Origin of the sequence: Methanobrevibacter gottschalkii DSM 11977 (assembly GCF_003814835.1) — an archaeon.
Classification (GTDB): Archaea; Methanobacteriota; Methanobacteria; order Methanobacteriales; family Methanobacteriaceae; genus Methanocatella; species Methanocatella gottschalkii.
Genome location: NZ_RKRG01000002.1, coordinates 57,672 through 173,014 on the forward strand (window position 1 = coordinate 57,672; position 115,343 = coordinate 173,014).

125 protein-coding genes and 2 tRNA genes (2 of these 127 cut by a window edge) are annotated in these 115,343 nt (G+C 30.5%); 83 read left to right on the plus strand and 44 right to left on the minus strand.

All coding sequences use genetic code 11. The features are described 5' to 3' along the window. Both EDC42_RS03950 and EDC42_RS03955 read left to right on the plus strand, forming a co-directional pair. On the plus strand, window positions 1-975 hold the 3' portion of the coding sequence (locus EDC42_RS03950) for an FRG domain-containing protein (RefSeq protein WP_069574419.1). Its footprint begins 513 nt before the window's first position; the window shows 975 of its 1,488 coding nt (coding positions 514-1,488); its start codon lies off the left edge, out of view; it ends in the stop codon at window positions 973-975. Between the two features lie 276 nt (window positions 976-1,251). Next, the gene (locus EDC42_RS03955; protein ID WP_233144867.1) at window positions 1,252-1,878 is read left to right on the plus strand and encodes a pseudomurein-binding repeat-containing protein; all 627 of its coding nucleotides are present in this window, start codon (window positions 1,252-1,254) and stop codon (window positions 1,876-1,878) included. 53 nt (window positions 1,879-1,931) lie between these two features. Here EDC42_RS03955 and EDC42_RS03960 read toward each other — a convergent pair whose 3' ends face one another. Beyond that, window positions 1,932-2,720 carry a tetratricopeptide repeat protein gene (locus tag EDC42_RS03960; protein WP_069574421.1) on the minus strand — a complete coding sequence of 263 codons (789 nt, stop codon included), beginning with the start codon at window positions 2,718-2,720 and terminating at the stop codon, window positions 1,932-1,934. A 173-nt stretch (window positions 2,721-2,893) separates the two neighbouring features. On the opposite strand from EDC42_RS03960, the gene EDC42_RS03965 reads away from it, so the two are divergent. The 9 genes from EDC42_RS03965 (at window position 2,894) to EDC42_RS04005 (ending at window position 10,236) form a co-directional block, all read left to right on the plus strand. Further along, the gene (locus tag EDC42_RS03965) at window positions 2,894-3,091 is read left to right on the plus strand and encodes a hypothetical protein (RefSeq protein WP_069574422.1); all 198 of its coding nucleotides are present in this window, start codon (window positions 2,894-2,896) and stop codon (window positions 3,089-3,091) included. A 168-nt stretch (window positions 3,092-3,259) separates the two neighbouring features. Continuing rightward, window positions 3,260-3,475 (plus strand): hypothetical protein, encoded by a 216-nt coding sequence (locus tag EDC42_RS03970; RefSeq protein WP_123833393.1) that lies wholly within the window; start codon window positions 3,260-3,262, stop codon window positions 3,473-3,475. Window positions 3,476-3,485: 10 nt separating this feature from the next. Next, window positions 3,486-4,298: a COG3415 family protein gene (locus EDC42_RS03975; protein WP_069574428.1), complete on the plus strand. Its 813-nt coding sequence runs from the start codon at window positions 3,486-3,488 to the stop codon at window positions 4,296-4,298. Continuing rightward, on the plus strand, window positions 4,288-5,697 hold the full coding sequence (locus EDC42_RS03980) for a phage terminase large subunit (protein ID WP_069574431.1): 1,410 nt from the start codon (window positions 4,288-4,290) through the stop codon (window positions 5,695-5,697). Before EDC42_RS03975 ends, EDC42_RS03980 begins: the two co-directional genes overlap by 11 nt. A gap of 224 nt (window positions 5,698-5,921) precedes the next feature. Next, complete coding sequence (locus tag EDC42_RS03985; protein WP_069574432.1) at window positions 5,922-6,188, plus strand: hypothetical protein; 267 nt, start codon at window positions 5,922-5,924, stop codon at window positions 6,186-6,188. Window positions 6,189-6,320: 132 nt separating this feature from the next. After that, the gene (locus EDC42_RS03990; protein WP_069574434.1) at window positions 6,321-8,099 is read left to right on the plus strand and encodes a DUF4365 domain-containing protein; all 1,779 of its coding nucleotides are present in this window, start codon (window positions 6,321-6,323) and stop codon (window positions 8,097-8,099) included. Window positions 8,100-8,126: 27 nt separating this feature from the next. Continuing rightward, window positions 8,127-8,474: a hypothetical protein gene (locus EDC42_RS03995; protein ID WP_069574436.1), complete on the plus strand. Its 348-nt coding sequence runs from the start codon at window positions 8,127-8,129 to the stop codon at window positions 8,472-8,474. A gap of 102 nt (window positions 8,475-8,576) precedes the next feature. Next, window positions 8,577-9,233: a DUF4145 domain-containing protein gene (locus EDC42_RS04000; RefSeq protein ID WP_069574437.1), complete on the plus strand. Its 657-nt coding sequence runs from the start codon at window positions 8,577-8,579 to the stop codon at window positions 9,231-9,233. 16 nt (window positions 9,234-9,249) lie between these two features. Beyond that, window positions 9,250-10,236: a hypothetical protein gene (locus tag EDC42_RS04005; protein WP_233144869.1), complete on the plus strand. Its 987-nt coding sequence runs from the start codon at window positions 9,250-9,252 to the stop codon at window positions 10,234-10,236. 20 nt (window positions 10,237-10,256) lie between these two features. Here EDC42_RS04005 and EDC42_RS04010 read toward each other — a convergent pair whose 3' ends face one another. The 13 genes from EDC42_RS04010 to EDC42_RS04060 all read right to left on the minus strand — a co-directional run bounded on the left by EDC42_RS04010 (window position 10,257) and on the right by EDC42_RS04060 (window position 19,062). After that, window positions 10,257-10,673: a hypothetical protein gene (locus tag EDC42_RS04010; protein ID WP_069574439.1), complete on the minus strand. Its 417-nt coding sequence runs from the start codon at window positions 10,671-10,673 to the stop codon at window positions 10,257-10,259. 274 nt (window positions 10,674-10,947) lie between these two features. Further along, window positions 10,948-11,502, minus strand: coding sequence for a hypothetical protein (locus tag EDC42_RS04015; RefSeq protein ID WP_123833394.1), 555 nt, complete (start codon window positions 11,500-11,502; stop codon window positions 10,948-10,950). Between the two features lie 344 nt (window positions 11,503-11,846). After that, entirely contained in the window at window positions 11,847-12,269 is a 423-nt protein-coding gene (locus EDC42_RS04020) for a hypothetical protein (RefSeq protein WP_069574441.1), read from the minus strand. A gap of 14 nt (window positions 12,270-12,283) precedes the next feature. Next, a complete protein-coding gene (locus EDC42_RS04025) occupies window positions 12,284-12,964 on the minus strand; it encodes a hypothetical protein (RefSeq protein WP_069574442.1) in 681 nt (226 codons plus the stop codon). A gap of 9 nt (window positions 12,965-12,973) precedes the next feature. Continuing rightward, window positions 12,974-13,474, minus strand: coding sequence for a hypothetical protein (locus EDC42_RS04030; RefSeq protein ID WP_069574443.1), 501 nt, complete (start codon window positions 13,472-13,474; stop codon window positions 12,974-12,976). Window positions 13,475-13,507: 33 nt separating this feature from the next. Further along, complete coding sequence (locus EDC42_RS04035) at window positions 13,508-14,056, minus strand: hypothetical protein (RefSeq protein ID WP_069574444.1); 549 nt, start codon at window positions 14,054-14,056, stop codon at window positions 13,508-13,510. 12 nt (window positions 14,057-14,068) lie between these two features. Beyond that, the gene (locus EDC42_RS09710) at window positions 14,069-14,203 is read right to left on the minus strand and encodes a hypothetical protein (protein WP_255360563.1); all 135 of its coding nucleotides are present in this window, start codon (window positions 14,201-14,203) and stop codon (window positions 14,069-14,071) included. After that, a complete protein-coding gene (locus tag EDC42_RS04040; protein ID WP_069574445.1) occupies window positions 14,200-14,421 on the minus strand; it encodes a hypothetical protein in 222 nt (73 codons plus the stop codon). Before EDC42_RS04040 ends, EDC42_RS09710 begins: the two co-directional genes overlap by 4 nt. Window position 14,422: 1 nt before the next feature. Then, entirely contained in the window at window positions 14,423-14,722 is a 300-nt protein-coding gene (locus tag EDC42_RS04045) for a hypothetical protein (RefSeq protein WP_069574446.1), read from the minus strand. A 150-nt stretch (window positions 14,723-14,872) separates the two neighbouring features. Further along, a complete protein-coding gene (locus EDC42_RS09455) occupies window positions 14,873-15,031 on the minus strand; it encodes a hypothetical protein (RefSeq protein WP_158005580.1) in 159 nt (52 codons plus the stop codon). Between the two features lie 894 nt (window positions 15,032-15,925). Beyond that, entirely contained in the window at window positions 15,926-17,041 is a 1,116-nt protein-coding gene (locus EDC42_RS04050) for a tyrosine-type recombinase/integrase (protein ID WP_069574447.1), read from the minus strand. 93 nt (window positions 17,042-17,134) lie between these two features. Then, on the minus strand, window positions 17,135-17,692 hold the full coding sequence (locus EDC42_RS04055) for a TIGR00296 family protein (protein ID WP_069574448.1): 558 nt from the start codon (window positions 17,690-17,692) through the stop codon (window positions 17,135-17,137). Then, entirely contained in the window at window positions 17,692-19,062 is a 1,371-nt protein-coding gene (locus tag EDC42_RS04060; protein ID WP_069574449.1) for a TldD/PmbA family protein, read from the minus strand. The genes EDC42_RS04055 and EDC42_RS04060 overlap by 1 nt, the downstream gene beginning before the upstream one ends. Window positions 19,063-19,235: 173 nt before the next feature. On the opposite strand from EDC42_RS04060, the gene EDC42_RS04065 reads away from it, so the two are divergent. Further along, window positions 19,236-20,441 carry a GMC family oxidoreductase N-terminal domain-containing protein gene (locus tag EDC42_RS04065; protein WP_069574450.1) on the plus strand — a complete coding sequence of 402 codons (1,206 nt, stop codon included), beginning with the start codon at window positions 19,236-19,238 and terminating at the stop codon, window positions 20,439-20,441. A gap of 4 nt (window positions 20,442-20,445) precedes the next feature. On the opposite strand, the gene pyrI is transcribed toward EDC42_RS04065, so the two are convergent. The 5 genes from pyrI to hisA are packed head-to-tail and all read right to left on the minus strand — an operon-like array spanning window position 20,446 to window position 23,678. Next, window positions 20,446-20,922, minus strand: coding sequence for an aspartate carbamoyltransferase regulatory subunit (gene pyrI, locus EDC42_RS04070; RefSeq protein ID WP_069574451.1), 477 nt, complete (start codon window positions 20,920-20,922; stop codon window positions 20,446-20,448). A gap of 5 nt (window positions 20,923-20,927) precedes the next feature. After that, entirely contained in the window at window positions 20,928-21,422 is a 495-nt protein-coding gene (locus EDC42_RS04075) for a flavodoxin family protein (RefSeq protein WP_069574452.1), read from the minus strand. Window positions 21,423-21,444: 22 nt separating this feature from the next. Next, window positions 21,445-22,467, minus strand: a complete 1,023-nt coding sequence (gene argC / locus EDC42_RS04080; protein WP_069574453.1) for an N-acetyl-gamma-glutamyl-phosphate reductase — start codon at window positions 22,465-22,467, stop codon at window positions 21,445-21,447. A gap of 16 nt (window positions 22,468-22,483) precedes the next feature. Then, entirely contained in the window at window positions 22,484-22,939 is a 456-nt protein-coding gene (locus EDC42_RS04085; RefSeq protein WP_083234840.1) for an adenylyltransferase/cytidyltransferase family protein, read from the minus strand. Between the two features lies 1 nt (window position 22,940). After that, window positions 22,941-23,678 (minus strand): 1-(5-phosphoribosyl)-5-[(5-phosphoribosylamino)methylideneamino]imidazole-4-carboxamide isomerase, encoded by a 738-nt coding sequence (gene hisA, locus EDC42_RS04090; RefSeq protein ID WP_069574454.1) that lies wholly within the window; start codon window positions 23,676-23,678, stop codon window positions 22,941-22,943. A gap of 84 nt (window positions 23,679-23,762) precedes the next feature. Between hisA and EDC42_RS04095 the strand changes: the two genes are divergently transcribed. From EDC42_RS04095 to EDC42_RS04140, 10 genes are all read left to right on the plus strand, one after another. Next, window positions 23,763-24,713 (plus strand): helix-turn-helix domain-containing protein, encoded by a 951-nt coding sequence (locus tag EDC42_RS04095; protein ID WP_233144870.1) that lies wholly within the window; start codon window positions 23,763-23,765, stop codon window positions 24,711-24,713. Window positions 24,714-24,933: 220 nt separating this feature from the next. Then, the gene (locus EDC42_RS04100) at window positions 24,934-26,724 is read left to right on the plus strand and encodes an ABC transporter ATP-binding protein (RefSeq protein ID WP_069574456.1); all 1,791 of its coding nucleotides are present in this window, start codon (window positions 24,934-24,936) and stop codon (window positions 26,722-26,724) included. Continuing rightward, the gene (locus EDC42_RS04105; protein ID WP_069574457.1) at window positions 26,724-28,469 is read left to right on the plus strand and encodes an ABC transporter ATP-binding protein; all 1,746 of its coding nucleotides are present in this window, start codon (window positions 26,724-26,726) and stop codon (window positions 28,467-28,469) included. Before EDC42_RS04100 ends, EDC42_RS04105 begins: the two co-directional genes overlap by 1 nt. Before the next feature lie 46 nt (window positions 28,470-28,515). Further along, the gene (locus EDC42_RS04110; protein ID WP_069574458.1) at window positions 28,516-29,097 is read left to right on the plus strand and encodes an MptD family putative ECF transporter S component; all 582 of its coding nucleotides are present in this window, start codon (window positions 28,516-28,518) and stop codon (window positions 29,095-29,097) included. An 8-nt stretch (window positions 29,098-29,105) separates the two neighbouring features. Then, window positions 29,106-29,828: an energy-coupling factor transporter transmembrane component T gene (locus EDC42_RS04115; RefSeq protein ID WP_069574459.1), complete on the plus strand. Its 723-nt coding sequence runs from the start codon at window positions 29,106-29,108 to the stop codon at window positions 29,826-29,828. Then, the gene (locus EDC42_RS04120) at window positions 29,829-31,262 is read left to right on the plus strand and encodes an ABC transporter ATP-binding protein (RefSeq protein WP_069574460.1); all 1,434 of its coding nucleotides are present in this window, start codon (window positions 29,829-29,831) and stop codon (window positions 31,260-31,262) included. Between the two features lie 118 nt (window positions 31,263-31,380). After that, window positions 31,381-32,085, plus strand: a complete 705-nt coding sequence (locus EDC42_RS04125; protein ID WP_069574461.1) for an ABC transporter ATP-binding protein — start codon at window positions 31,381-31,383, stop codon at window positions 32,083-32,085. Window positions 32,086-32,089: 4 nt separating this feature from the next. Beyond that, complete coding sequence (locus EDC42_RS04130; protein WP_069574462.1) at window positions 32,090-34,360, plus strand: ABC transporter permease; 2,271 nt, start codon at window positions 32,090-32,092, stop codon at window positions 34,358-34,360. Between the two features lie 79 nt (window positions 34,361-34,439). After that, window positions 34,440-34,661: a hypothetical protein gene (locus EDC42_RS04135; protein ID WP_069574463.1), complete on the plus strand. Its 222-nt coding sequence runs from the start codon at window positions 34,440-34,442 to the stop codon at window positions 34,659-34,661. Between the two features lie 50 nt (window positions 34,662-34,711). Then, entirely contained in the window at window positions 34,712-36,970 is a 2,259-nt protein-coding gene (locus tag EDC42_RS04140) for an ABC transporter permease (RefSeq protein ID WP_069574464.1), read from the plus strand. A gap of 39 nt (window positions 36,971-37,009) precedes the next feature. On the opposite strand, the gene EDC42_RS04145 is transcribed toward EDC42_RS04140, so the two are convergent. Beyond that, entirely contained in the window at window positions 37,010-37,726 is a 717-nt protein-coding gene (locus tag EDC42_RS04145; RefSeq protein WP_069574465.1) for a DUF4012 domain-containing protein, read from the minus strand. 219 nt (window positions 37,727-37,945) lie between these two features. Between EDC42_RS04145 and EDC42_RS09460 the strand changes: the two genes are divergently transcribed. The 5 genes from EDC42_RS09460 (at window position 37,946) to EDC42_RS04165 (ending at window position 42,781) form a co-directional block, all read left to right on the plus strand. After that, entirely contained in the window at window positions 37,946-38,086 is a 141-nt protein-coding gene (locus EDC42_RS09460; RefSeq protein ID WP_158005581.1) for a hypothetical protein, read from the plus strand. Next, window positions 38,071-38,409: a DUF2124 family protein gene (locus EDC42_RS04150; RefSeq protein WP_233144872.1), complete on the plus strand. Its 339-nt coding sequence runs from the start codon at window positions 38,071-38,073 to the stop codon at window positions 38,407-38,409. Before EDC42_RS09460 ends, EDC42_RS04150 begins: the two co-directional genes overlap by 16 nt. A 105-nt stretch (window positions 38,410-38,514) precedes the next feature. Further along, window positions 38,515-38,886 carry an ArsR/SmtB family transcription factor gene (locus tag EDC42_RS04155; RefSeq protein ID WP_069574466.1) on the plus strand — a complete coding sequence of 124 codons (372 nt, stop codon included), beginning with the start codon at window positions 38,515-38,517 and terminating at the stop codon, window positions 38,884-38,886. 18 nt (window positions 38,887-38,904) lie between these two features. Then, window positions 38,905-41,259, plus strand: coding sequence for a heavy metal translocating P-type ATPase (locus EDC42_RS04160; protein WP_083234842.1), 2,355 nt, complete (start codon window positions 38,905-38,907; stop codon window positions 41,257-41,259). Window positions 41,260-41,410: 151 nt separating this feature from the next. Beyond that, a complete protein-coding gene (locus EDC42_RS04165; RefSeq protein ID WP_069574467.1) occupies window positions 41,411-42,781 on the plus strand; it encodes an MATE family efflux transporter in 1,371 nt (456 codons plus the stop codon). Here EDC42_RS04165 and EDC42_RS04170 read toward each other — a convergent pair. The 8 genes from EDC42_RS04170 to EDC42_RS04205 form a co-directional block, all read right to left on the minus strand. Continuing rightward, entirely contained in the window at window positions 42,778-43,392 is a 615-nt protein-coding gene (locus EDC42_RS04170; RefSeq protein ID WP_123833396.1) for an ABC transporter ATP-binding protein, read from the minus strand. The genes EDC42_RS04165 and EDC42_RS04170 overlap by 4 nt on opposite strands. Next, on the minus strand, window positions 43,382-44,341 hold the full coding sequence (locus EDC42_RS04175) for an ABC transporter ATP-binding protein (protein ID WP_091699183.1): 960 nt from the start codon (window positions 44,339-44,341) through the stop codon (window positions 43,382-43,384). Before EDC42_RS04175 ends, EDC42_RS04170 begins: the two co-directional genes overlap by 11 nt. A gap of 9 nt (window positions 44,342-44,350) precedes the next feature. Further along, complete coding sequence (locus EDC42_RS04180) at window positions 44,351-45,205, minus strand: ABC transporter permease (protein ID WP_091699185.1); 855 nt, start codon at window positions 45,203-45,205, stop codon at window positions 44,351-44,353. After that, window positions 45,198-46,193, minus strand: coding sequence for an ABC transporter permease (locus tag EDC42_RS04185; RefSeq protein WP_091699187.1), 996 nt, complete (start codon window positions 46,191-46,193; stop codon window positions 45,198-45,200). Before EDC42_RS04185 ends, EDC42_RS04180 begins: the two co-directional genes overlap by 8 nt. 65 nt (window positions 46,194-46,258) lie before the next feature. Continuing rightward, complete coding sequence (locus EDC42_RS04190) at window positions 46,259-47,887, minus strand: ABC transporter substrate-binding protein (protein WP_123833397.1); 1,629 nt, start codon at window positions 47,885-47,887, stop codon at window positions 46,259-46,261. Window positions 47,888-48,052: 165 nt separating this feature from the next. Next, window positions 48,053-49,672: an ABC transporter substrate-binding protein gene (locus EDC42_RS04195; RefSeq protein ID WP_123833398.1), complete on the minus strand. Its 1,620-nt coding sequence runs from the start codon at window positions 49,670-49,672 to the stop codon at window positions 48,053-48,055. Between the two features lie 741 nt (window positions 49,673-50,413). Then, complete coding sequence (locus EDC42_RS04200; RefSeq protein ID WP_123833399.1) at window positions 50,414-51,028, minus strand: ABC transporter ATP-binding protein; 615 nt, start codon at window positions 51,026-51,028, stop codon at window positions 50,414-50,416. Beyond that, window positions 51,018-51,977, minus strand: a complete 960-nt coding sequence (locus EDC42_RS04205; protein ID WP_123833400.1) for an ABC transporter ATP-binding protein — start codon at window positions 51,975-51,977, stop codon at window positions 51,018-51,020. The genes EDC42_RS04200 and EDC42_RS04205 overlap by 11 nt, the downstream gene beginning before the upstream one ends. Before the next feature lie 147 nt (window positions 51,978-52,124). On the opposite strand from EDC42_RS04205, the gene EDC42_RS04210 reads away from it, so the two are divergent. Then, window positions 52,125-52,685, plus strand: a complete 561-nt coding sequence (locus EDC42_RS04210) for a GNAT family N-acetyltransferase (protein ID WP_069574756.1) — start codon at window positions 52,125-52,127, stop codon at window positions 52,683-52,685. On the opposite strand, the gene EDC42_RS04215 is transcribed toward EDC42_RS04210, so the two are convergent. Further along, window positions 52,680-53,372: a 4Fe-4S double cluster binding domain-containing protein gene (locus EDC42_RS04215; RefSeq protein WP_069574757.1), complete on the minus strand. Its 693-nt coding sequence runs from the start codon at window positions 53,370-53,372 to the stop codon at window positions 52,680-52,682. The genes EDC42_RS04210 and EDC42_RS04215 overlap by 6 nt on opposite strands. A gap of 336 nt (window positions 53,373-53,708) precedes the next feature. On the opposite strand from EDC42_RS04215, the gene EDC42_RS04220 reads away from it, so the two are divergent. Genes EDC42_RS04220 through EDC42_RS04230 form a run of 3 tightly spaced genes read left to right on the plus strand, consistent with a single transcriptional unit; the run spans window position 53,709 to window position 57,211 of the window. Continuing rightward, complete coding sequence (locus tag EDC42_RS04220; RefSeq protein WP_069574758.1) at window positions 53,709-55,325, plus strand: ABC transporter substrate-binding protein; 1,617 nt, start codon at window positions 53,709-53,711, stop codon at window positions 55,323-55,325. A 49-nt stretch (window positions 55,326-55,374) separates the two neighbouring features. Continuing rightward, complete coding sequence (locus tag EDC42_RS04225; protein WP_069574759.1) at window positions 55,375-56,367, plus strand: ABC transporter permease; 993 nt, start codon at window positions 55,375-55,377, stop codon at window positions 56,365-56,367. Beyond that, the gene (locus tag EDC42_RS04230; protein WP_069574760.1) at window positions 56,360-57,211 is read left to right on the plus strand and encodes an ABC transporter permease; all 852 of its coding nucleotides are present in this window, start codon (window positions 56,360-56,362) and stop codon (window positions 57,209-57,211) included. The genes EDC42_RS04225 and EDC42_RS04230 overlap by 8 nt, the downstream gene beginning before the upstream one ends. Before the next feature lie 155 nt (window positions 57,212-57,366). Here the strand turns inward: EDC42_RS04230 and EDC42_RS04235 are convergent, their stop codons facing one another. Next, window positions 57,367-58,059 (minus strand): 4Fe-4S double cluster binding domain-containing protein, encoded by a 693-nt coding sequence (locus tag EDC42_RS04235; RefSeq protein WP_069574761.1) that lies wholly within the window; start codon window positions 58,057-58,059, stop codon window positions 57,367-57,369. 113 nt (window positions 58,060-58,172) lie between these two features. On the opposite strand from EDC42_RS04235, the gene truA reads away from it, so the two are divergent. From truA to EDC42_RS04255, 4 genes are all read left to right on the plus strand, one after another. Further along, on the plus strand, window positions 58,173-59,039 hold the full coding sequence (gene truA, locus EDC42_RS04240; protein ID WP_069574806.1) for a tRNA pseudouridine(38-40) synthase TruA: 867 nt from the start codon (window positions 58,173-58,175) through the stop codon (window positions 59,037-59,039). A 290-nt stretch (window positions 59,040-59,329) separates the two neighbouring features. Then, complete coding sequence (wecB, locus tag EDC42_RS04245) at window positions 59,330-60,652, plus strand: non-hydrolyzing UDP-N-acetylglucosamine 2-epimerase (RefSeq protein WP_069574762.1); 1,323 nt, start codon at window positions 59,330-59,332, stop codon at window positions 60,650-60,652. Continuing rightward, complete coding sequence (locus tag EDC42_RS04250; RefSeq protein ID WP_233144881.1) at window positions 60,636-61,724, plus strand: ATP-grasp domain-containing protein; 1,089 nt, start codon at window positions 60,636-60,638, stop codon at window positions 61,722-61,724. Before wecB ends, EDC42_RS04250 begins: the two co-directional genes overlap by 17 nt. A 1-nt stretch (window position 61,725) precedes the next feature. After that, window positions 61,726-62,748, plus strand: coding sequence for a hydantoinase/oxoprolinase family protein (locus EDC42_RS04255; RefSeq protein WP_069574764.1), 1,023 nt, complete (start codon window positions 61,726-61,728; stop codon window positions 62,746-62,748). Between the two features lie 28 nt (window positions 62,749-62,776). On the opposite strand, the gene EDC42_RS04260 is transcribed toward EDC42_RS04255, so the two are convergent. Next, window positions 62,777-63,343: a CDP-2,3-bis-(O-geranylgeranyl)-sn-glycerol synthase gene (locus EDC42_RS04260; protein ID WP_069574765.1), complete on the minus strand. Its 567-nt coding sequence runs from the start codon at window positions 63,341-63,343 to the stop codon at window positions 62,777-62,779. A gap of 138 nt (window positions 63,344-63,481) precedes the next feature. Here EDC42_RS04260 and tes point away from each other — a divergent pair, with 138 nt between their 5' ends. The 7 genes from tes (at window position 63,482) to EDC42_RS04295 (ending at window position 68,203) form a co-directional block, all read left to right on the plus strand. Further along, complete coding sequence (gene tes / locus EDC42_RS04265) at window positions 63,482-64,990, plus strand: tetraether lipid synthase Tes (protein ID WP_069574766.1); 1,509 nt, start codon at window positions 63,482-63,484, stop codon at window positions 64,988-64,990. An 86-nt stretch (window positions 64,991-65,076) separates the two neighbouring features. Continuing rightward, entirely contained in the window at window positions 65,077-65,562 is a 486-nt protein-coding gene (gene hacB, locus EDC42_RS04270; RefSeq protein WP_069574767.1) for a homoaconitase small subunit, read from the plus strand. 13 nt (window positions 65,563-65,575) lie between these two features. Beyond that, on the plus strand, window positions 65,576-66,205 hold the full coding sequence (locus tag EDC42_RS04275; protein WP_069574768.1) for an HVO_0476 family zinc finger protein: 630 nt from the start codon (window positions 65,576-65,578) through the stop codon (window positions 66,203-66,205). A gap of 12 nt (window positions 66,206-66,217) precedes the next feature. Continuing rightward, a complete protein-coding gene (locus tag EDC42_RS04280; RefSeq protein WP_069574769.1) occupies window positions 66,218-67,495 on the plus strand; it encodes a tRNA (N(6)-L-threonylcarbamoyladenosine(37)-C(2))-methylthiotransferase in 1,278 nt (425 codons plus the stop codon). A 200-nt stretch (window positions 67,496-67,695) separates the two neighbouring features. After that, entirely contained in the window at window positions 67,696-67,896 is a 201-nt protein-coding gene (locus EDC42_RS04285) for a histone family protein (RefSeq protein WP_042691314.1), read from the plus strand. Window positions 67,897-68,055: 159 nt separating this feature from the next. Further along, window positions 68,056-68,127: transfer RNA gene (locus EDC42_RS04290), tRNA-Val, on the plus strand. A 3-nt stretch (window positions 68,128-68,130) separates the two neighbouring features. After that, window positions 68,131-68,203 (plus strand) — tRNA-Phe (locus EDC42_RS04295). A gap of 110 nt (window positions 68,204-68,313) precedes the next feature. On the opposite strand, the gene deoC is transcribed toward EDC42_RS04295, so the two are convergent. Both deoC and EDC42_RS04305 read right to left on the minus strand, forming a co-directional pair. Then, the gene (gene deoC, locus EDC42_RS04300) at window positions 68,314-69,036 is read right to left on the minus strand and encodes a deoxyribose-phosphate aldolase (RefSeq protein WP_069574770.1); all 723 of its coding nucleotides are present in this window, start codon (window positions 69,034-69,036) and stop codon (window positions 68,314-68,316) included. Window positions 69,037-69,080: 44 nt separating this feature from the next. Then, a complete protein-coding gene (locus tag EDC42_RS04305; RefSeq protein WP_069574771.1) occupies window positions 69,081-70,754 on the minus strand; it encodes a tRNA uridine(34) 5-carboxymethylaminomethyl modification radical SAM/GNAT enzyme Elp3 in 1,674 nt (557 codons plus the stop codon). Window positions 70,755-70,854: 100 nt separating this feature from the next. Here EDC42_RS04305 and EDC42_RS04310 point away from each other — a divergent pair, with 100 nt between their 5' ends. Both EDC42_RS04310 and EDC42_RS04315 read left to right on the plus strand, forming a co-directional pair. Continuing rightward, window positions 70,855-71,130 carry a PRC-barrel domain-containing protein gene (locus EDC42_RS04310; RefSeq protein WP_069574772.1) on the plus strand — a complete coding sequence of 92 codons (276 nt, stop codon included), beginning with the start codon at window positions 70,855-70,857 and terminating at the stop codon, window positions 71,128-71,130. Between the two features lie 17 nt (window positions 71,131-71,147). Beyond that, window positions 71,148-71,444, plus strand: a complete 297-nt coding sequence (locus tag EDC42_RS04315; RefSeq protein WP_069574773.1) for a DUF2098 domain-containing protein — start codon at window positions 71,148-71,150, stop codon at window positions 71,442-71,444. A 13-nt stretch (window positions 71,445-71,457) separates the two neighbouring features. On the opposite strand, the gene EDC42_RS04320 is transcribed toward EDC42_RS04315, so the two are convergent. Beyond that, window positions 71,458-73,536, minus strand: a complete 2,079-nt coding sequence (locus EDC42_RS04320; protein ID WP_069574774.1) for a DEAD/DEAH box helicase — start codon at window positions 73,534-73,536, stop codon at window positions 71,458-71,460. Between the two features lie 129 nt (window positions 73,537-73,665). Between EDC42_RS04320 and EDC42_RS04325 the strand changes: the two genes are divergently transcribed. The 13 genes from EDC42_RS04325 to thsA all read left to right on the plus strand — a co-directional run bounded on the left by EDC42_RS04325 (window position 73,666) and on the right by thsA (window position 86,547). Then, entirely contained in the window at window positions 73,666-73,929 is a 264-nt protein-coding gene (locus tag EDC42_RS04325) for a thioredoxin family protein (RefSeq protein WP_069574775.1), read from the plus strand. Window positions 73,930-73,964: 35 nt separating this feature from the next. After that, on the plus strand, window positions 73,965-75,041 hold the full coding sequence (gene cbiD / locus EDC42_RS04330; RefSeq protein ID WP_069574776.1) for a cobalt-precorrin-5B (C(1))-methyltransferase CbiD: 1,077 nt from the start codon (window positions 73,965-73,967) through the stop codon (window positions 75,039-75,041). 28 nt (window positions 75,042-75,069) lie between these two features. After that, on the plus strand, window positions 75,070-76,152 hold the full coding sequence (locus EDC42_RS04335; protein ID WP_069574777.1) for a glycosyltransferase family 4 protein: 1,083 nt from the start codon (window positions 75,070-75,072) through the stop codon (window positions 76,150-76,152). Further along, the gene (locus EDC42_RS04340; protein WP_069574778.1) at window positions 76,152-77,018 is read left to right on the plus strand and encodes a shikimate kinase; all 867 of its coding nucleotides are present in this window, start codon (window positions 76,152-76,154) and stop codon (window positions 77,016-77,018) included. Before EDC42_RS04335 ends, EDC42_RS04340 begins: the two co-directional genes overlap by 1 nt. Then, window positions 77,015-78,286 carry a succinylglutamate desuccinylase/aspartoacylase family protein gene (locus tag EDC42_RS04345; RefSeq protein ID WP_069574779.1) on the plus strand — a complete coding sequence of 424 codons (1,272 nt, stop codon included), beginning with the start codon at window positions 77,015-77,017 and terminating at the stop codon, window positions 78,284-78,286. The genes EDC42_RS04340 and EDC42_RS04345 overlap by 4 nt, the downstream gene beginning before the upstream one ends. A gap of 263 nt (window positions 78,287-78,549) precedes the next feature. After that, complete coding sequence (locus tag EDC42_RS04350; RefSeq protein WP_069574780.1) at window positions 78,550-78,891, plus strand: chorismate mutase; 342 nt, start codon at window positions 78,550-78,552, stop codon at window positions 78,889-78,891. Then, a complete protein-coding gene (locus EDC42_RS04355) occupies window positions 78,878-79,075 on the plus strand; it encodes a 30S ribosomal protein S17e (RefSeq protein WP_069574781.1) in 198 nt (65 codons plus the stop codon). Before EDC42_RS04350 ends, EDC42_RS04355 begins: the two co-directional genes overlap by 14 nt. A 177-nt stretch (window positions 79,076-79,252) precedes the next feature. Then, window positions 79,253-80,473 (plus strand): aspartate kinase, encoded by a 1,221-nt coding sequence (locus EDC42_RS04360; protein WP_069574782.1) that lies wholly within the window; start codon window positions 79,253-79,255, stop codon window positions 80,471-80,473. Then, window positions 80,470-81,363: a 4-hydroxy-tetrahydrodipicolinate synthase gene (gene dapA, locus EDC42_RS04365; protein WP_069574783.1), complete on the plus strand. Its 894-nt coding sequence runs from the start codon at window positions 80,470-80,472 to the stop codon at window positions 81,361-81,363. The genes EDC42_RS04360 and dapA overlap by 4 nt, the downstream gene beginning before the upstream one ends. A 12-nt stretch (window positions 81,364-81,375) precedes the next feature. Continuing rightward, a complete protein-coding gene (dapB, locus tag EDC42_RS04370) occupies window positions 81,376-82,197 on the plus strand; it encodes a 4-hydroxy-tetrahydrodipicolinate reductase (RefSeq protein ID WP_069574784.1) in 822 nt (273 codons plus the stop codon). 9 nt (window positions 82,198-82,206) lie between these two features. After that, window positions 82,207-83,256: an aspartate-semialdehyde dehydrogenase gene (gene asd, locus EDC42_RS04375; RefSeq protein ID WP_069574785.1), complete on the plus strand. Its 1,050-nt coding sequence runs from the start codon at window positions 82,207-82,209 to the stop codon at window positions 83,254-83,256. 230 nt (window positions 83,257-83,486) lie between these two features. After that, entirely contained in the window at window positions 83,487-84,644 is a 1,158-nt protein-coding gene (locus EDC42_RS04380; protein ID WP_069574786.1) for a coiled-coil domain-containing protein, read from the plus strand. A gap of 292 nt (window positions 84,645-84,936) precedes the next feature. Continuing rightward, the gene (gene thsA, locus EDC42_RS04385; RefSeq protein WP_069574787.1) at window positions 84,937-86,547 is read left to right on the plus strand and encodes a thermosome subunit alpha; all 1,611 of its coding nucleotides are present in this window, start codon (window positions 84,937-84,939) and stop codon (window positions 86,545-86,547) included. A gap of 527 nt (window positions 86,548-87,074) precedes the next feature. Here thsA and EDC42_RS04390 read toward each other — a convergent pair. Together EDC42_RS04390 and xseA are read right to left on the minus strand one after the other, a co-directional pair. After that, on the minus strand, window positions 87,075-87,293 hold the full coding sequence (locus tag EDC42_RS04390; RefSeq protein WP_069574788.1) for an exodeoxyribonuclease VII small subunit: 219 nt from the start codon (window positions 87,291-87,293) through the stop codon (window positions 87,075-87,077). Continuing rightward, window positions 87,293-88,549 carry an exodeoxyribonuclease VII large subunit gene (gene xseA / locus EDC42_RS04395; protein ID WP_069574789.1) on the minus strand — a complete coding sequence of 419 codons (1,257 nt, stop codon included), beginning with the start codon at window positions 88,547-88,549 and terminating at the stop codon, window positions 87,293-87,295. Before xseA ends, EDC42_RS04390 begins: the two co-directional genes overlap by 1 nt. Before the next feature lie 128 nt (window positions 88,550-88,677). On the opposite strand from xseA, the gene EDC42_RS04400 reads away from it, so the two are divergent. After that, window positions 88,678-88,908 (plus strand): PRC-barrel domain-containing protein, encoded by a 231-nt coding sequence (locus EDC42_RS04400; protein ID WP_069574790.1) that lies wholly within the window; start codon window positions 88,678-88,680, stop codon window positions 88,906-88,908. A 9-nt stretch (window positions 88,909-88,917) separates the two neighbouring features. Then, entirely contained in the window at window positions 88,918-89,445 is a 528-nt protein-coding gene (gene pyrE / locus EDC42_RS04405) for an orotate phosphoribosyltransferase (protein WP_069574791.1), read from the plus strand. A gap of 30 nt (window positions 89,446-89,475) precedes the next feature. Here pyrE and EDC42_RS04410 read toward each other — a convergent pair whose 3' ends face one another. Genes EDC42_RS04410 through EDC42_RS04425 form a run of 4 tightly spaced genes read right to left on the minus strand, consistent with a single transcriptional unit; the run spans window position 89,476 to window position 91,922 of the window. Further along, the gene (locus EDC42_RS04410) at window positions 89,476-89,982 is read right to left on the minus strand and encodes a MogA/MoaB family molybdenum cofactor biosynthesis protein (protein WP_069574792.1); all 507 of its coding nucleotides are present in this window, start codon (window positions 89,980-89,982) and stop codon (window positions 89,476-89,478) included. Further along, window positions 89,979-90,317 carry a winged helix-turn-helix domain-containing protein gene (locus tag EDC42_RS04415; protein WP_083234859.1) on the minus strand — a complete coding sequence of 113 codons (339 nt, stop codon included), beginning with the start codon at window positions 90,315-90,317 and terminating at the stop codon, window positions 89,979-89,981. The genes EDC42_RS04410 and EDC42_RS04415 overlap by 4 nt, the downstream gene beginning before the upstream one ends. Before the next feature lie 16 nt (window positions 90,318-90,333). Next, the gene (locus EDC42_RS04420; protein ID WP_069574793.1) at window positions 90,334-91,134 is read right to left on the minus strand and encodes a helix-turn-helix transcriptional regulator; all 801 of its coding nucleotides are present in this window, start codon (window positions 91,132-91,134) and stop codon (window positions 90,334-90,336) included. After that, window positions 91,131-91,922: a helix-turn-helix transcriptional regulator gene (locus tag EDC42_RS04425; RefSeq protein ID WP_233144883.1), complete on the minus strand. Its 792-nt coding sequence runs from the start codon at window positions 91,920-91,922 to the stop codon at window positions 91,131-91,133. The genes EDC42_RS04420 and EDC42_RS04425 overlap by 4 nt, the downstream gene beginning before the upstream one ends. A 223-nt stretch (window positions 91,923-92,145) precedes the next feature. On the opposite strand from EDC42_RS04425, the gene EDC42_RS04430 reads away from it, so the two are divergent. From EDC42_RS04430 to EDC42_RS09720, 5 genes are read left to right on the plus strand one after another with little or no spacing between them, the layout of a single operon-like run. Then, window positions 92,146-92,652 (plus strand): PIN domain-containing protein, encoded by a 507-nt coding sequence (locus EDC42_RS04430; RefSeq protein WP_069574795.1) that lies wholly within the window; start codon window positions 92,146-92,148, stop codon window positions 92,650-92,652. Next, window positions 92,649-93,764, plus strand: a complete 1,116-nt coding sequence (locus tag EDC42_RS04435; RefSeq protein ID WP_069574796.1) for a DUF2117 domain-containing protein — start codon at window positions 92,649-92,651, stop codon at window positions 93,762-93,764. The genes EDC42_RS04430 and EDC42_RS04435 overlap by 4 nt, the downstream gene beginning before the upstream one ends. Window positions 93,765-93,771: 7 nt before the next feature. Next, window positions 93,772-94,755, plus strand: coding sequence for a methanogenesis marker 2 protein (locus EDC42_RS04440; RefSeq protein ID WP_069574797.1), 984 nt, complete (start codon window positions 93,772-93,774; stop codon window positions 94,753-94,755). A gap of 34 nt (window positions 94,756-94,789) precedes the next feature. Continuing rightward, complete coding sequence (locus tag EDC42_RS09715) at window positions 94,790-95,230, plus strand: nitrilase-related carbon-nitrogen hydrolase (RefSeq protein ID WP_123833401.1); 441 nt, start codon at window positions 94,790-94,792, stop codon at window positions 95,228-95,230. Next, entirely contained in the window at window positions 95,122-95,586 is a 465-nt protein-coding gene (locus EDC42_RS09720; protein WP_123833402.1) for a carbon-nitrogen hydrolase family protein, read from the plus strand. Before EDC42_RS09715 ends, EDC42_RS09720 begins: the two co-directional genes overlap by 109 nt. A 146-nt stretch (window positions 95,587-95,732) precedes the next feature. On the opposite strand, the gene EDC42_RS04455 is transcribed toward EDC42_RS09720, so the two are convergent. Then, window positions 95,733-96,473 (minus strand): thermonuclease family protein, encoded by a 741-nt coding sequence (locus tag EDC42_RS04455; protein WP_069574798.1) that lies wholly within the window; start codon window positions 96,471-96,473, stop codon window positions 95,733-95,735. 127 nt (window positions 96,474-96,600) lie between these two features. Here EDC42_RS04455 and mmp3 point away from each other — a divergent pair, with 127 nt between their 5' ends. The 9 genes from mmp3 to EDC42_RS04500 all read left to right on the plus strand — a co-directional run bounded on the left by mmp3 (window position 96,601) and on the right by EDC42_RS04500 (window position 104,845). Further along, entirely contained in the window at window positions 96,601-98,148 is a 1,548-nt protein-coding gene (mmp3, locus tag EDC42_RS04460; protein WP_069574799.1) for a methyl-coenzyme M reductase-associated protein Mmp3, read from the plus strand. Then, window positions 98,120-98,593 (plus strand): methanogenesis marker 6 protein, encoded by a 474-nt coding sequence (locus EDC42_RS04465; protein ID WP_069574800.1) that lies wholly within the window; start codon window positions 98,120-98,122, stop codon window positions 98,591-98,593. Before mmp3 ends, EDC42_RS04465 begins: the two co-directional genes overlap by 29 nt. A gap of 4 nt (window positions 98,594-98,597) precedes the next feature. Then, entirely contained in the window at window positions 98,598-99,053 is a 456-nt protein-coding gene (locus EDC42_RS04470; protein ID WP_069574801.1) for a methanogenesis marker 5 protein, read from the plus strand. Between the two features lie 2 nt (window positions 99,054-99,055). Then, entirely contained in the window at window positions 99,056-100,297 is a 1,242-nt protein-coding gene (locus tag EDC42_RS04475; protein ID WP_069574802.1) for a methanogenesis marker 15 protein, read from the plus strand. A gap of 24 nt (window positions 100,298-100,321) precedes the next feature. Further along, window positions 100,322-100,882, plus strand: coding sequence for a methanogenesis marker 17 protein (locus EDC42_RS04480; protein ID WP_069574803.1), 561 nt, complete (start codon window positions 100,322-100,324; stop codon window positions 100,880-100,882). A gap of 68 nt (window positions 100,883-100,950) precedes the next feature. Beyond that, a complete protein-coding gene (locus EDC42_RS04485) occupies window positions 100,951-101,817 on the plus strand; it encodes a radical SAM protein (RefSeq protein ID WP_069574804.1) in 867 nt (288 codons plus the stop codon). A gap of 336 nt (window positions 101,818-102,153) precedes the next feature. Next, on the plus strand, window positions 102,154-103,074 hold the full coding sequence (locus tag EDC42_RS04490) for a manganese-dependent inorganic pyrophosphatase (RefSeq protein ID WP_069574805.1): 921 nt from the start codon (window positions 102,154-102,156) through the stop codon (window positions 103,072-103,074). Between the two features lie 245 nt (window positions 103,075-103,319). Continuing rightward, a complete protein-coding gene (gene mtnA / locus EDC42_RS04495; protein ID WP_091699230.1) occupies window positions 103,320-104,249 on the plus strand; it encodes an S-methyl-5-thioribose-1-phosphate isomerase in 930 nt (309 codons plus the stop codon). 149 nt (window positions 104,250-104,398) lie between these two features. After that, window positions 104,399-104,845 carry a hypothetical protein gene (locus EDC42_RS04500; RefSeq protein WP_123833403.1) on the plus strand — a complete coding sequence of 149 codons (447 nt, stop codon included), beginning with the start codon at window positions 104,399-104,401 and terminating at the stop codon, window positions 104,843-104,845. 27 nt (window positions 104,846-104,872) lie between these two features. On the opposite strand, the gene EDC42_RS04505 is transcribed toward EDC42_RS04500, so the two are convergent. Beyond that, window positions 104,873-105,871 carry a class I SAM-dependent methyltransferase gene (locus EDC42_RS04505; protein ID WP_123833404.1) on the minus strand — a complete coding sequence of 333 codons (999 nt, stop codon included), beginning with the start codon at window positions 105,869-105,871 and terminating at the stop codon, window positions 104,873-104,875. Between the two features lie 35 nt (window positions 105,872-105,906). Here EDC42_RS04505 and dph5 point away from each other — a divergent pair, with 35 nt between their 5' ends. Beyond that, the gene (gene dph5 / locus EDC42_RS04510; RefSeq protein ID WP_123833405.1) at window positions 105,907-106,698 is read left to right on the plus strand and encodes a diphthine synthase; all 792 of its coding nucleotides are present in this window, start codon (window positions 105,907-105,909) and stop codon (window positions 106,696-106,698) included. Between the two features lie 442 nt (window positions 106,699-107,140). Then, a complete protein-coding gene (locus EDC42_RS04515) occupies window positions 107,141-107,608 on the plus strand; it encodes a MarR family winged helix-turn-helix transcriptional regulator (protein WP_170151648.1) in 468 nt (155 codons plus the stop codon). Here EDC42_RS04515 and EDC42_RS04520 read toward each other — a convergent pair. After that, window positions 107,605-108,540: a 3-hydroxyacyl-CoA dehydrogenase gene (locus EDC42_RS04520; RefSeq protein WP_091699239.1), complete on the minus strand. Its 936-nt coding sequence runs from the start codon at window positions 108,538-108,540 to the stop codon at window positions 107,605-107,607. The genes EDC42_RS04515 and EDC42_RS04520 overlap by 4 nt on opposite strands. A 310-nt stretch (window positions 108,541-108,850) precedes the next feature. Between EDC42_RS04520 and EDC42_RS04525 the strand changes: the two genes are divergently transcribed. The 7 genes from EDC42_RS04525 (at window position 108,851) to EDC42_RS04545 (ending at window position 113,639) form a co-directional block, all read left to right on the plus strand. Next, a complete protein-coding gene (locus EDC42_RS04525; protein WP_091699241.1) occupies window positions 108,851-109,375 on the plus strand; it encodes a DUF134 domain-containing protein in 525 nt (174 codons plus the stop codon). 23 nt (window positions 109,376-109,398) lie between these two features. Continuing rightward, window positions 109,399-109,683: a DNA-binding protein gene (locus EDC42_RS04530; protein WP_091699243.1), complete on the plus strand. Its 285-nt coding sequence runs from the start codon at window positions 109,399-109,401 to the stop codon at window positions 109,681-109,683. Between the two features lie 851 nt (window positions 109,684-110,534). Beyond that, window positions 110,535-110,735 carry a hypothetical protein gene (locus tag EDC42_RS09625; protein WP_069574732.1) on the plus strand — a complete coding sequence of 67 codons (201 nt, stop codon included), beginning with the start codon at window positions 110,535-110,537 and terminating at the stop codon, window positions 110,733-110,735. 624 nt (window positions 110,736-111,359) lie between these two features. Next, entirely contained in the window at window positions 111,360-111,590 is a 231-nt protein-coding gene (locus EDC42_RS09630; protein WP_069574731.1) for a hypothetical protein, read from the plus strand. 472 nt (window positions 111,591-112,062) lie between these two features. Beyond that, window positions 112,063-112,221 carry a hypothetical protein gene (locus tag EDC42_RS09470; protein ID WP_170151649.1) on the plus strand — a complete coding sequence of 53 codons (159 nt, stop codon included), beginning with the start codon at window positions 112,063-112,065 and terminating at the stop codon, window positions 112,219-112,221. A gap of 80 nt (window positions 112,222-112,301) precedes the next feature. Continuing rightward, complete coding sequence (locus EDC42_RS04540; protein ID WP_069574730.1) at window positions 112,302-113,219, plus strand: coiled-coil domain-containing protein; 918 nt, start codon at window positions 112,302-112,304, stop codon at window positions 113,217-113,219. A gap of 3 nt (window positions 113,220-113,222) precedes the next feature. Then, window positions 113,223-113,639 carry a hypothetical protein gene (locus EDC42_RS04545; RefSeq protein WP_069574729.1) on the plus strand — a complete coding sequence of 139 codons (417 nt, stop codon included), beginning with the start codon at window positions 113,223-113,225 and terminating at the stop codon, window positions 113,637-113,639. Here EDC42_RS04545 and EDC42_RS04550 read toward each other — a convergent pair. Continuing rightward, window positions 113,636-114,379 (minus strand): tRNA guanosine transglycosylase family protein, encoded by a 744-nt coding sequence (locus EDC42_RS04550; RefSeq protein ID WP_069574728.1) that lies wholly within the window; start codon window positions 114,377-114,379, stop codon window positions 113,636-113,638. The two genes, EDC42_RS04545 and EDC42_RS04550, sit on opposite strands and share 4 nt — an antisense overlap. A 184-nt stretch (window positions 114,380-114,563) precedes the next feature. Here EDC42_RS04550 and hdrC point away from each other — a divergent pair, with 184 nt between their 5' ends. Next, on the plus strand, window positions 114,564-115,343 hold the 5' portion of the coding sequence (gene hdrC / locus EDC42_RS04555) for a CoB--CoM heterodisulfide reductase subunit C (RefSeq protein WP_069574727.1). 147 nt of this gene lie beyond the right edge of the window; the window shows 780 of its 927 coding nt (coding positions 1-780); it begins with the start codon at window positions 114,564-114,566; its stop codon lies off the right edge, out of view.

Below are 115,343 nucleotides of genomic sequence, written 5' to 3' on the forward strand. Positions count from 1 at the left end.
GATATTTTAGAAACTATATCCTTGGCTCAACATTATGGTTTGCCGACTAAAGCTCTAGATTGGTCTTATGATTATAAAGTTTCATTATATTTTGCTGTAAAAGATGTAATTGAATCTAATTTGTCTTCTGATGGAGTATTGTGGGCCTTAAATTATAAATTAATTGAAAACCATAATTTTAATGAGGAATATTATGTTAATTTACATATTCATAGGCCGGAATATAATACAAATCCTAATTTAAATGCTCAAAAAGGATTATTTACTTTTTTAGAAAGATATGTTGGAGATTATGACAAACCATTAAACAAAATAATTTCTGATGAATTAAATAAAACTCTTGACCAAATGCCGTGGGATAATCTTTATGAATCTAAAATTAGGACAATTCCGGATGATATATCTAAAAATGATACGATTTTCTATAAATTTATTATTCCTAAAGAAATTAAACAAAATATTTTAAATGAATTATATTTGGAGGGTTATTCTGAAGAATATTTATTTCCCGGATATAAAGGAGTTTGTGAATCAGTAATTAATAGAGTAAAGTTAAATGAGATATTAAAAAATAATGATGAACATATTAAAAAGAGCATATTATTGTCCGTGGACTGGAATTTAAATGAAATTATAAATAAAAATCAACTTTATGTATTTGTAAACTTGGATTTTAAAGAAGAAATTGATAAAATCTTTATTTACCATAATAATGATGTTGTAGGTTATTTTAGAGGAAATGAAATAATTAAAGATTCACTAAATGTGTTATGGGAACAGTTTGGGGAACATTCAGGTTTATCTGAAGATAAATTTGATGAGTGTTTTAAAGGTAATGATGAATCATTTGCAATTAGAATTAATGATTTAAATATTTTTAAGCATTCAATTAAATTGTGTGACTTTGAATTGGAGAATGATTTTTGTTTTGTTGAGGATAATGAAGATTTAAAATTTTTATTGAATTTTAATTAAAAAACAATTTAAATTTTTCTCAGAACTTTTGGGTTGCAATTTTATTACAAAAATATAATAGTTATTATATATAAATAATATAATATGTCAGATAATAAAAATAATAATATTAGTTGGACAAGTTTTTGCCAAGCTATGAATTCCATAGCATACTGGCTACTCCAAAATAAAAAGAAGTATAAGAAACGTGACCATTACCAAATATTAACGTTAAAAGGTAGTTGTAGCGATATAGAAAAGAAAGCGAAGAAATTAGGAAACGATAAACTAGTATCAATGTATACAATGGCTTTAATCAAAGATAATACATCTTTAGATTTCCTTCCAAACTATGTAACATTAAAGAACGGAGAACAAATTGATAAAGCCGAATATGTAGATATGGCCATAAGGACAGAAGCATATATCAGAGCAAATAAAAGACTTCCGGCTATTGTATATAGAATGTCAACACTTCCAGATTACAAAGATTCCACAATGAAGCTATTTATCAATGTATTCAACTTCAAAGGAAATACAATCGATGAAGCATTAGCTATTATATCAAAGATGAAATTATATAGTAAATACTTCGATTCACAAAAAACAGACAAGAAAACAATCAATGATGCTAGTCTGGGTAAAGGTTCAAATTGTGTAGACTGGGGACAAGTATATTATCGTATAGCGAAATCATTAGGATATGATGTACAATTTGTCCATGTCAAATGCCGTGTAAGTGGAACTGGCCATATAAAATTAAGATTAAAACATAAAAAACATACTGGAGGAAACTGGATTAACCGTGATCCTGCTGCAGTTGCGGATACCACTTCAGGAAATGTTAAATCAATCTGGTGTGAAGATGGTTACCTCATAGCATATGATCCTTCCTGGATATTCACAGATTTATATAGCAGTTAACGTTAATGTTAACTCTTTTTCTTTTTTAATAGTCATGTATGATTTTATAACAATTACAAATCTTCTTTTTTATTGTAAACTTTTGATAGGTATTGTCGATATTGACTTACTTTTGCCGCATTTATTGGTTTATAAATTTCAATAGCTTGTTCACAAACTCGTTGGGCATCATCATATTTCTCTGAATCAAAGTATATTTTAAACAGTTTAGAATAGGAATTATTACTAATTGTCCTTTCATTTAGATTTATTTCATATAATTTAATAGCTTCATCTTGTTTTCCTTGTTTTAATAAGTCATCCGCTTCTTTATCACGTTGTTTATGTTCTTCATTTGCAGAAGGCAATCTTTGAGATTTTGTTTCCTTTTTAATTTTTTTTGCTTTTTCTAAATCTCGTTTAAGACTATTAACATGAGATTTATTAGGTATCTTCCTACAGTTTTTAATTCCATGCTTCAATACTCTGATACTATTGTCAATTTCATTTCTATCTTGATATATTGAGGATAGATGGTAATATGTGAATGGTGTGTCCGTATGAATAAGAATATTTGATTCTAAAACTTCAATTGCTTCATCAATTTTTCCTTCTTTTTCTAATTCTTCAGCTTTTTCGTTATTTTTATAATAAATATTACTATATTTCATCATTTTTGCGTCTTCCAATCTTCTTTCTAATTCCAATGGGACGATGCCATATTTTTGATTGTATTTGTCCATATCTCTTTTAACAACTTTAATAGCATTGTCATAATCATTATTAAAAAAATAATTGAAATATTCTGTAGAGTCAGGAATCTCTTTTCTTATTCGTTTTCTATAATCTTCAAATGCTCCCATACTATCACTTAAAATATCATTTATAGCAACTAATTAATAGTTATTTTTATTTTAACTATTCAAATAAATTCAGTTTATCATCAATATCATGTTGGAAACATAGCACAGGATAATTTTATATAATTAAAATAATAAAATATTATATTAATTATTATATACAGGTTGTAATAGCTATGGCCAATATAAATAATACATCATCCTACATGGATGAAGACAAAAAGCAAATTATCAAAGAGTCCAACTATACCTTTAGAGATGCTCTTGAAGTTTCATCTTATCTCATTGAAGTAGGCAAGTTCGAAAGATTCTATAAAGAAATGCAAATCCACGATCTTCAAAAGGAACTTGACGAAATGGATGACGGAGAATAACTTCAAAAAATATATCTCTCGTATATAACTCTTAAAAGAAAACTATTTTTCATAAGCAAAAGTAATATTTATTATTACTTTTATATTTTTTTTATAATAAAATATTATATATAAAACATAATAAATATATGTATTATGTTACTTGAAAAAACCAACATCAGCGCAAGAGTGGATATTACACTCAAAAAGATTGTCGAAGATTCAACCTTCACCCACAAGGACGCATATGAACTGGGAGCAAAACTGATAGCTATGGGAAATGCTGAAGAGACAATTGTACTAATAAACACCAATCCTGATTTTGAAAGAATCATGAAACAAACTGAATACAGTTTAATCGAAGCAAGGAAACTGGAACTTGAAAGAGAGTTAAGAGTTTTATAGGAGGGAACCTATGGGTCGAGGAAATTCAGATATCATATATTTTTTAGAACAGCATGAACAGGAAATAATAAACTGCTGCAAGAAGGGAATGAGCAACAATGAAGTCATTGAACTATTAAAAACAAAATATGGTCGTGATGTAGCAGATATTACTTATAGAAAATTCAAGGCGGGTTTAAATCTAACAAAGAGTGATTTCCTGGAAACATTGTTGGATGAGATAATGGTCATGAAGACATCTGGTGCAACAGATGCAAATGTCAGGCGATGGCTGGAAGAGGAACATGAAATCGAAGTGAGCAGATCCACATTCTCAAGATTCAAAAAGAAATATCACATAACAGATAAAGAAAAAGACCCAAGGGCAAGAGATAAAGATTCATTAACAAATAGGGCAATCACTCAAGGCCAAATTATAGACAATGAAGTTCACACAGACAATATCGACTTAGCTATTGATACAATACTTCAGCAACAGGTTACTGATATCAAAACGGGTCTTGACAATCTTGACAAGATTACCAAAAATGCTGTGGGTATTGAAATTGACTTTGCAAAGCTCGACCAGGAAGTAAGATACAATGCCAACGAAAAAAGTCTGGCAAGATACCTGATTGATTTAACAGAATTAAAAATAAGATACTTGGAATTATCAGTTAAAGCATTTGAAGCTAAAAACAGGCTGTTCAAGGATGAAATGGATAGGCTATTTAAAAATAGAGTTCTTGAACTGGAAGACAAAAAGATTGAAATCTCACAAAAAGACATCATGAATGAAATAGAAATCCTTGCAAAACAAATTGATGATAACAATGTACAATGAGAACAACGAATTCTATTTGGATGCTAGGGATAAAGTTATTCTTCAGAAATGTGTGTATGAGAATCCATATATTCCATTCTCTCCATTTCCAAAGCAGGCCGAAATGATTTTAGCTAGAGAAAAGGAAGTCCTGATTGGTGGTGCTGCAGGAGATTCCAAATCAACAAGTCTTTTGATGAGGGCATTGTTCTATGTTCAGGATGACATGAATGAATACCATGCCCTCATCCTGAGACGTACATTATCTGACTTGAAGCGTAAAGGAGCTTTAATTCACAAGGCAAGTCAATGGTTAAATCGAAAGGAAATTCAAAATAATGCAAGTATCAAACCGAAGTGGGATGGAACCGAACACTCATGGACATTTCCCAATGGAAATTCATTAACTTTCGGATATTTACGTAACATTAATGACCTTGATACATATCAGGGTTCCGAATACCAGTTCATAGGAATTGATGAGCTGACACAGTTGGAGAGGTTTAAATATATCTATATGAGGTCAAGAGTTCGTAAGACCAAAGACAATAAGCTTCCAACACAACTGATGGCATCAAGCAATCCGGGTAAGCGTGGAAACAAATGGGTGCGTGAAAGATTCATAGAAAAAATAGACACTGACATTCAGGATAAATCACAAATAAGATTCATTTCATCCAGCTACTTGGACAACATCTATCTAGACAGAAACGACTATGAAGAATATCTTATGGGATTAGATAGAGTAACAAGAGAGCAATTAATGAACGGTAACTGGTATGCCTCAGTCAAAGGCCAGTTATTTGATGAATCAGACTTCCACATAATCTCTCAAGATGAATGCCTGAAAATACCAATCGTTAGAGTCATCAGATACTGGGATCTTGCAACTACAGAAGTATTGAACGATGACAAATTGAGAGGAAGTGATCCGGATTATACTGCTGGTGTTTTATTAGCTAAAGATCTAAACGGTAATATCTACATTTGGGATTCATATGAATTTCAGCTTGAGTCAAGAAACTTGATCAATGAAATACTGAACACTGCAGCACGTGACAAGTCAGATGTACAGTATATTGAACTCGATGGAAGCACAGGTAAAAACTTCGGATTATTAATCATAGATGAGCTTAACAGAAGAGGATTCACTACAGGTACTGGTAACTCAAGAGAAAATAAAGTTGACCGTGCAAGAAGAGTTTCAGCAGATATTCAGAAGAACGGAATATTTCTGGTTGGGAAGGATAGAACAGGGTTTACGAAAAAATGGGCCATGGAATTTCTGGAAAAAATTACTGCTTATCCAAATGAAGCCATTCATGATGACTGTGTGGTGGCATTTACTGGAGGATATGAAAAAATAGTTGCAGAAAAACAATCACAAAGAGTTAATGTGGATAAATGGTATTCCACATGATAATAGTTTGATTTGAATGTTTTTAATACTAAGATGCATAAGAAAAGTTAGTAAATAATCTTTTGCATGTTGCTATTCAAAAGATACGTCCTAAAACTTTATGGTGATATCAATAACCATTAATACTGGAATGAATAAAAACAGTATCAAAAACACTTTTGTGGGCATTATGTGCAGTGAAGATATCTGGGATAGATGTTGGCGGAACGGCAATAAAATAAGTCATGACTGATAGGAGCGCAGAAATCAGCAAAATCAACGATGAAAACCAAGAAGAAGATGAGGAACTCTTCAATTCACTGGATGAAATAATTTCCCAAAACATAGATGAAATAGATGGTGTTGTGATTTCCTTTCCAGAGAAAATTAACTCAAAAAATGGCATCGCCCATACTGCAAGAGCCTTCATGTGGATTTGTGATTTGGCCTTAAAATCTATCCTTGATGAGAAATACTCCCAACCTGTTTGGATTTTAATGAACAACTTATGAGACTATTCTAATAAATGCTATTATGATAAAGAATTAGATTTAGTAATGGATTCAGCTTATAAAAAAGTATACGAGGGAAAAATTGAAACGAACAAAACAACATAGATTGATGCATCAGCAAAAGCCATACTTATGAAAAATGCTCCTAAAAATTGGTCTCTTGCTGAGCCTAGTGAAGATTATGGTAATGATTATTTCGTGAAAGTTTTTGATAAAGATACTGATGAAGCCACAAAAATCTCATTTATAATCCAACTAAAAGGTACTGAAGATTATAAAAAAGATGAAAAACATGTGAAATTCTCAATTCGCACGGATTATTTGAAATATTACTACAGTAAAGTTGACATGCCCGTGTTTTTAGTTGTTGTAGATACAATTAATGAAGAATATTGTTGGTTATTTGTTCAGAAATACATTAATGAAGAGTTAAATGTTGAAAAACCAAATTGGCATTCGCAAGAAACTGTTACATTATATATTCCAATTGAAAATGATTTTTCAAATCCCAAAATTATAGAACAAACAGCAGAGAAAGGTTCTCAATATTGTAACATTCTAGTAAATGGAACACCCACACAGGAACTTATATGGAAAGTGAAAAATATTATTGACAATCCTTTAGAGAAATCTAAGGATTTAAAAAAGCAATATTCAGAGATATTTAATGCTGAGACAAAAGTTGGATTTGAATTTATTCATAACCAAAATAATCCTCAAAATGCAAAAAAACACTTCCGATCAGTTTATGATAAAACAAAAGATGATAATGATTATGTATTAGCCCATTTAAACTCAATTATTGGATTAACACCGTTTCTTGATTGTCAAAATAAAATTGAAGCAGAAAAATTATTTGAATACATTAAAGAAGGAGAAACATTATCTAAAAAAAATAACATTAAATATCTAGAACATTATTTTTATGGTCTCAGATTAGAGAAACTTTGTTTTATTTTACAAAGTCAACTTCGAGATTTGTTAGTAACCCAAAAAATATCTAATCTAGGAAAAACAATATTATCCTTTGTTGTTGACCCCGAAACTACTGAAGGTATAAAAGAAATTTTTGAAATACTCCATAAATTATATGCAGATTTTTGTAAAAATTTGATTGAAACACTGGATGATAAAGACTTGTTTATATTTTTAGAGTTATTGAGAATGCTGATTGGAATGCAACTACATCATATAGAAGCTGTTTTTACATCAACTGATGATAATACAAAAAAAGCATTATTTAACCAAATGGATCAATTACTTTCTATTTTTAGAGATTTAATTAATTTTACATCCGAATTTGATATTTTTAGGTATGATTTATTATCATTTGAAACCACATACTTGTATTTGATTGGAGATAAACAGTATAATGAAACTGTTGATGAATATATTAATTTTGCAAAAGAAAATAAGTCACAATATCACCTCAAAAGAGCAGAATCATTAAAAGAAAAATTATCCAAACCATTGAATAGGCAAAAAGACATTAGTGAAATGTCGGATGAAGAAATTCATGATTTATTTAAAACATTGATATTAATTATTGAAAAAATCGATATTGATGTTGATGAGACTGATGAAGCAATGGTTTTAAGATGTGCAGTTAGAGATCTTAATCCAAAAAGAGTACTGGACAATTGCAAACACCTTGAGCTACATTATGGTCATGGTGGACAATATGCTAAATTTTTCGGATTGGCTTCTGATGGACTCAAAACAATTTATTGTGAACATGGAGGAATTATTACAAATAGGAATTTAGATAATACTTATGAAGAATTTTATAATAAATATTGTAAAGAATGTGAACATAAAATTAAACAGGACTTTAAATGGAATCCTGACAAATTATCTTATGTAAAATCAAAGAAATTTAAAGAAATATTAGATAAAAATCCATTCATTTAATAATAAAAAATACTAGGGGAAATTTTTATGACAAATATTGAAATTAATGCAGAAACCAAAAATAAACTAGAAGCAATCGGGAAAATATTATCTCCATACCTAGATATCGGTTATGATGATTTTGATGAAATTATTGGTATTTTAATAAATAATTTCAATAATCATAAATTAAAAGCAGAGTATGATGAGAAAGAAAATATAATTAAAATTGGATATGAAAATTCAAAAATATATTCAATCCCTATTTTGATATTCGAGCTTAAAAAAGGTTGCTATGAAAAAATTGGTATTTGGATGCAAAAAAATAACTTTATTCCAGAAATCAACACCGATGTTACGGAATATATCAAAAAATGTGAGGATACATTTTTATAATTAATTAATACAAACAAATACAGTTTATAATATCAATTGATAATATAGATTAAGAGAAGCTTTAAAAGTTATTGGAAATTATAATAATATGGAGGATCGAATATGAAAGGATATGTTGGACCTGAATTTAAAAAAGACGCATTTAATTGCCCATACTGCGAAGTTTATGCTCATCAAAAGTGGAGATATCGTTTAATGATATTTAATTCTAACGGTGAGCATCCTGCAGATCCCATATATGACCAATTAGGAGTCAGGGGTTGGTCCACATCAAAATGCGACCATTGCGGCGAAATCTCATTTTGGCATGATGAACAATTAATTTATCCAAAATCATCAATCGCACCATTACCTAATGATGATATGCCTAATGATGTTAAAGAAGATTATATTGAAGCAAGAAATATTGTCAATGATTCACCAAGAGGGGCTTGTGCACTTTTAAGATTAGCATTACAGAAATTAATGCCTCACTTAGGAGAGTCGGGAAAAAATTTAAATGAAGATATTGGAAATTTAGTTAAAAAAGGAATTTCCAGTGAAGTTCAAAAAGCATTCGATTCAGTTAGAGTCATTGGAAACAATGCTGTTCATCCTGGAGAATTAGACTTGAAAGATGATGTTCAAACAGCAATTTCATTATTTCGTTTAATCAATTACATTGTTGACAATCAAATTAGCTCAAAAAAAGAAATTGATGGAATATTTGAAGGTCTTCCTCAAATAAATATTGAAGCAATTAAAAGAAGAGATAAATAAAATTTGAATGAATATTATGGAATATAAATTAAAAAAATATTTTATACATGATGTTTTAACTCCTTGGATGCATTTAGAAGATATCTATCTTAACGAAAATCATCCTGCTCATGAAGATTTAAAATATGATTTAGATGCTATAAAAGAACAAGAAGTTCTAACATATTACAAAAAACATGAAGAACGAATAAATTTTTTGAATCGGAAAATAAAAAACAAAATAATCTATTCAAAAATATTACTATTTGGAGAATTGCTTGCTAACTCAATATTTGAAGATAGATTAGAGGCATTGTTAAAAAATGAGCCCTATGATAGAAAAGAGTTTGAAAACTTTTATGATAAAGAAAATTTAATTAAAGTGGATAAATTTTCAAAAGTTTATGATTCGATAATTATTAACGGAAATAGATATGGATTATGTTTACCTATTAATGCTTTTAATTCATCTTATTGGATTTCACAAGAACTGAATAAACTTAATTTAGATGATGTTGATTTAAAAATTCGTGTCGATCCCTTTTTAAAAAATTTTTCATTAATTTGTCAAAAAAGTACTGTATTTTCAAAGCCATTGAACTGGAATAAAATTCGAGATTTAAAAACTGTTGATAAAGGCCAATTTAGAAATTATAAAACTGGGGAATTAACTGAATATATGTGGAAACCTAGAAAAAATAATAGAGTAGTATTTACTTGTGAAGAATTACCTTCAGAAGATTTAATAAATTTAAGAGGGAGTCGATATTTCCATGCAATTTTTGAAAAAGATAGTGGGAGATTTATACATTGCGATGGATCAATAAAAATTTATAATAAAAATTCATTTAAAAAAAGATGCAAATACACAATTAATAACAACGAAATAAATGATATTGGAAAAGAAGTGAAAATCTTTCGTGTAGATAAAAATATACCAAAAGAAATGTTCATGTCACTAATAAACAGTTATTTTTATTGGAATTATGATTTAATAGATTATTTTCTGAAAAAAACTATTTAACTGATTATATGAAAGATTTTTTATTTACAAGCTATTGTCCAATATTGTTTTTTTAATATTTTTAATATATTCTTTTCTCTAATTCTTAATTCATGAATTATTGTTTCTGTGTCAGTTATCTCTTTAGATATAACATTAAAATTCAATCCGACCTGTACATCATCTGGTTTTAATATAGATTCGCCTCTTGCATTCTTTTTTGGTACTCTTTTTAATCTTCCGTCAATAGCTACTATTTCAGTATATCTTCCCTGTTGAATTTCAGATAGAATTCTGAAGTAGTCTCTTTTTCTTTGATTTAGACTTTCTAATATTTTCAACTCATAAGATATCTGTTGATTTAATTGTTTGAGTTTTTGATTTAATGGTATCCAAAATTCGCATGTGTTTTTGTTTTTGCAGATTTCATGATTTGGATAACAGCCACATCTAAACATATTTATCAGCTCGCTTCCAAAGTAACCCAGTAACCTGGTAACTTATCAAAATAAGGTAACTTGGTAACCCAGTAACTTAGCAAACACAAGTATTTTTCACTACTATAGGCCCCCTCCCCGGGGGTGTCAGGTTACCTCAGAATGTTAAAAAATTAAATGAATTTTAATAGCTTTAATCAAAAAATAAACTGTTTAAAATCCTTTAAATTTTTTTGGTGAGGTAACTTGGGTCTCAGGTTACCTCAAGTTACCAAAAGTTACCTCACAAGTTACTTTATTTATTGACCTCCTTTTCACTTAAGTTGGGATATAGGAATGTTAAAAACTTATCAAACCTAACAACCATAACTTTTGTAGATTTAGGTATTTTAACGGATTTGTATTCCCAACCTAACAATTCAGCAATTCCCTTCACATCATAGCACACTTCATTAGCATTCTTCAATGCCTTTTTAAGTCCGCTTGTAAAGCAGACATAGTCAAGACCATCACGGCCATGATGCAGCACCATATAAGGAACTAGGCGCTCATTGATAATGTTAAAGACACGTTCATAGAAGTCATTTGAGTCTTTAACAGAATCTGTGAAATAGTCGTGATATTTTATCGGATATCCGTCTTCTGCCGAATAGACCTTAATGCTTTTGTTGTGCTTGTTAATCTCGTCAATGAAAAACATTCTCAGATATTCTATTTCTTCATCGTCCAGATCTTCAGGGGTTACTGATTCGGCAAATGTCAACAGCCAATCAGGACATTCACGTTCACATTGGGCATATGCTCTTTTAATCAGTTGATTGCTTAGTTCCTGCCAAGGCAGTCTCAACAATTCTATATCCTCGTTAATTTCATTCACCACAAAGTCCGCAAGATACTTCAAATGATGAAACAGACAATCTTTGGGAGAGTCCATTTGGAAATGCTCCATAAATTCCCTTTTCTCATCATCTGTTTTTTTCTCACTGTGAGTATACATTAGCTGAACAAATCTTCTTGTCAAACCTTCGACATTGGGCAACGGGCTGTTGGATGTAAAAGACAAGGTAGATAAGGCAAGGATAATAGCTAAGTTCCTTCCTTCATATCTGCGTCTTGCATTTGTTCTTTCCACACATGTTTTCAATGTCTCCGTGCAGCTTTTGCAATTGAACACGCCAACAGGTTCATTGATGATTAATCCGAATGTGGATTTGGATATTTGAGCACCGATTCTTGGAATGGTATCGAATTCAGATCCTCCAATATCAGTTTCGCTATCAGGTTCGCCGTAAAAGTATGCTCCAATACGGGCAAGGGTAGTCTTACCGCTTCCGCCCTTTCCGAAATGGAATATATATATGGAATTAAGTTTTCCAACGGCAATCCCATCTGCTTTTTGGCAAATCCGAAAGGAACTATCATTGCATGCTTTAGGGTTGTTGCCAGCTTTCCTTCCTGACCGATGAAATAATTTCTCAAGTCCTCAATCAAGTCCAATGCATTATTCATTTTGTTAATGTCGGCTTCTCTTAATTCAAATTCAACTATTGTCAGGCTTTTGCTTTCATCGTTATAGTAGAAACCAGGAGTTTCTATTTCGTTTTTGATTATTGCCAAATTGTTTTCAATAGCTATTGAATCAAGCCGGGAACAACATCTTTGGATTGGTAACGTGATAGGACATAACCGTGTTCAATGAGATAATGTTCAATTTCAACGATGTTCATATCTTTGGTATGGAAATGCCCTCCATCTGTTGTTCTCCATTCGATGCTGAAGGTTATTCCGGCTTCACTTATCGGATTGTCATGTATTGTAATCCGCATGGGATAGCAGAACAGTACTCTGGTGTAATCGGCCACTTCATTTCCTTTTTTCCATTCGATTGTCTGTGTAGTGACTTCATTGTTCCTGTAGTCCATAACGATATATTTGTTGGAGCCAGTTTGGAGTTTGTAAATCTTATTGGTATCATATGGTATGATTGCCCTATTCAATTCACGCCCTACCAAAATGCTGGTCTTTTTATCATATTTATCTGAAATGAATCTTTCAATGCCTTTTATCCCACTGTTTGGATTTTCATCACCCAAATAAATGTCTTCGAAGAGTTTGATGATTTCATCTAATGTTTTCTCATGAGAAGGAAGTTGGTTGTATAATTCAGTAAGAATTTTTTCTACAACTTCTGGGTCGGTACCCTGCAAATAGAAAGCACTGATTATGTTTTTAAAGTATGTAAACTCATAATCTGGTTTATAGACATTACCGATAGCTTTTTTGATTTGTATGGCTGAACTTCCTTCACTCATTTTAATTACCTATACCTGAACGTCCCTCACAATGAAACTGTAGAATGTGTATGTTCCTGATCTTTCTTTGACTTGAATTGTCATTTCACTTAATCTGTTTACGAATTCACGATATTCGGAAAGATCAACATTTCTTAGAATATTGGATTTGCCAACTGAACCTGCATTTTCCAATTCAAGAATACTGGTTAAAAAATCAAATAATACGCTTCCTTTCCTGACGTTTTTGTGGATATCTCCATCATTTTTAAGATTAACATTGATTTCAACATATATTTTGTCTGCATCCTGAAAGATGTATAATTTGAATCTGTTCACTGTTTTTTCTTCGCCATCATCGTCAAAGGTAAATGATGAAACTGAAGCCATTTCTGGTCTGCCTCTTATTAGGGTTCCATCTTCAAAGTCTTTTAATTCTGCTTTTTCATATCCTTCCGGAATTTCTACAATTTCTTCATAATCCAATTGTGTACCTGTAAATATTGTTTGTTTGCTGTTTTCAAAGCTCATTTTAATTCTCTCCTAAAAATATTAAAAGAGGAACTAGCTATTGTCCTCTTTTAGAAATTTTGATTGTCCTGCAATCTTTTCAGCTGACATTTCTTCTGCTGACACTTCTCCTGCTCCAATGAGTTCAGCTATTGCACGGTTTGTAGCACGTGTCTTTGCAGTTGACATTATGGTATGGTCTGAAACTTTGTCCTTTCCTTTCTCGGACCTTGAGCATAATGCATCTGATTCAACGCTGCGGCCATTTGGAAGTGATGCTCTAACGCAGTAATATGCTTCTCTGACTCTTCCCATTTTTGTTCTTTCAATGTCACGGTCCACTATTTCGGTATCGACATTGAATGCACGGGAGAGTTTCTGCCATGCTGACTTTTTCTTGAAGTGTCTTTTCACTTTAACGTAGTTTCCGTTTTCATCTTTTTCCTTAACAATTATTTCCTGATAGTCATTGTCATTCAATAATCCTTTGCATAGTCTCTGATATGCGTCCCATTGCTCAATTGCAACATCAACATCAGGGACGGTATCGACTTTGACTATTTCTGTTTCCTGTGGATTTTCTATTAATTCGGCTTTTACCATTCTTATCACCTTTTATAATGTTCCAAAGCTTGAGATTGTTATTCCAAACCATCCGATAGCTATGGCAAATATTATGCTTCCAATCCAAATCACTTTTGGATTCAACTTCATTTCTTTTTTCGGATATAATCTTGCTGGTTTGCTCATCTGTATGACTTCCTTATGATGCGAATTTCACTGATGAAGTTCAGGTTGATTATTTGGATTGTTCCGTTTTTCCTGTGGATTGCTATTGTGTTTTCGTTCAGCAAATGGAACTCATCTGATTTTGAAAGCAGAAAATGAATGCCTTCATTTGCATAGTGAAAACCGATGCAGTATCCGTCAGTAAGTTTTTGCTGCATTTCAAGAAGTGTACTTTCCATTTCAGTCACTCCTTTTTTTCCTGAATCCGACAATGAAAGCCTCTCCTCTTATGAACTTGATGAGTCCGATATCTCCCGCTTTTGCATATTGAATCAGTGCCAATAGCTTGGTATGGATTAGTGTCTGGTATGCCTTTTTGCCGCCGTCCACCAATACGATACCGTCATCGTCAATGTAGAGGATTTCCTGTTCAACATCACCTTTGGCAACTTTGATCTCACCGCTGTGGGTAAGGATGCCGTGGTAGTTGTCTTCGAACTGATTATGTTCGATTCCGCAATCTGGCAAATAGCTGTCCATTCTATTCACCTTTATTCAAATGTTCATTGAACATTGCCATTATATCGTCCCATATATCTTTTGGGACTAAGACATGTGTTTTCCCGTTTACTTCTTGTTCTAACATGATTTTAGACTCCTGTTATAATTTTTAGTTCATCGTCTCTGGTGTTAATCAAGTTTCATTATCTTGATTTTGTATGACTGGAAGAATTCCCTTTCATTGCGTATGTTTTCAGTTTCCTGAATTTCTGCAATGACTTCTTCAAGTGCCCTGAAGTTATTGAAAATTATTATTTCATTCATCCTAGGTTTTATTACTTCACACATTGTTTTTCTTCTCCTATGTTTTCCCATCATTATGTGGGTGTAAATGATCAACAATCTAAAATTCAATAGGAGTCAGAAGTCTTTGAAAATAAAAATAGTACGTGGTTAAAAATAGTTTTCAATTCTTTACCGAATATTTAGTACAAGATAAACACTGCTTTTTTAATTTACAAATGTTTATATATTCCTTAAAATAAACTAGAAATTGGGTTAAGTTTTGAAAAGTATTAATTTTTAACATTGTTTCGCGACGTGTCTAATTATTTTTATTTTTCTTACCTGACCCCTTAGGATTATAATTAAAAATAATATTTATTAGCTCGTTATTCAAATAAAATTATTTTTTTATAATCCTTTTTTAATAATCTTTTTTTTCTGTTATTTTCTTGATATTTTACCTCCAGATATTGATTTTCAGCCCTCACAAAAGAAAAGTTGTACGAGTGTGAAAAATTGTTCTCACTCATAAAAATTGTTCTCACTTCGTAATGGCTAATCATAGTCTGTTATTTTGTGTATATAAACATTTTGTTTTCTATTTTTGGCTTAATCGTTCATTTATTACAATGTTATACTTGAAGATAAGGCATGTGTTTTTCCAAAATTCTCTAAACATTGAATCAAGATTGACAGTCAGAAAATATCAAATGTATAAAATCATAATTGCAATTTGTCATTGAAATTTGATGATGGTTTCAACCAATTGCACTGATTTAAAATTATTTCTCAAAATCACTTTTATATCATAAGTTATTGTTAATATGCTTTATATAATCAAAAATAGTTATTTAATTTTCAGTTAATAATAAAAATAGCATAATAATGTTTTTATGCTGTTTAGGAAAAAATAAGAAAAGATAGTGGAAAGTATAATTTCCACCAAATTCAATAAAGCTATTTTGCTTCCTCCTGGCCCAGACGTTCCATGATGTTAGCTATATTAGCTTCCATTCTTTCAACTTTTTGTTTATATTCATTATTTTCCTTTTCCATCTGCATATATTCCGGAGATTTGATGGACAGTTTTTCAACATCAGTATTTATTGTAATGGCAGGCAGATGCTTGATATATTCATATTTCAAATCGTCAGGATTGATCATGAAGTAAGCCTGGTCGGTCTTGTTTTTGGCCTTTCCCTGCAAATCATTCACGTTATCCAAACTCATGCCGTCATTGTACAATGCTGAAGCATGGAATTTCCTAAGCATATGGCTTCTGAATCTGCTGTAATGTCCTACTCTACCAAGGCCAAGTTCATCATTGATTCTTTGGAAATATCCAATGAAATAAGATTCATACATTTTGAATAATTGACTTTCGGGAGTTACATTGTCAGTCCTTGTCAGAATATATGCATTGATGGCTTTAACAGCTTCAGGACTGCAGTAAGTAGTGTAATACTTGTTTGTTTTAATTCTCCTGAGGTTAAAGGTAGGTATCACATTGTCATTGTCATTCAAATAATCGATTATCTGATAGATGTCCATTCTTTTGTTCGGCAGATATTCTGATAAGGCATCGATATAGTCCTGAATTGTCAGACTCAATGTTTCAGCTCTGGCACAACCGCTTGAGCAAGAAAACAATATTATAGCTTTCATAACGGGTGGGGAAATTGCTAAAGCTTCCCTTATAATTTCCTTATCAGGCAAATCTTTATAATAGATTGATGTTGGTTTTTTCACAGCTTTCATGTTCAATCTTGGTAGAGGATTGATTTCGATGTCATAAAATCTGTAAAATTTTGAGACGGCAGACATATGTATTCTGACTGTGTTTATAGAATAGTTGTCTAAAAGGAATTGTCTGTATTTAAGCAATTTTGTTTTAACACGGCGGTGTTTCCATTTGACATTGTCTGCTTCTTCTTTTTCCGCTTCATCAAGCAGTTCCTGAAGGCTCATACCATTGAATTCACAATACTTCTTCATTACTGACCTATTCACTTTTCGTGTTTCGTGTGAATAGTTGTTTGTTATAAATATATTTTCAAGTAGCTCGTTATCCATACTTAACACTTTTATAATTTGATATTATAAAAGGTAGAGTGGGAGAGCATTTGATAAGTAATTGATATTTCCGATGGTATCATCATTTAATTGCTATTTAAATATTTGTCCCTGGAATTTATAGACATCACAGCTTTCATCCATCCAGCTATCAGTACTAATTCCTGCTTTCATGCAGGTGTGTTCTAAAAAGTCTTCTACACTAAATCGATTTTCAGTTGCTACTTGAGGTAACAATAAACCTCTTGAATAACCTTTCTGAATGATTAAACCATCTCTGCCAATTTCAATTTCATCAAAGTACTGGTTATAATGTGCTACTGGAATTAATTCAGGTTTTGTAAGCACGGTTACTTCCAAATCAAGTGTTTCTAATTCATCTAAACTAACTTGGGGAAATCGTGGATCGTTAACTGCAGCTGCAATAGCCACATCTATTGTAGCTTCAATTGCACTCATAATTGGTTCGGCATATCCGATACAACCTCTCAGATTACTGTTTTTGTTCAATGTTACAAAGACACCTAATTTTTCATCCAATTCAATTGGGTAGTCTTCACTTTTTTTAATTTTTTCACCAGTTTCTAAATATTGTCTGATCGCATTTCCAGCTAATTTAACTAAGTATTGTCCTGCTTTATCACTAATCATTATCCCATTCCTCCAACAAGTGCATTTAAAATTCTTGTATGGGGTCCACCATCACCTACAGGTGCAGTCTGACCATCTTTTCCACAGAATCCAACACTTAATTTAAAGTCATTTCCGACAGCATCTATGTTTTTCAATGTTTCTAATATGTTGCCGGATAGTGAAACATCTCTTAAAGGTGTTGTAATTTCACCATCTTTAATTAAATAACCTTCAGCAGCATTAAATTGGAAGATGCCTTTACCGGTATCCACTTGACCTCCTCTTGAACCTTTAAGATAAATTCCGTCTTGAATGTCTTCCAGCAATTCTTCAAAGCTATTGTCTCTAGGCTGTAGATATGTATTGCTCATTCTTACAATTGGCTGGTCTGCAATTAATGATCTTGCATTTCCTGAAGATTTCATATTTAATTTAGATGATGTTTCTCTTGAATTTAAAAGTGAAACCAATTTTCCATCTTTAACTAATTGATTTGGTGAAGTCTTCACTCCTTCAACATCATATGGATAATATCCAAATCCTTCTTTCAGACTTGCATCATCAAAAATATTGACAATGTCTGATGCAATTTGACAACCCATTTTATCTTTAAGGATAGAATCATTTTGTAAGATTAAATCCCCTTCAACTGCATGTCCTAATGCTTCATGGACTAAAACACCAGTTAATTCAGGATCTGCTATTACTGGAAAGTTTCCAGAAGGTGCAGGTTTTGCATCGAGTAATCTAACAGCTTTCTGACCAATAGTTCTTCCAAATTCTTCCAGGTCTTTATCAGATATTGCTTCAAATCCTTTAACTCCTCCGAGACTACCATGTCCAAATTGGATTATTTCACCATTTGTTGCAGATGCATTTAAAGCCATTCTTACTCTACTTGTTTTTACTTGGATTTCACTACCTTCACTGCTCATGAACAATTCATTGACTTCACTGTCTCCATAACTTACAGTGGTGCTGTTGACTTTATCGATAATTGCAGCGTCATTTGCTTGCTTCATAATGTCTTTTTTTTCTTCAATAGAAATATCACTAAATGGAATTTTAACGTCAACTGATATTTTATCTTTAATAATGTCTGTTTCACTTAGTTCGACGTCTCCTTTTAATGAGTTTGAAAATCTGATAGCTGTATCTGTTATTTCATTTATTTTAGATAAATCTGTTGTGTATGCAAAACCCCATGCTCCATTGTTTAACACTCTTACTCTTGCTGCTAAGCTCATTCCGGTGTTAATTTCATCTACATTTCCATCTTTCATTAATATTGAAGTGTTGTCTCCAATTCCTGCTCTGATGTCAATGTAGTCAATTTGTGAGCTTGTTTTTGCAATAACTTTTTCGAATAAATCAATATATTCTTCCATTTTATCACTCAAAAGATTAATCATTATTACTTATGAATTACATATTAAATAAAAGTTTTTTATATTTATGACTATAATTTAACAAGTTTTTTATATTATAAAATATAATTTAACAATTGTTATATTATAAAAGATAATATAGTACTTTATATAAACTATTTGATGGTGATGTTATGATTGTTATTGTAGGAACTGGTGCTGGTGGAGGAATATTGGCCCGTGAAATTGCAAAAGAAGGTATTGATGTAACAATTTTGGAAAAAGGACCATACATACATTCAAAAGATGCATTTAATTATTATGATACGTATTCTGGTGATGTTGATTTACTCACAACTACTTGCATTGGCGGTTCAACAATTGTATCCATGTCGAACATGGTAAGGGCACTTGATGATGAATTATTGGATTATGATATTGATTTATCTGATGCCTATGAATATGTTGAAGATTTGATTAATGTACATCCTATTGATGATTCTCATATTGGAAAAGGCACTAAGGCATTTTTAGATGCAGGTAATGAACTTGGCCTTCAAACAATGAAAATGCCAAAAGCAATTAGGGAAGAAGAATGTATTCAATGTGGAAAATGCGCATTCGGTTGTCCTGTTGATGCTAAATTTTCTGGAAAAGATTTCATCGATGAAGCAGTTGAATATGGTGCAGCACTGATTTGTGAAGCTGATGTTCGTGAAGTAACAAGTAATGATGGTGTTGTATATGGTGTAAAATATATTAAAGATGGTAAAGAAGAAATCATAAAGGCTGATAAGGTTGTATTGTCTGCTGGTGCAATTGGTTCAACTTTAATTTTAAGAAAATCCGGAATTTCCAAAGCGGGCCGTGAAATATTCTTTGATCCATTTGTAAGTGTTGGAGGATACTTAAAAGATGTTAACTTCAATAGTGAAGTACAAATGGCAGGTCTTATAATAGGTAAAAATTTTGTTCTGGCACCTCATTATTCCTCATTTATTCCGGGAAACATTGATGATGATTCAGTAACTGAAAATGATATCCTTAGTATAATGGTAAAAACCTCTGATGAATGTAAAGGCTATGTAACCGACGATGGTGATGTTGTTAAAATCAATACCATTCAGGATATAAGATATCTGGCTGAAGGAACTGCAACTGCAGGTTTTGTTCTAGAACGTGCTGGTGTTGATCCAAACACTATTGGTTCAACGGTGTATAGGGGAGCACATCCTGGGGGAACTGCAAAAATTGGTGAAATAGTAAACAGTAATTTGGAAACAGAAATTGACAATTTATTTGTCTGTGATGCAAGTGTATTGCCAATATCTCCCGGTAAACCTCCAATATTAACAATACTTGCATTATCTAAAAGATTAGCGGACTATTTAAAGAATTAGAAGATTATTCAAATTGTTTATAAATATCTTCTGTTTTTATTAATTTTTCACAATAGTGACATCTGACTACAGGAGGATTTTCAGTAACAACATTAAAAATTGTGGTTATTGGTTCATTTTCATAGTTAGTAATGCATTTTGGATTTGTACACTTAATGATTGATGTAATCTTTTTGGGCAGTACAATCTTATTTTTTTTAATAGGTTTAAAATCCCTAATAATATTAATTGTAGCTTCCGGGGCAATTAAAGCAACTTGATTAAGTTCTTCATGGCCCAATTCCCTATTTTCAATTTTTAGAATGTCTTTTCTACCAAGTTCTTTGGAAGACACATTCATAGCTACAGTGATATTTTTTGTTTCATTGTCCGGAAGACCTAATATTTTAAGGATGTGCAATGTTTTATTGGCTGTAATATGGTCGATAACAGTACCATTCTCAATAGCTTTGATTTTTAATTCGGATTTGTTGTTAGCCATTTAATCTACCTTGTATACATTTTTAAATCTTTCATTTCAATAACTGCTTCAGTGTCTGTAATTAATTTTTCAGAATCTTTATCTTTAGTTGCAATGGTGAAACTTTCAATTACTCTTGCTCCACGCATTTTTACTTTTTCTTCAAGTCTTTCGATATTTGTATCTCCACGACTGCCGTCCATAGTAGCAAATAAAATAACATCTTTTCCAGTTAAATTACACCTGTCTATTATTGTTAAAATTGCAGGAGTTGGATTTCCTGCCCATGTAGGTGTTCCAAAGATGATTGTATCATAATCGGTTAAATCAACTCTTGCAGGAGTAATATCTGTTTTACTTTCCCTAAATGCACTAATTGATGCAATGAATTTATTTTTAAATCCATTTCGATTTTTCAAATCTTGAATTCTTAATACATTTGCTCTTAGATTTTTTGCTAAAGTATGAGCTACTAATTCAGTTTTCCCACTTTGCGAATAATAAATTATTAGTGTAGCCATGTTTTTTTTCTCCTCAGTTTATTCAAGGATAAATACCTAAATGTTGTAACCCTAATTGTTCTTTAAGGCCAAGAACAATATTCATATTTTGAATAGCTTGACCTGATGCGCCTTTCACAAGGTTATCAATACAGGATAACATTACGATTCTACCAGTTTCATCAATCTCAAACCCTCCGATATGTACAAAGTTAGATCCTCTAACTGAACTTAAATGCGGAATTTCACCTTCATCCATAAGTTTAATAAAGTACTCGTCTCCGTATTCTTCTTCATATAATGATCTGATTTCATCAGGAGTAATGTCCAGATGTTCTTCTTTTAAGAAACTGTGACTTGTAGTTTGAATTCCTCTATTGACTGGTACTAAATGAGGGGTAAATGAAACTTTAACATCATCAAATCCATGTAATTCTTGCTGAATCTCTGATGTGTGCCTATGTGCAGAAATTTTATATGGATTTACATTGTCTGCAATATTCGGATAATGTGTAGTTCCGGAAGGGGTTACACCAGCTCCACTAACTCCAGATTTTGAATCAATGACAATTTTTTCAACCAAATCATTTTTAACAAGAGGATATGATGATAAAATTGCACCGGTTGGGAAGCATCCTGGATTTGATACCAAATTAGCTTTTTCAATTTCATCTCTGTATAATTCAGGAAGTCCAAAAGCACCTTTATTTTTTTTATCAGTATGTTTCATTCCGTACCATTTTTCATAAACTTCAGTATTGCGATATCTGTAATCTCCACTTAAATCAACTACTTTAGCGCCAGTTTCTAAAAGTTCTGGAACAATTTTCATTGATGCGCCATGGGGAGTTGCAGTAAAGATTACATCAGCATCTATATCAGATGGTTTCTTGTCTTTAAATACTAATCCTGTATCTCTGATATGGGGATGGGTTTTATGAACCGGCTGTCCGTCCAATTTTCTTGATGTAATCTCAGTCACTTCAACTTCCGGATGCACACTAAGCATTCTTAAAAGCTCTCCTCCGGTATATCCGCTTGCTCCTACGATTGCTACATTTTTCATTTTAATAATCTCCTAATTAGTATAATTCTCCAGTTTTATCTTTAAAATCTGTGTGTTTGATTCTTTTAATAATTTTACAAGTGCTGTCAAGTTCTCCAAACATATAATCCTCAACACGCATAGCTTTAGCATTAATTCCTCTTTTGTCTAGGGATTCTTGTAATTTATCAACATTGTGGTCTTGATCGGAACCTATTGCGATAATGTCAGGTTTAATTTCTTCAACGATTTTAAACATGTCTCCAGCATGTCCAAGATAGGCTTCATCAACAGGTTTAAGACTTTTAATCATCTCAAGTCTTTGTTCTTGGGGTATTATTGGTGTTCTTTTTCTTTTTTCAACAGTTGAATCTCTAGCTATTACAACTGCAAGAACAGCATCTTCTCCACCTAATTCCTTAGCCTTTTTGAGGAATAATACATGTCCTGGATGGAGTATATCGAATGTTCCGGTCGCCATTACTTTCATCAAATTACCTCTTTTGATATTTTAAAGCTTCAGTTAAATCAATTTTATCTTTATAAAGTGCAGAACCAATTACTATGCCGTCCACACCGCTTTCATTTAATTTTTTAATATCATCTATTGTTGTAATTCCTCCTGAATAAACAATAGGAATATCAACAGATTCTTTAAGCTCAACTACAGGATCTGTGTAAAATCCGCCTAAAAGTCCTTCAACATCAACATTTGTAAATAAGATACTTCCAGCTCCATATTCTTTAAATTCAGATGAAAGTTCAACCGGACTTTTATCAATTTTTTCCCGCCATCCTTTAATAACTACCTTATTGTCTTTACTGTCAAGTGAAATCATTATTCTATCTGATCCATACTCATCAGATAATTCAGTAATAGTTTCTGGGTGTTGAATGCCCATTGTTCCAATTATTAATCTTTCAATATCAAGGTTTAATAACTGACGAGCATAGTCCAAGCTTCTAATTCCACCACCAAGCTGAATTGGAATGCTGATTTCATTTAGGATTTTTTCAATAGTGTCCAAACTAGCAATACCATTAATTGTTCCATCTAAGTCAATAACATGAATATTACGGGCTCCTAAATCTTCCCAATGTTTTGCAACAAGTTCAGGATTTTCTAATTCTACCATTTCACTTCCAGGTTCGCCTTGAACAAGTTGTACACATTTTCCATTTTTAATGTCAACTGCAGGCATGATTAACATTTCATCTTTTTTAAATGACATTTGGATTTTTTCCTGTAAACTTTTATTATGATTTACCTTTTTGTTTTAAAATGTTTTATATGTATTGATTATATACTGATAGGTATGAATGAGAAACTCTATGAATTATTTGATGTTGTGTTAAAATCTGAATTTTCAATAAAAGAGTATGATGATAAAACGATTATTGAGTTGGGTGAAAACTCAAAATATGGAAAAATGGAAACTTATTCGTTATTTCCGGGTATTATTCTTGCTTATATTGATGTGAATATTGAAAACGTGGAAGATGTTTTCATTGAAGAAAAAATGGAGTCTAGATTGCTTGAAATTAATCATTGTGCTAGGGGCAGATATGCATATGCTGTCGGTGATGATAAAATAATTTACTTTGGACGTGGAGATTTATGTGTTAGCATTTATGATTTAACGAAATCATTATCGGAGTTTCCATTAGGTTATTATGAAGGATTGGAGATTTTCATTGATGTGGATATGGCTGATGAATACATTAAAGATTATGTTCCTGATTTTGATTTGATTGAATTTTATGAAACATTGGAGAAAAATAATGGGTTTGTATTGCTGAGAGCTAATGAAAAAATTGATCATGTAATTGGTGAGCTGTATGATGTTGATGAGAGAATTAAACAATCTTATTATAAGTTAAAATGTTTGGAATTGTTATTATTTTTTTCAATTACTAATTTTACTAAAACAGAATCGTTTTCTCTTTCTAAAAAACAGGTTAAAATTATTGAAAGTGTGAAAAACGATTTGACTGAGAATCTGGAAACTAAAATAACCATTGATCAGCTTGCAAATAAATATGGCATGAGTAAAACCACTTTAAAAAATTGTTTTAAGGAAATTTATGGAAAACCTATATTTAAATGGAGAAAGGAGTATAGATTGGATTATGCTTGTCATCTGATTGAGGAAGGCCATTATTCTATTAGTGAAATTTCAAAAATTGTTGGTTATTCTTCTCATTCTAAATTTAGTCAGGCTTTTAGGGAGTATGTTGGCTGTGCACCTTCAAAATATAAAAATTAATTAATGTCTTTTTGGCATATTTTTTGACTTTTTAGTTCAATCATATTTATATACTAATTTTAATTATATTTTATAATGTAAAATGGTTTATTTAAGTTATTTTTTAAAAAATACATAATATTAGTCTTTTAATTTATTTTTAGGATATTTTTAGGCTATTGTCTTTTTAGACCATTTTAAATTTTTAGGTATTCCTAAATTAACTTTTTAGGAGGTTTTTATGTCAAATAATCAAAATAAGAATAAATTCATACGATTGCTTAATTATTCGGGAAATTATAAATATTTAACTATTTTAGGTATGATTTTTTCAGGTTTAAGTGCAATTTCTCTTTTAGTCCCATTCATATACATATGGAATGTGGTAAATGCACTTTTAGTTGTAGCTCCAGACTTTGCTAAAGCACAGAATTTGGAAAGTTATGCGGTTGGTGCGTTTTTCTATGCATTTTTAGGGATTGCCTTAAACTTTTGCGGTTTAATGTGCACTCACTTATCTGCATTTAAAAATGAGAAAAACATGAAAGATGCTACTATCAATCATCTGTTAAATTTGCCTTTAGGTTATTTCTCAAACCACACTAGTGGCGGCTTAAGAAAAGTAATTGATTTTAGTACTGCAAAAACTGAAGGATTTTTAGCTCATAATTTATTTGATCTGGTAGGAGCAATAGTCACACCAATTGTATTTTTAATATTGTTATTCAGTTTTGATTTGTTGCTTGGATTAATATGTATTATTCCAATTATACTATGTTTCTTATTCATGTATCCAATGTTTTCTAAAGATTCACAAAACATTATGGCCCAGTATCAAAGTTACTTGGAAAAAATGAATTCTGAAGCGGTTGAATATGTAAGGGGAATTCCAGTTACAAAAGCATTCCAACAAACTGTATATTCATTTAGAAACTTCATTGATGCAATTAAAAATTACGGAAAATTCGCTGCAGATTATTCTCTATCAACACAACTTCCAATGACTGCATTTACAGTATCCATCAATGGATTTTTTGCTTTATTAATTCCTGCAGGCATATTAATTGCAGGAACTCTTGTTGATGTTAAATTTTTAGCTAATTTTATTTTCTATGTGATTTTCACACCGATATGTGCTGTGATGATGAATAAGATAATGACAATTTCACAAGATTGGATGCTTGCAAGTTATGCATTGGATGGTATTGAAGCTATTTTAAATGAAAAACCATTAGCAGAACCGGCAAACCCGCAGAAACCTAAAAATCATTCAATTAAATTTGAAGGAGTATTTTTCGACTATGAAGAATCAAACTCTGAAGAACATATATTAAATGATATTAATCTTAAAATAAACGAAAATGATTCTGTTGCGTTAGTTGGGCCATCAGGTGGAGGAAAAACAACTATTGCATCATTAATTCCAAGATTTTGGGATGTGGATGAAGGTTCAATTAAAATTGGTGAAGTTGATGTGAGAGATATATCAACAAAAGACTTAATGGAGAATATTTCTTTTGTATTTCAGAATACTAGGTTATTTAAAGATTCAATTTATAATAATGTAGCTATTGGCAAAAAAGGCGCTTCAAGAGAAGAAATTCTAAATGCATTAAGTCTTGCTCAATGTGATGATATTATTGATGAGTTGCCGGATGGAATTGATACAGTAATTGGAACAGAGGGAACTTATCTTTCAGGAGGTCAACAACAAAGAATCGCTCTTGCAAGGGCAATTTTAAAAGATGCTCCAATTATTATTTTAGATGAAGCAACTGCATTGGCGGATCCCGAAAATGAATACATGATTCAAAAAGCTATTTCGGAAATTACCAAAGATAAAACGGTTATAATGATTGCTCATAGGTTATCTACAGTTAAAAATGTGGATAAGATTTATGTGGTTGAAAACGGAAGAGTTGTGGAAGAAGGTAATCACAGTACTTTAGTTGAAAATGAAGGTCTTTATTCTAAAATGTGGGATGAATTCAACAGATCTATTCAATGGAAAGTTAAAAGTGAGGTGATATAATGTTATCTGAATTGTTTATTGAAAGATTTGGATTAACAAAAGAGGGTTCTGATAATTTAATTAAAGGAATTATTTACACTGCACTTCAAAATATTTCATTCATGTTTCCAGTTGGATTATATGCTGCACTGTTATATATCTGGATTAATCCTTTAATGGGTGGGGAAATAATCAGTCCTGATTTAGGAATATTTATTTTAGGCATTTTGATTATACTTGGAATTATATTTGCATTTTCATGGAAACAGTATCATTTTGTATATAATACAACTTATGTTGAAAGTACAAACAGACGAATAAATTTAGGTGAAAATTTAAGAAAATTGCCTCTTTCATTTTTTGAAAGAAGGGATTTAGCTGATTTAACTGCAACAATTATGAACGATTGCACTGATTTGGAACATGTGTTCTCACATGCAATTCCTCAATTGCTTGGTTCAATATTATCATTAATTTTAGTGTCCATTGGTCTTCTGATCTTTGACTGGAGATTAGCCGTAGCACTTTTATGGGTAGTTCCAGTATCATTTATAATACTGTATATTTCAAAAAGAATGATTTACAGAGGTAGTAAAATTGTAACAAATGATTTGCTTGAATGCGGAGATTCAATGCAGGAATGTATAGATTCAATTCGTGATTTAAAATCATATAATTATGAAAATGAGTATTTATCTAAATTAAATGATATTACCAGCAAAATAGAAAAATCAAGAATTAAATCAGAATTAATGCTTTCAAGTGGAGTTATTACTGGAAAAGTAATTTTAAATCTTGGAATAGTTTCTGTCATATTATTAGGTTCAAATCTAATCATGAATGGTCAGGTAACAATTTATACTTTTTTAATATTCCTGATAGCTTCTGCAACTATTTATGCTCCAGTTGAAAATGGATTAATGTTTTTGTCTGAAATATTGATGATGGATATTAAAATTGAAAGAGCAAAGGAAATAGAAATGCTTGTTACAGAAGAGGGTCTTAAAGATTATTCTCTTGATGGTTATGATTTGGAATTTAGAAATGTTAAATTTAACTATGATAATTTAAAAGATGTTTTATCTGATATTGATTTTATTGCAAAACAAGGTGAAGTGACTGCACTTGTCGGACCTTCAGGAGGAGGTAAATCAACGGTTTCAAAACTCGCAGCAAGATTTTGGGATCCGGTTTCTGGTGAAGTTTCAATTGGAGGGCAAAATCTGGCAGAATTGGATTCAGAAAAACTCCTTGAAAACTTTTCGATTGTATTTCAGGATGTAATTTTATTTAATAATACAATCATGGAGAATATTCGTGTTGGAAAAAAAGATGCAAGTGATGATGAAGTGATTAATGCAGCAAAACTTGCAGAATGTGAGGAATTCGTTCAAAAACTTCCGAATGGATATAATACTATTATCGGTGAAAATGGTGAGTTATTATCCGGAGGTCAGAGACAAAGAATTTCTATTGCAAGAGCTTTACTTAAAAATGCCAATATTGTCCTTTTAGATGAAGCAACTTCATTTTTGGATGTTGAAAATGAATCTAAAATTCAAAAGGCTATTTCAACATTAATTAAAAATAAAACGGTCATTATCATTGCACATAGGATGCGTACAATCGCAAATGCAGATAAAATCGTTGTCTTGGATGATGGTAGGATTGTTGAGCAAGGTTCACCAGATGAATTGCTTGCTCAAAATGGATTATTTAAACATATGGTTGAATTACAAAAATTAAGCGGTAAATGGGAGATATAATTTCCCAATATTTATTTTTATATTAAATTAATTAGGAGGAAAAGTTATGAGTGAAATATTAAATGTGAAAGATTTGATTACTGTTGGTATTTTTTCAGTGATTATGGTGGTATTGATATTCCTGTTTGGAATGTTGGGATATATTCCAATATTGATGTTGGCTCTTCCGATTATTGCTGCATTAATATGTGGAGTTCCATATATGCTGTTTTTAACAAGAGTAACAAAATTTGGAATGGTGACATTGCTGGGTTTAGTTTTAGGAATTGTAATGTTTTTAAGTGGTCACACATGGGTGCCTATTGTAATATTTACGTTATTTGCATTTGTTGCAGATTGCATATTAAAAATGGGCGATTATTCATCTGTTAAAAATTCAATTATTAGTTATAGTTGTTTTATAGTAGGTATTATGGGTAATATGCTACCATTTTTTGTTTTAAGGGATTATTTCATTGGATCTATACGTAATTCAATGGGTAATGATTATGTGAATGTGATTGCACCATTTTTAAATTATGAAGTTTTTATAATTCTAGTTATTTTAACATTTATTTTTGGTTTAATAAGTGCATATCTTGGTAAAATAGTATTGAAAAAACACTTTGAAAGAGCGGGAATAGCTTAGGTGATTTTGTGGAATTAAAACTAAATAATAATCCTGGTTTAAATGTGGATCCTAGAACAAAAATCATTCTTCTGATTATTATAAGTTTCATGGTTTTTAATGAGGCACCGTTATATGTTAGCGGTATTCTAGTTTTAATTCCATTTTTCTGTTTATTTTTTTCAGATTATAAAAAAGTAGCCTTAATTTATATTGCAGTATATTCAATGGCCATTTATGTTCAAATTTATTTGATTCCGACATCTACAGGTATCTTATCTATAATCTTGATAACTTTTAGTTATACCTCATCTAGGATGTTGCCTATTTTCATGATGGGGTATTATACAATATCTTCAACAAAAGTTAGTGAATTTATAACTTCAATGGAGAATATTAATGTTCCAAAAGAGATTATTATTCCTCTTTCTGTAGTTTTCAGATATGTGCCATCAGTTTATGATGAAATCAAATCAATAACTAATGCAATGAAAATGAGAGGTTTTGGTTTAACAGTTAAATCTTTAAAATCTCCTTTGAAAATGATTGAATTTTATATGATTCCTATTTTAATAAGTGCTGTTAAAACAAGTGATGAATTATCAGCAGCGTCTCTTACAAGAGGGCTTAGTAATCCTAGAAAAAGAACGCATTTACTTGAAGTTAAATTTTCTAAAATAGATTATTTTTTAATTATGATTGCGGTTATCGGGTTTATAATTTTTGCATATTATTTTATAGGAGGTCATTAATTGATAAATATTAATAATGTTTCATTTTCATATAATGATGATATTAATTTGGAAAATATTAATTTAAACATTAAAAAAGGTGAAGTTATTTTACTTTGTGGCGAATCTGGCTGCGGAAAAACAACACTGACTCGTTTTTTAAATGGACTTATTCCAAATTTTTTTGATGGAAATAGAAAGGGTTCAGTATATATGAATGGCAATCTGATTGATGAGATGAAGATATATGAAATATCGGAATATATAGGATCGGTTTTCCAAAATCCTAAAACACAATTTTTCAATGTGGATACAACTTCTGAACTGGTTTTTGGATGTGAAAATTTAGCTATTGATAAAGATGAAATTGAAAGAAGATTGGAAATGGTTGTCAATGATTTTGATTTGGAACATTTATTAAATAAGAATATTTTCGAATTGTCCGGTGGTGAAAAACAAAAAATAGCATGTGCATCTGTTTCTGCGGTTTTTCCGGATATATTGGTTTTGGATGAACCATCTTCCAATTTGGATTCTCAATCAACTTGGTATCTGGGAGAAATAATTAAAAAATGGAAATCACAAGGAAAGACGGTTATTATCGCTGAACATAAATTATTCTTTTTAGAAAATGTTGTTGATAAAGTAATTTTCATAAAAAACGGTAGAATTACTAATATTTGGCCAATTTCAGAATTTAAAAATATTTCTCATAAAGATTGGGGTTTACGGCAATTGAATTTAGGGAATTTAACTGCAAAATGTGGTGAATATTATTCCAATGCTCAAGAATTTTTAGAATTTAAAAATTTTAAATTTAAATATAAAAAAATCCCTGTGTTGGATATGGGTAATTTTAAAGTACCTAAAAATGAGATAATTGCTATTATTGGAAAGAATGGTGCTGGAAAATCTACCTTTGCGAATTGTTTGTGCGGTCTTAAAAGATCATTCAACGGTGAACTTATTTTTAATAATAATTCTCTAAAAAGAAAAGATAGATTGAAAAAGAGTTATATGGTTATGCAGGATGTTAATCATCAATTATTCACTGAAAGTGTTCTTGATGAAGTATTGTTGAGTATGGATGAAGAAGATATTGATTTTGCTGAATCTATTTTGACTAATTTGAATTTAATTCATCTAAAGGATGCTCATCCAATGGTTTTATCTGGCGGTGAGAAACAAAGAGTTGCTATTGCTTCTGCTATTGCTTCTAAAAAGGAAATATTGATTTTCGATGAACCGACAAGTGGACTTGACTTAAATAATATGATGAAAGTAAGTGAAAATTTAAAATATCTTCAAAGCTTAGGGATGACTTCTTTTATTATAACCCATGATTTTGAGCTAATAATGGAAGCATGTTCCCATATCATTCATCTGGAGGATGGAAAATTAATTGGAAATTATAAGATTAACGGAGAAAAATTAAGTGAGTTTTTTTTAAATTAAATTTTTCTATTTATTTTAAAAGGCATTATACAACCTAATATTTTAGGTATACCTAAATTTAAATACTTTATTTGATATATAGTAATGTAGATAATTAATATATAGGAAGGCAATAATAATGAGTACAATTATTGAATTTAAAAATGTGTGTAAAGAATATAAATCTGGAGATCACATTTTAAAAGCTATGGATAATGTTAATTTTACAATTGGTGAAGGGGAGTTTGTTGTAATTCTTGGGCCGTCAGGTGCAGGTAAATCCACACTATTAAACCTTTTAGGAGGTCTTGATAGTGTTACTTCAGGTCAGATTATTGTTAATGATAATCATGTTGAATCATTCACTGACAATCAATTAACTGAATACAGGGCTAAAAATGTTGGTTTTATCTTTCAATTTTATAATTTGATTCCAAATTTGACTGCTTTGGAAAATGTGGAATTAATGAAAGATATTGTGGATGTAAAAATCAATGGATTGGATGTTTTAAATTCAGTTGGCCTAGAAGATCATGCTAATCAGTTTCCTGCACAATTATCCGGTGGGGAACAGCAGAGAGTATCTATTGCAAGAGCTGTTGCTAAACAGCCTACAATGCTTTTATGTGATGAGCCTACTGGTGCACTTGACTCAAAAACTGGTGTTTTGATCTTAAATTTACTTCAGGACATGAGCAATAACAAGAATACTACTGTGGTTATTGTAACTCACAATGCTATTTTGGCGGATGCTGCTGATAAAGTAATTAGGATTAAAAACGGTCAAATAGAAAGTATTGCTATAAATGAAAATCCGAATAAGGTTACTGATTTGGAATGGTGAGTATATGCTTGCAAAGAAGATGTTAAGAGACATCAAAAAGCATAAAACTCAATTTTTATCTATTTTTTTAATGGCATTTTTAGGAGTATTTGTGTTTGCTGGTGTTGGCGGGGAATCAGTCGGGCTTGAAGTAAATGTAAATAATTACTATAATGATACTAATTTAGCTGATGGTTGGATTTATTCACCTAATTTGGATATGAATTTTATTGATGATGTGAATAATTTAACTCCAACGACTCAAAGTGAGAGACAACTGGTTTTAGATTCGATTGCGGATTTTTCAAATAATCCTGAGATTAAACTGCATTTTATCGAGAACAATACTATATCTAAATTTTATTTGATGGATGGTGAACCATTGAATATCAGTGATGAAGATGGGGTGTGGCTTGATAAAAGTTTTGCAGATGCTAAAAATTTGAAAGTGGGCGACAATATTACTTTTGAGTTTAACGGATTTAAAATCAAAAAAGAAATTAAGGGAATCGGATATTCGCCGGAATATGTATATCATGCATCAACTTCATCAGTAATACCTGATTTTAACAAAATTGGTTTTGCTTACATGTCTTATAAAGCATTTCCTACAGATAATATTCCATATAACGTTTTAAATGTAAAATTTACCGGATCTCCTGAGGAATATAATAATTTATTGTCTGATAAACTTGATGGGGAGTATAATTCATTTGTTGAACAGTCTGAACATTCAAGTGTTTCTCAATTTTCAGAAGAAATTAATCAGCATAAAATGATGGGGGATATTTTTCCTGTTGTATTTATATTGATTGCAATGCTAATCCTTTTAACAACAATGACTAGAATTATTGCACATCAACGAACTCAAATTGGTATTTTAAAAGCAAGTGGATTTACAAATAAATCAATCATGATTCATTATGTTTCTTACGGTTTCTGGTTAGTTTTGATTGGTTCTATTTTAGGTTTAATTATTGGGCCTGTGACATTGCCTCAGCTATTTTATCCATCAATGAGTTCAACTTACAAATTACCTTCATGGAATCCCGCATGGAGTATGGATTTTGTTTATGTTGCTGTTGTTATGATTATAATGTCTCTTTTAGTATCTTATTTTGCAGTTAGAAGCATTTCAAAGGAAAATCCTGCAGATACAATTAAGCCAAAAATTCCTAAAATTTCATCATCAGGTTTAGTTGAAAAAATAGGATTCTGGAAACATTTATCTTTTAATTCTCGTTGGAATTATCGTGATGCTAAAAGAAATAAATTCAGGGCATTAATGACAATAATTGGAGTCATTGGTTGTACTGCACTTCTAGTATCAGCATTCGGGATGTATGATGGAATGAATGATTTAAAGGAATGGGAATTTAATCAGATAAATCATTATGATTCAAAATTAGTCATTGATAATGACGCATCCTTATCCGAAATTGATGATGTTGCCCGTGATGTTGATGGGGATAAAATAATGGAATCAGCTATTGAAATTGAATCGGATTCGGCTAAAAAGTCAGGGTCTCTGATAGCTTTAAACCACACGGATTTGATAACACCAACAGATTATGATTGGAATAAAATGGAAATAGGAGATGATGAAGTTTCTATTTCACAAAAAATGGCTGACATGTTGGATATCAGTGTTGGGGATACTGTAAAATGGCATATTATTGGTTCGGATAAATGGATTAAGACAAAAATTGATAAGATTCATGCAGATCCGACATCACAGGGAATTGTAATGTCTTCTGATAAACTAGAAAATCTTGATTTAAATTACACTCCCACAAGCATTGTTACTGAACAGCATGTTGATAAGAATTATTCTATTATTAAAACAGTTAACTCAATGAAGGATATAACTTCTAGCTGGGATGAATTAACAGAATCAATGTGGCTATTAATTTATATATTGATATTTTTTGCATCCCTTCTGGCTATTGTTGTACTTTATAATTTAGGTTTGTTATCGTTTACAGAAATCGAACGTGAAATAGCAACTCTTAAGGTTTTAGGATTCAAAACAGGTTCATTAAGGAAACTTCTGTTAACACAAAACTTATGGTTTACTTTTGCAGGATTTATATTGGGGCTTCCTGTTGGTTATTATGTATTAAAGATGATGTGGGATTCTTCAGGAGATTCATTTTACATATTGCCTTCAATATCTCCTATGAATTTTATTCTAACTGCGACAATAACATTTACTTTATCGATACTGGTAAATCTAATGTTTTCACGTAAAATTAAGAAGTTAAATATGGTTGAATCCTTAAAAAGTGGGGAATAGGTTTTATACCTATTTCTACTTATTTAGTTACAAAATATTTAAAAATACATAATTTCAAATTATTATTCAAGGTGATTCGATGGCTAAAATTACTGCAGACTCAAAATATATGGAACTTTTAAATAAATATCCTTTACTTAAAAGAGATTTATCTCAAAAAAACTGGAAATTCGAATTTCTAGTAACTCCAATGGGAAAAATCTCATTATGGGAAGCTAATCTTGAAGAAGTAAGTAAACATGCTGAATTGAGTGTTGATGAGACAGTTACTTTATTTCAAGACTTAGTTGATTCATACTAATTTTTTTTAAATCTTTAAATTTAAATCTTATTTTGTCCATATAATGTATTATGTCGTTATCTAAAAAGATGTTAAGGGATATAAGAATCAATAGAACCCAATTTATTGCAATATTTCTCATGGCATTTTTAGGTATTTTTGCATATTGCGGAATCTGTAGTGAATATTATGGATTGGAACAGACAAGTGCGGATTTTTATAATGAAACTAATCTGGCTGATGGTTGGATTTATAAAACCAGTTTTGATAATGCAGATTTGGATAAAATAAATAATCTGGCAATGCAAACAGAAAGACAACATGTAATTTCATCTGTTGGGGAATTTGATAATGATCCTGACATTACACTGCATTTTGTTGAAAACAATACAATTTCTAAATTTCATGTTTTCCAAGGAAAAGATTTTGATATTAATGATGAGTCCGGTGTCTGGTTGGATAAGCGTTTTGCTGATTCAAAAGAGTTAAATGTCGGAGACAATATTACTTTTAAATTTGATGGGAAAACTATTGAAAAAGAGATTAAAGGTATTGGATATTCTCCCGAGTATGTTTACGAGTCATCGGCTACTTCAATTACTCCAAATTTTGAGGATGTTGGTTTCGCATATTTGTCATATAAGTCATATCCAGATAATGTTGAATTTAATCGTTTACTGGTTAAATATAATCAGTCAGATGATTCTTTTAAAGAAAAGCTTGATGATTCAATTAGCTATTTGTCATTTACAAAACAGGAAGACCATGTTAGTGTGGCACAATTTAGTGAGGAAATGGCGCAACATAAAATGATGGGGGATGTTTTTCCAATTCTTTTTATTCTGATTACATTTTTAACACTTTTAACAACAATGACAAGGGTTGTAACATATCAAAGGACTCAAATTGGAATCTTAAAAGCAGTTGGTTTTAAAGATAGGACAATAATTTTACATTTCATCTCTTATGGATTTTTCCCAGTTCTGATAGGTTCTATTTTGGGACTTATTGCAGGACCGATGGTTATTCCAAAGATGTTTTATCCATCAATGACTACTCGTTATACTTTACCTTCATGGAATCCCGGTTTTGATATGAGTTTTGTTTATGTTGCAGCAGCACTTGTGATCTCTTCAGTTATTGTTACGTATTTGACTTGCAGACGTATTTCAAAAGAAAATCCTGCAAATACCATGAGGCCAAAGGCTCCAAATGTATCCTCAAATAGCTTTTTTGAAAAATCTAAATTATGGAATCATTTAAGTTTCAATTTCCGTTGGAACTGGAGAGATGCAAGAAGAAATAAATTCAGGGCATTAATGGCAATTATTGGTGTTATGGGTTGTGTTTCATTATTAATCGCAGCTTTTGGTATGAATGACAGTATGGATGATTTGAAAACTTGGGAATATGATGACATTAATCATTTTGAGTCAAAATTAGTGATTTCTAATAATGCATCTCAGGAAGAATTGTATTATGTAATTAATGGAACTAATGGCAGTTTTATAATGCAGATGCCTATTGAAATTAAATCGAACAATCATGAAAACACGGGTGTACTTTTAGTTTCAAACAATACCGACTTGATATCTTACACGGATAGTAATAAAAATCCAATTGAAATTAAGGAAGGGGATATTTCAATTTCAACAAAATTGGCTCAGGATTTTAATTTAAGTATTGGTGATAAAATTAAATGGCATATTGTTGGAAATGATGACTGGGTTAAATCAGAAATTGGTCAAATTCATGCAGAACCTATTTCACAAGGTTTAATAATGTCTCCCGATACTTTAGAAGATGAAGGTTTAAATTTTACACCAACCAGTATTCTAACTTCAGAAAAATTCGGTGAAAATATCAATTCAATTAAATCTGTATCTACTCTTGAAGACATGGAGGAAAGTTGGAGTGAGATGACTTCTTCTGTTATGATGATGGTTTATGTTATAACTGTTGTTGCATGTCTTTTAGCTATTTTAGTCCTTTATAATCTTGGAATTTTATCATTTACTGAAATGGAAAGGGAAGTTGCAACTTTAAAGGTTCTTGGTTTTAAAACAAATTTCTTAAGAAGATTGTTGTTGACTCAGAATCTGATTTTTACAGCTATTGGTTTTATTTTAGGAATCCCTCTCGGATTCTATTTCATGACATTGATGATGGATGCTGCAGGGGAATCTTTGTATTATGTTCCTATGTTGACTTGGGGAAATATAATGCTGTCTGCTGTGATAACATTTTCAATATCAATTGCAGTTAATTTAATGTTTTCAGATAAAATTAGAGATTTGAATATGGTTGAAGCTTTAAAAGATGTAGAATAAATAAAAAAAGTACTTTAAAGAATAAAAATTCTTTAAAGATTAAGTTATGCTTTCAAATCCTTTAGTTGCAAGTAATTTTGTAAATGATCCTTGTGGTTCCATTATGATATTTCCATTGGAATATTCTTTTAGTGCTGTTTGAACCATTGTACTTTTTTTAACAGGATCTTTAGCTGTATTAGCAAGTGCTTTAGCCAATACCATTACCGCATCGGATCTAGACATTGTTCCTTGAACATGTTCATTTCCTGGATATCCATTATATGCATCGTTTTGACGAATGATGTCTGTTGCACTAAGGTTTGTTTCAGTACCATTTATTTTAAGTGGTCTGATTGAATCAATAATGCTGTCAATACCTTTATCATAAACAACAACTACTGCATCAGCATGCATTCCTGTACGAACTTCTACAATTTCCTTTGCATTTTGCATACCTTCACCCAGTCCATTCCATAGACAGTCGTGAAGCATCATTGGTCCTTGAAGGCCTCCAGGTGCTGATTTTGTAGGGTGTGTCATTCCACCAGGATATATTGGTGTATAGTTTTTAAGTGAACCGTTTTCTAAACGGATCATGAATGCCATATCTACTCCACCGTTTGGCTGTTCTTCTTTATCAGATGCTAATACTAATATATTCTTAGTTTCATGAGATAAGTCAGGTGTCATAAATAATGTACCTACAATAAACGCTACCAATCCTAAAAGGATTACAAGAAGGATGGCAATAATTAGTTTTTTGCTTCTTTTCATTATATCCACTTACCTAAAATTAAATTTACTATATTTATTTTTCAAAATAAGTTTAAAAATAAATTTTATATTATTATTATGTTCTATTGAGTTATATATATTTTAAGAATTATCGGCTATTTTCTATCTTTTTTCTTTCTATTCTGAAATTTTATTTTTAGGATTATTTTTCATAAATTATAAAGCATATGTTTAAAAAACTTTTAAGTAGGTGATTTTATGGAAGATGTTTATGATTGGAAAGGGATTAATGGGCAAATTATGACTTTTAAAAAAGAAGTGGTGATGCTAAAAAGATTACTTATATTGGATCACCGGGTGTATGCACTCCTTTTGCCGAGTTACTGGCTTATTCTGTGAGGGATAAAGAGAATCATTTTATTCCTTTGGTAAATGTTGATGACTGTCATAAGTTTGAATCTAAATATTATGGTATGGTTCTAAATGATGAAGTTTCAGATCCTCATGATTCTGATGTTGTTGTTCTGTTAGGCGGGCTATCAATGCCAAAATACAATTTAGGTACCGGGGAATTAAATGATTTAATAAAAGATATTTTAAAAGATGATGGTCAAATTATTGGAGTTTGCTTTATGAACATGTTTACTAAAGTTAATTGGTTAGATAAATTTGACTTTGATTGTGTCATTGACGGTAATTTAGTTGGGGTTGTTAAAAAATAACTTCACTTTTATTTTTTAAAATAATATATCATGATATCATGATATGAAAACATTTAAATACATAAACATATCATAATATGTAAATATATAATATGTGTGATGACTATGGAAAATAATAATCTTGGAAATAAGGATGATTTGTGTGAAGTTTTTGATTCTCATGAAGATGTTGTAAATCGTGTAAAAGAACGTATACCTGATGAAAGTGATTTTACTGAACTATCTGAATTCTTTAAAATATTTGGAAACCCAACAAGATTAAAAATTATTTCCCTGCTTAGTATTGAAGATTTATGTGTATGCGATATCTGCGAAGCGCTTGATTTAAATCAAACCACGGTTTCAAATCAATTAAGAATACTGCGTGCGAATAATATTGTCAAATACCAAAAAGAAGGTAAAATGGCAAGATATTCTCTCACAGACCTTCACATTGAAATGATTTACAAAGTAGGTTTGGAACATATATTAGAATAATTTTTAATTGGTGATACTATGGTAAAAAATAGATGTTATGATGCTGATTGTGATAAAGATAACTGTCACAATCCAGAACATTACAATTATATCTGTTTTGATCCAAATTGTGATGAAATTAAATGTAATGATTCTGATCATTATGATAAACAATTATTAAGAGATTATCAAAAAAATACAGATTTAAGTGTTTATGATCATGGAGAAGAGATAGATTATGATGAAGATGTTGATATAAGTCTTTGTGGTTGTCCTGATTGTGCAGACGACCATGATCACGATCATGATCATCACCACGATCATTCTCATGACCATCATGAACATGATGAGGATGATTCATGTTCTGATGAAAGTTGTAGTTGCCATGACCATGATGAGCATGACCATCATGACCATGATGATGTTGATATAAGTCTTTGTGGTTGTCCTGATTGTGCAGATGATGGCCATGAACATGGTCATGGAGATGAAGAATTGTTGGCTGAAGGAAAACCATTAATTGCTAATAGGCCAATACAAATCATTGTTTCAAGCGGCATATTGTTTGTTTTAGGTCATGTTTTTGAATGGTTGTCATTTAGCCCTGCAGTTGTTACAATAATTTATATGTTAGGTGCTTTAATTGCAGGTTATGAAATAGCTGTTTTAGCATACAACTCATTAGTTAAAAGACATACTGTTGGTCCGGCAATGCTTATGTGTGTTGCATGTGTAGCTTCATTTATTATTGGGCATCCTGAAGAAGGTGCTGCAGTAACATTTTTATATTACATAGCGGAATTTTTAGAAGATTATGCGGAACATCGTGCTAAACGTTCTATTAAGTCTTTAGTTGAAATTGCTCCTGAAACTGCAAGGGTAAAATTAAATGATTCTGAGGAGTTAAGAAATGTTGATGATGTTGATATCGGTGAGATCGTTATTGTAAAACCTGGAGATAAAGTTCCTTTGGATGGTGAAGTTGTTTTAGGATCTTCATCAATTAACCAATCTTCCATTACTGGTGAAAGTGTTCCAGTTCTAAAGGAAACTGGTGATGAAGTATTTTCTGGAACTGTTAATGAAGATGGTTACTTGGAAATTGCGGTAACTAAAAAGGCTAAGGATTCTGTTATTTCAAAAATTGTCACTTTGGTTAAAAGATCTCAACTCAACAGGTCTGAAACCGAATCATTAGTTGAAAAAGTTGCTAAATATTATACTCCAATCATGATGGTTGCAGCTATTTGTGTTGCATTAATTCCATCGTTTGTATTTGGTCAAAACTTAGTTGATTGGGTTTATAAAGCGCTTTCACTTTTAGTAATTTCATGTCCATGTGCATTTTTAATCTCAACACCGGTAGGTATGGTATCTGCTATTACCTCAGCTACTAAAAATGGTGTTTTGATTAAAGGCAGTACATATGTTGAAGAGATGCGTGATGTAAAAGCAGTCATCTTTGATAAAACTGGTACTTTAACAGAGGGAAAATTAATTTTAAGTGATGTTGAAGTTCTGGATGAAAACTTCTCAAAAGAAGATATTATCAGGATTGCAGCATCTCTGGAAAATCAATCTTCCCACCCAATTGCACAGGCTATTGTAAATTATGCAACAGTAAATGGTATTAAATTTAGTGAAATTAATGACTTTAAGAATGTTCCGGGAAAGGGCATTGTAGCTAATATTGGGGAAGAACAATACTATGCGGCTAATGAATCATTAATAGAGGATGGGTCATTTGAAGTTTCAAGAGATGAAATTAATAGATATTCAGCTGAAGGTAAAACAATTGTATTTATTGGAAACTCAAAGAATGTTTTAGCCATTATTACAGTATCTGATAAAATTAGACCAAATGCTCATGAGGTAATTTCTGATTTAAAAGAACAAGGTGTACAGACAATCATGCTCACCGGTGATAATAAACTTGCCGCAAAAAGTGTGGCATCTGAAATCGGAATGGATTATGTGTATTCTAATCTAATGCCTGAAGATAAACTAAACATTCTGGATACAATTAGAAACAAGTTTGGTGATGTGGCTATGGTTGGGGATGGCATTAATGATGCTCCGGCTCTAGCACGTGCAAATATTGGTATTGCAATGGGTGCTGCAGGTTCTGATGTGGCTATTGAAACAGCGGATGTTGCATTAATGCAGGATGATATTTCAAAACTCCCATACCTGTTCACTTTAAGCCGTAAAACAATGGGTATTATTAAACAGAATATTACTGTGGCTATTGCAGTTAAATTGTTATGCGTAATACTTGCAATCTTAGGCATCATTACATTGATGATGTCTGTAGGTTTTGGGGATTTAGGACTGACAATGCTTGTTATCTTAAATTCCTTTAGAATTGGAATGGTGAAAGATCCACTATTCTAATTTTTACTTTTTGAATTAGTTAAAAATGAATTTGATAAATTTAGGATTATTCAGGATAAGCTATGCAAATCTGATTATAATGAATTTGAAGAAAAATTGGGAAATTGCTGAATAAATAAATTTATATTTGAATAACTTTTAATATTTAGTCATGTTAAGTAATGATTTGGTAAATGGTGTTGAACTGATGCTTCAAAACCCTAAAAAAGCATTAATTGAAATGTCCATACCATTGATTATTTCATTACTCATTACTAGTTTTTACAACTTGATTGATGCTGCTTGGGTTTCTGGTCTTGGTGCTGATGCACTTGCAGGTGTTGGATTTTTTACACCAATTTTCATGATTTTAGTTGGCTTTGGAAATGGATTAGGTTCTGGAGCTGCTTTTGCATTATCCAAATATCTGGGTGGAAATAATAAACAAAAAGCGGATAATGCAGCGATTCATTCAATAATCATTGATCTAATTGCATCATTGATTATAACTCTTGCATTATTAGTTCTATTAAATCCGATATTAAATGCGATGGGTGCGGGTCAAACTATTGGTTATGCTACTGATTATGGCATGATTATCATTTTAGGCTCTGCATTTATTATACTTTCAAATGCATTGTATGGCATTTCAAGAGGAGAAGGGGATACTACCCGTCCAATGTATGCTATAATTGCATCAGCTATTTTAAATATGATTTTGGATCCGATTTTTATTTATAATTTAAATTTAGGTGTTAAGGGAGCCGCTATTGCAACGATTGTTTCATCAGTTTTTGTAATTTTAATTTTATTATACTGGTTTTATATTAAGGGAGATACATATTTAAAACCTAATTTAAGTAATTTTGATTTTAAAAAAGATATTTCAATAGATATAATTAAAGTTGGAGTTCCTGCAAGCATTCAGCTTTTGAATAATGCTTTTTTTGCTGCAGTTTTCTCAGCACTCTTAACATTTGTCGGTTCAACTGATTCGGTTGCAGTCTATTCGACAGGTTGGAGGATAGTTACTATTGGAACAACACCGTTAATAGCTATTGGAACGGCCTTGATTAGTGTAATTGCAGCAAATTATGGTGCAAAAAACTATAAAAACATTCAAATTGTTCATAGGTATGCAATGAAAGTATCAATTGCACTGGCTATTATTGTGGCTATTTTAACAAATGTATTTGCAGGAGATATTTCCTCAGTATTTGCTTCTTCCGGAAGTAGTGTAAGAATAGCTGCAGAGCTTACAGGTTTCCTTTCATGGATTGTAATTTACTATCCAACAATGGCTGTTGGTGTTGCTTCAACTTATGTTTTCCAGGGTATTGGTAAAGGGATTACTGCAATGTTTCAGACAATTATAAGGGAAACAGGTTTCACAATAACTTTTGCAGTATTGTTTGCTGTAGTTTTAAATTATGGTGTATGGGGAGCATGGATGGGTATTGTTTTAGGTGAAATTGTCTCAAATAATCTTACTATGCTTTGGGCGGATTATCTTGTTAAAAAATTAATAGATATTAGTGGTTAAATTCCATTAATATCTTTTAAGTAAATTATTTCGTCGCATATTGTTTCTACTAATGGCATGTCGTGACTTACAATTAGCATTCCCATGTTTCTTTTTTTAACGATTTCAATGACTGATGTTAGGATTTGTACTTGTGTTATCGCGTCTAGCATTGTGGTCATTTCATCGGCTATTATGAATTGTGTTTTTGGGTTTAATGCCCTTAACACGGAGAATCTTTGCAGTTCTCCTCCAGACAGTTCTTGTGGAAATCTTGTCAGCCATGTCTTTTGAATTCCAAATTCTTTTAAGAGGTTATCGTCCGGCATCCATGATTCTTCTAGAATGTGGTTCATTTTCCATTTAGGGTTCATTACTTTTTCCGGATGTTGGAAAATTAATTGCACAGGGCAAAATTCTTTTTTAGGTAGTTCTTTACCGTCTAATGTGACTGCACCCTCAAAATTATTTGTGTATCCTGAGAGGATTTTGCATAGTGTTGATTTTCCGCTTCCGCTGTCTCCGACTAATGCGGTGATTTTGGTGTTGTCGATGCATATGTCTATATCTTTCAATATGTATTTTTTAGTTGAAGGATATTTAAATGAAATATTGCTTCCTTTAAGTTCCATTTTTTAGACCTCCTTCATATTTAAAACATCTGACTTTTTTGTTTCCAAGGTCTGTCAGTTCCGGTCTTTCTTCTTTGCATATTCCCATACGCATTTCGCATCTGTCATAATATGGACATCCTTTAGGGATTTCCCCATGCAATGGTTGGTGTCCTTCTGTCAGTTCAAACCCGTTTGCAGGTAATGCTTTGTATAGTGCTTTTGTGTAGGGGTGTAGGAGGTTTTCTCCGTTTCCTGAGAAGTCTTTGTTTTCTGCAATTTCTATTACGTATCCTGAATAGAATATTCCGATTCTATCAGCTACTTCTAATGCTGCATGAATGTCATGTGTAATTAGCAATACTCCTACTCCATCTTCTTTCATATGCTTGAAATGATTTAATGTTTCTTTGACTGTTTTTTGATCTAATCCTGGTGTTGGTTCGTCTGCTACTACTAGTTTTGGATTGGATAGTAGTGCTGTTGATACAAGTACTCTTCTTGCCATTCCTCCGGAAAGTTGAAAGGGGTACATGTCATCTACTTCAGGACCTAGATTGTAATGTTCAAAAATTTCTCTTTGTTTCTGTTTCTTTTCCTTTTTCTCAGCATCATCTTTAGTTTCACCAATTGCTTGATCTGAAATCTTCATCAAAGGGTCTAGGAAGTTTACTGATTGTGGAATAAGTGCTATTTCTTTTCCACGGATTTCTTCTTTATCTTTTTGTGATAATTCTTTTCCTTTGTATTTTATTGTCCCATTTAAATTTGCATTTTCTGGTAAAATTCCGAATATCGCATGTGCGAGCAAACTTTTTCCAGATCCGCTTGAACCTAGAATGGCTAGTATTTCTCCTTCAAATACATCTAAAGTTAGGTCTGTAATAACTTTCAGATCTCTTTGATTCAAACCTTGCGTATATTGAATAAATGAAATTGATACATTTTCTACATCTAATAATTTCTCCATGATATCACCTTATTCATTTGCACTTGTAGGATCAAGTATCTTTTTAATGTTTTCTCCAGCGATATCGAATAATAATACTAAGATTAATAAAGCGAGTCCTGGGAATAATGCTAACCACCAGTTACCTGTTGCAAGATATTTCATTGATTCAGATAGGATAATACCAATTGCAGGTTCATGAGGTGCTAATCCGAAACCGAGGAATGTTACACTAGCTTCGTGCATAATTGCATGTGGAAATATTAATATGGTTCCAACTATGATTTGAGTAATTACTAAAGGCAATATATGCTTTCTTGCAATCCAAAATTTAGATTTTCCGAATTGTTCAGATAGTTTAACATAATCTGATGTTTTTATTTGTTTAATTTCTGCTCTTAATACTCTTGTGAGTGTGGTCCAGTGAGTAAGTGCTACTCCAACAGTTACACCAAATGCTCCACCACCTAATGAGATTGATATTAAAATGATAAGTAAAATATGTGGTATTGATAAAAATAAATCCACTATCCATGCGACAAATGAATCAAATTTTTTATTAATGCTGCATACAAAGGATAAAATAATTGCAATTAAACTACTTAATATTGATGCTCCGGCACCAATCTGAACACTTAATCCTAATCCTTTCAAAGTACGTATAAACATATCTCTACCTAACCAATCAGTACCAAATAAATGTTCAAATGAAGGAGGTAAATTCATTGCACTAAAATTAGTTGTTATGTCTGTAGAATTAATTAATAAACTTGTTATCATAACAATTATTAATAAAGATACAGTAAGACCAATTGTTAACAATGTCTTTGTTCTTAAATTCATTTTTGAAATTGGACTATAAATGCTTTTATTTGAATTATTCATCTTCTTCACCTTCTCTAATTCTTGGATCTACGAAGTTATAGAGGATATCTGCTATTAAATTTCCACAATAAACGAATATTGCACTAAAAATTACAATTCCTAAAAGAAGAGGCACATCACTTTTTAATCCAGCGGATACTGCTGCTTGTCCAATTCCAGGATATGTAAATATTTGTTCTACAAGTACAGCACCTCCAAATAATTCTGAAAATCCTAAAAATTGGATTGTTATTGCTGGGAGTAGAATATTTCTTATTCCATGTCTTTTAATTAAATTCCAACCACTTTCTCCTCTTGCTTTTGCAAACAAGAAATAATCACTATTCATCACTTCAATTAATTTATCACGGGTATATAAAGTAATTGAGGCTATTCCAACGACACTTAATGTAATCATAGGGAGAATTAATCTGTGTAACCATTCCCAAATAGATACATTTTCACTTAATGTTCCGATGGGTACTCCTAATCCGGTTGGGAACCAACCAAGATATACGCTAAATATCATGAGGAAAAGTAATGCAATCCAAAAAGTTGGTGCAGATTGTAAAATATAACAATATACTTTTATTGCTTTATCAATAATGGTATCTTTTTTAAATCCTGCTATTGTTCCTAATATGAATCCTAAAAGTCCTGAAAATAGCCATGAAGTTAACATTAATACTAAAGATGCAATAAATCTTTCTTTAATAACATCAATAACAGGCATTCTGAAAATTAATGATGTTCCAAAATCGCCTTGCACTATTTTTCCTAACCAACTAATTACTTTTGTTGTTATGGGTTCATTCACCCCCCAATATGCCTCTAAAATAGCTATTTTTTCAGAAGAAACTGATCCAAGAGCACTAATATATGTTTTTACGGGATTTATAGGGGACATGTCAATTAGTATAAAACTTAATATTATAACAAATATGAGTAATATTATAAATCTAATAATTTTCTTACCTAAAAATTTTAAAATCTTTTCATTTTTTAACATAAATACACTCCTATTTTAAATAAAAATGAAAAAAAGTAGTTGAATTATAATAATTCAACTTTTTTTTAATTTGTAGCATTAATTGGAGATATACGAGTCCAATCGTAGATGTTTCCGAATAAGTCTCCACCATGAGGTTGTAATTTGAATGTATCTTTGGAAATATCTAAACTATCATCTACAAAGTATGTGTATTTGATTTCGCTTATCCATAACCATGCTGCATCACCTTTTGGTGAAATGCCTGTTTGACCATCCCATGAAACTGCAGACCAGTCAGCATATGATTGTTCACGTGGTTCAGACATTGCTTTATCAATATGTGAATCTACAGCACTGTTATTTACAAGTGATGGGTTGTTGTATCCAATACCTGCTTGATTACTATAGTATTCTCCGTACATTACATAAGGATCAGTAGAACCGAATCCCCATACAACTGGTTCACTAAATTTGATTTTATCTATTTCATCCCAATTAGAACCTGTTGCATTTATTTCAATACCAAATTCTTTTGCTTGTTCTGAAACTGCTACTGCAATTGCTTGTCTTTCCGGTGCATCTGATGAGTAGTATAGGTTAAATGATGCTTTCTTACCATCTTTTTCTACTATTCCATCACCATCTGTATCTTTCCATCCACCTTTCTTCAAGAAATCTTTAGCTTTGTCAATATCTGCATCTTTGATAGTGGAATCATTATTGTACCATGGTAAGAAATGAGCGATACCATCGTAGTTAGGTACGCCGGCACCGTTTAATGCACCTTTACATATGTCTTCTCTGTTAATACCATAGTTTAATGCTAACCTGATTGATTTATCTGCAGTCACATTATTTCCTAATGCTATGCCATCTTCATTAGTTTCACCAGTATTGTTTTTCATTGGTAATGAAATGCCTCTCACATCATTTGATTCGGATAAAAATGAGTGGTAACCATCTATTGTTTCATTTGCGTAAGATAATGGTACTGCTGCAATATCTAATTCATGATTTTTAGCTGCATTAAATGAAGCTTCATTTTTTTGGAATGATATTGTCAATTTATCAAATTTTGGTTGTTTTCCATAATAGTTTGGATTTTTCTCAAAGATTACTTGTTGACCTTTATCCCATTGTGCAAGTTTGAATGGTCCAGATCCTATTGGGTTACTTCCATAAGTATTATTGTCATATGAATCTGAAGGTACGATACCTACATGTAACAGTTTGTCTGTAAATGTTGAATCTGGTTTATTTAACTTGAATTTAATAGTGGTTTTATTAATTGCACTTACATTATCTAAACTACTTAAATCAATTGTATTTCCAGTACTTTTTGCTTGATTATATGAAAATGCTACATCTTCAGCATCTAATGTTGTGTTGTCAGTAAATTTAACTCCATCTCTGATATTTACAGTATATTCAGTAAAGTTATTATTAGAAGACCAACTTGTAGCTAAATCATTGTCATAGGTCATATTTCTATTCATTTTCATCAAAGTTGATTGAATTAATGGTTCTCCACGGTCTCCCCAACCATACATCGGGTCGTAACCTGTTTCTGGTTCACTGCCATGTACAAAAGCAGAAACTACTAATTCATTATCTGCTCTTGTACTGGTATTTCCTCCACTCATAAAAAGAGTTCCACCAATAATTGCAATTAAAATTAATACTATTATTCCTATAATGTATTTTTGTTCCATTATTTTCGTTCTCCAATTTATTAATAATTAATTTAATTGTCAAATTTTTCTCAATATTTTTGAATAAAAAATCATGACAATTAAATTTTATTTATTATATTATTAATATTTAAATCTTATTGAATAATTTTAAAATAATATTTAATCAATAAAAATTTAAAAAATTTATTTTTCAATTGAAGATACGCGTGACCAATCATATATGTTTCCGAAGATATCTCCTCCGTGAGGTTGTATAAGTTCGGTATTGTTGGATATGTCTAAACTTTCATCTACGAAATATCCGTATTTAATTTCTCCAACCCATAACCATGCTGCATCACCTTTAGGTGAAATACCAGTTTGACCATCCCATGATACAGCAGACCATTCTGCATATGATGATTCACGATCAGATTTCATAGCATTATCAATATGCTTATCTACAGCACTATTGTTAATAAGTGCTGGATTATTATATCCGACAGTTGCTTGGTCACTGTAGTATTCGGACCACATTGTTGACGGGTCAGTTGAACCGAATCCCCATACGACTGGGTCAGTATTTTTAATTTTATCCATTTCATCCCAGTTTGAACCAGTTGCATTAACTTCAATACCAAATTCTTTGGCTTCTTCAGCAATAGTAACTGCAATAGCTTGTCTTTCAGGTGCATTTGATGAGTAATATACATTTATTGATGCTTTCTTACCATCTTTTTCCACTATTCCATCGCCATCAGTATCTTTCCATCCACCTTTTTTCAAGATGTCTTTAGCTTTATCAACATCACCATCATCAATTGCAGATTCATTATTTGCCCATGGCAATAAATGAGCGATACCATCGTAGTTTGGCACTCCTATACCATTTAATGCTCCTTTACATATTGCGGTTCTATTAACACCATAATTTAAAGCTTCTCTTATTGATTTGTCTGCAGTAATGTTGTTGCCTATTGGATTTCCATCTTCGCTTAATTTACCGGTATTGTTCTGTACTGGTAATGAAAGTCCTCTTACATCAATGGTATCCATGAGGTGCATATTGTATCCATCTACAGTTTCATTTGCATAAGACAATGGTACTGCAGCTATATCTACTTCTTTATTTTTAGCAGCATTGAATGCAGCTTCATTTTGTTCGAATAAAATTGTTAATTTATCGAATTTTATCTCTTTTCCATAGTAATCTGGGTTTTTCTCTAAGATTACTTGTTGGCCTTTGTCCCATTGTACGAATTTAAATGGTCCGGATCCTATTGGATTTGCACCATAGGTTTCATTGTTGTATGAATCAGATGGCACAATACCAATGTATGCAAATTTATCTACGAAAGTGGAATCTGGTCTGTTTAATTCAAATTTAATAGTTTGTTTGTCTACTGCAGTTGCATTTTCCATACTACTTAAATCTAAGCTTGCTCCACTTTTTTTAGCTTCGTTGTATGTGAATGCTACATCTTCTGCATCTAAAGTAGTGTTGTCTGTGAATTTAACATCGTCCCTGATTTTTACTGTATATTCTGTAAAATCACTATTTGCTTCCCAGCTTTTAGCTAAATCATTTTCATATTCCATTCCTCTTGTCATTTTTAACAAAGTGGACTGGATTAAGGGTTCTGAGTAGTAGTTCCATCCAAGTATTGGATCAAAACCAGCTTCTGGTTCTCCACCATGACTGTAAGCCGCCACTATAAGCTCATTGTCTGCTCGTTCAGTAGATGGGCCTCCGATTAGGATAGCTCCACCAACAATTGCAATTAAAATAACTGCGATTATTCCTATAATGTATTTTTGTTCCATTATGCTTGTTCTCCAATTTTTTAATAATTGTAATTGTCTTACTTTTTTTAGTGTAAATAATAAAAAAAATAATAACAATTAAGTATAATTTATTATTATATCATTATTTAAATTTTATTAAATAATATAAAAAAAGTATTACTAATCTTTTATTTACTTATATAATAAGTAATAATATTTTAGGAAAATAAAGTTCAATTGATAAACTGCTTTGCCATTTTTATGAGCATTTTTTCGATTTGATGTGTAATATAAAAGCAAATTCTATGAAAAATATTCTTTATTTTACAATTGAAGTTTTATTCATGTTTATTGATAATTAATTTTTGAGTTTGACAGATATTATTGAGTGAAAAATAATGATTTTTATTTTTATGATTATTGTGTATTAAAATTGAAAAATTAAGCAGTTTTAATCAGATTCAATAAATTCAATATTTGGTTTAAACTTATTATAAAGATTTATTTTGATTATATTTAGGCACTTTCAAAAACTTGTGTGATTTAAATATCTGCAAGTTTTTTATTCAAAACATTTTCTTAATATTTTGGAGTTATTTTTATAATTTAAAGCTAATTAATCCGTTATTTTGAAAAATTTAAATGAATTGATTAACCGAAAAATTAGTTATCACACAAGTTTTTGAAATAGCCTATATTTCAAAAAACATAAATTGTTAAACTGGAGTTTAACGTATTTTTTGTGTATTATTCGATTATAAAATTAATTGATATTAGTGGTTAAATTCCATTAATATCTTTTAAGTAAATTATTTCGTCGCATATTGTTTCTACTAATGGCATGTCGTGACTTACAATTAGCATTCCCATGTTTCTTTTTTTAACGATTTCAATGACTGATGTTAGGATTTGTACTTGTGTTATCGCGTCTAGCATTGTGGTCATTTCATCGGCTATTATGAATTGTGTTTTTGGGTTTAATGCCCTTAACACGGAGAATCTTTGCAGTTCTCCTCCAGACAGTTCTTGTGGAAATCTTGTTAGCCATGTTTTTTGAATTCCAAATTCTTTTAAGAGGTTATCGTCCGGCATCCATGATTCTTCTAGAATGCGGTTCATTTTCCATTTAGGGTTCATTACTTTTTCAGGATGTTGGAAAATTAATTGCACAGGGCAAAATTCTTTTTTCGGCAACTTGTTATTATTTAATGTAACTTCGCCTTCGAAGTTTTGCACATATCCTGCTAATATTTTGCATAGTGTTGATTTTCCGCTTCCGCTGTCTCCGACTAATGCGGTGATTTTGGTGTTGTCGATGCATATGTCTATATCTTTTAATATGTATTTTTTAGTTGAAGGATATTTAAATGAAACGTTGTTTCCTTTAAGTTCCATTTTTTAGACCTCCTTCATATTTAAAACATCTGACTTTTTTGTTTCCAAGGTCTGTCAGTTCCGGTCTTTCTTCTTTGCATATTCCCATACGCATTTCGCATCTGTCATAATATGGACATCCTTTAGGGATTTCCCCATGCAATGGTTGGTGTCCTTCTGTCAGTTCAAACCCGTTTGCAGGTAATGCTTTGTATAGTGCTTTTGTGTAGGGGTGTAGGAGGTTTTCTCCGTTTCCTGAGAAGTCTTTGTTTTCTGCAATTTCTATTACGTATCCTGAATAGAATATTCCGATTCTATCAGCTACTTCTAATGCTGCATGAATGTCATGTGTAATTAGCAATACTCCTACTCCGTCTTCTTTCATATGCTTGAAGTGGTTAAGAGTTTCCATTACTGTTTTTTGATCTAATCCTGGTGTTGGTTCGTCTGCTACTACTAGTTTTGGATTGGATAGTAGTGCTGTTGATACAAGTACTCTTCTTGCCATTCCTCCGGAAAGTTGAAAGGGGTACATGTCATCTACTTCGGGACCTAGATTGTATTGTTCAAAAATTTCTCTTTGTTTCTGTTTCTTTTCCTTTTTTTCTTCTTCATTTTCTGTCTGTCCTATGGATTGATCTGATATTTTCATTAAGGGATCTAGGAAGTTTACTGATTGTGGAATAAGTGCTATTTCTTTTCCACGGATTTCTTCTTTATCTTTTTGTGATAATTCTTTTCCTTTGTATTTTATTGTCCCATTCAAATTTGCATTTTCTGGTAAAATTCCGAATATCGCATGTGCGAGCAAACTTTTTCCAGATCCGCTTGAACCTAGAATGGCTAGTATTTCTCCTTCAAATACATCTAAAGTTAGGTCTGTAATAACTTTCAGATCTCTTTGATTCAAACCTTGCGTATATTGAATAAATGAAATTGAAACATTCTCCACGTCCAATAATTTTTCCATTAAATCACCTTTTTGATTTCAAATGATAACTTTTAAATACTAATTTGTACTTTATCAATATTAAACTTATTCAAAAATTATAAAAAAGTATTACTAATTGATTAAATTATTTGTAATTCGTAATACTTTTTTTAAAGGTGTATTACTATGGATGTTATAATTAAAGAATTAGGTAAAAATTCAAAAGAAATTGCTGAAGTTCAGGAATTTTTATTTAAAATGATTAAATTGGAATTTGGTTATGATTATGTTCCTCAATGGCATCAGGATATTATTAATCTTGAAAAATATTATATTGATCCAAAAAGAAATAATTTTTTTATTGCGTATACTAAAACTGGTGAAATTATAGCTACAATTGGTATTAGGGCATATGATAAAGATTTTCCAGAATTTAGGCATTTGTACTCTATAGATAATACTTCAAGTATTTGGCGATTATTTGTCGATAGAAGATATAGACGTTGTGGTTTAGCTTCTAAAATGTTTGGTATAGTGGAAAATTTTGCTAATACATTAGGTTATGATAATATTTATTTACATACTCATAAAACATTGGATGGTGCAATTGAATTCTGGACAAAAATGGGTTTTGTTGTTGCATTAGATTCTAATGATGAGTTAGAAACAGTTCATATGGATAAAAAGATTCAAGGAGTAAACATTAGTGATAATATTGTTGATTATAAATATGCAGTAAAATTATGATTTTTTAATATATTTTTGAGTGTATGGGCAAGCATATATGCATTTTCCACATACTGTATCGGATTTTCCTAAATTCTCTTTTGATATTTTCAATGCATATTTTTCACATTTTTTATCATCATAAAAATCTGTACGATTAATTTTATAGTTCCATTTTTTTCCGCTTATTGCTCCTCCAAAACATGCAGTTTTACATTCCATACATTTTCCACATTTTGATTTAAGTATGGGTTTTCCCGGATTTAATGGGGCGTCAGTTAAAACAGAACTTAATCTTAGAGCACAACCATGTTTTTCTGTAATTAATAGTGCTGATTTTCCAATCCATCCAATTCCTGCACGTGTTGCAATAGTTTTATGAGGTAATTCAAATGAATTAAATTCACCAAAATCATATCCAAGGCGTTTTTTTGTTTGCGCATATGCATTATATCCTCTTTCAATTAAAAACTCTTCACATTTCATACCTAATTCATCTAATTTGAGATTTAAATTTATCAGTTCATTAAGATATTCTTTGGTGGGTGCATTTTGCATTTGCCTTAGGGTTTCTTTTTGATATGTGATGTAAAAAACCACTCCTTTATTTAAATTTTTTTTGGGAGTAAAATTGGTTATGTCTGCAAAACCTACTTCATCAGCACCTTGGTCTGTTAGATATTGCTTTAATTTAAGAGATAGGCTCATAGGTTTATTTCCGTTTAATTTATTATATAAATTTAATTTTTGTATTACTTGGTTAAAATTTTTAAAATTTATTTTATTTAATTATTTTTTATTTTTTTATTATTTTGAAGCATTTTTATGATTTATTATTAAATATATTCTATTTATACCAATATTTTTATAAATAATTTTTATTTTTAAAGTATACCTTAAAAGTAATAAATATTTTTTTATATGTCATGTGGGCATAAATAATATTAATATTAAAATAATATAATAAAGTATTACTTTATAGTCATTTTTTTACTAAAAAGTATTACTTCAATTTTAATATTATGTTAATTATGGTGAATATTTATGGATAAAAAGATAATAATTGGCGCGATTGTAGTGGTGTTGGTTGTTATTATTGGTGCTTTTGCATTTATGGGCGGGTCTCATGACAGTGATCCAACTCATTTAACTGTAGCTGCACACAGTAATATTAAAGAACCTGAGGCGGGGTTTAATCCGCTTACTGGTTGGGGATGTGGACACCAAAACTATAATCCATTAGTTCAAAGTTGTTTATTTAAAACGGATAAAAATGGAAGTATTGTTCCAGATCTTGCTACTGGTTATTCAGTAAGTGGGGATGGTAAAACTTGGACTGTTAATGTTAGGGATGATGTTAAATTTTCAGATAACTCTACTTTTGATGCAGAAGATGTGGCATTTACATTTAATACAGCAAAACAAACTGAATCTGAGTTGGATTTAACAAATATTGCAAATGTTACTGCAGTAAATAACACATGTGTTAAATTTAATTTAGTTGAAGCTAGATCAACCTTTATTTATGATTTGAGATATCTTGGAATTGTGCCTTCTGATTCATATGATAATTCTACTTATGGAGAGAATCCTATTGGTACTGGACCTTATGTATTGGATCATTGGGATAAAGGTCAACAAGCTATATTTAAAATCAATGATAATTATTATGGTGATAAACCGTACTTTACTCAAATTACCTTATTATTCCCTGAAGAAGCTACATGGTTAGAATTAGCTAAATCTGGTGAAATAGATGTAGTTCCTGTTGCAACTTCTGCATTGAATCAAACAGTAGATGGATATCAATTTATTGAGAAATCAGCAGGCAGAGCACAGGGTGTATCTTTACCATATCTTAATGATACTGGAATTATGTATAATGGTACTATGAAAGTTGGTAACAATGTGACTGCGGATAAATCAATTAGAGAAGCTTTAAATGTTGGTATTAATCGTCAAACTATGTGTGATGAAATTTTTGCAGGACATGCTTCTCCTGAATTTACTGGTGTTGATACAAGAACTTATGCAAATCCTGATGCTAAAGTAGCTGATGGGGATGTATCAAAAGCAAAACAAATCTTGAAAGATGGTGGCTGGACTGATACTGATGGCGATGGAATTGTCGAGAAAAATGGTTTGAAAGCATCATTTGACTTATATTATCCTCCAGATTATTTGGATAGACAATCAATGTCTACTGTTTTTGCCGAACAAGCAAAAGAATTAGGTATTGAAGTTAAACTTGTAGGTGCTGATTGGGATACAATTTATAAAAATCTATATAGTTCAGCAGCTTTAATGCAACAAACTTCTCCAGATCCATACAAATCAATTTATCAGCAATATCACAGCAAAGAAATGGATGGATTCTATATGAATCCTAACTTATATAATAATTCCGCTTCTGATAGATTAATGGATGAAGCTATGCATACTAGTGATCTTAACCAGGCTGATTCATTATGGTCTCAATCTGCCCTTGTTAATGGTGGAGGTTGGGGTCCTGCTGGAGACGCTCCATGGGTATGGATTGCTAATTATGATTATAATTACTTCATTAAAGACGGTATTGATATTGGTAAACAACCAGATGGTTTAGGAAATGATGTTTTGATTAATATATGTGATTGGTCAAGAACCAATTCCACAGCTTAATTATTTCATTTTTCCTTTTTTTTATTTTTAAATTGTATTTGGGGGTTTTATTTTGAATAAAAATCAATTATTAAAATTTTTTGGTTACAAGTTAATACGTTTTCTAATATTGATGATTGCAGTTTCAATATTCAGTTTTGTATTATTAGATTTATCCCCTATAGATCCTGTAAATGCGTATTTAAAACAAGCTGCAGTATCAGAAGCTCAAAGACAAATACTTCAGGAGTATTTTGGTACAAATGTCCCATTAACAACTAAAATATTTCATTGGTTAATTGATTTATTTCAAGGTAATTTAGGCACTTCTTTAATATATCGTGCTCCAGTTGTCGACATTATTTTAGAAAAAGCTTCTGCTTCTATCGTGCTGATGGCGATTTCATGGTTATTAAGTGGAATCATCGGATTTTTGTTAGGGGTTGTTGCAGGTAAAAATAAGGGATCCTGGATTGATAAAGCAGTAAAAGTTTATTGTTATGCAATTCAGTCTGCCCCATCCTTTTGGGTTGGTATGCTTATTTTAATGGTATTTGCAGTTTATTTGGGATGGTTTCCAATTGGATTTGGTGTTCCAATTGGTGTTAGAAGTACAGATGTAACATTTGCAGAGTGGGCAACAAGATTGGTACTTCCTACTTTGACATTGAGTTTAGTTGGTTTAGCACCAATTGCAATGTATACACGTAATGAATTAATTCAAGTTTTATCTTCTGATTTTGTATTATTTGCTAAATCTAGGGGAGAAAAAGGTTGGAATTTAGTAAAAAATCATGGCATAAGAAATATATTATTGCCTGCAATAACATTACAATTTTTATCATTTAGTGAATTATTTGGTGGTGCCGTTTTAGTTGAGCAAGTATTCTCTTATCCGGGTATTGGTCAAACAGCTGTTGCAGCAGGTCTTCAAAATGATGTGCCATTATTTTTGGGTATTGTACTATTCAGTGCTATATTTGTATTCGTAGGCAATCTACTCGCCGATCTTTCATACTATTTGATTGATCCAAGAATTAAGGAGAAGGAGTTCAATGATTAAAAAAGCTGACGATAAAAAGCAATGGTTTTTATATCCTGCAAATCTTAGAACAAAAACTATTGTAATTATTATTCTTTCGGCATTGGTTATTCTAAGCATTTTTATTTCTGGTTATTTTATAAGAGATATTCCAACAAGTTTTATTAATGCAAATCAAATGCCTTCCTTAGAACATCTCTTTGGTACCGATTGGATGGGTAGGGACATGTTTCAAAGAACTATTGCAGGTCTCGGATTAAGTCTGATGGTTGGTTTTATTGCATCTATTGTTAGTACTGTTATTTCTATTATTTTAGGATTATTTTCAAGTTTTAATAAATTCACCGATGAATTTGTTGCCGGAATTATTGATCTGTTTGGTTCAATACCTCATATTCTTTTAATTATTCTTATTTCTATGATGTTTGGTGGAGGAGTAATTGGAGTAGTGATGGGTGTAGGTTTAACTCACTGGACGCCGCTTGCAAGAGTTTTAAGATCTGAAGTTAAAGAAATCAGGACAAAAGAATACATTTCCTTAGCAGAGAATTTAGGAAAATCAAAAATGTGGATAGCAATAAAACATATTTTACCATTAGTTATATCTCAGATTATTGTTGGTGTTATTCTAATGTTTCCTCATGCAATCATGCATGAAGCTGCAATTACATTCCTTGGTTTTGGTTTGCCTCCACATGAGCCAGCTATTGGTGTAATTTTATCTGAATCAATGAATTATTTATCCTCTGGATATTGGTGGTTAGCATTTTATCCGGGTATGTCATTATTGATTGTTGTATTACTGTTTGATTTTATCGGAGAAAATGTTGAAAAATTATTAAATCCTGAAACTGCTCAGGAATAAAAAAATTTAATTTCCCTATTTTTATTTTTTTTTATTTAATTGTAAATTGATTTTTTATTAGGTTCTTTTTTTTAAAACGGTTATTTTGAGATGATTGTTTTTTTCTGTGAAATGGATTTGAAACGGTTCATTCTAATGATTTATATTCAGTTAAACTATGCTTTCTTAATATATTTTTGGGTAAATGTGCAAGCATAAATACATTTTCCACATATTGTCTTTTCGTCTCCTAAATTTTCTTTTGATACTTTTAATGCATATTTTTCACATTTTTTATCATCATAAAAATCATTCCGGTTGAGTTTATAATTCCATTCTGTTCCACTTATTGCTCCTCCAGAACATGCATTTTTACATTCCATACATTTTCCACATTCAGATTTAATTGTTGGGAGTCCTGTTTTTATTGGGGCGTCAGTTAAAACAGAAGATAATCTTAAAGCACTGCCATATTTTTTTGTAATTAAAAGTGCTGATTTTCCAATCCATCCTATTCCTGCACGTGTTGCAATAGTTTTATGAGGTAATTTAAATGAATTGTGTTCTCCAAAGTCATTCCCAAGTCTTTGTCTTGTTTGTGCATATGCATTATAACCATATTTAATTAGGAATTCTTCACATTTCATGCCTAATTCATCTAATTTGTAATTAATTTTATCATATTCTTCATTATATTCTTTAGTTGGTGCATTTTTCATATTTCTAATAGTTTCTTTTGGATAAGTTATGTAAAAAACGATTCCGTTGTTTAAACCTGTTATTGGAGTAAAATTAATAATATCTGCAAAACCAACTTCAGTAGCTCCATTTTTAATTAAATATTTCCTTAATTTTTGAGTTAAATCCATATTGCTAATTATTATTTTATATTATATATTGGTTGTGTCGTATTTTGATTAAATTTGTAATGATACTTATTTTTCCTAAATCTTTATTTAGATTGTTTAAAATATTAATATTGATGAAAAGAACAGCACTAAAAATTGGATATATTGGAACTAATTTTCATGGTTTTCAACGTCAACCTGACCTGCGAACAGTTGAAGAAGAATTAATATATCATCTACGTAAACTTAATTATATTGATGATTTGAAAAAGTCTAGATTTAGAATAGCCGGTAGAACTGATGCTGGTGTTCATAGTTTAGGTAATGTGATTAGTTTTCAGTCTGAAAAAGATGTTAGGATAAATGAGATTAATAATTCTCTACCTGATGATATTCAAATCCTTGCTAGTGCACCTGTACGTTATGCATTTAAGCCTAGATATGCACAAATGAGACAATATAGATATATGTTATTTCAAGATTTGGATATTGATAAATTAAAAGAATGTGCTGATATTTTTAAAGGAACTCATGACTTTACTAATTTTACAAAAAGATTCCAAAAAACAACTACAAGAACTATTGATGATATTAAAATCAAAAAATTTGATTTGGAAGATTATCACAAAAAAGGATTCCCAAACCTTCATGATACACTATCCCCAATTTTTGTTGATATTTATGGCGAGTCATTCTTATGGAATATGGTAAGGAAAATGATGAGGGTTTTTGTGGATGTGGCTATTGGTAAAATGGATTTGGATGAGGTTGAAAGACTACTAAATCCTGAAGAAAATGAATCAAGAGCTAATATTAAGGTTATGGAAGCAGAATATTTAATTTTAATGAATATTCAATATGATGGAATCAAATTCAGATATGATGACTATGCTTGTGAGAGATTTAAACGTGATTTAGTTGATTCTTTATCGGATTTACAAAAAAGATATGCAATCAGGGAGTCTATGATAAAAAGTCTACAGGATTTGCATGAATGGTAAATGTGGACTCATTGCAGTTTGTTCATAGTTAAAAAATTATTTTCTTAATTTTTTTTGCACATTGCTGTTGCAGCAATATTTTATTAATATATAATATTTCTGAAGTCTTATAATTATCAAAATATTCATTTTTCGCTATGCATCACTTGATTTTGCCAATATTCTCATGTTAGTTTGGATTATGCAAGAGCATTTTTCGTCTTCATTTATTAAATTATCAAGCTATCAAAAATACCTCATTAAAAATTAAAAAGAATTTTTAATGATTAATTTATAAATATAATAATATTATGAAAATAGCTACTATTTTGGGAACTCGGCCTGAGATTATTAAGATGGCTCCTATTATTGATGAGATTTCTAAAAGGAATATTGATCAAATCGTTTTGCATACAGGCCAGCATTATGATGAGGAGATGTCTGATACTTTTTTTAGGGATTTGGATATTAGGACTCCGGATTATAATATTCAGGTGGGTTCCGGAACACATGGGAAACAGACAGGTTTAATGATGAAAGGTATTGAGAAGGTTCTTCTTGATGAAAAGCCGGACATCGTCTTGGTTCAAGGGGATACAAATGCGGTTTTAGCAGGTGCTCTTGTCGCATCTAAATTGCATATTGCAATAGGCCATGTTGAAGCCGGACTCAGATCTTTTGATATGACAATGCCTGAAGAAATAAACCGTAGGGCTGCTGATGTATGCTCAACAATGTATTTTATACCAACAGCCGAATCCGCTATTAATCTTTTAGCTGAGGGGTATTCGAGAAAAAATTTATTCATAACTGGAAATACTGTGGTTGATGCTTGTTTTAGACATCTGAAAATTGCTAAAAAAAGAGGAATTAAAGAAAAATCTCTTAAAGAATTAAATATTGATAAAATGGACAATATTTTAACTTTAACAATGCATAGGGCAGAAAATGTGGATGTTAAGGAAAGGGTTGTCGGTATCATTGAAGCATTAAAAGAATTAGATGATGCGGATATTATTTTTCCAATTCATCCAAGGACAAAAAATACACTTGAAAAATTTGGATTATTTGATGAATTAAATAATTTGGAGCATGTTCATATCATAAAACCATTGGGTTATCTTGATTTCTTACTTTTAACTTCTGCTTCAACTTTAATTTTAACCGATTCAGGCGGTCTTCAAGAGGAGGCAATAACATTAAGTGTTCCTTCTTTAACATTGAGATATAATACTGAAAGACCGGAAACGGTAACTGCAGGAGGAAATATTCTTGTAGGGTCAGATAGGGAAGCTATTGTATCTAATGCCCGTAAAATTCTTGATAATAAAAATTTTGCAGATAAAATGAAAAATGCTATAAACCCATATGGTCAAGGGGATTCTGCAAAATTAACTGTAGATGCAATTGAAGATTATCATGCTCGCGGATTATTGGATATTGTTGCACCTGAGGATATAATGAATTCATTTAAAAGAAAAATGAAAAACATTCGTGAAGATATTTCTGTTAAAGATTTTGAAAGAAAAGAGAATGCACTTGTTCACATGGTTTTTGATGGGAAAAATATGCAATTTCCCACTGATGAGTTGAATTTAAATGGTATGGTGATTAATTATGACAAAAGAGAATGAATCTATATTGGTATTTGAATACTTCACTGCTTCTGGTGAAAAGGATAAATGCATTATTTCTGAAGCTGAAGCGTTATTATTTTCACTTTTAGATGATTTAAAAGAATTCAACGTTGATTTGATTATTAATGAATCTTATGGCAGTGTTGTAAAAAATTATGGTAATGTAAATCCAATCTTAATTAATCAGGATGTAGTTTCATGGCTTGAAGAGAATGCAGATCAATTTAATAAAGCTATTTTTATCTCAGCAGAAAACAATAATAATCTCTACAACATTACTAAGATTTTAGAAGAAAATGATGTGAAGATATACAATTCTTCAGCTGAAGCTTGCTTAAAGTCATCTGATAAATATGAAACTTATGAAGCATTACCGAATACAATTCCTCAACCAAGATCATTTAGATTTAAAATTGATTCTAAAGGCTATTGGAAAAGAGCAATTGAAAATTTACATGAAAGATGGCAAGCTGAAGATCCATTAACTCCTCTTAAATTAATAATAAAACCATTAATGGGTGTGGACTGTGAGGATATTGTAATCATAGAGAAAATCGAAGATTTAACTTTGGACTTGGATAAAATTTTTACACCAGGCTCTCGTGTTCTTGTTCAGGAATATATTGAAGGAAGCGATATTAGTGTTAGCTTAATCTCAGATGGTAAAAATGCCCTTCCAATAAGTTTGAATGAACAGTATGTTGAATTGAAAGAGAATAAAGGAATTTATATGGGTGGAAGATTGCCTTTTGAGTCTAAATTTAAAGATGAAGCATTTGATATTGCAACCAAGGCGATTGAATCTATAGAGGGGATGAAAGGTTTTGTCGGTGTTGACTTAAGAATTAATTCGGATGAAAAGGATATTTATTCCCTTTATTTACTTGAAATTAATTCAAGATTTACAACGCCTTATGTTGGATTAAGCAAAATAGCTAATTTTAACATAAGTAAAACAATAATTGATCTGATTGATGGAAATATCAATATTGGTGATTTGGACATTTCGTTAGATGGTGAAATCGAATTTAAAAAGTCAGGAAATTCATTAGAAATTAGGAGAATATAAAATGAAGGTGGCAGGATTTGATATTGGTGGTGCGAACACTGATTTAGCAGTCATCGACTTTGATGGTGAGGAAATTAAAAATATTGAAGTTGATTTTGCATATCTTCCAATGTGGAGTAATAATGATGATTTATCACGAGTTTTAACTGAATTAATCGAAAATATTTGTCCAGTTTCTGAAATTGATGCTGTAGGCATTTCAATGACGGCAGAACTTGTTGATGCATATGATACTAAAAAAGATGGAGTTTTGGATGTAGTTAAAAAATGTGAAAAAACATTTGATTGTCCGATAGCATATGTGGGGATTGATGGGATGTTGTCAAAAGAAGAAATCATTAAAACTCCACTAAAAGCAGCAGCTGCTAATTGGATTGCAACTGCTCAAATTGCAACATTGATTTCTGATAACTGTATTTTTATTGACACCGGCAGTACAACAACTGATATTATACCGATTAAAGATGGAGTTGAATGTGCAATTGGAAAATCCGACTTTGATAGGTCTGCTACTGGAGAATTAGTATACACAGGTACCTTAAGAACTAATTTAACAAGTTTTTTAGATAAAATTGAATTAAATGGAAAAGAATATCGTGTAGCTAGTGAATTATTTGCACAAACTGCTGATGTGTATACTGTTTTGGACTTGATTACTGAAGAGGATTATGTTTGTGATACTTTTGATGGGGAAGGCAAATCAAAAATTGAATGTGCAAAAAGAATAGCTCGTGTAGTATGTGCTGATCTGGAAATGATGACTATGGATGAGATTGTTGGCATGTCTAAATTCATTCACCAAAAACAAGTTGAACAAATCGCTGATGGTTTGAAACAAGTAGTTGAAACTCAAAACTTGGATTTGATTGTTACAACCGGTCTTGGAAAAGATATTCTGGATAAAAAAGCGGCAGAACTGTTGGGTTTGGAAGTCAAATCTATGGGGGATATATTGACTGATGAAGAGTGTGTTGTTGCACCAGCTATTGGAACTTCTGTAATGATGAATAAATATTTAAATTAAAGATTATTATTTTAATCTTTTTTCAGAATTAGTACCAAACGTCTTTTATACCAAGTAGATATGCACAGGTATTTGCTATTAAATGTATAACTAATGTTAATATGATTGATATTGCAATAAATAATAAATCTATTTTTACAACTAATGAAACTAGAATTAATGCAATTATTAAGAAATCTAATTGATCCAATAATGGAGCAGGTTTTCCACGACCAATACCTAATCTTCTTTTTAAAAAACTGCCCATTGCATCACCTAATAGGGCTCCAAAACCAAGTAAAAATCCTATTAATATCCCACTGTTAATGTTTGTTACTATTGGAGTTATTATGTATTGTCCATAAGCTGGAAGTATATGCGGAGCAATAAATCCTTGCACGATACCGGTTATAATCCCAATAATGGTTCCTGCGAATAATCCTCTCCAGGTTACTCCATCTCCAATCCATCGAATACCGTACCTATCAGATTTTGCAAAATCAACAGGCATTCCTCCACCAAATAATAATCCCGCACCGTTTGAAAAGTATGCCGGAAGTATGAAATATAGCGTTGTAACACATGCAATAAGTAATATTTGAATATTAATAGTCATTTAATTTATCTCCAAATTATATTTTATGTAAAAACTACTATATATTAATTAAGTTTAAATATTACAATTATTTAAATATAATAATAATATATAAGTTTACTATAATAATTGAAGAATTATTAATGAGGGTGATTTTTTTTGAAAATTAAAAGTACAAAAAGTTTATGCCCTGAGTGTGGTAAACCAATTGATGCAGAAGTTTATGATGAAGATGGTAAAGTTTTCATTAAAAAAACTTGTGATGAGCATGGTGAGTTTATTAACACTTATTGGGGTGATGATGAATTGTATAATAGGGCTAATAACTATCTTCCATCAATAACTTCTATTGAAAATCCATGCATTGAGGATACTGCTAGTTGCCCTAGTAATTGTGGTTTATGTTCAAAACACGAAACATCAACTGTTTTAGGTTTAATCGATGTAACAAATAGATGTAATTTAAGATGCCCTGTTTGTTTTGCTAATGCGGCTGCTGCAGGATATGTATATGAGCCTACACAAGATGAAATTAGGCAAATGCTTAAGAACCTAAGGAATCTAAAACCAAATCCAACTCCTGCTATACAATATGCCGGTGGAGAACCAACGGTTAGAAAAGACATTGTTGAACTTATTGCAATGGCCAAAGAAGAAGGTTTTACTCATGTTCAAATAGCTACTAATGGAATAAGGCTGGCTAAAAGGGAAAACTTGGCTAAAGATTTAAAAGCGGCTGGGTTAAACACAGTTTACTTGGCATTTGATGGGGTAACTCCAGAACCTTATATTAATAATCGGGGTAAAGATTTACTTCCATTTAAATTAGAGGCAATTGAAAATTGTAGAAAAGCAGGTTTAGGTGTTGTACTGGTTCCTACATTAATTAAAGGAATTAATGATCATCAAATTGGTGAAATAATTAAATTTGCATTTGATAATAATGATATTATTTATGGAGTTAATTTCCAGCCTGTTTCATTCTCTGGAAGAACTCCTGCTGATCAAGTTGAAGCTCAAAGAATTACAATTCCCGACTTTGTTAAAATCATTGAAGAACAGACTGAAGGTCAAGTTAAAACCACTGATTTCTATCCGCCATCTGCTGTTGAACCAGTTGCAAGATTCATCTCTGCACTTGATGGTGAAGAAAGACCACCAGTTACATTAAACTGCCACCAGCACTGTGGTGTAGGTACTTATGTGTTTAGAGAAAAGACTGAAGGGTCTGGAAGAGATAAATTAATTCCAATTACAAATTTTATTGATGTTGAAGGATTATTTGAAAAATTAGATGAATATGCAGATAAACTTATTGAAGGTAAGTTTGGTGCTCGCAAGAAAGTTATAGCTAGTGTTACTAAAAACCTTCCAAAATTAATACATCCTAGTAAAACTCCGGATTACTTAGATATTAAGAAGATTTTATTTGATGTATTTGCTAAAAGGTCTTACAGTGCATTAGGGGATTTTTCTAAAGACGCAATGCTTATTTCATGTATGCATTTCATGGATCCATTTAACTTTGATGAAGACAGGGTTAAAAAATGTGTTATCCATTATGCAACTCCGGATGGTAGAATTATTCCATTCTGTACCATGAATTCAATATATCGTCAAAGTGTTGAGCAAAATTTTGCAAAACCTTTAAAACAAAAAAAAGAATAATTTAATTTTTAAATCACCTTAACTTATTTTGTATTTGGAAAAATCCCAAATACTCATTTTTTCAATTCAATTTTATTGTGATGTTTATGGATATTATTAAAGGAAAAACATGGACTTTTGGGGAGAATATTGATACTGATGTTATTATCCCCGGAAGATATTTAAGAACATTCAATCCACAAGATTTAGCTGATCATGTCCTAGAAGGTGAAAGGCCGGATTTTACACAGAATGTCCAAAAAGGAGATATTATTGTTGCTGATGAAAACTTTGGCTGTGGTTCATCAAGAGAACAAGCACCAGTAGCTATTAAAACAGCAGGTGTTAGTGCAATCGTTGCAAAATCATTTGCAAGAATTTTTTATAGAAATGCAATTAATATTGGGCTGCCAGTTATTGTTAGTGATATTGAAGCTGAAGATGGGGATGTAATAAGTATTGATCTGTCTGAAGGCAAATTGGTTAATGAAACTACTGGTGATAGCAAAAATTTTGAACCGTTCAAAGAGTTCATGTTAAATATATTGGAAGATGGTGGTTTAGTTAATCATTATCTTAATGAATCTGATTAAGGAGGCATAAAAAATGGAATGTCCAATTTGTGGTTCTGATAATGTTGAAATTTTAAACGCAAAACAAAAATCATCTAAAAAAAAGCTTATGGAGGAATATTTATTAAAATGTGAAGACTGTGGTCATGTTTTTAAAGATATTTTCTCTGCAAAAAAACCTAAACCTTATAGGTTAATTATTTCTGCACATGATAAGTCTCATAAAACCACTATTGATTTATCACCAAGCGATGAACTTAAAAGTGGTGATGTCCTACTTTCTGATTTAGGTCAAGTTGAAGTGACCAGTATTGAAGTTGGGGATAAAAGAGTAAATAAAGCAAAAATTGAAGATATTAATACTATATGGGCAGCATCTACTGAAATTCCGGCACGTATAGGTTTTTCAGTAGATTTGCACGGCGAAGTTGATTCTTACAAATTAGATTTGGAAAGGGATTTTGAAATAGCCCCTGGTGATATTGTTAAAATAGACAAACACATTGTAAAAGTTCATGTTATTAAAACTAAAGATAGAAAATTAACTTCTGGATTTGCAAAAGCGGAAGTTATAAAAAGAGTTTATTCAAAACCAGTTAAATTTAATAATTTTGATTATGATTTGACTAAGGACATATTTAAGAAAACTAAAAAATCTTCCTAGAGTGAAAATAAAATGAAAGTATATATTGAATCTTACGGTTGCACATTTAATAAAGCTGATGGACAGATTATAGCAGGTAATCTACAAGAAAATGATATTGATATTGTAGGGTCTATGGAAGAAGCAGATGTTATTATTGTAAATACATGTTATGTTAAGTTACCTACTGAAAATAAAGTTACTTATAGAATTCAAAAGCTTCAAAACGATTTTCCAGATAAAAAAATCATCGTTGGTGGATGCATGGTCGAAATCGACCCTGAAAAATTGGATAAAGTTGCTCCTAATGCTTCATGGATTGGACCTCATCAGTTAAATAAATCTGCAGAGGTTGTTAAATCCACATATTGTGGTGAAGTCGTTCGTGAGTCCGGATTTTCAAAGGAGTCTAAAGTTGATGTTCCTAAAGTCATGGATGATAGTCTGATTCATATTATCCAAATATGTGAAGGTTGTTTGGGTGCATGCACATTCTGTTGCACACGTTTTGCTCGTGGACCATTGAATAGCTATCCTATTGAAGATATTAAGGAAGAAGCAAGAAAAGCTATTGAACAGGGTGCCTGTGAAATTCAGCTTACCGCACAAGATACTGCAGCGTTCGGTAAAGATAGTGGTGAAAAACTATCTGATTTAATCAAAGAAGTGGCTAATTTAGATGGGGATTTTCGTATTCGTGTTGGAATGATGCATCCTAAAAATATTTTAAATGATGTTGATGAAATCATCGATGCGATGAAACATCCGAAGGTATATAATTTCATCCATTTGCCTATTCAAAGTGGAAGTGATAAAGTTTTATCAGACATGAGGAGAGGGCATAGTGTTAATCAATATCTTGATATTGTCTCAAAATTTAAAAGTGAAATTCCTAGTTTAACTTTGGCTGTTGATATTATTGTGGGTTATCCAACTGAAAGTGAGGAGGATTTTAATTTAACTGTTGAATTACTTGAAAAAATAAAACCAAGTTTAATTCATTTATCAAAATATCAACACAGAAAAGGTGCAGTTTCTTCTTCACTTCCTGAAATTCCTCATGAAACTATGAAGAGAAGATCAAAATTTTTATCTGAGATTAAATCAAAAATAACTGAAGAAGAAAATAAAGAATTAGTTAATTCCAATCAGAAAGTCTTAGTCATTGAAAAAGGTTCTAAAGGAGGATTTATTGCAAAAACTAATTCTTATATTCCTGTAATTGTTGATAATGTTAGCTTAGGAACTTTTGTTGACGTAAAAATAACTGATGCAACTGCTACTTATCTTAAAAGTGAATTATTGGGATAATTTTTTTTATTTTTTTATTTATCTTATTTTTCCATATTGATGTTACTTTTTTCCTTAATTTTTTATAATACTTATAATTTTTTCCTAAATCTGAAAGTATATTCTGATAGGTGATAAGTTATAATATAAGGGTGAAATAAGCATTTTTACCGATACCTTTATATACTATTGTGTACTATCTTTTAATTGGAGGTGTCATTATGAGTGAATTACCAATCGCACCAGTCGGTCGTATCTTAAAAAATGCTGGCGCACAAAGAATTAGTGATGATGCAAAAATTGCATTAGCTGAAGCATTAGAAGAAAAAGGTGACGAAATCGCACAAAAAGCTGTTAATTTCGCACGCCACGCTGGTAGAAAAACTGTAAAAGCTGAAGATATCAAATTAGCAATCAAATAGATTTTCTAATTAGTTATTTTTAAAAAAGCTTTTAATTAATAAAATCTATTGGCCATTTTTCTTGGTCAATTTTTTTTATTTTTAAATTTTACATTGCTAGTTCTATTCAACTAAGAAAGCTTTATATATTACTTTTTACAAAGTATAATATGTTGTGTAGGACCGGTGGTCTAGGGGTATGATTCCTCTTTGACGTGGAGGAGATCACGAGTTCGAATCTCGTTCGGTCCATATGCCATGGTAGTTCAGATGGGAGAACGCTAGACTGAAGATCTAGATGTCGCTGGTTCAAGTCCGGCCCATGGCATTACTTTTTATCTGTTTTTATTAATTTCCAGAATATACTTATTTTAGGATTTTTCAATTTTAATTAATTGTGATGGTTTAGCATATTAAATATGGTGATGGTTTTTTAATCTATAATGTGATAGGTTTTGGTTTTACTTGTGTGTTTTCTCGTAAATCTTTATATCTTTTAACAATTTCATAACCTTGGTCACTACCAATTACATCTGCTCCTCCAGTTAATATCTGGTTAGCGAATTTATAATTGTTAATTCCACCATAAATTTCAATTTTAATTGTCGGTGCATGTTTTTGGATAATATTAATGTCATTAACATTTTCAAAAATATGGCTTGGTGATACAAAACCTGTGGAAGTTTTTACATAATCTGCACCACTTTTTTCAGCCAATTTCGCAGCATTAGCTTTTTGATAGTCTTCTAACGCTTTTGTTTCAATAATTACTTTTAAAACTTTATCTCCAATTGCTTCTTTTATTTGTTTGATTTCATTTTCAAGTAATTCGTATTTTTCATCTTTTAGGTAACTTAAATTAAGAACTACTTCAAATTCATCAACACCTTTGTCAAGTAATGATTTGGCAGCCTCTACTTTACTTTCAGTATCTTCGAAACCTAATGGAAATCCAATAACACTTCCAACTTTTATATTAGTGTCTTTTAATGTTTCTTTTGCTAATTTGACATAAGTAGGAGAAACAACAACTGAATTAAAGTTAGTTTCTTTTGCTTTTTCGAGGAATTCAACCATTTCACTTTCAGTAATTATATTATTTAAATTAGTGTAATTAATTAAACCTGCTAACTCTTTTGAATTTTTTATATTGTATGTCATATTATCACTCTCTTAATTAGTTTGTATTTATACGAACATTATATTTAAATGTTTTTATATAATTTTTTTACCATGTATGGTCCAACTTTTTCATAACCGAATTTACGATAATAATTTCTGGTTCCAATTCCGCTTATTATAGCAACTTCTTCTTTACCATTATCAATAGCTAAATTTTCAGCTTCTTTTAGAAGCCGTTCTCCAAATCCCGTATGTTGGCCTATATGGGGGTTTCTGTTTCCTATTTTAATCATATTTCCATAAACATGTAATTCTCTTACAAGTGCGGTTTTATCACTAATTTCATCTCTGAAATGATCTTTTGATGGGAAACGCAATCTTAAAAATCCGGCAACACTTTCTTCATTAATATCTTCTATGGATAAGAAGTTTTCAACTCCTCCACATGCCTTGTAACTTTCATTAAATAACTCAAATTCGTCTAAACTATATTGTTTTGATGTTTTTTTATGGCCAATTTCACGGCAACGTATGCATTGACAGTTGATGTGCTCTTCATCTAATCTATTATAAACAAGCTCTCCTAAATTTGATTTTTTAACTCCAGCTTCAATTAATGTTGATGGAATATCACGTTGTATTCTCATTGTTCTAACCCATTTGGGAAGAATTTTTTTAATTTTGACAATTAATTCAACAGCTTCCTCATCGGTATATGGTGCATATTTGCCTTCCGCCCACAAGTCATATAATTCACTTCCTTTGGTAACAAGACAGGGATAAATCTTTAACATGTCAGGTTTAAAATTATCATCATGGAATAATTGTTTAAACATTTTTAAATCTTGTTTTTCATCTGAAAATAAACCGGGCATCATATGCATTGCAACTTTAATTGCCGAATCTCTTAAAAGCTGATTTGATTCAATAACATCAGCTATTTTATGCCCTCTTTTTATTTTGGAGTATATGTCATCAGATAATGTTTGAACACCAAGTTCAACTCTTGTTACTCCGAAATCAAGCATTCTATTAATATGATCTTTTTTACAATAGTCTGGACGTGTTTCGAATGTCATTCCCACACATCTTACTTTTGAGTTTTCATTAGCTTTTTGAACATCACTTATTAAAACATAATCATTCGGAGGATATGTCTTTAAAATACCTTTTTCAAAAGATCTTATTTCATTGAAATCTAAATTATATTCATAATTTGTTGGTTTATTTTCAAGTATTAAACCAAAATCGGTCATTGCTTTCAAGCACTGTGATACAAACCATTCTTGATAACATAAGTCTCTTGAAGGAAATGTCCCGCCCATAATGATTAGTTCAACTTTATCAATAGGATGTCCAATTTTTTTAAGTTGTTTTAATCTATTAAAACATTGTATGTATGGGTGGAATTCATACATTCTCCCTCTAAGTGCCGCTGGTTCTTCACCAGTATAACTTGGAGGCGCTATGTCACTTTCCGGACAATAAAAACATCTTCCATGAGGACATTTGTGTGGATGGCACATTACAGCAACAACTGCAACACCGGACATGGTTCTAGTTGGTTTTTTCTTTAATATTCCAGAAACAAGTTCTTTTTCTTCCGGTTTGGCAAATTCTAATATGTCTGCGTTACTCATAAATCTAGATAAATTTAAGTCACGGCAAAGTTGTCTTTTTGCAACTTCAAGATCACGTCGTGTAGATATTTCACCGTTAAGAATATCGTTAATTATAATTCGACATGCTTTTTCCATTATTTCTAACCTCAATAATTAATAGTTAATTTTATATCACGGTTGTATTTAAATATTTAATAATTTAAATATAATATTATAAATTTCTTAGGTGAAAACTATGCAAATTAAAGAATTTTTAGGATCTGTTGTTTTGGATAAAAATGCATATGAAGTAGGTAAAGTAAGTAATGTTGAATTTGATGCAGCAACTGGAAAAATTAATGAGATTACTTTAACTTTACAAAAAAATATCTTTTCTAAAGACGAACTTGTAATTAGTTTTGACGATATTGCTACTATTGGTGCTTATGTTATCCTAAACAAAGAAATTCCGAAAGATGCTGAATTTGAAGAAGCTGAAGCTGTTGAAGTTGAAATCGAAGAAGATAAGTAAACACAGAGGTTTTCAAAATGGTTTTTGATGCAAGAGATATTGAAATTCCTTTAAATTCTCATGTCAGATATGTTGATACTGGTACTATGGGTGAAGTTGTTGATGAAAGAATAACTGATGGTATTGGATGGGTTAAATTAGGTAAAACTGGTTTATGGTATAAATCAAGTCATGTTGAATTGTTAGCGGAAAAGGATATCAAAAAAAGTTCTTGGGGTGCTGGTAAGGATCTTGATGTTGAAGATTTAAAAGAGAAAGCTATTAGCTTTGAAGAACTTGAATTATCTAGTGATGCTGGTAATGGTGGAGGTTAAATCCACCTTTTTTTTAATTTTTTACAAATAATCTTATTTTTTCAGCTAGTTTAGGACCAATTCCTTCAACTTTTTGTAATTCATTTTCAGAAATGTTACTTAAATTGTTTCCAAACAATTTTACAAGATTTCTAGCTCTTTTTCTTCCAAGTCTTTTAACTCCAATGACTAATGGAATAATGTCTGTTTTAACTCCATAGTATAATCTAGCAGATAGGATATCATATTCTTTTAAATTAGAATAGTCTCCTAAGATTTCAGAAGTATCTTTTGCAAATTTCACAAGACGGGATGCTTCATAAGCAGATCTCCTGGTTGATGCCGAATAAACATTATATTTATTTTCTATTTCATATTCATTTCTTTCATCAATCCATTCAATTAATGAAACTGTTGTTGCTTCAGAAACACCAATATCCATTGCAAATAATCCGCATTCAGATAATCTGTCTCTAACAGGATCTTTTGATTTTCTTCCTTTAAATGAAATTAATGGCAAATCTGGTGTTTCAGATAATGCATAGATAAATTCTTCAACATTAATTTCATTCATGTTTGATATATATTCTTTAATTTTAACGGCTGTTTCTACTGCATAATTGGATTTAGCAATTAAATAACCAAAATCAGTAGTTTTAAGCCCTTCAGGTGTGGCTCTAATAATTCCATTTTGAAGTAAGAATTCTAATGCAGTTTCAAGTTCATATTTTATAGTGTATTCTGCAAAAGAAGACATTGATGGATTATTATTCATTTGATAACCATAAAGTGTTTTTCCAAAGAAATCTACAAGTTCATCTAAATTTTTTGAAAGTGAAGAAGCAATTTGGGCAATAATCTGTTTATAAATTGCATCTTTATTATCCACTAATTTTGAGTTTGTTTTTTCAATTTCTCCTTCAACATAATACTCTTCTAAATTTTGAGCTTCATCCATTGTTTTTGCAATAAGGTAAGAATAACCTACATCATCGTATTGTGGTCTACCTGCTCTTCCGGACATTTGTTCATAATCAAAAACAGGTATTGGTTGCGGTCCATTACTTGTCCAACGTGTATGGTCTCTAATTACAACAGTTTTTGATGGCAAATTAACTCCATACATTAAACTTGGTGTTGCTGTAATCATTAAGATATTTCCATTTCTAAATTCATCTTCAATGATCTCTTTTTGTTCATTGAAAAGACCTGCATGGTGAAATGCAACACCTAATTCTACAGATTCAGCTAATTTTAAACAAGTGCTTGTTGGAAGCGATCCTTTTTTCTTTGGAACGTCCAATAGTTTCTCAGCAACTTCTTTAAATTTTTCTCGTTGCTTTTTATCGATTTTTTTATTAATTTTTTTAGCAACATATGTCGCTAAACTTTCTGTAAATCTTCTTGTAGAAACAAAAGCTAATGCTTGGGAGCTATCTTTCATTGCTTTTTCAACAATTTTAACAATCACATCATTTTTATTCTTTGTATTAAACATTTCCGCATCTAATACTTCTTTATGTAATGGCACTGGTCTATAATCATGCTCCACACACGTTCCGTCAAGCCAACCTTCTATTTCTTCAATATTTCGTAAAGTAGCTGAAAGAGCGATAATTTTAATATTTGGGTTTATAATCTTAGCTCTTGTAATTGCAGCTTCAAGTGTTGGGCCTCTTGAATACTCTCCAATCATATGGAACTCGTCAATAATTAATGTATCTACTTCTCTCAATACATTCCAGGAAAATCTTGTAAGTGCGTCAAATGACTCAAAAACCATAACTGATAAATCTGCGCTTGATGGATGTTTTCCTACATTGATGCCATATTCCTCAAATGCTTTGAATTCTTTAACTTTTTCGTTTTGAATTGAAAGGAGCGGTGCTGCATAAACGGCTTTTCCACCATTCAATATGGTTTTTAAAGCAGGTAAAACTCCTAAAACAGTTTTTCCACTTGCAGTAGGTATTGAAATTATGTAATTGGAGTTATCTTCTAAATATCCGGACTCAATCACTGCTTTTTGAGCAGGATTAAAATCTTTAATGTAGGGATATGCGCTATTGATTATTTTTTTAATATCAGTATCTAGGTTTTCCATTTTTATCATTTATTTTTATTTTTTTTATTTGTATTAAACATTTGTAGAGAGCATTTGAAACCTACTGTAAATAGGTAACAGTTATATATAACTAATTATTAAAATAGTTACAAAATAATTTTATAGGAGATGTTAATTATGGCAATTAAAGTAGAAGTATTTTCAACTAGTACATGTCCCCACTGTCCTGCAGCAATTGATGCTGCTATGAAAGCAAAAGATAAATTAGGTAATGCAATTGATGTAGAATCTGTTAAAATTGATGGAAATATGGATAACAGACAAAGAGCTATGGATTATCAAATAATGGCTGTACCTACTATTGTAATCGACGGTGAAGTTGCTTTCGTCGGCGCACCTGCTGAATCTGAACTTATTGAAAAATTAGAATCTATGTTATAGGTTCACACTTTTTTATTCTTTTTTTTTTAATTAAAATGACAAATGATAATTATACTTGTGTAACAACTGGTACAGTAGCAACTGCATGTTCTCTTGCAGCATTAGATGCGATTTTAAATACTCCTGATATTGCTTGTGTCAAAGTTGAAACTCCCAAAAAAGTATTGAATATTATCATTGATGAATGCAAATGCATTTCTAATAATAAAGCTTATGCGATTGCTCATAAAAATCCATATAATGATCCTGATGTTACAGTAAATTTGGATATTATTTCTACAGTTGAATTATTGGATAAAAATGATGAAGAATCTAATGTTATTATTACTGGAGGGGAAGGTGTTGGAGTAATTACAAAACCGGGTCTTCAGATTCCTGTTGGAGAGTATGCCATAAATCCAGTTCCCCGTCGTATGATTATTAAAAATTTGTCTAGTAAAATCCCTAAGGGGAAAGTAGCTAAAGTAACTATTTCAATTCCTGAAGGTAGAAAAATAGCGAAAAAAACTATGAATCCAAAATTAGGTATTGTTAATGGAATTTCAGTTCTTGGAACTACTGGGATTGCAAGATCAATGTCGAGTGAAGCTTATAAAAATTCAATTGTTACACAAATTGATGTTGCAATTGCTTCTGATATTGATGATTTAATTTTTGTTCCGGGCAATATTGGTGAAAAATTGGCATTGAAACAATTAGATGTTAAAAAAGAACAGATTATTCAAACTGGTAATTTTGTTGGTTTCATGTTTGATGAAGCGGCTAAAAGAGGAATTGCTAAGTTTACTTTCTTTGGTCATATTGGTAAATTAATTAAAGTCGCTGGGGGCATTTTTGATACTAAACATGCTATTGCTGATGGCAGGCGTGAAATAATGGTTACTCATGCTGCATTATGTGGTGTCGATAAAATTAATCTTCAAAAATTATTTGATTCAAAAACAACTGATGAAATGATGTCTATTCTGGATGGACTTGGAGTTTCAGTTGAAGTTTCAAATAGTATTGCATCTGCAATTCATGACAGGTGTATGCAACGTTTCGATTTAGATTTAAATGTTATATTAGTTGACATGGAAGGTAATTATTTAAACAACAATTTCATTATATAATAATAGTGATTGATTGGAGTTTTATTTTATGAAAATAGCTATGGTAGGCCAGTTTCCGCCTCATGTTGGAGGCGTTGGTGTTCATATTCATACTTTATCAAAAAAATTAGTTGATGAAGGTCATGAAGTTTATGTGATTACTTATCCTCACAGAAATATTGAAGATATTGATGGAATTCATGTCATTGGAACTAAAGGACTTAATCTTCCGGGTGTTAGAGGTTTAATGTTTAAAATGAATGCTAAAAAAGCTTTAGAAGATCTTTTAGAAAAAGAAGATATTGATATTATTCATGGACATTATTTATTCCCTGCAGGAGCAGCGGCTGTTGAAGTTGGAAGAGAACATAATATTAAAACATATGTAACTGCACATGGTTCTGACATGTTTGAATTATACAAAAAACAGCCATTTATGAGATCTCCGATTAAAAAAGTTTTAAGAGATGCTGATGGTGTTTTTGCAGTAAGTAATGCTTTAAGACATGAAATAATCGCAACAGGTGTTACTGGAATTGCTAATAAAACAAAATTATCTTGGAATTCTGTTGATATTAATAAATTTTCATCAAAGACAAATGATTTATTTAAAAAAGAAAATAAACTTGAAGATAAGCCAATAGTTCTTTTTGTTGGAAATTTAATTAAAAGAAAAAATGTTGATTCACTATTGGATGCTAAAAAAGTATCTCAAAGTGAATATTATTTGGTAATTGTTGGTGACGGACCTCAATTTAAAAAATTAAACAAGAAAGTTGAAGAAGAAAATATTCATGATGTGATTTTCACCGGTTCTAGAAATGATGTTGAAAATATTATTCCAAGTTGTGATGTACTAATTTTACCGTCATTTTCTGAAAGTTTTGGTTTAGTTTTAATTGAAGCTTTAGCATGTGGAAAACCTGTTATTGGAAGTGATGTTGGAGGCATAACTGAAATTATCAATGATGATGTCGGATTGCTTGTAAATCCAAATAAAATTTCATCTATAGCCAAAGCAATTGATACGATTATTCAAGATGATGATTTAAGATTGGTGTTTTCTCTTAATGCACGTAATCGTGCATTTGATTTTTCGGAAGTTACCATCCCCTATGATGAGGTTAATTGATGAAGACTATTGTTAGATCTCCGGGTTCAGCAACAATAATTAATGCTATTGCAACAGGATTTGGTTCTGCATTTGGTATTGATCTGGATATAAAATGTATTGCTAAAACAACGGATAAAGGAATAACTTGTCTCAATGATGTTGGTGCAGATATTGGGTTTATGGAACTTTGTGTTCAGAGAGTGTTTAACCATTATAATATTGATACTTCAGAATTTGGTATTGATTTAAAAACAGAATCTAATTTACCAATGGCATCAGGATTATCGAGTAGCAGTGCTTCATCTAATGCTATTGTTAAAGCTGTTTCTTCAGTTATTTCTGAGGAGTTTAATTTAAAACCTCTTGATGATTTGGAATTAATTAATATGGCAATTGACGCATCACTTGAAGCAGGAGTTACTATAACAGGTTCCTTTGATGATGCTACTGCATCTTATTTTGGTGGTGTTGTAGTAACTAATAATAAGAATAGGGAGTTTATTATTAGGGAAAAAATGGAAGAGTATCCGGTTTTGGTCTATATGCCGAATTATTATTCAAAATCTGGAGATTCAAATTCGGACAGGATGAAATTATTAGCACCATTAGTGGAAACTGCTTTTGAGTTTGCATGTAATAAAGATTATTTTAAAGCACTGAATCTAAATGGATTGTTATATTCTGCAGCTTTAGGATTTAATTCATCAATAGCTATTGATGCATTGGAATCAGGAGCAATAGCTTCGGGTTTATCTGGAACAGGATCATCTTTTGTAGCAGTTTCAAATGAAGATACAATCGATGATATTATATACTCTTGGGAGAAATATGAAGGTACGGTAATAGAAACAAAAATTGATAACGTAGGTTGTAAGATATTATGAAAAAAATATATTCGATGCTTTTACTGATTGTTATGCTGTGCAGCTTATCAATAGTTTCAGCCTCTGAGAATCTATCTACTTCAGATAATCCTGTTGTAGTGGATAATGTGGATATGTCATCTAAAAATATTGGAAGTATTCCTGATGTTACATCTGCATCAAATGATGTTGTAGTTTCAGAAAATTCTTCGGTTGAATGGAAATCTTATGAAAATGAGAAGGATGATAATGTATCAGATAATCAATCTAATTCATCAAGTAACTCAACTTCAAATGGTAGTTATAAAGAGGAGTCTGTTGTAAGTAATGTTGTAACAAAGAATGTTTCATCCAGTTATGGGACTGTTGTGAACTATAATATTAAAGTTCTTGATCAGTTTAAAAAACCAATGGTTGGTAAGACCGTTTCAGTTACCATTGGTAAAAAGACTGTTGAGAAAATAACTGATAGCGATGGAATGGTTACATTCACACTCAATTGTCAAGCGGGTAAATATGTAATCAAATATAAAGTTGATAATATAAACGGTTCTAATTCATATATTGTTAAGAATAAGATTTCATTAACTGTCTTAAATTGGAATCTTAAAGGTGATGTTTCTAAAATTAATTTAATTAAAAAGAACATGCCTAATAATACTTGGGTTAAAAAAGCTGTTGCAGCAACTAAAAAAGGTATTCCTTTATTAAAATTTAAGGGTGGAAAAGGAAAGATTGTTTTCATGACTGCTGGTGTTCATGGGAATGAATTATCCTCCCAAGTTGCAGCAATGAAAATGATTAAATATTTGTCTGATAATCCAATTAGTGGAACTGTTTATATAATGCCGTTTGTGAATGTTAAAGCAATTGCTAAAAAAGTCAGATATACAGATAAAGATTATAATCGTATAGCTTCTAGTTCTGGAACTATACCAAATAAAATTGTTAAATTGGTTGTAAAATATAAATGTAATTCTTATGGGGATTTCCACACTACAAAACCTGGTGGAGCTCCTGGGAAAGATATTGTAATGGGATCTAAGAGTTTAAAATCAAAAAGTGCAGACCTTACTAACTATATTGCTAAAAAATGTAAAGTTAATAAGAGAATATATAGTCATATTGGCCAAGAATATCCTGGAGCATTGTTTGAAAATGTTAATAAGAAAGGGATTACTTCAGTTATCTGTGAAGTTGCACTTCCACATAATACTGTAACAACAAAAACAGTCAAAACATCTTTTAACATGATGAAATATCTATTAAAATATAATTCAGTTATATGAATAAATTTTATTCAATTTTCATCATATCTTTTTTATTTTTAAGTTTTGTTGTTGGTTAATGTAATTTTTTGAATACAAAACTGTTATATTGGAAGTTAATATCTCCATTGATTTATTATAATTAGATTAATTCTAAAATCACTATTTATGATGGAATTATTTCTTAAATTCAATACTATAATTTAATGGATTAATCATATAGTTTATATACTAGGATAATAATAAATTATATTATTATCATTATTATCAGTTTGGTGATTTTTTTGAATAGAAGTTATGAGATAAAATCTTTTAAAAATAAAAAAGAAGCTGAAGAACTTCTAAAGAAATCAAGAAAATCTATTGATGAAATTGATAATCAATTATTTGATTTAATTTCTCAGAGAACCGCTCTTGCCAAGGATATAGCTAGTTCTAAAGAATATCTGGAAATACCAATTTTTGATAAATCTAGAGAAAAAGTTATTCATGATAAAATTAGGCGATTGTCTGAAGAAAAAGGTCTTGATGTTGATATTATTAATCAAATAGTGGATATGTTGACTATTTTAAATAAAAATGCACAAAAAGAAATTTTAAGGAGGAATGTTGATGGGAAATATTAGAACTTCATTTGTTAAACGTTTAGCAAAGGAACTTATTGAAACTCATAAAGGTGTTTTCACTACTGATTTTGAACAAAACAAAAAATTAGTACAAGAATACTCCACTGTAAGTACTAAACATTTAAGAAATAAAATTGCAGGATATGTAACTAGGCTTATAAGGTTAGAACAAACTAGAGAATAAGCTTTTTTTCATATTTTTTATTACTCTTTTTTTATTTAATTATTCTCAATTTTAAACTTTTTTTAGTGTATTTATTTTTATAAAGTTTATTAATAGGGTTATATAAAAATATATACGAATATTTTGTTAGTTTGATTAACAAATTTTCAATGAATTTTCAAGAAATGGGTGAACTTAATGGATTTGATAGTAGTAAAATTCGGAGGAACTTCTGTGGGTGATGGTTCCAGGATTAAAAAAGCGGCGCAGTCCGTAGTAAATGAGTATATGAAAGGCAGTCAGGTAGTAGTTGTAGTTTCAGCTGTCAACAAGACTACTGATGAACTCATTGGATTATCTAATGATGCTATTGGCACTGGTTTAACTGACAAGCAAAAGGCGGAAATTATGGCTATGGGTGAATTGACTAGTGCTAGATTATTCTCAGCAACTATTGAATCTTTAGGTGTAAAATCTGAGTTTATTGATCCTTATAATAAATTATGGCCAATTATAACAGATTCTAATTCTTTAGAAGCTAAAATAGATTTAAATACTTCTAATAAGAAAACTGAAGGGATTAAACAACTTGTTAATCAAGGGGTTATTCCTGTTATCTGCGGATTTTTGGGAAAAGGGCCCAGTGGTGAAATCACAACTTTGGGAAGGGGTGGAAGTGATATAACCGCATTTTTAATGGGGCATTGTTTGGATGCAAATGAAGTTGTTATTGTTACTGATGTAGATGGTGTAATGTCAACTGATCCTAATAAAATTGAAGATGCAGAATTGTTGGATACAATTTCTGTTGAAGAATTGAGGGATTTAGCTACTCATGGTGCGCAAGTTTTACATCCGCATGCATTAAAATACAAAGATCCATTAATAAGTGCAAAAATTATTAATTTCGCTAATGAGGATTTAAGTTCTAAGGGTACTCGTATTGTAGGGCCTTTTGAAGGCGAAATGTTAAAATGTGTTACACTTTATAAAGATCCTATTTCACTCATAGCTATTGTTGGAGAAGCCATGCTTAAAAAAGTTGGTTTAATGGCTAAATTAACTACAGCTCTTGCTGATGATGGTATTAATATTTTTGGTATGTCTGCAGGTCAAAATTCAATTACAGTATTTGTAAACAAAGTTGATTCAAATAAAGCATATCTTTTGTTACATCAATTAGTAATCGATACTGATGTTTTAAGTTCTTTATCTCTTGGAAGAGATACTGCAATGATAACTTTTGTTAGTCCGGATATTATTGAAACTCCAGGTATTATATCAGATATTACAGAACCACTTAGAAAAAATAACATTAATATTTTAGAAATTACTTCCTCACAAACTGCTGTCGTACTGTTTGTTGATTGGGAAGATGGTGAAAAAGCACATAAATTAATTACAGAGGTTTTAGAATGAATTTTGAAGGAACATATGTTGCTATGGTCACTCCATTTACAAAAGATGGAACTTTTGATGAAGAAGGTTTCAGGTCAAATATAAATTATTTAATTGATCAAGGTGTAAATGGTTTAGTTGGTGCAGGAACTACTGGTGAATCAGCTACTATGACTCATGAAGAACATCATAAAGTCATTGAAGTTTTAGTAGATGAAGTTGATGGTAAGGTTGATACAATAGCCGGAACTGGCAGTAACTCTACATCAGAGGCATTGTCTCTCACTAAATTTGCTTGTGATGCTGGTGTTGATGCAGCTTTATTAATCACTCCATACTACAATAAACCACAACAGCATGCTTTAGTAAAACATTATGGCACTATTGCAGAAGCTTGTGATCTTCCAATTATTGCTTATAATGTGCCATCACGTACTGGATGTGATATTGAAGTCGAGACTGCTGTTGAATTGGCTAAAATTGATGGTGTGGATGCTATTAAAGAAGCTAGTGGTAGTGTTGACAAAGTGTCTGATATTTATAGGGCACTTGCTAATGAAGATTTGGAATCTGAGTTTAATATTCTCTCCGGTGAAGATTCCTTAACTTTGCCTATTATGTCTGTTGGAGGCACTGGAGTAATTAGTGCATCTGCAAATATTGATGCAAAAAGAATGGTTTTGATGGTTGATAGTATTTTGAATGATGATTATACAAGAGCATTGGAACTTCATTATGAAATGTTGGAATTAATAAGGGCTATTTTTGTTGAAAGTAATCCTGTACCTGTTAAAACTGCAATGAATTTAATGGGACTTCCTTCAGGTCCTTTAAGAGAACCATTATGTGAAATGAAAGATGAAAACTTAGAAATTCTTAAAATAGCATTAAAAAATTCTAATTTAATTTAAGTTGGTAATATTATGATTAAAGTAGCAGTAACTGGAGCTGCTGGAAGAATGGGCTCCGGTATTATTAAAAAGATTACGGAACAAGATGATATGGAAGTAGTTGCAGCTATTGAAATGCCAAATACTCCTCTTGCAGGTAAAGATGCAGGTCTTCAAGCAGGTATTGGGGAAATTGGTGTTGGAATTGTTGGTTCTGAAAGACTAGAAGAAACATTAAAATCATCTGGTGCGGAAGTATTAGTTGATTTTACTATTGCTCCTGCAGCTGTGGAAACTATTAAAACAGCTACTTCATGTGGAGTTAATGTAGTTGTTGGCACTACTGGTTTTACAGATGATCAAATGGCTTTGAATATTAAAAATGTTGAAGATAACAAAGTTGGGGCTGTTATTTCATCAAATATGGCTATTGGTGTTAATGTATTTTTCAACACATTAAAAAAATTAGCTCCACTTTTATATGATTTTGACATTGAAATTATTGAAGCTCATCACAATCAGAAAAAAGATGCACCATCTGGAACTGCTATGACTGCATTTGAAGTAATAACTGATGCATTAAATAGAAATCCTGAAGAAGTTGGAGTATTTGGAAGAAAAGGTTTAGTTGGAAAAAGAACTCCTGAAGAAATTGGTGTTCATGCCATCCGTGGTGGGGATATTGTTGGAGACCACACTGTAATGTTTGTTGGTGAAGGTGAAAGATTTGAAGTTAAACATCAGGCTCATACTAGGGAAGTATTTATTGCGGGTGTAATCAGAGCTGTAAGATATGTGCCTACTGCACAAAAAGGTGTTGTAAGTAGTATGAATGATGTTTTAGGTTTAGAATAGGTGAATAATATGGTAAAAGTAGGGGTACTTGGTGCAACTGGAATGGTTGGTCAAAGATTTATCCAATTACTTGAAAATCACCCAGATTTTGAGGTCACTGCATTAGCAGCATCTTCCCGTTCGGCAGGTAAAAGATATGAGGATGCTACTACTTGGTATTTGGATAGTGAAATGCCAAATTCTGTAAAAGATATTATTGTCTGTGAAACTAATCTTGAAGATATGGATAATGATATAGATATTATATTTTCATCTCTTCCTACTGAATTTGCATCAAAAGTTGAAAAAAAATTCGCTAAAGATTATGTTGTTGCAAGCAATGCTAGTGCACATAGAATGAAAAAAAATATTCCATTAGTAATTCCGGAGGTTAATCCTGAATATTTGGACATGATTGATGCTCAGCAAAAGGAAAATAATTGGGATGGTTTTATTGTAACTAATCCGAATTGTTCTACTATTGCATTAACTTTAACATTAAAACCTATTGTGGATAATTTTAATGTAAATTCTATTAGGGTATCAACCATGCAAGCAGTATCTGGTGCAGGTTATAATGGAGTTCCGTCAATGGCTATTGTTGATAATCTTGTTCCTTACATTGGTAATGAAGAAGAAAAAATGGAAAGTGAAACTCTACATCTGTTAGGTTCTTATGATGGAAATGTTGTAACTAATGCGGATTTCAGGTTGAGTGCATCTTGTCATAGAGTGCCTGTTATTGATGGTCATACTGAAGCAGTATTTGTTGAGTTGGATGATGAGTTTGATATTGGTGATGTTAAAAATAAAATGGCAAACTTTAAAGCATTGCCGCAAAAATTAAATCTGTTCTCAGCTCCTGAAAATCCTGTCATTGTCAAAGAAGAAAATGACAGACCACAACCTCGCATGGATAGAAATGCAGGTAATGGTATGGCTGTTACTGTGGGTAGGATGAGAAAAGATAAAATATTCGAAAATAGCTTTAAATATGTTCTTGTTGGGCATAATACTATTCGTGGTGCTGCTGGAGCATCTATTTTAAATGCTGAATTGATTAATGATAAAATACTATAATTTAATCAAATTTTTTCATCTATTTTTTTTTAAATTTTCTATTTTTTCCTTACGTTTTCTTATAAGTTCTATTTTTATTTTTAAGTTAATTTAAGGGTTTAATTTAAATAGTATAAAATTAATATTTTATATCAAGGAATTATATTGTACAATATATCGAAATTTTCAAATTCATAAAGGGTTAGTAATTTGAAATTGATATTGGGATAAAATTTAAACTAAGGGATAAAATGGAATTAGGAATGGATGTTGAAAAAGATACTTTACAATCTTTAATTCGATCTTGCTTATTAGAGCTTAATAAATTAAAATATGATTTAACTGAGCTTGAAGTGGAAAGGGCTAATGATAACACTCCACAAAGGATTAAGGAGCTAGAGAAAGATATTGTTGATAAAGAAAAAGAAGTATCTGTCATTAAATTTAAAGCAGAAGATGAAATTAATCTTTTGAAAAAACAGCTCGGTGAAAAAGATATTTTAATTAAAAATCAAGAAGATAGAATTTATGAATTGGATTATGTCAACAATTCTCTTGATGAAATTAAAGAATATTTTGCTGAACAGTTAAGGGACTACAAGAAAAAAGAATTGGCTGATGTAAATGAAAGATTAACTGATTCTTTTAAAAGTATTGCTGAGAAGGAAGCTACTATTAACACTCTTTCAAGAACTATTGATGATTATAAGATTAAGGTTATTAAGCTTGAAAATAATGTTGAATCTCAGGCTCAAATTTTAGAACTTGAAAAACAATTAGAACTTAAAGAGAATGAAATTCGTATAAAAGATAGTGAAATTAATAAAATGGATGGTGAGTTGGATAATTTAAAACAACAGACCATTCCTAAAGATGAATATGTTAATCTTCAATCTAAATTCAAATCTGAAATTACTGCAATGGATGCTGAAATAACTAATTTAAAACAAGAAACTATCCCTAAAAAAGATTATGAGCATCTTCAATCTAAATTTGATTCAGAAATTAAAAATTTAGATAATCAGATTAATAGCTTAAAAGAAAACACTATTCCTAAAGATGAATATGTTTCTCTTCAAACAAGATTTGAAAATGAATTATCTGCTCGTAATAGTGAATTAGAATACTTAAAAGAAAGATCTATTCCTAAAGAAGATTATTTAACTCTTAAAACTCAATTACAAAATGAAATAAGTTCTAGGGAGAATGAGCTTAGATTTTTAAAAGAGCAGACTGTCCCTCGTGAAGATTATCTCAAGCTTCAAAATGAGTTAACAAAAAAAGATGGTAAAATTAAAAGATTGGAAGAAATTAATGCATTCTTCAACGAACTTCAAGAAGAGCAAGAGGCTTATGAAACTCAAGAAACAACTCCTCCTTTCAGATTAGAGAAGAAACAAGGTAGATAATTCTACCTCTTTTAACTTTTTTATATAATTCATGTCATAATTCCTTTAGTTGTATTTCCCATATTGCATTTTAAATAGAAATGATTTTTTATTAATAATTTATCATATTTATCTAGTTTTAATGGTTTTCGTCTTTTTCTTACTTTAATTTATTTTATACCATAAAGTATTTATATAACCTTAAACTCATTAATTATGTAGAAAGGTTTAATCAACACTATAACTTATTTTCTCATGTTGATTTTTAAACTAATCTAAATTATTTTATTAAAAAATTAAAAGGTGATTATTAATGGCACAAGGACAACCAATCTTTATTTTACCTGAAGGTACTAATAGGTCTGTCGGCAGAGATGCACAAAGAAATAATATTTTAGCTGGTAAAGTATTAGCTGAAACCGTAAGAACTACATTAGGTCCAAAAGGAATGGACAAAATGTTAGTTGACGGACTTGGTGATATTGTTGTAACCAATGATGGTGTTACAATATTAAAAGAAATGGATATTGAACATCCTGCAGCAAAAATGCTCGTTGAAGTAGCAAAAACTCAAGAAGATGAAGTTGGAGATGGAACTACAACAGCAGTAATCATTGCTGGCGAATTATTAAAAAAATCTGAAAATTTACTCGATTCTGACATTCACCCAACTATCATTGCTATGGGATACAGAAAAGCTGCAGAAAAAGCACAAGAAGTTTTAGATGAAATTGCAATTGATGATGTTGATTCTGAAACTTTAGTTAAAGTGGCTATGACCGCAATGACTGGTAAAGGAACCGAAGCAGCACGTGAACCATTAGCAAAATTAATCGTTGATGCTGTAGAAGCTGTTGCTGAAGATGGTGAAGTTGATATTGATAACATCAAAATCGAGAAAAAAGATGGTGCTGTTGTTGAAGAATCTACTTTAGTTGAAGGGGTAATTGTAGACAAAGAAAGAGTACATCCTGGTATGCCTTCTGAAATTAAAGATGCTAAAATCGCATTAGTTAATGCTCCTTTGGAAGTAAAAGAAACAGAAGTTGATGCTGAAATCAGAATTACTGATCCTGCTCAAATGCAAGCTTTCATTGAACAAGAAGAAAAAATGGTTAAAGACATGGTTGATCAAATTGTTGCTGCTGGTGCAAATGTATTATTCGCACAAAAAGGTATTGATGATTTAGCACAACATTATTTATCTAAAGCTGGTGTTTTAGCTGTAAGAAGGGTTAAAAAATCTGACATTCAAAAATTATCTAGGGCAACTGGTGCTAATGTCATTACTAATTTAGATGATTTAACTGCAGAAGATTTAGGTCAAGCAGGCATTGTTGAAGAAAGAAAAGTATCTGGTGAAGAAATGATCTTTGTAGAAGAATGTAGCGGAGCTAAATCTGTAACTTTATTCGTAAGAGGAAGTACTAAACACATTGTTGATGAAATTGTAAGAGCAATTGAAGACGCAATTGGTGTAGTGGCTGCTACTGTAGAAGATGATAAAGTTGTTGCTGGTGGAGGAGCTCCGGAAATTGCAATGGCTAAAAAACTCAAAGATTATGCAGAATCTATCTCTGGAAGAGAACAATTAGCTGTTAATGCATTTGCAGAAGCTTTAGAAGTAGTACCAAAAACCTTGGCTGAAAATGCAGGTTTGGACAGTATTGATTCTTTAGTAGATTTAAGAGCAGCTCAAGAAACTTCCCACTACATGGGATTGGATGTTTTCACTGGTGAAGTAGCAGATATGAAAGAAGCTGGTGTAATTGAACCTAAACGTGTCAAAAAACAAGCTATTCAATCTGCATCCGAAGCAGCTGAAATGATTTTAAGAATCGATGATGTAATTGCATCTACTAAAGGTCCAGAAGATGCAGGTATGGATCCTTCCGCAATGGGCGGAATGCCTCCAATGATGTAAATATGAAGAAATTTTTATAATTTCTTTTCTTTTTTTATTTTTCATATCAAGTAAACTTATTTTTCATAAATATATTTTATGAGAACTTTTTAGTTAAAAATAACCTATTTTCAAGTATTTTTGTAAAGTAATATTTCCTTCATTGATTAATGTTGGAATTTCTGATTTATATAAATGTATTTTTAATCACATTTTTTAAGATAATGAATTATCCTGAAACGCACATTGTTTAAAACTACTTAATAAATAAATGTGGCTTAATGGAAATTGATTTTAATTTTTCAACTGGTATAATCATATTTGCTGAAATGAATAATTTAATTATTGCTTTAAAATTATTTAATAATTTTTAAGTTACAGTACCATGTTAGACCATAATAATTCAAAAGTAGCTAATTTTCATATGATATGTAAATGAATTTATTTTTAATAATTAATGTTAATCTATCTAAAGTAGCTAAAAAATAGTAAAATAAAATTGTAATAGTTATCCAATAAAAAATTATTAGAATACTGGATTAACTATTTTATTCGGTGGGATTAAATTCTACAAGTTCTCCATTTTCTTTAACAATTTTAGCAATTGATTCTTCGGCTGCATTTAATTTTTCATTACAAATTTTAACTAATTTCATTGCATTGTTGAATTCATCAATTGCATTATCTAATGGCACATTCCCATTTTCTAAATTGTTAACAATTCTCTCCAATTTTTCTAAACTTTCTTCAAAACTTAAATTTTCCATTATATCACCTTTGTATTTACAATTCCATCATCAAATTCAATATCAAGTTGGTCTCCGGTTTTAACATCTTTTGCAGATGAAACCACTTTATCATTAGTTTTTGCTAGGGTATAACCTCTTTTCAATGTTAAAAGAGGATTTAGAATTTCTAATTTTTCAATATTTCTTAAGCATGCATCTCTTTTAGATTTTGTTATTTCAATTGGATTTTTTAAAACAATAGAATTTTCTAGTTTGAATAGTTTTGTTTTGTTGCTGTTAATTATGTTTTTTGATATAAAATGTAGTTTATTGACAATATTATCTAAACCCATTCCTTTGATTTCATAGATGGATTCTGGATTTTTTAAAATCTGTTTTTCAGAAATATGTGTTAATTTAGTTTTATTTTGTTTAATTCTATTTGTAATATTTTTATTCGCTCTGTTTGAGAGATTATTTAAGTTATTTTTAACTTCATTTATATCTGGTACTGCAAGTACTGCAGCTCCAGTTGGTGTAGGTGCTCTTTTATCTGCTACAAAATCAGATATTGTATAATCAATTTCATGGCCTACTGCACTGATTATTGGAATTTTACAATTATAAATAGCATGTGCAACAATCTCTTCATTAAATGGCCATAAATCTTCAATACTACCTCCACCTCTACCAACAATTAATGTATCTATATTAAACTCTTGTGCATATTTAATTTGTTTTACAATTTGTTGTGCTGCTTGGTCTCCTTGAACTAAAGTTGAAAATACTAAAATGTTAGAAACTGGATATCTTTTTTTTATTGTTGTAATGATATCTCTGATTGCCGCACCACTTTGTGCTGTGACAACACCGATAATTTTAGGATATTTTGGTATTTCTTTTTTATGTGCATTATCAAATAATCCTTCTTTATCAAGCTTCTTTTTTAATTGCTCATAAGCAAGATGTAGATTTCCTATTCCATCTTCAGTAATTTTTGTAGCATATAACTGATATTTTCCTGTTTTTTCATAAACTTCAATTTTACCCTTTACAATTACTTTCATACCATTTTCTGGTTCAAATTTAAGAAATCTATCTTTATTGCCTTTAAACATAACTGCATCTATTTGAGATTTTTCATCTTTTAATGTAAAATAACTATGTCCGCTAAAAGAAGATTTATAATTAGAAATTTCACCTTTAATAAGAATATTTTTCAAATTAGGATCAGTTTTCAATTTTCTATTGATATATGAATTAATTTGAGATACTGTTATAGTTTCTTTTTCCATAAATTCACCTTGAAATCAATATTGCTAATATATTGTTTATATTAAATACAATTTTTCATTATTATTCCATTAATATGAGAAATATATTTAAATTGAAAACACAGATAGTAAACATAAGGTGTTTGTTTATGAGAATTAAAGAGGAATTATTTGGCAAAGAAGTTCTCGATGCAGAAATCCAAATTGTTGGAAAAGTTAATGATGTGATTTTTGATAAAGATACTTTTGAAATCACAGATTTAGTAATTAAAAAAACAGGATTATCAGAACAAATTAAAGCTAGTGAAAATATTGTCCCAATAGAATTAGTAAAAGTTATTGGTGATAAGATTTTACTTAAAGGTGAAGATGATATTTAATTGATTTTTATGGTTTCTAGGGAATATTTAATTAATTTATTAAAAGACAATAATGTATTTCTTGAAGGTGATTTTACATTATCTTCTGGACAGAAAAGTAATTATTATATTAATATGAAAAAAGCTATTACGGAGCCTGAAATTCTTTCAACTATTTCAAAATTAATTACTTCTAAAATTGATTTGGATGATATTGATAAAGTTGCAGGTCCTGCATTAGGTGCAGTTCCAATAGCTACTGCTGTTTCATTGGAATCAAAAATTCCGTTATTAATGATTCGTAAAGAAAAGAAAGGTTATGGTACTTCTAAATTAATTGAAGGTGAATTAAACGAAGGTGATAATGTTATTGTTGTTGAAGATGTTTCAACTACTGGAGGATCACTTTTAAAAGCTATTAAAGCTATTAATGATAATGGTGGTAATGTAATAAGGGCATTTGTTGTAGTTGACCGCCAAGAAGGTGCTATTGAAAAATTTGAAAAAGAGGGTATTAAATTAGAACCTTTAATAAATGTTAATGAATTTTTTGATTAAAAAAGAAATAATGATGAAAATTTAATTTCATCATTTTTTAACATGATGGACAAAATGAGGAATTTCATCAATGATTATGTTAAATGCAGTCTTAACTGCATTAGGAGAGCCTGGCATGGAAAATATAACTGTTTTTTTGTAAATTCCTGCTGTTGCTCTTGAAAGTAATGCTGCAGCACCAATTTCATCATAAGATTTTGCTCTAAACATTTCTCCAAAACCATCAAGTTTTTTCTCGAAAAGTGATTCCACTGTTTCAACTGTGATATCACGAGAATCAAGACCTGTTCCACCAGTTGTTAAAATAACATCAATATCATCATCAATCATGGTTTCAATAGTATTAATCAAATCTTCTTTCTCATCTGGAATTAAACTTCTAGATTTTAAAGTGTATCTAGCTTCAATTTCTTCTGCCATATATTGGCCAGATAAATCTACTTTTTTTGATTTCCTACTATCACTTAGAGTGATTACACCACAAGTAATGTCATTGGATGACATTTTTTGATGTTCAATTGTTGTTTTACTTTTCATTTTTTATACCTTTCATATTCAATTTTAAGAAAATTCCTTATTAGACTATATTCTTCTATGCAATTATATAATTTTTTGCTAGGGTAATATATGTAGCTATTAGTAATTTTTTCTTTTTCCACATATTTGTGGTCAATCATGATGTTTAAGTGATATGTTATTGTTTTATAATCTAAGTGCAGTCTTTTCGATAATTGATTTGCATTGCTAGGTTGGTGCAATATTTGATCGGTTATTTTAATTGTAGTTGCACCACCTTTTCTTCCAATTAATAAATTCGAAAGTTTTTTATCTTTGATTTTACCCATTTTTGAAATTAACTCGGTATTGAACATATCCACTTCCTTTTAGTTAGTTATGTGAAAAGCATTGAATTAAATTTAAAGCCCATTTTATTGCATTTTTGTCTTTCCCGATTAAAATTTGAGAATCATCATAATGGCCATCGTTTAAGAACAATGTTAATGACATGAAATTATCTGAACAGGTTAAAAATAACTTTAAATCTTGTTCGATGCATTTAACTATCACCTTTTCATTCTCTAATAATTTTCTTTCTAAGTTCTTGTTTTGTTTGATTGAATTTAGAATCTTTTCATTGACTATTAACTCCAATTTTGCTTGTTCATGTTTATTTAAAAAATCTATCATGTGCTTAAAATGATTTTCAGAGTATATTGGTAGAATTATTTTTAATTCTGTTGATTTTAAAAGTAATTTGATATATTTATTGAATGCATTTGATAGGTCGCTTGTTGTTGAGGTCTCATATTCAACATTTTTTAATAAATAAATGTCTTTTAACATTTCTTTTGGGATGTCTGATAAATCATGCTTATTCCAAAATTGTTTGCTTTTATTTATAGAATACCAATTTTCAATTAACTTTATCATATTTGTTGTTAGAATATATCCATTTGAAGTTAATTCATAGTGTTTTTGAATTTTCCGAATTAAATTCTTATTTTCCAACTCTTTAAGCCCATGCAATATTGTTGCTGAAGGTTTTTTCAGATCTTTTCTTATTTCTTCTAATTTCTTTGAATGTTCATAAAGCGCTAAGAGTAATTTAGTTCTCATACTTGAGGTTAAAATGTATTTTACATTTTTATATTCTTCATTTAATTCTTTCTTGGTTTGAATATTGGTCATTTTATCACATCATACTTGATATTTTTAAATAAATTGTCTGCCCACGCTTGTGATTTTTCACTATCCGAAATTAATATTCTGTTCTGATCGAAACTTTCATCATTTTTAAATAGTCCAAAACTCATTGATTTATCGCAAATGGTTAAATATATTTTTAAATTATTTTCAATTGGATAAATTGTTAATTTTTTCTCTTTGATTGCAGTTTTTCTGGTTTTTAAATCAATCTTTGATGTAATTGCATTGGAAATACTTTTTGGGATTATTAGTTCAACTTGTCCATTATCTTTTAATATATTTTCAATTAATTGAGGATATTCTGGATGTAAGTATGGAAATATTGCTTTAAGTGATTTTGAGTTACTTATTTGACTTTTTATGGTGTTGTGAGGTTTATAAATATCAAGTGGTGTTGTTTCAATTAATTTTGAATCTTTCAAATCTGTAATATTTTTTAATGAGTCAATATTTATTTGATTTAAATTGTGTTTGTCCCAAAATTCACTATAACTAGTTATTATTTCTACACTGTTTTTAAAATCCATTAATGTTTGAAAATATATTTTTGTCATCGGGTTTAGATAATATTTTGACTTTATTTTTTTAATGTAGTTATTCTGCTCTAATTTGTTGATGTTGCTTGATACAGAACTATATGTTATTTTAGTTTTTTTAACGAGTCCATGGACACTATTAGGGCTATTTTGCAACTCACTTAAAATTTTCAGTCGAATTTCTGATTTTGCAAGAAATTTGATATTGTTGTTAATTTCATTGTGAATATCCATTTTCATATTCCTCCAATTTTTTGGTAATATCAAATTTTTTTATTTAAATTTAAATAGATTTTTCCAATTCTTTCCCAAATTCATTCCAATACTCTTCCAAATTCGTTATAATCCTAATTTAACGTTTTACCATGATTATTAAAGTTTTTTAGTTATATTTAAATTTTTATAATCTTTTTTTAATTACTAAACTTTTTTAATCTATAAAATTTAATATATTTACATGGAAATTTGTTATATATTAGATGCCTCCGCTTTTATTAATGGATTTAAATTAGATTCTAACAATAATTTCACGGTTCCCGAAATCACTGCTGAAATTAAAGATTTTGAATCTAGATTAATGTTTGACATGGCTATTGATGAGTGTAAATTAACTATACAAGATGTGCCAAATAAATATACAAATTGTGTCAATAAGATTATATCTGAATCAGGTGATATTTTAAGGTTGTCATTTCCTGACAAAAAATTAATAGCATTGGCGTATATGTTTTCAAAGGAAGGTAGGAATGTAAAAGTCATTAGTGATGATTATACTATTCAAAATACTTTAAAAATTATGGGTATTCCTTATTCGGGAATTATAACTGAGGGAATCAAAGGAATTTACAATTGGAAAAAAGTTTGTGAAGGATGTAAAAAGGAATATGATGATGATTATCCTTTTGATGATTGTGAAATTTGTGGATCGAAAATATATAAAAAAAGGATTAAGGTGAGCAAATGAGAATTGGTATTGTTGTTCATGGTCCAAATATTATTGATTCAGGTTATGCTTTAAAACTTATTGATCTACTTAAAAATTATGGTAATATTTCAGTAAGACTTGGGGGAACAATGGGTCGCACAGCGGTTATTGATGCTAGTTTGGAAAATATAATTGATATAACTCGTAAATTAGTGCCCAGTGATTCTTTAAAGATTTTCTCTGATGAGGGTGTTGATTTGATTTTTTTACTTAACTATGGTAAATCCAATGTTACTGGACAAGTTTTCGGATATAAGGTGTATAACCATTATGCTGATAAAGTAACTGAAAATAATGTTCCAGTTATTCAAATTGAACGACCTGGTGAAGAAGATGGTAGCATTATTCCATGGAATAATGATTTGGATATTGTTCATGATTTATCTAAAAAATTAAACTTGGCTATTGTATATCCAAATGAAGTCTATGAAAATCATATTAAACAGGATAATGCTAATGTTAATCAAAGAATTGTTCATGGTGTAAGTCCTGATGAAAATATCATGGTTAATAGTGTTGTCATTGGTAAAACTAACTCGGATAAACTTACATTAATAGCTCGTGATAATCATATCGTTGATATTATTGGAGGGGAGTTAAAACAGCATGGTCTTGAAAAATTAGGTGAAGTGGATTTGGATTCTGCAATTGTAAAAACCGGTCTTTTAAGACATGCAAAAGTTACACCAAGAGTTATTTCAACTAATAAATCTAATGATTATAAGATTACTTTTTTAGATCATGCTGGTGAGGATGTATATAAATTTAGAGATTCTTCTTTGGTAATTACTGTTGGGGATGATACAACTTTAATTTCTTCGGATATTCTGTATAGGTTTGATATACCTGTAATCGGAATAACTGATGGAGATTTAGATAAAGTTGTGGAAGATGGATTTAAGGTTAAAAATTCCATTATCTTCGAAGTTGAAAGGGGTTTTGATGATGTTGTGGGAAGAGATATTAAAAGGATAATGTTTGATGGCGCACAGGAATCATTTAATTATTTAAACATTGAGGAAGTTCGAGATAAAATCATTGAAATTATAAATAATATTAATTGTAAATACAAAATAAGTTATATTGAATAATTAGGATGTGTGGTCTTTGAATTTTAAAAATCTTGTTAAAGAAATTCAAGAGTTTAAAGGAGTGTCTCGTAAAAGTTCTATTAATAATGTAATTTCTCTTTTAGAGGAGTCATATAATGTTTCAGGTGATGTTGTAATTGAAATTGGTGATGATGCTTCAGCTATTGACATTGGAAATAATCAAGTAATGCTTATTGCTGCTGACGGTATTTGGGGAGATATTATGAATGTAAATCCCTATTGGGCTGGATATTGTTCTGTTTTAGTAAATGTAAATGATATTGCAGCAATGGGTGGAAAACCGTTGGCTATGGTTAATATAATGTCTATAAGCAATGATGAAATTTATGAAGATTTATTGAAAGGAATCAAAGACGGTTGTTTGAAATTTGGTGTTCCAATGGTTGGTGGTCATTTGCATCCTGATGGTGAAGTTGACTCTTTGGGAGTAGCTATTGTAGGAATAGCTCAAAAAGATAAGATTATAACAAGTTTTGGAGCAGAAGTTGGGGATAAAGTAATTGTAGCAATTGATCTTGATGGAAAACCTCATGAAATGTTTAATTTAAATTGGGATACAACTTATGATAAGGACTCACAACTTGTAAGGGATCAGATTACTGCTGTTCAATACTTAGCCGAACATGATTATATTAAATCTGGAAAAGATATTTCCAATCCTGGAATTTTGGGAACATTGGAAATGCTATTGGAAACATCTAAAAAAGGAGCTATTGTCAATTTAGAAGATATTCCGAGAAATGAAACTCTTGGTTGGGCAGATTGGCTCAGATCATATCCAGGTTCCGGATTTGTTTTTACAGCAGATGAGGATAAATGCGAATATATTAGAGAGTATCTTGCAAAATATTCGATTGAAGCAGCTGTTGTTGGTGAAATAACCGATTCTAATAGTCTTTATTTGAATTATGCAGATGAACAAGCTGAAATTTTCAATCAAGATAAAAATCCAGTTTTTATTTTTAGATAAATCTGTTATTGAATTTAAATATTGATTTGATAATATGAAAATCGCTTTAGCGCAGATGAAAATGGAAGAGGATATTGAAGTTAATTATAAAAAATCATTAGATTTTATTCGTAAAGCTTCTAGTAAAGGTGCTAATTTAATATTTTTTCCAGAAATTCAATTAAATAGGTTTTTTCCACAATATTCTAATCTTAATAAAGATGATTTTTTTATAACTATGGATTCTAAGTATATTGCTGGAATTTGTGAGAAATGTAGGAAAAATAATATTTATGCTGTTCCTAATTTTTATATTAAAGAGAATGATAATGAATATGACATGTGTTTATTCATTGATAATAATGGTAAAATAATGGTAATCAAAAAATGGTTCATATTGCTCAATTTAAATATTTCTATGAGCAAGATTATTACATTCCCTCAGAAGAGGGTTTTAATATTTTTGATACTGAATTTGGCAAAATTGGTATTGTAATATGCTTTGATAGGCACTATCCTGAAAGTATTAGGACCAGCGTATTAAAAGGAGCTCAATTAATCCTTATCCCTACGGCTAATACTGTTGATGAACCTACTGAATTATTCCAATGGGAAGTTAGAGTTCCTGCTTTTCAAAATAGTGTAAATATTGCAATGTGTAACCGGGTTGGTGTTGAAGATAATATGACTTTTTCTGGTGAATCAATGGTTGTAGATTATAATGGGGAAATAGTGGATATTGCTGGTAGTGATGAAGAGTTATTATTATGTGATATTAATCTGTCTAATGTTATTGATGTTAGAAATAAAAAGACATATACTAGTTTACGCAGGACTGAATTATATCTATAGCTAAAATTTCATGATGAAAGTGGATTCGTATTTGGAGAATTGAATCACAATTTTCCACTTTATAATGTTCAACATTATAAATTTTGCATATATTATATTTTTTAATATCCTGCAGTTTATACTGCTATGTTATTTTAAAGAAAATATTAAGGATTACATATTTCACATGGTGTATATCCTTGATTTATTGCATCAGTTCTGCTTGAAAAAAATACTTTATTGTGCTCGGACATATGATTAACACTACTACAACCAGCAGTGTGGAATTTTCCAGTGTTTGCATTGCCAATATATTTTGCAGAATCTGAAGAGCTTGTGGATTCTGTACTTGTATGTGTTGTTGAAGATGAACTGTGTGTTGTATCTACATGTGTATTGGTGGTTCCCCACTCAAATGGATTGAATTCACTAGGAGGCATGTACATTATTTCTGCAAGACCTTCCTTTAATAGCATTTCATTAACATTTTTTCCATCAACAATAACAACTGCTAATGTTCTTCCATATCTGTCAGTAAATTTTGAATCATCGATATCAAGACCTACTTTTTTATTTAAGCATAATTTTTGAACAAAATTTTTTGAAGTAATGTAACCTTCAACTCCTCTTTCAGGGGTGTTTACTCCAACAAAACGTATTTTCTTACCGTTATCTAAATAGATGGTGTCTCCATCAACAACTTTTGTGCAGACACCATTTTCTTCTACATGACAATTTGTCGTGTTATATTTATTCAGAATATCTGAAGCTGATAAATCATGATATTTTGATGTGGGAATATCATGTGAAAAACCGGTTCCCACATAAGCACTAGATATAGAAATAGTTCCAAGTGCAATTATTAAAATTATTAGTAATGAAAAAACATGTTTTTTAGTAATTGCCATAATTTTTTCCTCCTTAAAATATTGTTATCATTGTGTGTTAATATATTTGTGCATGCATATAAATAAATTTAATATATAATAAGATTAAAAATATAAACTATTATAAAATTCTTAATTAGGAGATTGTATGTTAATTAAAATTAATGGAGAAGAAATGGATGTGGCAGAAGCTTCCACAATTCAGGATGTAATTGAGGAAACTAATGCTCCATATACTCCTGGTAGTATTGTTTGTTTAATTAAGGGTAAAAAAGAACTTGAAAAAAATATTAGTAAATATAAAATTAGAACTAATAAAGGCTCTATTGTTATCCAATTAGACGAATCTGATGAAGCCAAACCACTTGTGGATATTTGGAAAAATCAGTATGATGAATTTGTTGATTTAAACATCAGATGGTCTACTACAACTGAGGTGGCTATTGGTCCAATTGTAACTGATTTGGAACCAACTTCAGAAGAATACAAATATTACGAAGGAGATGTTGTTTTAAGTTTATCTAGTTTTAGTAATGAGTCTACTCATTTAATATTGCTTAAAGATAATACCACTAATGTCTATAGTGTACCTCCATTTAATAAGGGTATTTTTGCTCGCGTTATTGGTGGTAAGAAAACTTTAGATAACTTAACTGATGACGATTCAGTAAGTAGTATTGAACCAATTATTGAGAGAAGCACAACAAAGGATATTGTATCAGTATCTGATTTAACTACTGTTTTAGAAGAAGGCAATGAATTGTATACTTACATGTCTTTTGATATTGATGAAGAATCCCCAGTTTGTGTGGAACATTTATTTGCACTTATAAAAGATGGCAAAATGAAGGTTTCATATGAAAGTGAATCATTTTTAGGTTTTTATGAACTAGCCAGTCTTGAAAAGCCTAAAGAGCATGTTACAAAAAGAAATAGAGGAACAATCACTGTTAGAAGTGATGGTGTAGGTGTTGGAAAACTTTTCATCTATCGTGAAAATAGAGTGTTATCTCCAAATCACACTACTGTTGGAAATGTAGTGAAGGGTATGGAACTTATTGATGCTGCAAAAGAAAATGAATTTATTACAGTTAAAGCTGAACAAGGTAGGTTAATGTTGTTAAATAAAACTCAAGCTGAGGCTACTGAAATGCTTTCTGCTGCAGGTGTTGAACATATGATAGATGGACTTGTTGATGATAATGCTATTATTGTTGAGCAAACTCCTCAACATACAATTGATATCCTAAAAGAGGGTAAAGTTATTACTAAAGCTATTAATAAAGATGATTTATGCACAATTAAGTTTACCGATAATGCTCCAAGATCTGTAAGGTACTTTAAATTACTGTCTGGTCTTTTGGAAAATCCTGTAGGTCAAATTAAAATTCACTTTGCAGTACCGGGAATGCATATTGTCATTTTTGAAGGGGATAAAAAAGCAGCTAAAGGTTTAGTCCCTGAAAATAATCCTGTTGATAAAGTTATAAGGGGTCAAATAGGAATTACTAATATGGCTTCAAAAAGTGCTGGTTTGATTGGTATTAGATTTGAAGATAATTCTGATTTTGGACCGACTGCTGAAACTTTTGATGCGACAAATATAATTGGAGATATTACTTCTGATTATGATTATCTTGAAAATTTAAAAGAAGGAGTTGTGGTGTATGTTGCCGAATCTAACAATGAGTCCTAATTTGGGTACAGAAGATTGGGATCCTGATGTAATTACTCGTATGATTTTTATTGGACCTGGAGCACATGTAAGTGAACAGCAAGTTGTTAATGAGTTTCATATGCTTGGTTTGCCACTTACTATTAAAAATACTTGTTATGGATCTATGATTAGTGGAAAAAGTGAAGATGTTTATAAAGCTATTAAAGAGATTAGAAAACTTGACCCTAGCCACATTTTTACAAAAGAAAGAGGATTTGCACCAGGTGATCCTAGAAGGTGTAGAGGTCATAGATTTGGTCCAAGAGAAGGTTTCCACCAGATGGAAAAAGAGTATAAGATACTTGGTTTTGTTTCAGAGGCTCTGGAAAACCCTAAAGAAGTTGAAATTGAAGAGAAAAAACCAATTGATGTTGACGAATTTAAAAAAATCATGAACAAATGTTTAGATAAAAAGAATAGGTGAAATTATGGTTAAAATCGCTTTATATCCTCCAAATTCATTAATTTTAGCAGATTTATTAGAAAGGAAAGGTCATGTTCCTTTAGTTCTTCAAAAACAAATTAGACAAAAAATTAAGGATCCGGAGATTGATTCTCCACCAATGAATATTACTGAAGAAGATCCTCTCAACGGACTTAAATATGCTGCAATCGAAGTTCCTTCAGGAGTACGTGGAAGAATGTCTCTTATTGGTCCTCTTATAGATGAAGCAGAAGCGGCTATTATAGTTGATGGTGCTCCATATGGTTTTGGTTGTATTGGATGTGCAAGAACAAATGAATTATCAATATTTTTACTTAGGAACAAAGGTATTCCAGTTTTAGAATTAAAATATCCTGATAATCAAGATGAAACTTATGTTATGGTGAATGCAATTAATGAATTTGTAGATTCACTTGAAGAAACTATTGGGGAGGAATAATAATGGTAAAAATTGCTTTAGTTTCATGTGGGACAGAATATAGTGGGATTCAAAAAGAAATTGAAAAGGCAGCAAATAAATTTGGTGCTGAAATTATTCTTCCTGAAATTGATTTAGATTACATTGATGAATCTTATGTAAAATTCGGATTTTCAGCTCAAAGCTCAAGTTTAAAATTGATGATTGCAAGAGCAATGGCTATTGTGGAAGGTAGATGCAGGCCTGATGCCGTATTTATTGCAACTTGTTTTAGATGTGCAGAAGCAGCACTAGTAAGAAATGAAGTAAGAAGATTCATACAAAATAATACACGTATTCCAGTTGTTACTTATTCATTTACTGAAAGAACAAAGGCAGATGAATTATTTATTCGTATGGAAGCATTGGCTACTACTGTAACTCGTAGAAATATTCTTGCTCGTGAAAAACAAGAAGGTCTTACTCTTGGTTTAGACTCAGGTTCAACAACAACAAAAGCAGTTCTCATGGAAAACAATAATGTTATTGGGACTGGTTGGACATCTACTAAAGATATCATTGAATCTGCAAATATTGCAGCTGCTGAGGCATTTGAAGGTACTGGTTATACCTGGGATGATATTGATGGTATTGGAACTACCGGTTATGGTAGATTTACAATGGGTGAAAAATTTGGTGCTGAACTTGTCCAAGAAGAATTGTCTGTTAATGCAAAAGGTGCAGTATATTTAGCAGATTGTCAAAAAGGAGAGGCTACAGTATTAGATATTGGTGGTATGGATAACAAAGTAATCACTGTAAACAATGGTATTCCTGATAACTTTACTATGGGAGGCATTTGTGCAGGTGCATCTGGAAGATTTTTAGATATGACTTCCCGTAGATTAGATGTAGATATTACTGAGTTAGGTCCTCTTGCTGTACAAGGTGATTGGAGAAATGCTATGTTAAATTCATATTGTATTGTATTTGGTATTCAGGATCTTGTTACTACATTAGCTGCTGGTGGTTCTAAAGCTGATGTGGCGGCAGCAGCATGTCATTCCGTATCCGAACAGGTTTATGAACAACAACTCCAGGAAATTGATATTCGCGAACCTTTGATACAAGTTGGTGGAACAAGTTTAATTTCTGGTCTTGTTGAAGCAGTAAGTGAAACTTTAGGTGGAATCGATGTTATTGTACCTGAATATTCTCAACATATTGGTGCTGTAGGCTGTGCACTTTTAGTATCCGGTATGGGACACAGACAAGATGATAAATAAATATGAAGTAAAAGGGTTGATTTGATGCTAGTTGAATGTTATGATGAGAGAGGTGCAGAGGTTTATGAAATCATCATTAAACAGATTTTTCAAGATCTGGTTCTAGGTTCTTCTGTTGATGATTTGAAAGCTTATGTGAATCCAGATGACCCTGTATTTGTTTTGGCTATTAAAATGAGAAAAACTTCTAATGTTATTAAGTTTGAAGATGTTGCTAATTTAATGTATAATAAACAAAACGATGTTACAACAATTTTGATTGATAATGAGAATTATCTTCCCAATATTCTTAAAGAATTATGGAAAAGATTTTCAAGAGATGAAATCTATCAACCAAATAGATATCAGCTTGAAATTAAAGGGGATTTCACTGAGTTAGGATCTATTGTTGTAGATGATCCTCATTCTAATTTACGAAGACGTATTTATGATGCAGTATTCCGGATATTGCCTGAAGGATTTAAAATCATTAAAGATTTGTCTACTGAAGATATTGTGACTGTTGTAGCTACTGATGAGTTAATTAAAGATGCATGGATTGAAAAAGCTCTGGAATTTATTGATGAGTTGAACAAAGGTATTTAGAAAACTTTATATATTTGTTCGTAACAATAGAAATTAACAGGAGTTATATTTTAAGGAGTAGTGGTATTATGAATGAACACAAAGGTTCAAGATTTGCACATATTACAAGAGCACATCCATGTTTTAATGAAAAAATGCATGATAAAGTCGGAAGAGCACATGTGCCAGTTGCACCAAAATGCAATATCTTTTGTAATTTCTGTACAAGAGATATTAACAACGAAGAAGACAGACCTGGTGTAACAAGTTGTATTATGCAGCCTGATGATGCAATCAATCATATTAATGATGTTACTGCAGATGGTCCAATTTCAGTTGTAGGGGTAGCGGGGCCTGGAGATTCACTAGCTAATGATGAAACATTTGAATTCTTTGAAAAATTAGCTACTGAACAACCTGATTTAATTAAATGTATGAGTACAAATGGGCTTTTACTTCCAAAATATGCAGATAGACTTGCAGAACTTGGAGTGAATTCCGTCACTGTTACAATAAATGCGATTGATCCGGATATTGCTGTAGACATTTATTCATTTATTAAATACGAAGGAAAAGTCTACAAAGGTTATGAAGCAGTGGAAATTTTAATTAAAAATCAATTAGAAGGTGTTGAAAAAGCAGCAGCTAATGGTTTAGTAGTTAAAGTTAATTCTGTTTTAATTCCCGGAGTAAATGATGAACATATTGTTGAAATTGCTCGTGAAGTTGAAAAACGTGGTGCAGCTTTAATGAATATTTTGCCTTTGATTCCGTTAGGAAAAATGAAACATTTGCAAAGGCCTGACTGTTCTATGATGGAAAAAGTCAGAGAAGAAGTTGAAGAAATTATACCTGTGTTTAGAGCATGTACTCAATGTAGAGCGGATGCTTATGGAATTCCAGGTAAAAAAAGCGAAGACCATCATTTAGGAATGACTCCACAAAGTCATTACTAAATAATTTTCTTATTTTTACTATTTTTAGTTTATCTGTTAATTTTCAATTATTGTTTTTTATTTATTTGAGTATTCGCCAAAAGTAATTTTTTCGATACAAATTTTTCTTTGTTTTTGAATTGAAGTAATTTTAATCAGTTTCAAAAATTGATTTTAGATTTTTGGCTGACACTCATCAATGTATTTATAGATTAAATAATTTATTTTGTTATTTGATATTATGTAGGGGACATACAATAAAAAATTATGTATGGACGTCTATTTTATAGCAATATTAAATATGGATAAAATACAAACTAATAAATTAATATTTATTTTATCAAGAGGAAAGATAATATGGTTAAAACTTATGTTTTTGGACATAAAAGTCCGGATAGTGATTCAATCACTTCAAGTTTAGTAATGACTAACTTAGAAAAGGAATTAGGTAATACAGAAGTTCAAGCTTATAGGTTAGGAAATATCAATAAAGAAACAGAATTTATTTTAAATTATTTAGATATTGATGCACCTGAGCTTTTAGAAAATATTGAAGATGATGCTAATGTTATTTTAGTAGATCATAATTCTCCTTCCGAATCTGTTGAGAATTTAGAAAATGCAAACATTTTAAAAGTTGTTGACCACCATAAATTAGCTTTAAAAACTTCATATCCTTTGTTCTTAAGATTTGAACCAGTTGGATGTACTGAAACTATTTTATGTAAATTGTATGAAGAGAACAATGTTGAAATTACAAAGGAAATGGCTACATTAATGCTTTCGGCTATTATTTCTGATACTTTACTTTTAAAATCTCCAACCACTACTGAAGATGATAAAAAAGCTGTTACAAAACTTTCTAAAATTGCTGAAATTGATGTAGAAGAATATGGTTTAAAAATGCTTAAAGCCGGAACTGATTTGAGCAGTTTTTCAATTGAGGAGATTTTAGCATTAGATGCAAAACAAATTGATTTTAAAAATGTAAAGTCTATTGTTAATCAAGTAAATACTGCTAGTATTCCTGATGTTTTAGAAATGAAGGATGAATTAGAAGAAGGTATGAATAAAATTATTGAAAAAGAAAACTTAGATTTGTTCATGCTTTTAATAACTGACATTGTAAATAGTAATTCACAAGTTATTGCACTTGGAAAAAATGCTGATCTTGTTGAAAAATCATATGACATTAAACTTGAAGACAACATGGTTTTACTTGAAGGTGTTGTTTCACGTAAAAAACAAGTTGTTCCAATAATGACTGAAAACGCATAATTTTTTAGGTATTACTAAAAAAAGCCTTTTTAAGGTTTTTTCATAAAAATTTATAAATGATAATGTTAAAAGTATTAAACAATGTATTTATAATACATTTCTAATCAATCCATTTCGGATATTAAAATAGATGGGAGCATAATTATAAAACCTTTAATTGTATTTTTATACATTAAAATTAGAAACTAACGTTAATTATGCTTTCTCTTTTTAATAATATTTTTTTTTTAAAATAAGGTGTTAATATGAAAACACTTGAATGGGAAGATAATAAACTAAAACTTATTGATCAAACAAAGCTTCCTGATGAATTAACTTATGTTTATTGCGAAAATTATCAGGATGTTATTATAGCAATTAAAGACATGATCGTTCGTGGAGCTCCAGCTATTGGGGTTTCAGCTGCTTTTGGAATGGCACTTGCAGATATTGAAGGTGTTGACTTAAATAAAGCTGCTTTAGAAATTAAAACTGCAAGACCAACTGCTGTAAACCTATTTTGGGCTGTGGATAGAGTTTTAAATAGTGATGATGCATTAACCGAAGCATTAAGAATGTATGAAGAAGACATGGCAACAAATAGGGCTATTGGAAAATTTGGTTCTGAGATTATTGATGATGGGGATACTGTTTTAACTCATTGTAATGCTGGTGCTCTTGCATGTGTTGATTATGGAACAGCACTTGGAGTATTTAGAGCGGCACATGAGCAGGGAAAAAACATTAATGTAATCTGTGATGAAACTCGTCCTCGTGGACAAGGTGCAAGCTTAAGTGTATGGGAAATGCAACAAGAGAATATTCCTGTTAAATTAATTCCGGATGTTGCTTCAGGATTTTTAATGTCACAGGGAAAAATAGATAAAGTGGTCATTGGTGCAGATAGGATTGCTCGCGGAGGTGTTGTAAATAAAGTTGGATCATTTATGGTTGCTCTTGCTGCTAAACACCATGATATTCCATTTTATGTAGCTGCTCCATATTCTACTTTTGATAATGATATTTCTATCTTTGATACTGTTATTGAGGAAAGGGATGGTGATGAGGTTAGATATTATGGTGGTGCAAGAATTTGTCCAAAAAATACTGAAGTAATTAATCCCGCATTTGATATTACTCCAAAAGAATTAATCACGGGCATTATCACTGAAAAAGGAATTATTGATCCGATTTAAACAATAATTATATTCTATTTTTTTAACATTAACAAAATGAAATGCATTTTCATGATATTATTTATATAAGTTTATTTATAGTTATTTTATCGAATGTTTGTGGCTGTTGAATTTATTAGTTAAATAAATAATGCAGTTGGTGCATTAAAATGAATAAAAAAATTGTAATATTGGTTATTGTTGTAATTATTGCTGTTTTACTATTATTTTTAGTTTATGCTAATAATGATTCTTCAAGTAATTCAAATAGGACTATTTTAAATGTGTCTTCTGAAGGTCCAATTGAGCTTTCTAAAATAACTGATGATATTAAAAACAATTCCTATTATGAGGGATATGATGTTGAAACTTTAAGATGGATGGAATCATTAGGGGATAAGTATGTTTTCAAATCAAATGATGAAATTGTAATTATGGATAAGTGGGATGCAGACAAAATTCCTTCCGCTTATGTTTGTGATGCTTATTTCCGGGAGATATTTTCATGCAATGTTTTGGAGAATCGTACATTAGGTGATGGAAATCATTTTAAGGATGTTCTATTTATTAAGAATGTTGAATTCATTGATGAGGAAGTGCATTATATTCAAATTTAATATTTGCATATGGCTTTTAAACTTTTTTTAGTTAATTTTTCCATCAATAGATATGTGCCATTCTCCAGGGGATGTGGATTTAACTTTACGGCAATTAATTATATCAACTTTTTTTCCAACTGCACTGCAGGCATCAGTTAAACGTTTCACGCCCCGGTCATATGAATCGGAAAACTCATAATAATTAATTATTCCACCATCTTCAATTAAATCAACTGCAACATCAAGGAAAGTATAAGCAAGGCCAGGCAAGTTCATAATTATTCTATCAAATTTTAAGTTAAAATCATCACTAACTTGTCTTATATCACCACAATAAGTTTTTACATTACCTTTCAATTTATTTAACTTAATGTTCTCATCCAAATATTTGATTGCAGATTTATTAATGTCAACAGCAACAATATCAACATTTTTATTGTGTGCTATTACTATTGGAAATGGTCCAATTCCACAAAACATATCTAGGATTTTCTCACCATCTTCAACACTTTCCATCACTCGTTTTCTCTCCGTTGCAAGTCTTGGTGAGAAATAAACTTCACGAACATCTAATTTTAATCTAGCACTATGTTCTTTGTGAATTGTAACTGTATCATCCACTCCTGATAAAAATTCTAAGTCACGAACACGTGTTGTTCCTTTAACTGCACTTTTTTTCATGTAAATTGATCTTCTTTTTGTAAACTCAAGTGCGGCATCTCCAATTATCTGTTTTTTATCTTGTAAGTTTTCAGGGATTTCTAGAATTACAATATCTCCAATTGTGTCAAATGATGTCCTTAAATTTTCAATTTCTTCAGAGCTTAACTCATCTTTGAGTAATTCAGCAAAATTATGTGGAAATTTTTTCATTGCTTCTAGTTCAACATCAACAATTTCATAATCGTTAACATATTCATTTACTGGAATATATCCCCATTTATCATCAGTTTTTATTTTATATTCCATATTCATTAAACCATTTTCCATTAATTTTATACGAGTATCATTTAATTGTCTTAATGGAACTTTTACACATTTCATAAAGTTTTTTATGTTTAAATTATTATATAATATATATGTTTTATTTAGTGGGTTTAGGATTATTCGATGAAAAGGATATTTCTTTAAAAGGATTGGAATGTTTGAGAAATGTTGATAAAATTTATGCTGAATTTTTCACTTCAAGACTGTTTGGTTCAAATTTTAACGCTATTGAAGAGTTAGTTGGTCAAAAAATTGAAATTTTAGTTAGGGGAGAAGTTGAAGAGGAAAGTAAATTCATTGAAGAGGCTAAAACACAAGATGTTGCTTTGATTATGGGTGGCGATCCTTTAATTGCAACTACTCACAGTGATTTTTTAGTTCAATGCTCTAAAAAAGGTATTGATTATGAGGTTATTCACGGTTCATCTATTTTATCTTCTGCACCAGCCATATCAGGTCTTCAAGGATATAAATTTGGTAAAGTAACAACAATTCCTTTTCCAGATTATAATTTTTATCCAAAATCTCCTTATGAAGCTATTGAGGAAAATTTAAAAATGGACTTGCATACTTTGGTTTTACTTGACATTCAAGCTCATAAAGACCGTTATATGACTGTTAATCAAGGTTTGGAATATTTGATGAATATTCATGATACGTTGGATAGGGATGGTTTGATTAATGAAAATACTTTAGCTGTTGGTATTGCACGTGTCGGCTCAAAAGATGTTTGTGTTAAAGCAGGAACCATAAATGAATTAATTGATTTCGACTTTGGGGGTCCTCTTCATTGTATTGTAATTCCTTCAAAACTTCACATTGTCGAAGCAGAATATCTTGTTGAAATTGCAGGAGCAAATTCTAAACTTTTAGATATTGTTTAATCTTTAAAAATAGGGAGATTAGAAGTAGTACTGTTTTTCCCACTTCTTTTAGATATTTTGGCTTTTTAGTGATTAAAAGAGATTGATTGATGCCTACAATTGATATGAATATTATATCATATCGTTTATTATTTTTTATTTTTTGGTTATTTAAATCTTTTTATTTTATCTGTTGAATCTTTTTAAAAAATAGTTGAGTTATTTTGAAGTATTTAATTGAAAAATAAATGGGGGGAGAGGAAGTAGTTGTCATTTCTACTTCCCTAATGAAATATATTCTAACATTTTGGAGATTATAAAATGATTGATGTTTTTCATTAAAGACATGAATTTTACTTCATATCGTATAATACTTATATTTTAATAGTATTTAAATATTGTTATCTGATTTTATATGTGCAGTATTTACAATATTTATAATTGTTTATATAAACTATATTTGATGAAATTTGAAAAAACAATGGGCTTTTATGATTCAAATAGGATGGGAGATATTCTATTTATATTCCACAAAAATCATAAAAAATATCTGAATGATGAGCTTTCTAAATATAATATGAGTTTGATACATGCTCTTTGCATTATAATGATTCATGAAAGTGATGAACTAAATCAAAAAGATTTATCTGATGGTTTGCATTTAACAAAAAGTGCAATTACAAAAGCGGTTAAAAAATTAGAGGATGAGGGTTGGATTTTACGTGAAAGATCTATTGAAGATAAACGTCATTTTATTTTAAAATTAACGGACAAAGGCAACGATTTTATTCCAATTATGAATGATATAAATAAAAAATGGGAGTCTGAAATGGGGTTATATGAGTTAGATCCAAATTTTATGCAAATATTTAATGAATTAACTCATCGGGCTATTAATTTAAATTTAAAAAAAGAAATGAAAAAGGATTAATATTCATAAAATCCTTTTCCAGCATTAATACCAGTTTCACCTGCATCAATTTTTTCTTTAAGCATTTTAGCAATTTTTCCAGGGGTAGTTTCAGGATCTTTTGATTCAGGATTCATAATAACAATATTATATGCTGTTTCAAGTCCTACAATATCTAAAATGTGGAATGGTCCTGCAGGAGAACCTGTTGCTAGAATCCAAGTTTTATCAATTGTCTCATGATCTGCTACATCATTTGCAAGTAATGCTTGTCCTGCGTTTAGGAATGGAACTAAAAGTGAGTTTAAGATATAACCTGGTTGTTCTTTTTTAAGTTTTAAAGGAATCATGTTAATATCTTCAGCAAATTTAACAACTTCATCATAGTATTTTTGCTCGGTTCCAGGATGTCCCATTACTTCAGCAGTATTATTTGCCCAAATTGTGTTTGCAAAGTGCAATGAAAGATATTTTTCAGGTCTTCCAGTATATTCAGCAAACATTGATGGGAGCAATGTTGAAGAATTTGTTACAAGTATTGTTTTATCTTCCATATGTTTTGCTAATTCTTGGTAAAATGCAATTTTTTGTTCTGGATTTTCAGAGATAGCTTCAATAATTAAATCCGCATCTTTTGCTGCTTCTTCATAACTTGTTGTTAATTTTAAACTATCATATGCATTTTGCGCTTGTTCTTTTAAAGCATCTAATTCTTCAGAACTTAAATCTGCTTTTTTAGATAAACCTCTGCAGTATGCACTTGCATCTGTTTTCATTTTCTCAAGAGTGTCAACATAGATGTTTTTAAATCTTTCAAGTTTTGGTTGAGCTCTTTCAATTGATCCTTCACTTCTAAGCCAAATTGTCACATCAAATCCGCAATATGCTGTTTGAAGTGCAATTTGACTACCGAGTACTCCTCCGCCTGCGACAACGACTTTTTTTATACTCATTTCAAAAACCTCTATTAGTTTACTTGTATACTAAGTTATATTTTTTTTAATATATAAACTGATAATATTGTTTAATGATTCAAATAAAATTAATATAAACCTACAAATTATTGAATATTTTGATTTATACTACTTTAATTAATCATAATATGATTTTTATTATTGTTTTTTGATTATTTGAATAAATTTAAAAGCGTAAAGTTAATTTTCATAATTCTGGTGACTTATTTTAATATGTTTTATAACGAAACATTTATAAATAGTTATGAATATATATTCATAATACCTAACAAGTATTGGGGAGAAAATTATGGTAAGGCCTAGAAGAATGAGAAGAGTTGTTGAATGTCATAAGTATAATTTAAATGAAAATCGAAAACCAATTGAGTTGTCTGTAGATGAATTCGAAGCTATTAGGTTTAAAGATTATCGCAACATTAAACAAATTGATGCTGCTGAATTTATGGGCATTTCACAATCCACTTTTCATAGGATTTTAAATTCTGCAAGGCATAAATTAGCTATCTCATTGATCGAAGGTAGGAGAATTGTTGTAGTTAGAGGTGATACTATGATTGATCAAAATAAATATTTGTGTAATGACTGTGGATTTCAATGGTCAAATCCTGAAAAGACTTATGAAAAATGTCCAGATTGTGGTTCAAAGAATATCCAAAGATTGAATAGAGATAAGTTAAGGGGCAGTTCACCAGATAAATGTAGATGTCCTGAATGTGGTTATGAAGAACCAAAAGTTAAAGGTGTTCCGTGTAGAACTAAAATATGTCCTGAATGTGGTTCTTCATTACAGGGAAGAGGAATGTGTAGAATATAAAATTTAAGCCATGGGATGATTTTATGAATGATAATTTAAAATACAACTGTAATGAATGTGGATTTACATGGATTACCTTAAATGGTCAACATTCCATATGTCCTAAATGTCACAGTGAAAAAATTGAATATTTGGGTGAAGTTGAAGATTTAGATATAAATTCTATTTTAGAACACAACAAAAGAAGAGGGGGATGTTGTGGGTCCGCTCGTGGAAAAGGACCACTAACATGTGGAAAACCTTACCCTGATCATCATGATCCAAATATTCCACATGATCCATCTAGATGTTGCGGTCATAATGAATAATCTTGTTGATAAGGATATAATTTATCCTTATCTAACTTAAACTTTTTTTCAAATTTCAATATTGAATATCACACATCAAAATGCTCTTAAACTACACTAAAACATTTATTAACTTGTATGCACTATCTATTCCTATGACTCGAAACAGACGTGTTACAATTAGCATCAATAATGGCATTGATTTGAATTTTTGCAAAATTGCATCCAGTAAGATGTTATTTCAAACTGGTTGGTATTTTGGAATTGAAACATATCAATTTATTTTTCGTTTTTAGAAGGGTGTCCGCCAAAATTAGTTTTTTGATTTTGTGCCGGAAAATTTTTGACTTATTTTTTCTTATTTTTCATTTATTTATTTTAATTTTGCTTTAATTTAAATGTATTCTTATTAAAATTTGTATAATTTAATTATAGTAATTTTTAATTTGTTAAATTGGATTTTAACTGATTTTATAATAGTTAAGTTTATATACTTTGTTTTATATAGTTAATATTAACTGTTAGTTATTTTGGAGTTGTATTTTATGGTTTTAAGAAAAATTGATAAGAATCAGAGTAAAATTAGGTATTGTAACTTTTAGATAGCAACATTCCCGGAAGATCATATTTCTCGTTTTGTGGGTGGATTTTTATTGATGAATTTTTATCCAATGTTAAATATCAAAGAACCTAAAAAGAAGAAAGGACGAGAGTCCTTGCCTATTGATTCCATGTTAAAATTGCTTGTTTATGCTAAAATAGAGCATGTGGAAAGTGCCAAGTATTATTGCAGATAATGGCAAGGTACCATGATGTTTACAGGTTTGTTTTATGATGATGTACAACCATAAGAACGCTCAATTCAAAGGTACATGAGAGAATACGGCTGTTACTTTGAAGTATTGCTTCAAATGACCTTAAAAAAAGAGGCTTCAGATTTGAAATTAACAGATTTTAATCAATGTTGCCCTTTGATGGAACTATTAAAAAAAGCATTACAATTCCAACAACAATGTTATCAAAAAAAGATAACTCAAAATATTACTCAATTACTTCAATGGACTACATATTAGCCAGAAAAAGCTTGATAAACTTCAAAAACCCGCTCAAAAAAATATTGGAAATATAAAGACATGGATGTCGAAGATAAAATAAAACTATTAATATGACATTGAAACACAATTTACATTTTACAGGGACAAGATAAAATACCATTAAACGATATAGAAGCAAGATTTTATGAAAGGAAAGAAAGTAAAAACTTCATGGTTGCTTACAATATCCCAATTCTGCAGTCGATTACGATTACCAAATTAATCTGTACAATAAAACGTCACACAAAACCCTTTACAGACCATTATAAACTAAAATCGCAGAAAGAGCAATACAAAACATACAAAAAATACCAAAAATACATAAAGCGCTGACACAATATATTTAAATCAAAATAACCCTTTATCTTTTACTTGGCAGATAATAAAATTGATGGATTAATACCCAATAGAAAACAATCCAAAAGAAAAAATAGGGAAATTAAATCCCAATCAAATATCATAAAGACTCCATTTTCGAATACAATTATGAATTAGATGCATTCAAATGCCCAGAAGGAGAATATTTACACTTCTTTGGAAAATATATTGAACCACACAAAGACCCAGAAAAACCAAACAAAATAAAAAGAATTTACAACAATTATGAATCATGTAAAAACTGTAAAGAACGAAACAAATGTTGCTCAGCCTCACAAACACACAGAACCATCACAGAATACGGATCATAAAATGCAAAAAGCAATGAACCAAAAAATGGAAAAAAACAGGAATATAAAAGACGAATATACTAAAAGATCAAGCGTTGAAGAACCCATTTTGGAAAATATTAAAAGAACAATTCCAAATAGAAAAAGAAGTAGTCATCGGAAATGATACGAACAGAATATAAGACTATACTTAGACGCATTAGCATACAATCTAATCAGATTATACAACATTAAACAAGAAAATAAAAAATTCAACAGAAGATTTAGAAAATTTCTGCGAAAAAAAATCAGTAATCCACCAATTAAAACTCGACGTGACAATATTTTAATTAAAAATCAACAGACCTGCCAAAAACTAATTTTGACGGACACCCTATTGATAAATGAAAAAATATTCATAATTAATGACTATTTAAGCATATATTTATTTTAGATTATTCTAGTTTGAAAAGGATATTATTTTTAATCAAACTTTTTATAAAATTTGTAATATCTAGGCTAATTGTCAATTGCAAGGGTAATATTTTATTTGGGTAATCTATTGAAAAGTAATCTAATTTCAATATTGAATATCACACATCAAACTGCTCTTAAACTACACTAAAACATTTATTAACTTGTATGCACTATCTATTCCTATGACTAGAAACAAACGTGTTACAATTAGCATCAATAATGACATTGATTTGAATTTTCGCAAAATCGCATCCAGTAAGATGTTATTCAAAACTGGATGGTACTCAAAAGCTATTGAAGAAGCAATGTTGTTATGGATTGAAAAGGAAAAATTTAAATAATTTTTTTCTTTTTTTCTTTTTTAAGCATTAACTATTTAAATTAAACTATTCTATTTATTATTATAGAGTGGGTGTCATTAATGGATAATGAGGAATTAAGAACTGTTAGAGTTTATACTAAAAAATATACTAGTAAAGATAAAGAGGGAAATATTGTTGAAAAAGAATCTCAACAAAAACAAGTAAGTCTTAAAAAAGAAGATCCTTTTGAAGATAATGATTTGGTAAAAGTATTGGCAAAAAGGGAATATGAATCATTACTTGATAATCAATTTTCTGATTCAAAACTTGATGAATTTTATAATAGGCTTGAAGCAAAAGATGCTGAAATTGAAAAATTAAACAGTCAGATTCAAACTCTTAAAGGATCATTTTTTGATGATGTTAATTCTCTTAAAGAACAGCTCACTTATAAAGATGAACTTTTAAACGCAAAAGATGAAATTCATAAATTAAATAAGAAAATTACTAAAATTGATGATGAAAGAGTAGCTATTTTTAAAGAATTGGATTATAAAAATAAAATGATTTTAGCTTATAATGTCGAGTTAAATAAATCTATTTTAAATGCTATAAATGTTGTTATTGATGAGGCAAGAGATAACATTAACAGAAGAAACGCTCAACTTGTTGAAGACTTGGAAAAATCTATTGAAAAATCCAAACATGATGTAAATGAAAAGAATAAAGCTATAGCATATGAAATAAAAAGCACTGTTGAGGATATGAATGAACAAATTAGAAATACCAGCACCCTTAAAATGATATTGAACAAAAAAAGAATTAATTTAAGAGTGCCTACCGATGATTTGCTTAAACCATTTGACTTTGACTTTGATGTGGAACAATTGCTTTCCGGACAAGCTTTAGAACTTGACGCTGCTGAAATTTTAAAAGAAGTAATGCCGAAGCTCCCAGAACCATTTTCTAAATATATTGATACTATTGAAGAAGAACCTGAAACTATTGAAGTTTCATCAACAAAACAAGGGGAATAATTCATGAGAACATTTAATGCTGGAAAAATTACTTTTGAATATCCTGATAATTGGGAGGTTGAAAAAGCCGATATCTTATCTAATCCAGATTGTATTGCAACATTGTCTAAAGGGCAGGATAATTTATTCAATGCAGTTTCATTTCCAACTGCTACAAATCTTGATGATTATAAAATTTTCATGGAAGATGTAATTTCTGATGATGGAGGGGTTATTTTATCTTCTGATTTTGTTCAGATCGCAGATAAAAATGCTATTAAAGTTCATGCCAATATGGACACTCCTGAAATCAACTTTGACATTCATACTTATGTTTTTATAGAAAATAGGGAAATTTATATTTTTGAACTAAGGACATTAGATGTTTCAGGCGAATCAGAGCGCGAATTCAAGAATATGATTTCATCATTAAGGTTTTAGAATATTTGCGTATACTCTAGCAAATAATTCATATGATTTTTATCAAGTATTTTTAAAGTTGAGATATTTTGTGGAGTGGTGCCTGAGCGTTCTTCTACAAGATTTCTTAAAGATTTGTTTTTCATGTGTACATGAATTTCTTTTATTACAAATTTCATGTTTTCAAGATTCTTTTTTTCTAAGTCTTTTTGTGAAATATTTTCATAAATAGGATAATTATTTAAGTCATATGATTTAGTTGGAGTTTGCAGAACATTCATGTAGCTGTAATAATTTGCAGAATCGGCTAAAAATCCATCAATCCCCATATATGTTAAAAGTGGCATGAAAGATAATTCTGCGAATGGAAATATGAAATAACTTGTTTTTTTAGCTTCTTTTTTAAGGGATATAATAATATCAACAAGTTCTCTTGAATTAGTTAGTAATGCATCACCATTAGCTATTATAAATCCATTGTATCCGATTTCTTCTAATTTTTTTAGGCATTCAATTCTTAAATCAATGTATTTTGAACCTTGAATCACGGCAATGTTACAGGTTTCAGCATTTTCTTTAGCGAGTTTTAATGTTTCTTTTACATTAAATTCGGCAATTTCACGATCGATATTGTGTGCAGAACCTTGGTTTGGAGCTATTTTTAATTCCTCTTTAAAAAATATTCTGGGTGTAAGTTCACCATCAACTTTTCCAATTCTTCCAGGTCCATCATGTGATTTAATTTCGAATTTTTTTATCATTTATTTCGTTCCTATTTACTTTTTATTTTATTATTGTTTCTTTAGGTTTATAAAAATTTTTCATCAAATGTAATCTTTTTGATTACACTATCAAAAAATTTAGTAACCTTTATATATTGTTTTTTTAAAATTATAATTAAGGATTTGAGGAAATAATCCAATGATTGTCCGAGGTGTGTTTTTAATGTCTATAATAAATCGTCTTAAATCCTTATTTAAAGGAGACATAGATAAAGAAGAAACTGACATCAATAATGATGTATCAAACACATCTGATGATGTCGAAGTTACATCTTCAAAAATGGAAGAATCTATCAGTCCTGAAATGGAAGATAGTAAAAAAGATTTAACTTTCAAAAAAGACATCGAAATCGTAGAAGATTCATCTGAAATTGCGGAAGAAGTTGAAGCTTTCGAAAAAACAATTCCTGAAGAACAAGAAATTGTTGCTGAAGAAGCTAAAACTATTGAAGATGAAGAAAAAACAACTGATGAAGATGTTGTTGAGGAAGTTGAAGAAAATTCAAATGATAAAGATAAAAAGAGAGATACTATGACTTTATTAACTGATAAAGAATTATTAAACGATACTAATCGTGATCCAGATTTTACTGCTGAGTTCATTGATGCTGGAATTGAAACTGTAAAACACTGTTTCCAATGTGGTACCTGTAGTGGTAGTTGCCCATCTGGAAGAAGAACTCCTTATAAAGTAAGACAAATTGTCAGAAAATGTTTATTAGGTTTAAAAGAAGAAGTTATTGCTGATGATGCTTTATGGATGTGTACTACTTGTTACACTTGTCAAGAAAGATGTCTCAGAAGTGTTAAAATTGTTGAAATCATCAAAAAAGCACGTAACATCGCTGCTCATGCAGGATACATGGCTAAATCTCACAAAATGACTGGTGTATATGTATTAAATACTGGTCATGCAGTACCTATTAATGATAAAATAAAAGCT

What these genes read in the sequence shown, in the direction of transcription:
- EDC42_RS03955 (WP_233144867.1), top strand. Translation starts at nt 1,252, where the DNA reads ATGTATACAATGGCTTTAATCAAAGATAATACATCTTTAGATTTCCTT.
- EDC42_RS03960 (WP_069574421.1), bottom strand. Translation starts at nt 2,720, where the DNA reads ATGGGAGCATTTGAAGATTATAGAAAACGAATAAGAAAAGAGATTCCT.
- EDC42_RS03965 (WP_069574422.1), top strand. Translation starts at nt 2,894, where the DNA reads ATGGCCAATATAAATAATACATCATCCTACATGGATGAAGACAAAAAG.
- EDC42_RS03975 (WP_069574428.1), top strand. Translation starts at nt 3,486, where the DNA reads ATGGGTCGAGGAAATTCAGATATCATATATTTTTTAGAACAGCATGAA.
- EDC42_RS03980 (WP_069574431.1), top strand. Translation starts at nt 4,288, where the DNA reads ATGTACAATGAGAACAACGAATTCTATTTGGATGCTAGGGATAAAGTT.
- EDC42_RS03985 (WP_069574432.1), top strand. Translation starts at nt 5,922, where the DNA reads ATGACTGATAGGAGCGCAGAAATCAGCAAAATCAACGATGAAAACCAA.
- EDC42_RS03990 (WP_069574434.1), top strand. Translation starts at nt 6,321, where the DNA reads ATGAAAAATGCTCCTAAAAATTGGTCTCTTGCTGAGCCTAGTGAAGAT.
- EDC42_RS03995 (WP_069574436.1), top strand. Translation starts at nt 8,127, where the DNA reads ATGACAAATATTGAAATTAATGCAGAAACCAAAAATAAACTAGAAGCA.
- EDC42_RS04000 (WP_069574437.1), top strand. Translation starts at nt 8,577, where the DNA reads ATGAAAGGATATGTTGGACCTGAATTTAAAAAAGACGCATTTAATTGC.
- EDC42_RS04005 (WP_233144869.1), top strand. Translation starts at nt 9,250, where the DNA reads ATGGAATATAAATTAAAAAAATATTTTATACATGATGTTTTAACTCCT.
- EDC42_RS04010 (WP_069574439.1), bottom strand. Translation starts at nt 10,673, where the DNA reads ATGTTTAGATGTGGCTGTTATCCAAATCATGAAATCTGCAAAAACAAA.
- EDC42_RS04025 (WP_069574442.1), bottom strand. Translation starts at nt 12,964, where the DNA reads ATGAGTGAAGGAAGTTCAGCCATACAAATCAAAAAAGCTATCGGTAAT.
- EDC42_RS04030 (WP_069574443.1), bottom strand. Translation starts at nt 13,474, where the DNA reads ATGAGCTTTGAAAACAGCAAACAAACAATATTTACAGGTACACAATTG.
- EDC42_RS04035 (WP_069574444.1), bottom strand. Translation starts at nt 14,056, where the DNA reads ATGGTAAAAGCCGAATTAATAGAAAATCCACAGGAAACAGAAATAGTC.
- EDC42_RS09710 (WP_255360563.1), bottom strand. Translation starts at nt 14,203, where the DNA reads ATGAGCAAACCAGCAAGATTATATCCGAAAAAAGAAATGAAGTTGAAT.
- EDC42_RS04040 (WP_069574445.1), bottom strand. Translation starts at nt 14,421, where the DNA reads ATGGAAAGTACACTTCTTGAAATGCAGCAAAAACTTACTGACGGATAC.
- EDC42_RS04045 (WP_069574446.1), bottom strand. Translation starts at nt 14,722, where the DNA reads ATGGACAGCTATTTGCCAGATTGCGGAATCGAACATAATCAGTTCGAA.
- EDC42_RS09455 (WP_158005580.1), bottom strand. Translation starts at nt 15,031, where the DNA reads ATGTGTGAAGTAATAAAACCTAGGATGAATGAAATAATAATTTTCAAT.
- EDC42_RS04050 (WP_069574447.1), bottom strand. Translation starts at nt 17,041, where the DNA reads ATGGATAACGAGCTACTTGAAAATATATTTATAACAAACAACTATTCA.
- EDC42_RS04055 (WP_069574448.1), bottom strand. Translation starts at nt 17,692, where the DNA reads ATGATTAGTGATAAAGCAGGACAATACTTAGTTAAATTAGCTGGAAAT.
- EDC42_RS04060 (WP_069574449.1), bottom strand. Translation starts at nt 19,062, where the DNA reads ATGGAAGAATATATTGATTTATTCGAAAAAGTTATTGCAAAAACAAGC.
- EDC42_RS04065 (WP_069574450.1), top strand. Translation starts at nt 19,236, where the DNA reads ATGATTGTTATTGTAGGAACTGGTGCTGGTGGAGGAATATTGGCCCGT.
- pyrI (WP_069574451.1), bottom strand. Translation starts at nt 20,922, where the DNA reads ATGGCTAACAACAAATCCGAATTAAAAATCAAAGCTATTGAGAATGGT.
- EDC42_RS04075 (WP_069574452.1), bottom strand. Translation starts at nt 21,422, where the DNA reads ATGGCTACACTAATAATTTATTATTCGCAAAGTGGGAAAACTGAATTA.
- argC (WP_069574453.1), bottom strand. Translation starts at nt 22,467, where the DNA reads ATGAAAAATGTAGCAATCGTAGGAGCAAGCGGATATACCGGAGGAGAG.
- hisA (WP_069574454.1), bottom strand. Translation starts at nt 23,678, where the DNA reads ATGTCATTTAAAAAAGATGAAATGTTAATCATGCCTGCAGTTGACATT.
- EDC42_RS04095 (WP_233144870.1), top strand. Translation starts at nt 23,763, where the DNA reads ATGAATGAGAAACTCTATGAATTATTTGATGTTGTGTTAAAATCTGAA.
- EDC42_RS04100 (WP_069574456.1), top strand. Translation starts at nt 24,934, where the DNA reads ATGTCAAATAATCAAAATAAGAATAAATTCATACGATTGCTTAATTAT.
- EDC42_RS04105 (WP_069574457.1), top strand. Translation starts at nt 26,724, where the DNA reads ATGTTATCTGAATTGTTTATTGAAAGATTTGGATTAACAAAAGAGGGT.
- EDC42_RS04110 (WP_069574458.1), top strand. Translation starts at nt 28,516, where the DNA reads ATGAGTGAAATATTAAATGTGAAAGATTTGATTACTGTTGGTATTTTT.
- EDC42_RS04125 (WP_069574461.1), top strand. Translation starts at nt 31,381, where the DNA reads ATGAGTACAATTATTGAATTTAAAAATGTGTGTAAAGAATATAAATCT.
- EDC42_RS04130 (WP_069574462.1), top strand. Translation starts at nt 32,090, where the DNA reads ATGCTTGCAAAGAAGATGTTAAGAGACATCAAAAAGCATAAAACTCAA.
- EDC42_RS04135 (WP_069574463.1), top strand. Translation starts at nt 34,440, where the DNA reads ATGGCTAAAATTACTGCAGACTCAAAATATATGGAACTTTTAAATAAA.
- EDC42_RS04140 (WP_069574464.1), top strand. Translation starts at nt 34,712, where the DNA reads ATGTCGTTATCTAAAAAGATGTTAAGGGATATAAGAATCAATAGAACC.
- EDC42_RS04145 (WP_069574465.1), bottom strand. Translation starts at nt 37,726, where the DNA reads ATGAAAAGAAGCAAAAAACTAATTATTGCCATCCTTCTTGTAATCCTT.
- EDC42_RS09460 (WP_158005581.1), top strand. Translation starts at nt 37,946, where the DNA reads ATGGAAGATGTTTATGATTGGAAAGGGATTAATGGGCAAATTATGACT.
- EDC42_RS04155 (WP_069574466.1), top strand. Translation starts at nt 38,515, where the DNA reads ATGGAAAATAATAATCTTGGAAATAAGGATGATTTGTGTGAAGTTTTT.
- EDC42_RS04160 (WP_083234842.1), top strand. Translation starts at nt 38,905, where the DNA reads ATGGTAAAAAATAGATGTTATGATGCTGATTGTGATAAAGATAACTGT.
- EDC42_RS04165 (WP_069574467.1), top strand. Translation starts at nt 41,411, where the DNA reads ATGTTAAGTAATGATTTGGTAAATGGTGTTGAACTGATGCTTCAAAAC.
- EDC42_RS04170 (WP_123833396.1), bottom strand. Translation starts at nt 43,392, where the DNA reads ATGGAACTTAAAGGAAGCAATATTTCATTTAAATATCCTTCAACTAAA.
- EDC42_RS04175 (WP_091699183.1), bottom strand. Translation starts at nt 44,341, where the DNA reads ATGGAGAAATTATTAGATGTAGAAAATGTATCAATTTCATTTATTCAA.
- EDC42_RS04180 (WP_091699185.1), bottom strand. Translation starts at nt 45,205, where the DNA reads ATGAATAATTCAAATAAAAGCATTTATAGTCCAATTTCAAAAATGAAT.
- EDC42_RS04185 (WP_091699187.1), bottom strand. Translation starts at nt 46,193, where the DNA reads ATGTTAAAAAATGAAAAGATTTTAAAATTTTTAGGTAAGAAAATTATT.
- EDC42_RS04190 (WP_123833397.1), bottom strand. Translation starts at nt 47,887, where the DNA reads ATGGAACAAAAATACATTATAGGAATAATAGTATTAATTTTAATTGCA.
- EDC42_RS04195 (WP_123833398.1), bottom strand. Translation starts at nt 49,672, where the DNA reads ATGGAACAAAAATACATTATAGGAATAATCGCAGTTATTTTAATTGCA.
- EDC42_RS04200 (WP_123833399.1), bottom strand. Translation starts at nt 51,028, where the DNA reads ATGGAACTTAAAGGAAACAACGTTTCATTTAAATATCCTTCAACTAAA.
- EDC42_RS04205 (WP_123833400.1), bottom strand. Translation starts at nt 51,977, where the DNA reads ATGGAAAAATTATTGGACGTGGAGAATGTTTCAATTTCATTTATTCAA.
- EDC42_RS04210 (WP_069574756.1), top strand. Translation starts at nt 52,125, where the DNA reads ATGGATGTTATAATTAAAGAATTAGGTAAAAATTCAAAAGAAATTGCT.
- EDC42_RS04215 (WP_069574757.1), bottom strand. Translation starts at nt 53,372, where the DNA reads ATGAGCCTATCTCTTAAATTAAAGCAATATCTAACAGACCAAGGTGCT.
- EDC42_RS04220 (WP_069574758.1), top strand. Translation starts at nt 53,709, where the DNA reads ATGGATAAAAAGATAATAATTGGCGCGATTGTAGTGGTGTTGGTTGTT.
- EDC42_RS04230 (WP_069574760.1), top strand. Translation starts at nt 56,360, where the DNA reads ATGATTAAAAAAGCTGACGATAAAAAGCAATGGTTTTTATATCCTGCA.
- EDC42_RS04235 (WP_069574761.1), bottom strand. Translation starts at nt 58,059, where the DNA reads ATGGATTTAACTCAAAAATTAAGGAAATATTTAATTAAAAATGGAGCT.
- truA (WP_069574806.1), top strand. Translation starts at nt 58,173, where the DNA reads ATGAAAAGAACAGCACTAAAAATTGGATATATTGGAACTAATTTTCAT.
- wecB (WP_069574762.1), top strand. Translation starts at nt 59,330, where the DNA reads ATGAAAATAGCTACTATTTTGGGAACTCGGCCTGAGATTATTAAGATG.
- EDC42_RS04250 (WP_233144881.1), top strand. Translation starts at nt 60,636, where the DNA reads ATGACAAAAGAGAATGAATCTATATTGGTATTTGAATACTTCACTGCT.
- EDC42_RS04255 (WP_069574764.1), top strand. Translation starts at nt 61,726, where the DNA reads ATGAAGGTGGCAGGATTTGATATTGGTGGTGCGAACACTGATTTAGCA.
- EDC42_RS04260 (WP_069574765.1), bottom strand. Translation starts at nt 63,343, where the DNA reads ATGACTATTAATATTCAAATATTACTTATTGCATGTGTTACAACGCTA.
- hacB (WP_069574767.1), top strand. Translation starts at nt 65,077, where the DNA reads ATGGATATTATTAAAGGAAAAACATGGACTTTTGGGGAGAATATTGAT.
- EDC42_RS04275 (WP_069574768.1), top strand. Translation starts at nt 65,576, where the DNA reads ATGGAATGTCCAATTTGTGGTTCTGATAATGTTGAAATTTTAAACGCA.
- EDC42_RS04280 (WP_069574769.1), top strand. Translation starts at nt 66,218, where the DNA reads ATGAAAGTATATATTGAATCTTACGGTTGCACATTTAATAAAGCTGAT.
- EDC42_RS04285 (WP_042691314.1), top strand. Translation starts at nt 67,696, where the DNA reads ATGAGTGAATTACCAATCGCACCAGTCGGTCGTATCTTAAAAAATGCT.
- deoC (WP_069574770.1), bottom strand. Translation starts at nt 69,036, where the DNA reads ATGACATACAATATAAAAAATTCAAAAGAGTTAGCAGGTTTAATTAAT.
- EDC42_RS04305 (WP_069574771.1), bottom strand. Translation starts at nt 70,754, where the DNA reads ATGGAAAAAGCATGTCGAATTATAATTAACGATATTCTTAACGGTGAA.
- EDC42_RS04310 (WP_069574772.1), top strand. Translation starts at nt 70,855, where the DNA reads ATGCAAATTAAAGAATTTTTAGGATCTGTTGTTTTGGATAAAAATGCA.
- EDC42_RS04315 (WP_069574773.1), top strand. Translation starts at nt 71,148, where the DNA reads ATGGTTTTTGATGCAAGAGATATTGAAATTCCTTTAAATTCTCATGTC.
- EDC42_RS04320 (WP_069574774.1), bottom strand. Translation starts at nt 73,536, where the DNA reads ATGATAAAAATGGAAAACCTAGATACTGATATTAAAAAAATAATCAAT.
- EDC42_RS04325 (WP_069574775.1), top strand. Translation starts at nt 73,666, where the DNA reads ATGGCAATTAAAGTAGAAGTATTTTCAACTAGTACATGTCCCCACTGT.
- cbiD (WP_069574776.1), top strand. Translation starts at nt 73,965, where the DNA reads ATGACAAATGATAATTATACTTGTGTAACAACTGGTACAGTAGCAACT.
- EDC42_RS04335 (WP_069574777.1), top strand. Translation starts at nt 75,070, where the DNA reads ATGAAAATAGCTATGGTAGGCCAGTTTCCGCCTCATGTTGGAGGCGTT.
- EDC42_RS04340 (WP_069574778.1), top strand. Translation starts at nt 76,152, where the DNA reads ATGAAGACTATTGTTAGATCTCCGGGTTCAGCAACAATAATTAATGCT.
- EDC42_RS04345 (WP_069574779.1), top strand. Translation starts at nt 77,015, where the DNA reads ATGAAAAAAATATATTCGATGCTTTTACTGATTGTTATGCTGTGCAGC.
- EDC42_RS04355 (WP_069574781.1), top strand. Translation starts at nt 78,878, where the DNA reads ATGGGAAATATTAGAACTTCATTTGTTAAACGTTTAGCAAAGGAACTT.
- EDC42_RS04360 (WP_069574782.1), top strand. Translation starts at nt 79,253, where the DNA reads ATGGATTTGATAGTAGTAAAATTCGGAGGAACTTCTGTGGGTGATGGT.
- dapA (WP_069574783.1), top strand. Translation starts at nt 80,470, where the DNA reads ATGAATTTTGAAGGAACATATGTTGCTATGGTCACTCCATTTACAAAA.
- dapB (WP_069574784.1), top strand. Translation starts at nt 81,376, where the DNA reads ATGATTAAAGTAGCAGTAACTGGAGCTGCTGGAAGAATGGGCTCCGGT.
- asd (WP_069574785.1), top strand. Translation starts at nt 82,207, where the DNA reads ATGGTAAAAGTAGGGGTACTTGGTGCAACTGGAATGGTTGGTCAAAGA.
- EDC42_RS04380 (WP_069574786.1), top strand. Translation starts at nt 83,487, where the DNA reads ATGGAATTAGGAATGGATGTTGAAAAAGATACTTTACAATCTTTAATT.
- thsA (WP_069574787.1), top strand. Translation starts at nt 84,937, where the DNA reads ATGGCACAAGGACAACCAATCTTTATTTTACCTGAAGGTACTAATAGG.
- EDC42_RS04390 (WP_069574788.1), bottom strand. Translation starts at nt 87,293, where the DNA reads ATGGAAAATTTAAGTTTTGAAGAAAGTTTAGAAAAATTGGAGAGAATT.
- xseA (WP_069574789.1), bottom strand. Translation starts at nt 88,549, where the DNA reads ATGGAAAAAGAAACTATAACAGTATCTCAAATTAATTCATATATCAAT.
- EDC42_RS04400 (WP_069574790.1), top strand. Translation starts at nt 88,678, where the DNA reads ATGAGAATTAAAGAGGAATTATTTGGCAAAGAAGTTCTCGATGCAGAA.
- pyrE (WP_069574791.1), top strand. Translation starts at nt 88,918, where the DNA reads ATGGTTTCTAGGGAATATTTAATTAATTTATTAAAAGACAATAATGTA.
- EDC42_RS04410 (WP_069574792.1), bottom strand. Translation starts at nt 89,982, where the DNA reads ATGAAAAGTAAAACAACAATTGAACATCAAAAAATGTCATCCAATGAC.
- EDC42_RS04415 (WP_083234859.1), bottom strand. Translation starts at nt 90,317, where the DNA reads ATGTTCAATACCGAGTTAATTTCAAAAATGGGTAAAATCAAAGATAAA.
- EDC42_RS04420 (WP_069574793.1), bottom strand. Translation starts at nt 91,134, where the DNA reads ATGACCAATATTCAAACCAAGAAAGAATTAAATGAAGAATATAAAAAT.
- EDC42_RS04425 (WP_233144883.1), bottom strand. Translation starts at nt 91,922, where the DNA reads ATGGATATTCACAATGAAATTAACAACAATATCAAATTTCTTGCAAAA.
- EDC42_RS04430 (WP_069574795.1), top strand. Translation starts at nt 92,146, where the DNA reads ATGGAAATTTGTTATATATTAGATGCCTCCGCTTTTATTAATGGATTT.
- EDC42_RS04435 (WP_069574796.1), top strand. Translation starts at nt 92,649, where the DNA reads ATGAGAATTGGTATTGTTGTTCATGGTCCAAATATTATTGATTCAGGT.
- EDC42_RS09715 (WP_123833401.1), top strand. Translation starts at nt 94,790, where the DNA reads ATGAAAATCGCTTTAGCGCAGATGAAAATGGAAGAGGATATTGAAGTT.
- EDC42_RS09720 (WP_123833402.1), top strand. Translation starts at nt 95,122, where the DNA reads ATGGTTCATATTGCTCAATTTAAATATTTCTATGAGCAAGATTATTAC.
- EDC42_RS04455 (WP_069574798.1), bottom strand. Translation starts at nt 96,473, where the DNA reads ATGGCAATTACTAAAAAACATGTTTTTTCATTACTAATAATTTTAATA.
- mmp3 (WP_069574799.1), top strand. Translation starts at nt 96,601, where the DNA reads ATGTTAATTAAAATTAATGGAGAAGAAATGGATGTGGCAGAAGCTTCC.
- EDC42_RS04465 (WP_069574800.1), top strand. Translation starts at nt 98,120, where the DNA reads ATGTTGCCGAATCTAACAATGAGTCCTAATTTGGGTACAGAAGATTGG.
- EDC42_RS04470 (WP_069574801.1), top strand. Translation starts at nt 98,598, where the DNA reads ATGGTTAAAATCGCTTTATATCCTCCAAATTCATTAATTTTAGCAGAT.
- EDC42_RS04475 (WP_069574802.1), top strand. Translation starts at nt 99,056, where the DNA reads ATGGTAAAAATTGCTTTAGTTTCATGTGGGACAGAATATAGTGGGATT.
- EDC42_RS04480 (WP_069574803.1), top strand. Translation starts at nt 100,322, where the DNA reads ATGCTAGTTGAATGTTATGATGAGAGAGGTGCAGAGGTTTATGAAATC.
- EDC42_RS04485 (WP_069574804.1), top strand. Translation starts at nt 100,951, where the DNA reads ATGAATGAACACAAAGGTTCAAGATTTGCACATATTACAAGAGCACAT.
- EDC42_RS04490 (WP_069574805.1), top strand. Translation starts at nt 102,154, where the DNA reads ATGGTTAAAACTTATGTTTTTGGACATAAAAGTCCGGATAGTGATTCA.
- mtnA (WP_091699230.1), top strand. Translation starts at nt 103,320, where the DNA reads ATGAAAACACTTGAATGGGAAGATAATAAACTAAAACTTATTGATCAA.
- EDC42_RS04500 (WP_123833403.1), top strand. Translation starts at nt 104,399, where the DNA reads ATGAATAAAAAAATTGTAATATTGGTTATTGTTGTAATTATTGCTGTT.
- EDC42_RS04505 (WP_123833404.1), bottom strand. Translation starts at nt 105,871, where the DNA reads ATGAAATGTGTAAAAGTTCCATTAAGACAATTAAATGATACTCGTATA.
- dph5 (WP_123833405.1), top strand. Translation starts at nt 105,907, where the DNA reads ATGTTTTATTTAGTGGGTTTAGGATTATTCGATGAAAAGGATATTTCT.
- EDC42_RS04515 (WP_170151648.1), top strand. Translation starts at nt 107,141, where the DNA reads ATGAAATTTGAAAAAACAATGGGCTTTTATGATTCAAATAGGATGGGA.
- EDC42_RS04520 (WP_091699239.1), bottom strand. Translation starts at nt 108,540, where the DNA reads ATGAGTATAAAAAAAGTCGTTGTCGCAGGCGGAGGAGTACTCGGTAGT.
- EDC42_RS04525 (WP_091699241.1), top strand. Translation starts at nt 108,851, where the DNA reads ATGGTAAGGCCTAGAAGAATGAGAAGAGTTGTTGAATGTCATAAGTAT.
- EDC42_RS04530 (WP_091699243.1), top strand. Translation starts at nt 109,399, where the DNA reads ATGAATGATAATTTAAAATACAACTGTAATGAATGTGGATTTACATGG.
- EDC42_RS09625 (WP_069574732.1), top strand. Translation starts at nt 110,535, where the DNA reads ATGAGAGAATACGGCTGTTACTTTGAAGTATTGCTTCAAATGACCTTA.
- EDC42_RS09630 (WP_069574731.1), top strand. Translation starts at nt 111,360, where the DNA reads ATGAATCATGTAAAAACTGTAAAGAACGAAACAAATGTTGCTCAGCCT.
- EDC42_RS09470 (WP_170151649.1), top strand. Translation starts at nt 112,063, where the DNA reads ATGACTAGAAACAAACGTGTTACAATTAGCATCAATAATGACATTGAT.
- EDC42_RS04540 (WP_069574730.1), top strand. Translation starts at nt 112,302, where the DNA reads ATGGATAATGAGGAATTAAGAACTGTTAGAGTTTATACTAAAAAATAT.
- EDC42_RS04545 (WP_069574729.1), top strand. Translation starts at nt 113,223, where the DNA reads ATGAGAACATTTAATGCTGGAAAAATTACTTTTGAATATCCTGATAAT.
- EDC42_RS04550 (WP_069574728.1), bottom strand. Translation starts at nt 114,379, where the DNA reads ATGATAAAAAAATTCGAAATTAAATCACATGATGGACCTGGAAGAATT.